105 protein-coding genes and 2 tRNA genes (2 of these 107 running past the window's edge) are annotated in these 115,343 nt (G+C 55.3%); 42 read left to right on the forward strand and 65 right to left on the reverse strand.

All coding sequences use genetic code 11. From position 1 onward, the window contains the following. Positions 1–3, reverse strand: the 5' portion of a protein-coding gene (gene ubiT, locus AC3WS9_RS19290; protein ID WP_282491797.1) for a ubiquinone anaerobic biosynthesis accessory factor UbiT. 522 nt of this gene lie to the left of the window's left edge; 3 of the gene's 525 nt are visible here — the first part of the coding sequence; it begins with the start codon at positions 1–3; its stop codon lies off the left edge, out of view. A gap of 220 nt (positions 4–223) precedes the next feature. On the opposite strand from ubiT, the gene ubiU reads away from it, so the two are divergent. From ubiU to AC3WS9_RS19305, 3 genes are all read left to right on the forward strand, one after another. Continuing rightward, a complete protein-coding gene (gene ubiU / locus AC3WS9_RS19295; RefSeq protein ID WP_282491798.1) occupies positions 224–1,219 on the forward strand; it encodes a ubiquinone anaerobic biosynthesis protein UbiU in 996 nt (331 codons plus the stop codon). Between the two features lie 8 nt (positions 1,220–1,227). After that, positions 1,228–2,106, forward strand: coding sequence for a U32 family peptidase (locus tag AC3WS9_RS19300; protein WP_492489930.1), 879 nt, complete (start codon positions 1,228–1,230; stop codon positions 2,104–2,106). 79 nt (positions 2,107–2,185) lie between these two features. Next, positions 2,186–3,193: a luciferase-like monooxygenase gene (locus AC3WS9_RS19305; RefSeq protein WP_492489932.1), complete on the forward strand. Its 1,008-nt coding sequence runs from the start codon at positions 2,186–2,188 to the stop codon at positions 3,191–3,193. Positions 3,194–3,261: 68 nt separating this feature from the next. Here AC3WS9_RS19305 and mtr read toward each other — a convergent pair whose 3' ends face one another. The 12 genes from mtr to AC3WS9_RS19365 all read right to left on the reverse strand — a co-directional run bounded on the left by mtr (position 3,262) and on the right by AC3WS9_RS19365 (position 16,975). Further along, on the reverse strand, positions 3,262–4,506 hold the full coding sequence (gene mtr / locus AC3WS9_RS19310) for a tryptophan permease (protein WP_492489934.1): 1,245 nt from the start codon (positions 4,504–4,506) through the stop codon (positions 3,262–3,264). 144 nt (positions 4,507–4,650) lie between these two features. Then, a complete protein-coding gene (locus AC3WS9_RS19315; RefSeq protein WP_285145815.1) occupies positions 4,651–6,582 on the reverse strand; it encodes a DEAD/DEAH family ATP-dependent RNA helicase in 1,932 nt (643 codons plus the stop codon). Then, positions 6,575–6,655 carry a protein YrbN gene (gene yrbN, locus AC3WS9_RS19320; protein WP_097919743.1) on the reverse strand — a complete coding sequence of 27 codons (81 nt, stop codon included), beginning with the start codon at positions 6,653–6,655 and terminating at the stop codon, positions 6,575–6,577. Before yrbN ends, AC3WS9_RS19315 begins: the two co-directional genes overlap by 8 nt. Positions 6,656–6,764: 109 nt before the next feature. Further along, positions 6,765–7,649 (reverse strand): lipoprotein NlpI, encoded by an 885-nt coding sequence (gene nlpI / locus AC3WS9_RS19325; RefSeq protein WP_282491803.1) that lies wholly within the window; start codon positions 7,647–7,649, stop codon positions 6,765–6,767. A gap of 108 nt (positions 7,650–7,757) precedes the next feature. After that, positions 7,758–9,893: a polyribonucleotide nucleotidyltransferase gene (gene pnp / locus AC3WS9_RS19330; protein WP_095283551.1), complete on the reverse strand. Its 2,136-nt coding sequence runs from the start codon at positions 9,891–9,893 to the stop codon at positions 7,758–7,760. Positions 9,894–10,134: 241 nt separating this feature from the next. Further along, positions 10,135–10,404, reverse strand: coding sequence for a 30S ribosomal protein S15 (rpsO, locus tag AC3WS9_RS19335; protein ID WP_003861789.1), 270 nt, complete (start codon positions 10,402–10,404; stop codon positions 10,135–10,137). Between the two features lie 150 nt (positions 10,405–10,554). Next, entirely contained in the window at positions 10,555–11,499 is a 945-nt protein-coding gene (gene truB / locus AC3WS9_RS19340) for a tRNA pseudouridine(55) synthase TruB (RefSeq protein WP_492489938.1), read from the reverse strand. Continuing rightward, positions 11,499–11,900, reverse strand: coding sequence for a 30S ribosome-binding factor RbfA (gene rbfA, locus AC3WS9_RS19345; protein ID WP_100778756.1), 402 nt, complete (start codon positions 11,898–11,900; stop codon positions 11,499–11,501). The genes truB and rbfA overlap by 1 nt, the downstream gene beginning before the upstream one ends. Positions 11,901–12,004: 104 nt before the next feature. Beyond that, complete coding sequence (infB, locus tag AC3WS9_RS19350; protein ID WP_282491806.1) at positions 12,005–14,698, reverse strand: translation initiation factor IF-2; 2,694 nt, start codon at positions 14,696–14,698, stop codon at positions 12,005–12,007. A gap of 24 nt (positions 14,699–14,722) precedes the next feature. Then, complete coding sequence (gene nusA / locus AC3WS9_RS19355) at positions 14,723–16,210, reverse strand: transcription termination factor NusA (protein ID WP_100778754.1); 1,488 nt, start codon at positions 16,208–16,210, stop codon at positions 14,723–14,725. Between the two features lie 28 nt (positions 16,211–16,238). Further along, positions 16,239–16,691, reverse strand: coding sequence for a ribosome maturation factor RimP (gene rimP / locus AC3WS9_RS19360; protein WP_282491807.1), 453 nt, complete (start codon positions 16,689–16,691; stop codon positions 16,239–16,241). A 207-nt stretch (positions 16,692–16,898) separates the two neighbouring features. Continuing rightward, positions 16,899–16,975: transfer RNA gene (locus AC3WS9_RS19365), tRNA-Met, on the reverse strand. A 341-nt stretch (positions 16,976–17,316) separates the two neighbouring features. Between AC3WS9_RS19365 and argG the strand changes: the two genes are divergently transcribed. Continuing rightward, on the forward strand, positions 17,317–18,663 hold the full coding sequence (gene argG / locus AC3WS9_RS19370) for an argininosuccinate synthase (RefSeq protein ID WP_282491808.1): 1,347 nt from the start codon (positions 17,317–17,319) through the stop codon (positions 18,661–18,663). Positions 18,664–18,858: 195 nt separating this feature from the next. Here the strand turns inward: argG and AC3WS9_RS19375 are convergent. The 6 genes from AC3WS9_RS19375 to rlmE all read right to left on the reverse strand — a co-directional run bounded on the left by AC3WS9_RS19375 (position 18,859) and on the right by rlmE (position 24,453). Further along, positions 18,859–18,945: transfer RNA gene (locus AC3WS9_RS19375), tRNA-Leu, on the reverse strand. Between the two features lie 12 nt (positions 18,946–18,957). Further along, positions 18,958–19,290, reverse strand: coding sequence for a preprotein translocase subunit SecG (secG, locus tag AC3WS9_RS19380; protein ID WP_100778751.1), 333 nt, complete (start codon positions 19,288–19,290; stop codon positions 18,958–18,960). 224 nt (positions 19,291–19,514) lie between these two features. Next, positions 19,515–20,852: a phosphoglucosamine mutase gene (glmM, locus tag AC3WS9_RS19385; protein ID WP_285145817.1), complete on the reverse strand. Its 1,338-nt coding sequence runs from the start codon at positions 20,850–20,852 to the stop codon at positions 19,515–19,517. Then, on the reverse strand, positions 20,845–21,693 hold the full coding sequence (folP, locus tag AC3WS9_RS19390) for a dihydropteroate synthase (protein ID WP_285157421.1): 849 nt from the start codon (positions 21,691–21,693) through the stop codon (positions 20,845–20,847). The genes glmM and folP overlap by 8 nt, the downstream gene beginning before the upstream one ends. Positions 21,694–21,789: 96 nt before the next feature. Next, entirely contained in the window at positions 21,790–23,724 is a 1,935-nt protein-coding gene (gene ftsH, locus AC3WS9_RS19395; protein WP_100778748.1) for an ATP-dependent zinc metalloprotease FtsH, read from the reverse strand. A gap of 102 nt (positions 23,725–23,826) precedes the next feature. Further along, complete coding sequence (rlmE, locus tag AC3WS9_RS19400; RefSeq protein WP_095283562.1) at positions 23,827–24,453, reverse strand: 23S rRNA (uridine(2552)-2'-O)-methyltransferase RlmE; 627 nt, start codon at positions 24,451–24,453, stop codon at positions 23,827–23,829. A 126-nt stretch (positions 24,454–24,579) separates the two neighbouring features. On the opposite strand from rlmE, the gene yhbY reads away from it, so the two are divergent. Next, positions 24,580–24,873, forward strand: coding sequence for a ribosome assembly RNA-binding protein YhbY (gene yhbY / locus AC3WS9_RS19405; protein ID WP_282491811.1), 294 nt, complete (start codon positions 24,580–24,582; stop codon positions 24,871–24,873). Positions 24,874–25,024: 151 nt separating this feature from the next. Here yhbY and greA read toward each other — a convergent pair whose 3' ends face one another. Further along, on the reverse strand, positions 25,025–25,501 hold the full coding sequence (greA, locus tag AC3WS9_RS19410) for a transcription elongation factor GreA (RefSeq protein WP_282491812.1): 477 nt from the start codon (positions 25,499–25,501) through the stop codon (positions 25,025–25,027). 247 nt (positions 25,502–25,748) lie between these two features. Between greA and dacB the strand changes: the two genes are divergently transcribed. From dacB to pmrB, 3 genes are read left to right on the forward strand one after another with little or no spacing between them, the layout of a single operon-like run. After that, the gene (gene dacB, locus AC3WS9_RS19415) at positions 25,749–27,182 is read left to right on the forward strand and encodes a serine-type D-Ala-D-Ala carboxypeptidase (protein WP_282491813.1); all 1,434 of its coding nucleotides are present in this window, start codon (positions 25,749–25,751) and stop codon (positions 27,180–27,182) included. Between the two features lie 2 nt (positions 27,183–27,184). Continuing rightward, positions 27,185–27,847, forward strand: coding sequence for a two-component system response regulator PmrA (pmrA, locus tag AC3WS9_RS19420; RefSeq protein WP_285148140.1), 663 nt, complete (start codon positions 27,185–27,187; stop codon positions 27,845–27,847). Beyond that, entirely contained in the window at positions 27,844–28,887 is a 1,044-nt protein-coding gene (gene pmrB / locus AC3WS9_RS19425; protein WP_285148137.1) for a two-component system sensor histidine kinase PmrB, read from the forward strand. The genes pmrA and pmrB overlap by 4 nt, the downstream gene beginning before the upstream one ends. A gap of 33 nt (positions 28,888–28,920) precedes the next feature. Here pmrB and cgtA read toward each other — a convergent pair whose 3' ends face one another. The 4 genes from cgtA to rplU form a co-directional block, all read right to left on the reverse strand. After that, positions 28,921–30,099: an Obg family GTPase CgtA gene (gene cgtA, locus AC3WS9_RS19430; protein WP_285148136.1), complete on the reverse strand. Its 1,179-nt coding sequence runs from the start codon at positions 30,097–30,099 to the stop codon at positions 28,921–28,923. A gap of 15 nt (positions 30,100–30,114) precedes the next feature. Then, complete coding sequence (locus tag AC3WS9_RS19435) at positions 30,115–31,080, reverse strand: DMT family transporter (protein ID WP_282491817.1); 966 nt, start codon at positions 31,078–31,080, stop codon at positions 30,115–30,117. A 95-nt stretch (positions 31,081–31,175) separates the two neighbouring features. Beyond that, positions 31,176–31,433, reverse strand: a complete 258-nt coding sequence (rpmA, locus tag AC3WS9_RS19440; RefSeq protein ID WP_004385076.1) for a 50S ribosomal protein L27 — start codon at positions 31,431–31,433, stop codon at positions 31,176–31,178. A 19-nt stretch (positions 31,434–31,452) separates the two neighbouring features. Then, a complete protein-coding gene (gene rplU, locus AC3WS9_RS19445) occupies positions 31,453–31,764 on the reverse strand; it encodes a 50S ribosomal protein L21 (protein ID WP_095284390.1) in 312 nt (103 codons plus the stop codon). 257 nt (positions 31,765–32,021) lie between these two features. Here rplU and ispB point away from each other — a divergent pair, with 257 nt between their 5' ends. Both ispB and sfsB read left to right on the forward strand, forming a co-directional pair. Next, complete coding sequence (gene ispB / locus AC3WS9_RS19450; protein WP_282491818.1) at positions 32,022–32,993, forward strand: octaprenyl diphosphate synthase; 972 nt, start codon at positions 32,022–32,024, stop codon at positions 32,991–32,993. Between the two features lie 250 nt (positions 32,994–33,243). Then, a complete protein-coding gene (gene sfsB, locus AC3WS9_RS19455) occupies positions 33,244–33,531 on the forward strand; it encodes a DNA-binding transcriptional regulator SfsB (protein WP_492489948.1) in 288 nt (95 codons plus the stop codon). A gap of 61 nt (positions 33,532–33,592) precedes the next feature. Here the strand turns inward: sfsB and murA are convergent, their stop codons facing one another. From murA to mlaF, 7 genes are all read right to left on the reverse strand, one after another. After that, the gene (murA, locus tag AC3WS9_RS19460; protein WP_282491820.1) at positions 33,593–34,852 is read right to left on the reverse strand and encodes a UDP-N-acetylglucosamine 1-carboxyvinyltransferase; all 1,260 of its coding nucleotides are present in this window, start codon (positions 34,850–34,852) and stop codon (positions 33,593–33,595) included. A gap of 51 nt (positions 34,853–34,903) precedes the next feature. Beyond that, positions 34,904–35,158 (reverse strand): BolA family iron metabolism protein IbaG, encoded by a 255-nt coding sequence (ibaG, locus tag AC3WS9_RS19465; protein WP_282491821.1) that lies wholly within the window; start codon positions 35,156–35,158, stop codon positions 34,904–34,906. 125 nt (positions 35,159–35,283) lie between these two features. Beyond that, positions 35,284–35,577 carry a lipid asymmetry maintenance protein MlaB gene (gene mlaB, locus AC3WS9_RS19470; RefSeq protein ID WP_282491822.1) on the reverse strand — a complete coding sequence of 98 codons (294 nt, stop codon included), beginning with the start codon at positions 35,575–35,577 and terminating at the stop codon, positions 35,284–35,286. Then, entirely contained in the window at positions 35,577–36,212 is a 636-nt protein-coding gene (gene mlaC / locus AC3WS9_RS19475; RefSeq protein WP_282491823.1) for a phospholipid-binding protein MlaC, read from the reverse strand. Before mlaC ends, mlaB begins: the two co-directional genes overlap by 1 nt. A 3-nt stretch (positions 36,213–36,215) precedes the next feature. After that, a complete protein-coding gene (gene mlaD / locus AC3WS9_RS19480) occupies positions 36,216–36,779 on the reverse strand; it encodes an outer membrane lipid asymmetry maintenance protein MlaD (RefSeq protein ID WP_282491824.1) in 564 nt (187 codons plus the stop codon). A gap of 4 nt (positions 36,780–36,783) precedes the next feature. Then, positions 36,784–37,566, reverse strand: a complete 783-nt coding sequence (gene mlaE, locus AC3WS9_RS19485) for a lipid asymmetry maintenance ABC transporter permease subunit MlaE (protein WP_282491825.1) — start codon at positions 37,564–37,566, stop codon at positions 36,784–36,786. A gap of 7 nt (positions 37,567–37,573) precedes the next feature. Beyond that, complete coding sequence (gene mlaF, locus AC3WS9_RS19490) at positions 37,574–38,386, reverse strand: phospholipid ABC transporter ATP-binding protein MlaF (protein ID WP_282491826.1); 813 nt, start codon at positions 38,384–38,386, stop codon at positions 37,574–37,576. Positions 38,387–38,613: 227 nt separating this feature from the next. Here mlaF and AC3WS9_RS19495 point away from each other — a divergent pair, with 227 nt between their 5' ends. The 11 genes from AC3WS9_RS19495 to npr all read left to right on the forward strand — a co-directional run bounded on the left by AC3WS9_RS19495 (position 38,614) and on the right by npr (position 46,533). Beyond that, a complete protein-coding gene (locus AC3WS9_RS19495) occupies positions 38,614–39,591 on the forward strand; it encodes a calcium/sodium antiporter (RefSeq protein WP_282491827.1) in 978 nt (325 codons plus the stop codon). A gap of 13 nt (positions 39,592–39,604) precedes the next feature. Next, a complete protein-coding gene (gene kdsD, locus AC3WS9_RS19500; protein ID WP_282491828.1) occupies positions 39,605–40,591 on the forward strand; it encodes an arabinose-5-phosphate isomerase KdsD in 987 nt (328 codons plus the stop codon). Positions 40,592–40,605: 14 nt separating this feature from the next. Beyond that, positions 40,606–41,172: a 3-deoxy-manno-octulosonate-8-phosphatase KdsC gene (kdsC, locus tag AC3WS9_RS19505; RefSeq protein WP_095283580.1), complete on the forward strand. Its 567-nt coding sequence runs from the start codon at positions 40,606–40,608 to the stop codon at positions 41,170–41,172. After that, the gene (lptC, locus tag AC3WS9_RS19510) at positions 41,169–41,744 is read left to right on the forward strand and encodes an LPS export ABC transporter periplasmic protein LptC (protein ID WP_285145827.1); all 576 of its coding nucleotides are present in this window, start codon (positions 41,169–41,171) and stop codon (positions 41,742–41,744) included. Before kdsC ends, lptC begins: the two co-directional genes overlap by 4 nt. Continuing rightward, on the forward strand, positions 41,713–42,267 hold the full coding sequence (gene lptA, locus AC3WS9_RS19515) for a lipopolysaccharide ABC transporter substrate-binding protein LptA (protein ID WP_282491830.1): 555 nt from the start codon (positions 41,713–41,715) through the stop codon (positions 42,265–42,267). The genes lptC and lptA overlap by 32 nt, the downstream gene beginning before the upstream one ends. A gap of 6 nt (positions 42,268–42,273) precedes the next feature. After that, on the forward strand, positions 42,274–42,999 hold the full coding sequence (lptB, locus tag AC3WS9_RS19520; RefSeq protein ID WP_059177326.1) for an LPS export ABC transporter ATP-binding protein: 726 nt from the start codon (positions 42,274–42,276) through the stop codon (positions 42,997–42,999). A 47-nt stretch (positions 43,000–43,046) separates the two neighbouring features. Next, the gene (rpoN, locus tag AC3WS9_RS19525; protein ID WP_282491831.1) at positions 43,047–44,480 is read left to right on the forward strand and encodes an RNA polymerase factor sigma-54; all 1,434 of its coding nucleotides are present in this window, start codon (positions 43,047–43,049) and stop codon (positions 44,478–44,480) included. Positions 44,481–44,502: 22 nt separating this feature from the next. Then, positions 44,503–44,790, forward strand: a complete 288-nt coding sequence (gene hpf, locus AC3WS9_RS19530; RefSeq protein ID WP_095283584.1) for a ribosome hibernation promoting factor — start codon at positions 44,503–44,505, stop codon at positions 44,788–44,790. Positions 44,791–44,872: 82 nt separating this feature from the next. Beyond that, positions 44,873–45,364 (forward strand): PTS IIA-like nitrogen regulatory protein PtsN, encoded by a 492-nt coding sequence (gene ptsN, locus AC3WS9_RS19535; RefSeq protein ID WP_282491832.1) that lies wholly within the window; start codon positions 44,873–44,875, stop codon positions 45,362–45,364. Positions 45,365–45,409: 45 nt separating this feature from the next. Next, the gene (rapZ, locus tag AC3WS9_RS19540; protein WP_095283586.1) at positions 45,410–46,264 is read left to right on the forward strand and encodes an RNase adapter RapZ; all 855 of its coding nucleotides are present in this window, start codon (positions 45,410–45,412) and stop codon (positions 46,262–46,264) included. Further along, positions 46,261–46,533, forward strand: coding sequence for a PTS phosphocarrier protein NPr (gene npr / locus AC3WS9_RS19545; RefSeq protein ID WP_095283587.1), 273 nt, complete (start codon positions 46,261–46,263; stop codon positions 46,531–46,533). Before rapZ ends, npr begins: the two co-directional genes overlap by 4 nt. An 8-nt stretch (positions 46,534–46,541) precedes the next feature. Here the strand turns inward: npr and mtgA are convergent, their stop codons facing one another. The 5 genes from mtgA to lptF form a co-directional block, all read right to left on the reverse strand. Continuing rightward, positions 46,542–47,267 carry a monofunctional biosynthetic peptidoglycan transglycosylase gene (gene mtgA, locus AC3WS9_RS19550; RefSeq protein ID WP_285148131.1) on the reverse strand — a complete coding sequence of 242 codons (726 nt, stop codon included), beginning with the start codon at positions 47,265–47,267 and terminating at the stop codon, positions 46,542–46,544. Further along, positions 47,264–47,917, reverse strand: a complete 654-nt coding sequence (gene elbB, locus AC3WS9_RS19555; RefSeq protein ID WP_285145829.1) for an isoprenoid biosynthesis glyoxalase ElbB — start codon at positions 47,915–47,917, stop codon at positions 47,264–47,266. The genes mtgA and elbB overlap by 4 nt, the downstream gene beginning before the upstream one ends. Before the next feature lie 232 nt (positions 47,918–48,149). Further along, positions 48,150–50,483 carry an aerobic respiration two-component sensor histidine kinase ArcB gene (arcB, locus tag AC3WS9_RS19560; RefSeq protein ID WP_285145830.1) on the reverse strand — a complete coding sequence of 778 codons (2,334 nt, stop codon included), beginning with the start codon at positions 50,481–50,483 and terminating at the stop codon, positions 48,150–48,152. A 137-nt stretch (positions 50,484–50,620) separates the two neighbouring features. Continuing rightward, positions 50,621–51,703 (reverse strand): LPS export ABC transporter permease LptG, encoded by a 1,083-nt coding sequence (lptG, locus tag AC3WS9_RS19565; RefSeq protein ID WP_282491836.1) that lies wholly within the window; start codon positions 51,701–51,703, stop codon positions 50,621–50,623. Further along, positions 51,703–52,803: an LPS export ABC transporter permease LptF gene (lptF, locus tag AC3WS9_RS19570; RefSeq protein WP_282491837.1), complete on the reverse strand. Its 1,101-nt coding sequence runs from the start codon at positions 52,801–52,803 to the stop codon at positions 51,703–51,705. The genes lptG and lptF overlap by 1 nt, the downstream gene beginning before the upstream one ends. A 266-nt stretch (positions 52,804–53,069) precedes the next feature. Between lptF and pepA the strand changes: the two genes are divergently transcribed. The 3 genes from pepA to AC3WS9_RS19585 all read left to right on the forward strand — a co-directional run bounded on the left by pepA (position 53,070) and on the right by AC3WS9_RS19585 (position 57,999). Beyond that, a complete protein-coding gene (pepA, locus tag AC3WS9_RS19575) occupies positions 53,070–54,581 on the forward strand; it encodes a leucyl aminopeptidase (RefSeq protein ID WP_492489957.1) in 1,512 nt (503 codons plus the stop codon). A gap of 119 nt (positions 54,582–54,700) precedes the next feature. Then, positions 54,701–55,144 (forward strand): DNA polymerase III subunit chi, encoded by a 444-nt coding sequence (gene holC, locus AC3WS9_RS19580; RefSeq protein ID WP_282491839.1) that lies wholly within the window; start codon positions 54,701–54,703, stop codon positions 55,142–55,144. Continuing rightward, positions 55,144–57,999: a valine--tRNA ligase gene (locus tag AC3WS9_RS19585; RefSeq protein WP_285148129.1), complete on the forward strand. Its 2,856-nt coding sequence runs from the start codon at positions 55,144–55,146 to the stop codon at positions 57,997–57,999. Before holC ends, AC3WS9_RS19585 begins: the two co-directional genes overlap by 1 nt. Positions 58,000–58,047: 48 nt before the next feature. Here the strand turns inward: AC3WS9_RS19585 and AC3WS9_RS19590 are convergent, their stop codons facing one another. Further along, positions 58,048–59,256: a YjgN family protein gene (locus AC3WS9_RS19590; protein WP_492489959.1), complete on the reverse strand. Its 1,209-nt coding sequence runs from the start codon at positions 59,254–59,256 to the stop codon at positions 58,048–58,050. Between the two features lie 240 nt (positions 59,257–59,496). Here AC3WS9_RS19590 and AC3WS9_RS19595 point away from each other — a divergent pair, with 240 nt between their 5' ends. After that, positions 59,497–60,000, forward strand: coding sequence for a GNAT family N-acetyltransferase (locus tag AC3WS9_RS19595; protein WP_285153838.1), 504 nt, complete (start codon positions 59,497–59,499; stop codon positions 59,998–60,000). Positions 60,001–60,083: 83 nt separating this feature from the next. Continuing rightward, the gene (gene ahr, locus AC3WS9_RS19600) at positions 60,084–61,103 is read left to right on the forward strand and encodes an NADPH-dependent aldehyde reductase Ahr (protein WP_492489961.1); all 1,020 of its coding nucleotides are present in this window, start codon (positions 60,084–60,086) and stop codon (positions 61,101–61,103) included. Between the two features lie 91 nt (positions 61,104–61,194). Here ahr and AC3WS9_RS19605 read toward each other — a convergent pair whose 3' ends face one another. Beyond that, complete coding sequence (locus AC3WS9_RS19605) at positions 61,195–62,832, reverse strand: dihydroxyacetone kinase subunit DhaK (RefSeq protein ID WP_285148122.1); 1,638 nt, start codon at positions 62,830–62,832, stop codon at positions 61,195–61,197. Between the two features lie 137 nt (positions 62,833–62,969). On the opposite strand from AC3WS9_RS19605, the gene AC3WS9_RS19610 reads away from it, so the two are divergent. Beyond that, entirely contained in the window at positions 62,970–64,472 is a 1,503-nt protein-coding gene (locus AC3WS9_RS19610) for a helicase HerA-like C-terminal domain-containing protein (RefSeq protein ID WP_492489963.1), read from the forward strand. Here AC3WS9_RS19610 and mnmL read toward each other — a convergent pair. After that, on the reverse strand, positions 64,449–65,393 hold the full coding sequence (gene mnmL / locus AC3WS9_RS19615) for a tRNA modification radical SAM protein MnmL/YtqA (RefSeq protein ID WP_492490347.1): 945 nt from the start codon (positions 65,391–65,393) through the stop codon (positions 64,449–64,451). The genes AC3WS9_RS19610 and mnmL overlap by 24 nt on opposite strands. Positions 65,394–66,077: 684 nt before the next feature. Here mnmL and gltB point away from each other — a divergent pair. Both gltB and AC3WS9_RS19625 read left to right on the forward strand, forming a co-directional pair. After that, a complete protein-coding gene (gene gltB / locus AC3WS9_RS19620; RefSeq protein ID WP_492489965.1) occupies positions 66,078–70,538 on the forward strand; it encodes a glutamate synthase large subunit in 4,461 nt (1,486 codons plus the stop codon). 9 nt (positions 70,539–70,547) lie between these two features. After that, the gene (locus AC3WS9_RS19625; protein ID WP_282491848.1) at positions 70,548–71,966 is read left to right on the forward strand and encodes a glutamate synthase small subunit; all 1,419 of its coding nucleotides are present in this window, start codon (positions 70,548–70,550) and stop codon (positions 71,964–71,966) included. Between the two features lie 96 nt (positions 71,967–72,062). Here the strand turns inward: AC3WS9_RS19625 and AC3WS9_RS19630 are convergent, their stop codons facing one another. From AC3WS9_RS19630 to zapE, 12 genes are all read right to left on the reverse strand, one after another. Then, positions 72,063–73,073, reverse strand: a complete 1,011-nt coding sequence (locus AC3WS9_RS19630) for a tetratricopeptide repeat protein (RefSeq protein ID WP_492489967.1) — start codon at positions 73,071–73,073, stop codon at positions 72,063–72,065. Next, positions 73,070–77,074, reverse strand: a complete 4,005-nt coding sequence (locus AC3WS9_RS19635) for an RHS repeat-associated core domain-containing protein (protein ID WP_492489969.1) — start codon at positions 77,072–77,074, stop codon at positions 73,070–73,072. The genes AC3WS9_RS19630 and AC3WS9_RS19635 overlap by 4 nt, the downstream gene beginning before the upstream one ends. Before the next feature lie 275 nt (positions 77,075–77,349). Then, the gene (gene nanQ, locus AC3WS9_RS19640; RefSeq protein WP_492489971.1) at positions 77,350–77,811 is read right to left on the reverse strand and encodes an N-acetylneuraminate anomerase; all 462 of its coding nucleotides are present in this window, start codon (positions 77,809–77,811) and stop codon (positions 77,350–77,352) included. Beyond that, positions 77,808–78,683, reverse strand: a complete 876-nt coding sequence (gene nanK, locus AC3WS9_RS19645) for an N-acetylmannosamine kinase (protein ID WP_492489973.1) — start codon at positions 78,681–78,683, stop codon at positions 77,808–77,810. The genes nanQ and nanK overlap by 4 nt, the downstream gene beginning before the upstream one ends. Continuing rightward, a complete protein-coding gene (locus AC3WS9_RS19650) occupies positions 78,680–80,167 on the reverse strand; it encodes an MFS transporter (protein WP_492489975.1) in 1,488 nt (495 codons plus the stop codon). Before AC3WS9_RS19650 ends, nanK begins: the two co-directional genes overlap by 4 nt. 171 nt (positions 80,168–80,338) lie before the next feature. After that, positions 80,339–81,232, reverse strand: a complete 894-nt coding sequence (gene nanA / locus AC3WS9_RS19655; protein ID WP_492489977.1) for an N-acetylneuraminate lyase — start codon at positions 81,230–81,232, stop codon at positions 80,339–80,341. A 120-nt stretch (positions 81,233–81,352) separates the two neighbouring features. Next, positions 81,353–82,135, reverse strand: a complete 783-nt coding sequence (gene nanR / locus AC3WS9_RS19660) for a transcriptional regulator NanR (protein WP_282491854.1) — start codon at positions 82,133–82,135, stop codon at positions 81,353–81,355. Between the two features lie 112 nt (positions 82,136–82,247). Continuing rightward, complete coding sequence (sspB, locus tag AC3WS9_RS19665) at positions 82,248–82,745, reverse strand: ClpXP protease specificity-enhancing factor (protein ID WP_285148113.1); 498 nt, start codon at positions 82,743–82,745, stop codon at positions 82,248–82,250. Between the two features lie 5 nt (positions 82,746–82,750). Next, a complete protein-coding gene (gene sspA / locus AC3WS9_RS19670; RefSeq protein ID WP_100778703.1) occupies positions 82,751–83,389 on the reverse strand; it encodes a stringent starvation protein SspA in 639 nt (212 codons plus the stop codon). A 309-nt stretch (positions 83,390–83,698) separates the two neighbouring features. Beyond that, positions 83,699–84,091 carry a 30S ribosomal protein S9 gene (gene rpsI / locus AC3WS9_RS19675; RefSeq protein WP_064543072.1) on the reverse strand — a complete coding sequence of 131 codons (393 nt, stop codon included), beginning with the start codon at positions 84,089–84,091 and terminating at the stop codon, positions 83,699–83,701. Positions 84,092–84,106: 15 nt separating this feature from the next. Further along, positions 84,107–84,535, reverse strand: coding sequence for a 50S ribosomal protein L13 (rplM, locus tag AC3WS9_RS19680; protein WP_095283609.1), 429 nt, complete (start codon positions 84,533–84,535; stop codon positions 84,107–84,109). A 281-nt stretch (positions 84,536–84,816) separates the two neighbouring features. Continuing rightward, positions 84,817–85,941: a cell division protein ZapE gene (gene zapE, locus AC3WS9_RS19685; RefSeq protein ID WP_492489980.1), complete on the reverse strand. Its 1,125-nt coding sequence runs from the start codon at positions 85,939–85,941 to the stop codon at positions 84,817–84,819. Positions 85,942–86,130: 189 nt separating this feature from the next. On the opposite strand from zapE, the gene zapG reads away from it, so the two are divergent. The 3 genes from zapG to degS all read left to right on the forward strand — a co-directional run bounded on the left by zapG (position 86,131) and on the right by degS (position 89,222). Further along, positions 86,131–86,529, forward strand: a complete 399-nt coding sequence (gene zapG / locus AC3WS9_RS19690) for a Z-ring associated protein ZapG (protein ID WP_095283611.1) — start codon at positions 86,131–86,133, stop codon at positions 86,527–86,529. A gap of 169 nt (positions 86,530–86,698) precedes the next feature. Beyond that, positions 86,699–88,066 carry a serine endoprotease DegQ gene (gene degQ / locus AC3WS9_RS19695; protein WP_492489983.1) on the forward strand — a complete coding sequence of 456 codons (1,368 nt, stop codon included), beginning with the start codon at positions 86,699–86,701 and terminating at the stop codon, positions 88,064–88,066. Between the two features lie 88 nt (positions 88,067–88,154). Then, the gene (gene degS / locus AC3WS9_RS19700; protein WP_282491908.1) at positions 88,155–89,222 is read left to right on the forward strand and encodes an outer membrane-stress sensor serine endopeptidase DegS; all 1,068 of its coding nucleotides are present in this window, start codon (positions 88,155–88,157) and stop codon (positions 89,220–89,222) included. 57 nt (positions 89,223–89,279) lie between these two features. Here degS and mdh read toward each other — a convergent pair whose 3' ends face one another. Beyond that, on the reverse strand, positions 89,280–90,218 hold the full coding sequence (mdh, locus tag AC3WS9_RS19705) for a malate dehydrogenase (protein ID WP_095283614.1): 939 nt from the start codon (positions 90,216–90,218) through the stop codon (positions 89,280–89,282). A gap of 405 nt (positions 90,219–90,623) precedes the next feature. On the opposite strand from mdh, the gene argR reads away from it, so the two are divergent. From argR to yhcN (AC3WS9_RS19720), 3 genes are all read left to right on the forward strand, one after another. Continuing rightward, the gene (gene argR / locus AC3WS9_RS19710; RefSeq protein WP_100778698.1) at positions 90,624–91,094 is read left to right on the forward strand and encodes a transcriptional regulator ArgR; all 471 of its coding nucleotides are present in this window, start codon (positions 90,624–90,626) and stop codon (positions 91,092–91,094) included. A 374-nt stretch (positions 91,095–91,468) separates the two neighbouring features. Then, on the forward strand, positions 91,469–91,732 hold the full coding sequence (gene yhcN / locus AC3WS9_RS19715; RefSeq protein ID WP_282491868.1) for a peroxide/acid stress response protein YhcN: 264 nt from the start codon (positions 91,469–91,471) through the stop codon (positions 91,730–91,732). Positions 91,733–91,838: 106 nt separating this feature from the next. Next, entirely contained in the window at positions 91,839–92,105 is a 267-nt protein-coding gene (gene yhcN / locus AC3WS9_RS19720; RefSeq protein WP_102105510.1) for a peroxide/acid stress response protein YhcN, read from the forward strand. Positions 92,106–92,173: 68 nt separating this feature from the next. On the opposite strand, the gene AC3WS9_RS19725 is transcribed toward yhcN (AC3WS9_RS19720), so the two are convergent. The 5 genes from AC3WS9_RS19725 to aaeX form a co-directional block, all read right to left on the reverse strand. After that, entirely contained in the window at positions 92,174–92,446 is a 273-nt protein-coding gene (locus AC3WS9_RS19725) for a barstar family protein (protein ID WP_285148110.1), read from the reverse strand. 48 nt (positions 92,447–92,494) lie between these two features. Continuing rightward, a complete protein-coding gene (locus tag AC3WS9_RS19730) occupies positions 92,495–93,949 on the reverse strand; it encodes an NAD-dependent succinate-semialdehyde dehydrogenase (protein WP_282491873.1) in 1,455 nt (484 codons plus the stop codon). A 137-nt stretch (positions 93,950–94,086) separates the two neighbouring features. Continuing rightward, complete coding sequence (aaeB, locus tag AC3WS9_RS19735) at positions 94,087–96,054, reverse strand: p-hydroxybenzoic acid efflux pump subunit AaeB (protein ID WP_285145644.1); 1,968 nt, start codon at positions 96,052–96,054, stop codon at positions 94,087–94,089. Positions 96,055–96,059: 5 nt separating this feature from the next. After that, positions 96,060–96,992, reverse strand: a complete 933-nt coding sequence (gene aaeA / locus AC3WS9_RS19740; protein ID WP_285148106.1) for a p-hydroxybenzoic acid efflux pump subunit AaeA — start codon at positions 96,990–96,992, stop codon at positions 96,060–96,062. Positions 96,993–96,999: 7 nt separating this feature from the next. Beyond that, positions 97,000–97,203, reverse strand: a complete 204-nt coding sequence (gene aaeX / locus AC3WS9_RS19745) for a p-hydroxybenzoic acid efflux pump operon protein AaeX (RefSeq protein WP_003860416.1) — start codon at positions 97,201–97,203, stop codon at positions 97,000–97,002. A 181-nt stretch (positions 97,204–97,384) separates the two neighbouring features. Between aaeX and aaeR the strand changes: the two genes are divergently transcribed. After that, positions 97,385–98,311: an HTH-type transcriptional activator AaeR gene (gene aaeR, locus AC3WS9_RS19750; protein WP_282491876.1), complete on the forward strand. Its 927-nt coding sequence runs from the start codon at positions 97,385–97,387 to the stop codon at positions 98,309–98,311. A 183-nt stretch (positions 98,312–98,494) separates the two neighbouring features. Then, entirely contained in the window at positions 98,495–99,109 is a 615-nt protein-coding gene (locus AC3WS9_RS19755; protein ID WP_492489989.1) for a YagU family protein, read from the forward strand. Between the two features lie 61 nt (positions 99,110–99,170). On the opposite strand, the gene tldD is transcribed toward AC3WS9_RS19755, so the two are convergent. From tldD to csrD, 8 genes are all read right to left on the reverse strand, one after another. Then, a complete protein-coding gene (gene tldD, locus AC3WS9_RS19760) occupies positions 99,171–100,616 on the reverse strand; it encodes a metalloprotease TldD (protein WP_282491878.1) in 1,446 nt (481 codons plus the stop codon). An 87-nt stretch (positions 100,617–100,703) separates the two neighbouring features. Further along, positions 100,704–104,501 (reverse strand): AsmA2 domain-containing protein YhdP, encoded by a 3,798-nt coding sequence (gene yhdP / locus AC3WS9_RS19765; protein WP_492489991.1) that lies wholly within the window; start codon positions 104,499–104,501, stop codon positions 100,704–100,706. A 43-nt stretch (positions 104,502–104,544) separates the two neighbouring features. Next, positions 104,545–106,014, reverse strand: coding sequence for a ribonuclease G (gene rng / locus AC3WS9_RS19770; RefSeq protein WP_282491880.1), 1,470 nt, complete (start codon positions 106,012–106,014; stop codon positions 104,545–104,547). Further along, positions 106,004–106,597 (reverse strand): Maf family protein, encoded by a 594-nt coding sequence (locus AC3WS9_RS19775; protein WP_282491881.1) that lies wholly within the window; start codon positions 106,595–106,597, stop codon positions 106,004–106,006. Before AC3WS9_RS19775 ends, rng begins: the two co-directional genes overlap by 11 nt. 11 nt (positions 106,598–106,608) lie before the next feature. Next, entirely contained in the window at positions 106,609–107,097 is a 489-nt protein-coding gene (gene mreD / locus AC3WS9_RS19780) for a rod shape-determining protein MreD (protein WP_282491882.1), read from the reverse strand. Continuing rightward, positions 107,097–108,113 carry a rod shape-determining protein MreC gene (mreC, locus tag AC3WS9_RS19785; RefSeq protein ID WP_282491883.1) on the reverse strand — a complete coding sequence of 339 codons (1,017 nt, stop codon included), beginning with the start codon at positions 108,111–108,113 and terminating at the stop codon, positions 107,097–107,099. Before mreC ends, mreD begins: the two co-directional genes overlap by 1 nt. Before the next feature lie 60 nt (positions 108,114–108,173). Further along, positions 108,174–109,217 (reverse strand): rod shape-determining protein MreB, encoded by a 1,044-nt coding sequence (gene mreB / locus AC3WS9_RS19790; protein WP_000913396.1) that lies wholly within the window; start codon positions 109,215–109,217, stop codon positions 108,174–108,176. A 283-nt stretch (positions 109,218–109,500) separates the two neighbouring features. Continuing rightward, the gene (gene csrD / locus AC3WS9_RS19795; protein ID WP_285145648.1) at positions 109,501–111,441 is read right to left on the reverse strand and encodes an RNase E specificity factor CsrD; all 1,941 of its coding nucleotides are present in this window, start codon (positions 111,439–111,441) and stop codon (positions 109,501–109,503) included. 194 nt (positions 111,442–111,635) lie between these two features. Between csrD and acuI the strand changes: the two genes are divergently transcribed. From acuI to accB, 5 genes are all read left to right on the forward strand, one after another. Continuing rightward, positions 111,636–112,610: an acrylyl-CoA reductase (NADPH) gene (acuI, locus tag AC3WS9_RS19800; protein ID WP_285148097.1), complete on the forward strand. Its 975-nt coding sequence runs from the start codon at positions 111,636–111,638 to the stop codon at positions 112,608–112,610. A 77-nt stretch (positions 112,611–112,687) separates the two neighbouring features. Beyond that, on the forward strand, positions 112,688–113,689 hold the full coding sequence (gene msrP / locus AC3WS9_RS19805; protein ID WP_285145650.1) for a protein-methionine-sulfoxide reductase catalytic subunit MsrP: 1,002 nt from the start codon (positions 112,688–112,690) through the stop codon (positions 113,687–113,689). Continuing rightward, positions 113,689–114,288: a protein-methionine-sulfoxide reductase heme-binding subunit MsrQ gene (msrQ, locus tag AC3WS9_RS19810; protein WP_492490007.1), complete on the forward strand. Its 600-nt coding sequence runs from the start codon at positions 113,689–113,691 to the stop codon at positions 114,286–114,288. The genes msrP and msrQ overlap by 1 nt, the downstream gene beginning before the upstream one ends. A 234-nt stretch (positions 114,289–114,522) precedes the next feature. Further along, entirely contained in the window at positions 114,523–114,975 is a 453-nt protein-coding gene (gene aroQ / locus AC3WS9_RS19815) for a type II 3-dehydroquinate dehydratase (protein ID WP_282491891.1), read from the forward strand. Positions 114,976–114,996: 21 nt separating this feature from the next. After that, positions 114,997–115,343, forward strand: the 5' portion of a protein-coding gene (gene accB, locus AC3WS9_RS19820; RefSeq protein ID WP_095283635.1) for an acetyl-CoA carboxylase biotin carboxyl carrier protein. 121 nt of this gene lie beyond the right edge of the window; 347 of the gene's 468 nt are visible here — the first part of the coding sequence; it begins with the start codon at positions 114,997–114,999; its stop codon lies off the right edge, out of view.

The raw sequence follows: 115,343 nt of genomic DNA on the forward strand, positions 1-115,343 counted from the left end.
CACGAGCTTTACTCCCTGATGTCGATAATCCCGTTATTTTGCCATATCCGGCAGCCATCGTAGCGGCGTAAATCAACAAACCGTATTGCGACGTCATTGATTATTGGTGTCATCAATACGCCATTAACTGCCTTAAATCAAAAATTGTCGCGTGGAGGTTAATTAAACTCCCCGTTCGTTAACAATTTTGTGCCCTCTGGGGCAGCGAACGTCAGGATAAATTATGGAGCTGCTCTGTCCAGCCGGAAACCTTCCGGCACTTAAGGCGGCCATCGAAAATGGCGCCGACGCGGTCTATATCGGTCTGAAAGATGACACCAATGCCCGCCATTTTGCTGGTCTGAACTTCACGGAGAAAAAGCTTCAGGAAGCGGTTAACTTCGTCCACCAGCACCGCCGCAAATTACATATCGCCATCAACACCTTCGCCCATCCCGATGGCTATGCGCGCTGGCAGCGCGCGGTGGATATGGCGGCCCAGCTCGGGGCAGACGCGTTGATTCTGGCCGACCTCGCTATGCTGGAGTATGCCGCAGAACGCTATCCGCATATTGAGCGCCATGTCTCTGTTCAGGCTTCGGCCACCAATGAAGAGGCCGTGCGTTTCTATCACCGCCACTTCGACGTCGCCCGCGTGGTGTTGCCGCGCGTGCTCTCTATTCATCAGGTTAAGCAACTGGCGCGGGTCTCGCCAGTTCCCCTGGAAGTTTTTGCGTTCGGCAGTCTGTGCATCATGGCGGAAGGCCGCTGCTATCTGTCGTCCTATCTGACCGGCGAATCGCCGAACACCGTCGGGGCCTGCTCCCCTGCCCGCTTTGTGCGCTGGCAGCAGACGCCGCAAGGGCTGGAGTCGCGCCTGAACGACGTGCTGATCGATCGCTATCAGGACGGGGAAAACGCCGGTTATCCGACGCTGTGCAAAGGCCGCTATCTGGTCGACGGTGAGCGGTATCACGCCCTGGAAGAGCCAACCAGCCTGAACACCCTGGAGCTGCTGCCAGAACTGCTGGCGGCGAATATTGCCTCGGTGAAAATCGAAGGCCGCCAGCGCAGCCCGGCGTACGTCAGCCAGGTCGCCAAAGTGTGGCGTCAGGCGATTGACCGCTGCATGGCCGATCCGCAGAACTACGCGCCACAACCGGCCTGGATGGACACTCTGGGCGCAATGTCCGAAGGCACGCAAACCACGCTTGGCGCGTATCACCGTAAATGGCAGTGAGATCACTCATGAAATATTCATTAGGACCGGTGCTCTACTACTGGTCAAAAGAGACGCTGGAAGATTTTTACCAGCAGGCGGCGGGCAGCAGCGCCGATACGATTTATCTCGGTGAATCCGTGTGCAGCAAGCGTCGTGCAACCAAAGTGGGCGACTGGCTGGACATGGCGAAAACCCTCGCGGGCAGCGGCAAGCAGGTGGTGCTGTCGACGCTGGCGCTGGTGCAGGCCTCGTCCGAGCTGGGCGAGATTACGCGCTACGTCGATAACGGCGATTTTCTGCTGGAAGCGAGCGATCTTGGCGTGGTGAATATGTGCGCCGAACGTAAGCTGCCGTTTGTCGCCGGACACGCGCTCAACTGCTACAACGCCGTGACGCTGCGCCTGCTGCTGAAACAGGGGATGACACGCTGGTGTATGCCGGTGGAACTGTCCCGCGACTGGCTGGTCAATCTGCTGAATCAGTGCCAAGAGCTGGGCATCCGTGACCAGTTTGAAGTGGAAGTGTTGAGCTACGGGCATCTGCCGCTGGCCTACTCCGCGCGCTGCTTTACCGCCCGTTCGGAAGATCGCCCGAAAGACGAGTGCGAAACCTGCTGCATCAAGTATCCGAACGGCCGCAATATGCTGTCGCAGGAGAACCAGCAGGTGTTTGTGCTGAACGGCATTCAGACCATGAGCGGCTATGTGTACAACCTCGGCAACGAGCTGACGTCGATGCAAGGCGTGGTGGATATGGTGCGTCTGTCGCCATTAGACACTGACGTCTTTGCAATGCTGGATGCGTTTCGCGCCAACGAAAATGGCACCGCGCCATTGCCGCTGAAGGCCAACAGTGACTGTAACGGTTACTGGCGACGCGTAGCAGGGCTGGAGCTGCAGGCCTAAAAAAAGCTCACTTTGTTAACAACAAGGGTTAATTTTTAATGCACTATTAAAAGATATGCCGTCGACAAAGTGAGCTGTTATGACTGATAAATCCATTCCCTTTTCGGTGCTCGATCTGGCACCGATCCCAGAAGGCTCCTCTGCACGAGAAGCCTTTTCTCACTCTCTGGATCTCGCCCGTCTCGCGGAACAGCGCGGATATCATCGCTACTGGCTGGCGGAACATCACAACATGGTTGGCATCGCCAGCGCCGCGACCTCGGTGCTGATTGGCTATCTGGCCGCGAATACCACCCGCCTTCATCTCGGCTCGGGCGGAGTGATGCTGCCGAACCACTCCCCGCTGGTGATTGCCGAGCAGTTTGGCACGCTGAATACCCTTTATCCGGGGCGTATTGATTTAGGGCTTGGCCGTGCGCCGGGCAGCGATCAGCCGACCATGCGCGCGCTGCGTCGACATATGAGCGGCGATATTGATAACTTCCCGCGCGATGTGGCGGAGCTGGTGGACTGGTTCGATGCGCGCGATCCGAATCCACAGGTGTGTCCGGTTCCTGGCTACGGTGAGAAGATACCGGTGTGGCTGTTAGGTTCAAGCCTCTACAGCGCACAGCTGGCGGCGCAGCTCGGCCTGCCGTTTGCGTTCGCCTCCCACTTTGCCCCGGATATGTTGCATCAGGCGCTGCATCTTTATCGCACTAACTTCAAGCCGTCAGAGCGACTGGAGAAACCGCACGCGATGGTGTGTATCAATATCATTGCCGCCGACAGCAACCGCGATGCGGAATTCCTGTTTACCTCGATGCAGCAGGCCTTCGCCAAACTGCGTCGTGGCGAAAGCGGGCAACTGCCGCCACCGGTGGAGAATATGCATCAGCTGTGGTCAGCGTCGGAACAGTACGGCGTTCAGCAGGCGCTGAGCATGTCTCTGGTGGGCGATAAAGCGAAAGTGCGTCACGGTCTGGAGGCTGTGCTGCGCGAAACGCAGGCCGATGAGATTATGGTTAACGGGCAGATTTTCGATCACCAGGCGCGTTTGCATTCGTTTGATCTGGCGATGCAGGTGAAAGAGGAGTTGTTGGGGTAATTTTGTGCCCGGTGGCGCTGCGCTTACCGGGCCTACAAATTTATGCTGCCGCCATCCAGCAAAGCGTTTTACTGATACACCGGCAACAAATCAAAGCTCGACAGAATATGCACCAGCGCGTTACCGACACCGAACACCAGAATCAGCGCAATCATCGGCTTGCCGCCCCAGACGCGGAATTTTGGGCTGCCAAAGCGTTTACGTGATTTGCGCGCCAGCAGCGCCGGAACAATCGCCGCCCAGATGGTCGCCGCCAGACCCGCATACCCGATGGCATACAGGAAACCGTTCGGCCACAGCAGGCCACCGACAATCGGCGGCAGGAAGGTCAGCAGCGCGGTTTTCAGACGGCCCATTGCGGAATCATCAAAGCCAAACAGATCCGCCAGGTAGTCGAACAGGCCCAGCGTCACGCCGAGGAACGAACTCGCCACCGCAAAGTTTGAGAACACCACCAGGAGCAGATCCAGACTGCGGCTGTTCAGCACGCCACTCAGCGCCTGCACCAGCACATCAATGTTCCCGCCCTTCTGAGCAATGCCGATAAATTCCGGACGCGGGATGTTGCCCATCGTCCCCAGCAGCCAAATCACATACAGGCCCAGCGCCAGCAGCGTACCGTAAACCAGGCAGCGAATGATGGTGCGCGGATCTTTGCCGTAATACTTCATCAGGCTCGGGACGTTGCCGTGATAGCCAAACGACGCCAGACAGAATGGCAGTGTCATCAGGAGATACGGCGAGTACGACGCGTGAGTTTCCGCAACGTTAAACAGCGTCGCGGGCGTGACGTGCCCCAGCAGGCTGCCGAAAGTCAGGAAGAAGGTAATCACCTTTGCGCCGAGCACGATAGCCGTCATGCGGCTCACCGCTTTGGTACTCATCCAGACGATAAAGGCCACCGCCAGCGCGAAGACTAAACCGGCCATCCGTGCCGGAATGTTTAGCGACATCTCGGCAAACGTATGGTGCAGGATCGAACCGCTCGCCGAAATGTAGGCGTAGGTCAGGATGTAGAGCACGAAGGCAATCGAGATGCCATTCACCACGTTCCAGCCTTTGCCCAGCAGATCTTTGGTGATGGTGTCGAAGCTCGACCCGATACGGTAGTTCAGGTTGGCTTCGAGGATCATCAGCCCGGAATGCAGCATACAGAACCAGGTAAACACCAGCGCCGCCAGCGACCAGAAGAACCACGCACCGGACATCACCACTGGCAGAGAAAACATCCCTGCACCGATTATCGTCCCGCCGATGATCACCACGCCGCCGAGCAGCGAAGGTGAAGTTTGTGTGGTGGTTAGTGTCGCCATACAGCCCTTTCTCCAGTTAAACATTTTGCTACTGCATTTTAATGTGTCGCACTGTACCAGTACGATAGTACAAATGGAATAAAAAAAGCCCCGATAAAAAATATCGGGGCTGTAATGATTACTTTACGCTATCAGGCGTGGCTATTACGCGTCGCGACGACGGGTAGTGCCTTCTTCGCGACGTGGGCCGCGATTTTCGCGACGCTCACCGCTGAAGCGGCCTGCACCGGCTGGTGCTGCGCCATCACGACGAGGACCACGACCGCCTTCACGACGCTCACCGCCACCAAAGCGACGCTCGCCCGCTGGACGATCGCCTTCACGACGAGGACCACGGTCCGGACGCGGCTGGGCATCGCCCATCAGCTGCATGTTCATTGGCTTGTTCAGGATGCGAGTGCGAGTAAAGTGCTGCAGAACTTCGCCCGGCATGCCTTTTGGCAGTTCGATAGTAGAGTGAGTACCGAACAGCTTGATGTTACCGATGTAACGGCTGCTGATGTCGCCTTCGTTAGCGATAGCGCCAACGATATGACGCACTTCAACACCATCATCACGGCCAACTTCGATGCGGTACAGTTCCATATCGCCTGCGTCACGACGCTCACGACGTGGACGGTCTTCACCGCTACGCTCTGGACGGTCGCCACGTGGGCCACGGTCATTGCGGTCGCCGCGTGGAGCACGATCGTTGCGATCGAAACGATCGTCACGGTCGCGGAATTCACGCTTAGGACGCATCGGTGCATCAGGTGGTACGATCAGAGCACGTTCGCCCTGGGCCATTTTCAGCAGCGCTGCAGCCAGAGTTTCGATGTCCAGCGCTTCGCCTTCTACGGTCGGCTGGATTTGCGCCAGCAGAGCACGGTACTGATCCAGATCGCTGCTTTCCAGCTGCTGCTGTACTTTCGCGGCGAATTTTTCCAGACGGCGTTTGCCCAGCAGGTCTGCGTTTGGCAGGTCTGCTTCTGGAATGGTCAGCTTCATGGTGCGTTCAATGTTACGCAGCAGACGACGCTCACGGTTCTCAACGAACAGCAGAGCACGGCCAGCACGACCCGCACGACCGGTACGACCGATACGGTGAACGTAAGACTCGGAATCCATAGGGATATCGTAGTTCACAACCAGGCTGATACGTTCTACGTCCAGACCACGTGCTGCCACGTCGGTTGCAATCAGGATGTCCAGACGACCGTCTTTCAGACGCTCCAGAGTCTGCTCACGCAGGGACTGGTTCATGTCGCCGTTCAGCGCTGCGCTGTTATAGCCGCTACGTTCCAGAGCTTCAGCCACTTCCAGGGTCGCGTTTTTGGTACGTACGAAGATAATCGCCGCATCAAAATCTTCTGCTTCCAGGAAACGCACCAGCGCTTCGTTTTTACGCATTCCATGTACAGACCAGAAAGTCTGGCTGATGTCCGGGCGAGTGGTCACGCTGGACTGGATGCGCACTTCCTGCGGATCCTTCATGAAACGACGGGTGATACGACGGATCGCTTCTGGCATGGTTGCAGAGAACAGAGCGGTCTGATGACCTTCTGGGATCTGAGCCATGATGGTTTCTACATCTTCGATGAAGCCCATGCGCAGCATTTCGTCAGCTTCATCCAGAACCAGACCGCTCAGTTTAGAGAGATCCAGAGTACCGCGTTTCAGGTGATCCAGCAGACGGCCAGGTGTACCGACAACAATCTGTGGACCCTGACGCAGGGCGCGTAACTGCACGTCATAACGCTGGCCGCCGTAAAGGGCTACCACGTTCACGCCGCGCATATGTTTAGAGAATTCAGTCATCGCTTCCGCAACCTGAACAGCCAGTTCACGGGTCGGAGCGAGCACGAGGATCTGCGGAGCACGCAGTTCCGGATCAATGTTGTGCAGCAGTGGCAGCGAGAACGCTGCGGTCTTACCGCTACCAGTCTGGGCCATGCCCAGCACGTCACGACCAGAGAGCAGATGCGGGATGCATTCAGCCTGGATCGGAGATGGTTTTTCGTAACCCAGATCGTTAAGGGCTTCAAGGATAGTGGCCTTCAGGCCCAGATCTGCAAAAGTGGTTTCGAATTCAGCCATGTAGTACAAGTGCCTCGATATTAATGGCGGCCAGTCTACATAACTCGTCGTGAAAATGATTAGCAATTTTCATTGAAAAGTGTGAACCGGCTCAAAGTAGGTGTATTGACGAACAACAACGCCCTCACCAGTTAAGGTGATGGCAATCAAAAAATGATTACGGGCTGAAGTGGTGACGTCAGCTATTGCTGGTCCGATTCTGCCAGGTCGTCTTGCTCCTGGCCCAAGAGCGATAATTCCAACAATGCATAACGGTGCTCAACGAAGTTGTGGACGTTGTTAGCAACCGCTAATTTGAACAGTGCCGTGGCGCTGTCCTTATCCCCCAGACTTAGGTAGTACTTACCTAAATAGAAGTTGGTTTCACTGAGATGCTCAGCGAGCGAGGTGTTATCCGTTGCGTCCGCCTTGAGCCTATCCATCAGCGTTGCTTCGCTAATGTTGCCCAGGTAGAACTCGACAATGTTCCATCCCCATTGTTCCTTGTCCGATTTCTCGAAACGTTGCTTTAACGTCTCTTTCGCCTGCTTCTCATCGAGCTTCTGCTCAACGATATAAAGCCACAGGACGCGGAAAGGATCATTAGGATCGTCTTGATAAAACGCCAGCAGATCATCTTGCGCTAACTTGTCACGACCGCCGTAATACAGGGCGATACCGCGGTTCAAGTGCGCGTAGTTGTAAGTTGGATCAAGCTCAAGTACAGAATCAAACGCTTCATAGGCAGCATCAAAATTGCCTGCCTGCGTTAAATATATGCCTAAGTAATTGAATACTTCAGGCATATCAGGTCGGATTGCCAGCGCTTGTGAAAAATCATTTCGCGCTAGTGCCCTCAGACCGAGACTATCATACAACACTCCGCGCTCATATAAAAGCTGTGCGCGTTCATCATCGGTTAAAGCCCGACTGGCAAGAATTTGTTCCATGCGTGCCAGAATCACTTCCTGCTGCAAAGTCGGTTGCAATGGCACTGCGAGGACTTCGCTCTTACGCCAGGCAGAGTTGCTGCATCCTGCCAGCGTTAAAGCTGTCGCAACGAAACACCAGCGCAAAAAAGGCTTCATTTCCCACTCCCGAAGACAACTATTGGATGAACGTCCTGTCCCCCGGCTGCTAACAAGGCGTCCTGCCTGATAATACGCCCTCCGCCAAAGCGGAGGGCAAATGCAACCTTACTCGCCTTGTTCTGCGGCCGGGGCTTCCGGCGCGGCAGCAGGCTGAGACTGCTCGGTTGCTTCTTTAATGCTCAGACGGATACGGCCCTGGCGGTCAACTTCCAGAACTTTAACCGGTACTTCCTGGTTCATCTGCAGGTAATCGGTCACTTTCTCAACGCGCTTGTCAGCGATCTGAGAGATGTGAACCAGACCTTCTTTACCGCCACCGATGGCAACGAACGCGCCAAAGTCAACGATACGGGTCACTTTACCATTGTAGATGCGACCCACTTCGATTTCTGCAGTGATCTCTTCGATACGACGAATCGCGAATTTCGCTTTTTCGCCGTCGGTCGCTGCGATCTTCACGGTACCGTCATCTTCGATTTCGATGGTGGTGCCGGTCTCTTCAGTCAGAGCACGGATCACAGAACCGCCTTTACCGATCACGTCTTTGATCTTGTCCGGGCTGATCTTGATCGTGTGGATACGCGGTGCGAACTGAGAGATGTCGCCGCGCGGCGCGTTGATCGCCTGTTCCATCACGCCCAGGATGTGCAGACGCGCACCTTTAGCCTGGTTCAGAGCAACCTGCATGATCTCTTTGGTGATACCTTCAATTTTGATATCCATCTGCAGCGCAGAGATACCTTCGCGGGAACCCGCTACTTTGAAGTCCATATCGCCCAGGTGATCTTCGTCGCCCAGAATGTCAGACAGAACAACAAAGTTGTCGCCTTCTTTCACCAGGCCCATTGCGATACCCGCAACAGCGGCTTTGATTGGCACGCCTGCATCCATCAGAGCCAGGGAAGCGCCACACACGGAAGCCATGGAAGAAGAACCGTTAGATTCGGTGATTTCAGAAACCACACGAACGGTGTACGGGAATTTGTCAGCTTCCGGCATTACAGCCAGCACGCCGCGCTTCGCCAGACGACCGTGACCAATTTCACGACGCTTAGGCGAGCCAACCATACCGGTTTCGCCTACGGAGTACGGAGGGAAGTTGTAGTGGAACAGGAAGCTGTCAGTGCGCTCGCCCATCAGTTCGTCGATGTTCTGCGCGTCACGTGCGGTACCCAGAGTGGCTGTTACCAGCGCCTGAGTTTCGCCACGGGTGAACAGTGCGGAACCGTGAGTACGTGGCAGAACGCCGGTACGCACATCCAGACCACGGATCATGTCTTTTTCGCGGCCATCGATACGCGGTTCGCCAGCCAGAACGCGGCTACGTACAGCATTTTTCTCGATAGCGTGCAGGATTTCGCTCAGCTCGTTCGCGTCCAGAGATTCATCTTCAGCAACCAGCGTAGCGATGGTTTCGGATTTGATGACGTCAATCTGAGCGTAACGCTCTTGTTTATCAGTGATGCGGTATGCATCGCTCAGACGAGCTTCTGCCAGTGCAGCAACGCGCGCGTTCAGCGCTTCGTTCACGGCTTCTGGCTGCCAGTCCCAACGTGGTTTACCGGCTTCTTTCACCAGGTCGTTGATGTTCTGGATAACAATCTGCTGCTGCTCGTGGCCAAATACCACCGCGCCCAGCATCTGGTCTTCGCTCAGCAGTTCTGCTTCGGATTCAACCATCAGTACCGCAGCTTCGGTACCGGCAACAACCAGGTCCAGCTTACTTTCTTTCAGCTCATCCTGAGTCGGGTTCAGTACGTACTGGTCGTTGATGTAGCCGACGCGAGCAGAACCGATAGGACCGTTGAATGGAATACCTGACAGGGACAGTGCAGCGGATGCACCGATCATCGCTACGATGTCCGGGTTAACCTGTGGGTTAACGGAAACAACGGTCGCAATAACCTGAACTTCGTTAACGAAGCCTTCCGGGAACAGCGGACGAACCGGGCGGTCAATCAGACGCGCAATCAGGGTTTCGCCTTCGCTTGGACGGCCTTCACGACGGAAGAAGCCACCCGGGATTTTACCAGCAGCGTAAGTACGCTCCTGATAGTTAACGGTCAGCGGGAAAAAGTCCTGACCTGGTTTAGCTTTTTTCTGACCAACAACGGTCACGAATACCGCAGTGTCATCCATGCTTACCATAACGGCAGCAGTAGCCTGACGTGCCATCATGCCGGTTTCCAGAGTGACGGTATGCTGACCATACTGGAATTTACGAACGATCGGATTCAGCAAAATTCTGTCCTTTCTTAATGAATGACAGCACACCTTCGGTGTGCTGTCGATTTAACCCGACCTTCTTCGCATCCTCGCGACTAATGACAACCGACACCCCCATGGGTGAAGCCTCTCATTAGCCGCGCGAACCTCTGCAATGAAGATCATTTATAGCAACAATACAATAGTTTCCAGTGAATTGCTGCCGTCTGGTTGAAAAAAGGGGCCATTAGGCCCCTTTTTCTGAAACTCGCAAGACTTAGCGACGCAGACCCAGACGCTCGATCAGCGCGGTGTAGCGTGCAACATCTTTACGTTTCAGGTAGTCGAGCAGTTTACGACGCTGAGAAACCATACGCAGCAGACCACGACGGCTGTGGTGATCTTTTTTGTGCTCTGCAAAGTGACCCTGCAGGTGGTTAATCTGTGCAGTCAGCAGGGCTACCTGAACTTCGGTAGAACCGCTGTCGTTAGTACCACGACCGAACTCGGAAACGATTTTAGCTTTAGCTTCAACGCTTAGAGACATGATGAACTCCAAAAAATAAAGAATGAAAGGGTGCCGATCTCTAATTCAGCAACCCCAGTTTACGCCCCGCAGATTGTTAAACAATTTACCAGGCGTTAAGCGGCGATATTCTACCCGTCTCCCCTGCTTATCGCAAGGCAAGTAAATATCTTAAAGGGGATATTCAACCACCAGGCGACGCGGTGCGACGCGGCCTTCGTCGTCGATTTCACCCATTCCGATGAACTTGTTTTCTTCGCCTTCCGTCACGCGAACCAGCCCGGTATGCGGGGTATCTGTCGTGCGAACCGGATTGCCGTTTTTAAAGTATACGGATGACGTTAATGGCAAATTCACGATCGGGAAATCAGCGGCCGGGCTGTCCATTGGCATCAGCAGCGGATCGAGCAGATCGGCCGGGGAGATCCCCTGCTCTTCTGCCTGTTCGACCAGCGCACGCAGATGCTCAAGCGTCACCATGCGTTCGACCGGATATTTGCTGACAGCCAGACGACGCAAGTAGATGACATGCGCGCCACAGCCCAGCTTTTCACCCAGATCGTCAATGATGGTACGAATATAAGTCCCTTTCGAACAGTGAACTTCCAGCTCCAGCTCATCGCCTTTATGACGAATGAACAGCAGCTCATAAACCGTGATCGGGCGCGCTTCACGCGGGACTTCAATACCCTGACGGGCGTACTCGTAGAGCTTTTTGCCCTGATACTTCAGCGCCGAATACATGGACGGCACCTGTAGGGTATCGCCACGGAAGCTTTCAAGCGCTGCCTGAAGCTGTTCTTCACTGAAGATCACCGGACGCTCTTCGACAACCTGACCATCCGCATCGGAAGTATCCGTGCGCTGACCCAGTTTTGCGATCACGCGATAACGCTTATCGGAATCGAGCAGGTACTGGGAAAACTTGGTGGCTTCGCCCAGACACACCGGCAGCATGCCGGTCGCCAGCGGATCCAGCGCGCCGGTATGTCCGGCGCGGTTGGCGTTATAAAGACGCTTCACTTTTTGCAGCACGTCGTTACTGGATGCGCCCTGAGGTTTATCCAGCAGCAACACGCCGTGCACGTCGCGACCGCGACGACGAGGACGACTCATCAGTCCTCCTTGCTGTCGTCCGGGTTCACACGACGTTCATCGTCATGTTTAACCACGCTGGTCACCAGGTTGGACATGCGCATACCTTCTACCAGGGAGTTATCGTAGAAGAAGGTCAGCTCAGGCACGATACGCAGGCGCATCGCTTTGCCGAGCAGAGAGCGGATAAAACCAGAGGCTTCCTGCAGGGCTTTAATGCCGTTTTTAACAGCTGCTTCGTCTTTGTCGTTCAGGAAGGTGACGAACACTTTGGCATACGCCAGGTCACGGGACATTTCAACGCCCGAAACGGTGGTCATCATTCCCACGCGTGGGTCTTTGATTTCGCGCTGCAGGATGAGAGCGATCTCTTTCTGCATCTCCTGAGCAACGCGCTGTGGGCGACCAAATTCTTTCGCCATAATAAATTCTCCAGACAAAAAAGGGGCCATAAGCCCCTTTTGATATTTCATGCCGGATGGCGCTTCGCTTACCCGGCTTACAATTTTCTTAACCCTTTCAGGGATTAAGCGATGCTACGCTGGATTTCGATGATTTCGAACACTTCGATCATATCGCCAACGCGAACGTCGTTGTAGTTCTTAACGCCGATACCACATTCCATGCCGTTACGGACTTCGTTAACGTCATCTTTGAAGCGGCGCAGGGATTCCAGCTCGCCTTCGTAGATAACCACGTTGTCACGCAGAACGCGGATTGGGTTGTGACGCTTGATGGTACCTTCGGTAACCATACAACCCGCAATCGCACCGAATTTCGGTGATTTGAACACGTCACGAACTTCAGCCAGACCGATGATCTGCTGTTTCAGTTCCGGAGACAGCATGCCGCTCATCGCTGCTTTCACTTCGTCGATCAGATGGTAGATGACGGAGTAGTAGCGCAGATCCAGGCTTTCTGAATCGATAACTTTACGCGCAGAAGCATCAGCACGAACGTTGAAGCCAACCAGAATCGCGTTGGACGCCGCAGCCAGGGTTGCGTCGGTTTCGGTGATACCACCGACACCAGAACCGATGATCTTCACTTTCACTTCGTCGGTAGACAGTTTCAGTAAAGAGTCGGAGATCGCTTCCACAGAACCCTGAACGTCCGCTTTCAGTACGACGTTCACTTCGTGAACTTCGCCTTCGGTCATGTTAGCGAACATGTTCTCGAGTTTAGATTTCTGCTGACGAGCCAGTTTAACTTCGCGGAATTTGCCCTGACGGTACAGCGCAACTTCACGCGCTTTCTTCTCGTCACGAACAACAGTCACTTCATCACCGGCAGCCGGAACACCGGACAGACCCAGGATTTCCACAGGAATGGATGGACCTGCTTCCAGAACTTCCTGACCCAGTTCGTTACGCATCGCACGAACACGGCCGTATTCGAAGCCACACAGCACGATGTCGCCTTTGTTCAGGGTACCTTCACGGACCAGAACAGTGGCTACCGGACCACGACCTTTATCGAGGAAGGATTCGATCACTGCACCGCTTGCCATGCCTTTACGAACGGCTTTCAGCTCCAGAACTTCAGCCTGCAGCAGGATGGCGTTCAGCAGGTCATCAATACCGGTACCTGCTTTCGCAGAAACTGGGATGAACTGAGACTCACCGCCCCACTCTTCCGGCATAACACCGTACTGGGACAGTTCGTTTTTAACGCGATCCATGTCCGCTTCTGGCTTATCGATCTTGTTCACAGCAACAACCACTGGCACCTGCGCCGCTTTCGCGTGCTGGATAGCTTCGATTGTCTGTGGCATCACGCCATCGTCTGCTGCAACAACCAGAACAACGATATCCGTTGCCTGAGCACCACGAGCACGCATGGAGGTAAACGCGGCGTGACCCGGGGTATCCAGGAAGGTGATCATACCGTTGTCAGTTTCAACGTGGTATGCACCGATGTGCTGGGTAATGCCGCCCGCTTCGCCAGAGGCCACTTTCGTTGAACGAATGTAGTCCAGCAGAGAGGTTTTACCGTGGTCAACGTGACCCATGATGGTCACAACCGGTGCGCGGGATTCTGCCGCAGCGCCAGTGTCACGGTCGCTCATTACCGCTTCTTCCAGCTCGTTTTCACGACGCAGGATAACTTTGTGGCCCATCTCTTCAGCAACCAGCTGTGCGGTTTCCTGATCGATAACCTGGTTAATGGTTGCCATTGCGCCCAGTTTCATCATCGCTTTGATGACCTGAGAGCCTTTCACAGCCATTTTGTTTGCCAGGTCGCCCACGGTGATGGTTTCGCCAATCACAACGTCGCGGTTAACGGCCTGAGCAGGTTTCTGGAAGCCTTGCTGTAAAGAGGAACCTTTACGCTTGCCACCTTTACCACCACGAACAGCGGCGCGCGCTTCTTCACGGTCAGCTTTGGATTCAGAGTGCTTGTTGCCTTTCTTCTGAGGACGCGCCGCTTTAGTCGTACGAGTACGGCCACGGCCGCCTTCGACTTCACGATCGTTCTCATCTTCGGCCTGGCGAGCATGCTGAGACGTGGTGACGTGATAATCGCTCTTATCCTCTTCACCTTTCTCTTTCTCTTGCTCAGCCCAAACACCGGCATTTTCTTCCGCCATACGACGTGCTTCTTCAGCGACGCGACGCGCATCTTCTTCGAGCTTGCGACGCGCTTCTTCTTCCGCTTTACGCTTCAGATCGGCTGCTTCATTTTCACGACGGGCTTTTTCTGCCTGGGCGGTTTTGGTCATATCGTCAGTCTGTTGATTGCTCACTTTGTCTTTTTCCGCAGCTTCACGCTTTGCTTTTTCACTGGCATCGCGTTTCGCTTTTTCAGCGGCCTCACGTTCAGCTTTTAATACTGCCTCACGCTTGGCTGTTTCTTCTGCCTCACGATGGGCTTGCTCTTCCGCTTCACGCTGCGCCTGCTCTTCCGCTGCAAGGCGCTCGGCCTCTTGCGGATCACGTTTTACAAAGGTGCGTGTCTTGCGGACTTCGATTTGTACCGATTTACTTTTCCCACCGGTACCGGGAACGTTTAACGTGCTACGCGTTTTGCGCTGCAGCGTCAGTTTGTCAGGCGTAGAACCGTGTTCACGGTTCAGGTGCGCTAACAATGTTTGTTTTTCTTGCGCAGTCACTGAGTCATCAGCCGCCTTTGGGATCCCTGCATCAGCAAATTGCTGTACCAGGCGGTCCACAGGGGTTTGAATCTCAGCAGCCAGCGATTTTACAGTTACATCAGTCATGCTGTTCCTTCCTGCTACAGTTTATTACGCTTCGTCGCCGAACCAGCAAATATTACGTGCGGCCATGATGAGCTCGCCGGCTTTCTCGTCGGTTAAACCTTCGATATCAGCCAGGTCATCAACGCCTTGCTCAGCGAGATCTTCCAGCGTACAAACACCACGGGCAGCCAGCTTGAACGCAATCGCACGATCAAGACCTTCCAGATTCAGCAGGTCATCAGCCGGCTTGTTATCGCCAAGGCTTTCTTCCTGAGCCAGCGCCAGGGTGGTCAGTGCGTTTTTAGCGCGTTCACGCAGGGCTTCAACGGTTGCTTCATCCAGGCCGTCAATTTCCAGCAGTTCTTTAATTGGCACATAGGCCAGTTCTTCAAGCGAAGAGAAACCTTCTTCAACCAGGACGGTGGCGAAATCTTCGTCGATGTCCAGGTACTTCGTAAAGTTATCGATCGCTGCATGGGCTTCAGCCTGATGCTTAGCCTGCAGGTCATCAACCGTCATGACGTTCAGATCCCAGCCGCTCAGCTGAGAAGCCAGACGTACGTTCTGACCGTTACGACCGATAGCCTGTGCCAGGTTACCTGCTTCAACGGCGATATCCATGGTGTGCTTGTCTTCGTCGACAACGATAGAAGACACGTCAGCCGGAGCCATCGCGTTAATCACGAATTGTGCCGGGTTGTCGTCCCACAGAACGATATCAATGCGCTCGCCGCCCAGTTCAGTAGAGACTGCCTGGACACGTGCGCCACGCATACCGACGCAAGCACCGACCGGGTCGATACGCTTGTCGTTGGTTTTTACCGCGATCTTAGCGCGAGAACCCGGATCGCGGGCCGCTGCTTTGATCTCGATAACTTCTTCACCGATTTCTGGCACCTCAATGCGGAACAGTTCGATCAGCATTTCTGGCTTAGAGCGAGTGACGAAGAGCTGCGCACCACGTGCTTCTGGACGCACTGCGTACAGAACACCGCGGATACGGTCGCCTGGACGGAAGTTCTCGCGCGGCAACATGTCTTCACGCAGGATCACGGCTTCAGCGTTGCTGCCCAGATCCAGAGAGATGTTGTCACGGTTCACTTTCTTCACCACACCGGTGATGATTTCACCTTCGTGTTCGCGGAACTGATCAACCACCATCGCGCGCTCAGCTTCACGTACTTTCTGTACGATAACCTGCTTAGCGGTCTGGGTGGTGATACGGTCGAAGGTGACAGATTCGATCTGATCTTCAACATATTCGCCAACGTTGAAGCTTTCGTCTTCGTAACGAGCCGCTTCAAGCGTGATTTCTTTGGTTGGTTGGGTCACTTCTTCAACGATCACCCAACGGCGGAAGGTATCGAAGTCACCACTTTTACGATCGATTTCTACGCGAACATCGATCTCTTGTTCGTATTTTTTCTTGGTTGCCGTAGCCAGGGCACTTTCCAGCGCTTCGAAAATCTTCTCACGCGGCAGTGATTTCTCGTTAGAGACGGCTTCAACAACAGCCAAAATTTCTTTGTTCATCGCGGGCTTTTCACCTCAATCCAGACTGTTAAAAGTGGGGAACCAGGTTCGCCTTCTGGATATTACTCAGCGCGAACACTTCATCTTTGCCTTCGACTGTTACCGTGATCATCTCACCATCAACGGCCTTAATAATGCCCTGCCATTTACGGCGGTTCTGCACAGCCATACGCAGGACAACAGTCACTTCTTCACCGAGATACTTCGTGTAATGCTCAGCGGTGAACATTGGACGATGGAGACCAGGCGAGGAAACTTCCAGGTTGTAGGCAACAGTAATAGGATCTTCAACGTCAAGAACCGCACTGACCTGGTGGCTGACATCAGCACAATCATCAACATTGATGCCATCTTCACTATCAATATAGATGCGCAGCGTGGATGTGCGGCTGCGAATAAATTCGATGCCGACCAGTTCGTAGCCCAGTGCTTCGACTGGTGCCTTAATCATCTCTGTTAATTTTTGCTCTAATGTGGACAAGCCCACCCCCAAGACATAAAAAAAGGGCCTAAAGCCCAGTTATTCTGTAGTCAGATAACAAAAAACCCCGATAAATCGGGGCTTTAGATAACTGAACCCTATAGCCGCAACTGCGGCCTGGAGCACTTTCTGAAAGAATTTTTTCAAATCCAGCTACGAAGGCTCTGAGTCTTCACAGTATATTTGAAAAAGAACTTTATAGGAAAGTGGTTGCGGGGGCCGGATTTGAACCGACGACCTTCGGGTTATGAGCCCGACGAGCTACCAGGCTGCTCCACCCCGCGCCTGAAACGTGGCAAATTTTACTCGTTTTGGGTAAAAAATGCAAATAATGCTGGGATTTGGTACCGAGGACGGGACGTAAAATCTGCATGCATTATATTGGTTAGAGCATTCGGCTGTCAACTCTGGTTTCCATGCGCTACGCTGAATAGCGTTAAATGTTTGTGTGTGTTTGTCGAATCATCCCGCAACGGGCAGCACCAAAGGAATTTTTACAAAAAACGCACGAATCTCTTCCGGTCATCGACAAAAGATGATTAAATGAAAACTCACTTATTTTGCATAAACATGCAATAAGAGCGAAAGCGGTCTCTTATCAGTCAATCAAGCAGGGTTTTATTTTATGACGACGATTCTCAAGCATCTTCCGGTAGGACAACGTATTGGCATCGCTTTTTCTGGCGGCCTGGATACCAGCGCTGCACTGCTGTGGATGCGCCAAAAGGGAGCGGTTCCGTATGCTTATACTGCGAACCTGGGTCAGCCGGATGAGGAAGATTATGATGCGATCCCTCGCCGTGCCATGGAATATGGCGCAGAGAACGCACGTCTGATTGACTGCCGTAAGCAGCTGGTTGCGGAAGGTATCGCGGCAATTCAGTGCGGCGCATTCCATAACACCACGGGCGGTCTGACCTATTTCAACACCACACCGCTGGGCCGTGCGGTCACCGGCACCATGCTGGTCGCGGCTATGAAAGACGACGGCGTGAACATCTGGGGCGATGGCAGTACCTATAAAGGCAACGACATTGAGCGTTTCTATCGCTATGGCCTGCTGACCAACGCCGAGCTGCAGATCTACAAACCGTGGCTGGACACCGACTTTATCGACGAGCTCGGCGGCCGTCATGAAATGTCCGAGTTTATGATCGCCTGCGGCTTCGACTACAAGATGTCAGTTGAGAAAGCCTACTCCACCGACTCCAACATGCTGGGTGCGACGCACGAAGCGAAAGACCTGGAATTCCTGAACTCCAGCGTGAAGATCGTTAACCCGATCATGGGCGTGAAGTTCTGGGACGAAAACGTCAAAATCCAGGCCGAAGAGGTGACTGTACGTTTTGAGCGCGGCCATCCGGTTGCCCTGAACGGCCAGAAGTTCGCTGATGACGTCGAGCTGATGCTCGAAGCCAACCGCATCGGTGGTCGTCACGGTTTAGGCATGAGCGATCAGATTGAAAACCGTATCATCGAAGCGAAGAGCCGCGGCATCTATGAAGCGCCGGGGATGGCCCTGCTGCACATCGCCTATGAGCGTCTGCTGACCGGTATTCACAACGAAGACACCATCGAGCAGTATCACTCTCATGGCCGTCAGCTGGGTAAACTGCTGTATCAGGGTCGCTGGTTTGATCCGCAGGCGCTGATGCTGCGTGACGCGCTGCAGCGTTGGGTGGCGAGCGCCATCACCGGTGAAGTGACGCTGGAACTGCGTCGGGGTAACGACTATTCAATCCTGAACACCGTGTCTGACAACCTGACCTATAAAGCAGAGCGTCTGACCATGGAGAAAGGCGATTCGGTCTTCTCTCCGGACGATCGTATCGGTCAGTTGACCATGCGTAATCTGGATATCACCGACACCCGTGAGAAGCTGTTCAACTACATCGAAACCGGCCTGCTCTCTGCCTCTTCCGGCAATGGTCTGCCGCAGGTTGAGAATCTGGAACACAGCGATAAGAAGTAATCGTTCAGATGAAATGCAAAAGGCGCCTGATGGCGCCTTTTTTGTTGTCGGTTGCGGTGTTCGTAGGGCGGGTAAGCGCAGCGCCACCCGCCAGTTTTGCCCGGTGGCGCTGCGCTTACCGGGCCTACAAAACACGAAAAGCAAAAGATACAGACGAAAAAAAAGACGTCTTTCGACGTCTTTCTTCTGGAATATTGGTACCGAGGATGGGACTCGAACCCACAAGCCCGTTAGGGCACTACCACCTCAAGGTAGCGTGTCTACCAATTCCACCACCTCGGTACTGAATACTACTTAGTGCGGGATATCGCTGGTCGGCTTGGCCGGTTCAGCTGGCTGAGTCTGCTCAGTTTTAGACGGAGCACTCAGATTGTCCCACTCGCTTCCTTTCGTGGTCTTGTTGCTGTTGATATTGCCAAGCGCCAGACTGATGATGAAGAACAGCGTAGCCAGAATCGCCGTCGTGCGGGTCATGAAGTTCGCAGAACCACTTGAACCGAACAGCGTACCGGAAGCGCCTGCTCCGAAGGAGGCTCCCATATCAGCGCCTTTACCTTGCTGCAGCATGATCAGCGCTACAAGAGCGATGGCTACAATAAGGAAAACAACTAAAAGAGCTTCGTACATAATCAACCTGTTCCTTGCGGATTTGCCGCATACCAATGCTTCGACCAATTTAGCGGGAATTATGTTTCCCACTGAAGCGGGTGTGAATACTAACCAAAGCGAATGACCTTCGCAAGGGCAATTTCAGCGCATTGTATCAACTGCGGAAAAAAACAGCAAAAGCGCTTTTGTCGGATAAGTTTAAGGCGGCAAACGCCGCCTTTTTAAACACTTACTGCGAGAATTTATGCAGCTTTCACCGCATCAGCAATTCGGTGAGCAAACTCTGTCACCTGTTTCTCGTCTTCACCTTCCACCATCACGCGAATTAACGGCTCAGTGCCGGATTTGCGCAGCAGTACGCGGCCACGATTGCCGAGGGCAGCTTCGACTTCAGCCATCACCGTTTTCACGTTCTCATTTTCCAGCGGATCGCCTTTGCCTGCGGTAAAGCGCACGTTTACCAGAATCTGCGGGAACATTTTCATGCCGGTGCAGAGATCGTGCAGGCTCATATGGTTACGCACCATCGCCGCTACAACCTGCAGACTGGCCACGATGCCGTCACCCGTGGTGGTTTTGTCGAGCAGGATCACGTGACCGGAGTTTTCAGCCCCGATGCGCCAGCCTTTTTCCTGCAGTTTCTCCAGCACGTAGCGGTCGCCCACTTTCGCACGGACAAACGGAATACCCAGCTGTTTCAGCGCCAGCTCAAGACCCATATTGCTCATCAGCGTGCCAACCGCACCGCCGCGCAGCTGTCCCTGACGCAGCCCTTCACGAGCGATGATATACAGGATCTGATCGCCATCGACCTTGTTCCCTTCATGATCGACCATGATCACGCGATCGCCATCGCCGTCATACGCGATACCCAGATCGGCTTTTTCTGCCAGCACGCGCGCCTGCAGCGCACGCACATCTGTCGCACCCACTTCTTCGTTGATGTTGACGCCGTCCGGCTCACAGCCGATGGCAATGACTTTAGCACCCAGCTCACGGAAGACATTCGGCGCAATGTGGTAGGTGGCGCCATTGGCACAATCGACCACGATTTTCAGGTGGCTCAGGCTCAGTTCGTTCGGGAAGGTGCCTTTGCAGAATTCGATGTAACGGCCCGCGGCATCCACGATACGGCTGGCTTTACCCAGCTCTGAAGAGTCAACGCAGGTCAGCTCTTTTTCCATTTCCGCTTCGATGGCTTCTTCCACTTCGTCCGGCAGTTTGGTGCCATCGATGGAGAAGAATTTGATGCCGTTATCGTAGAACGGGTTATGGGAAGCCGAAATCACGATACCCGCTTCCGCGCGGAAAGTACGCGTGAGGTACGCGACCGCAGGCGTTGGCATCGGGCCCGTAAAGGAAGCGGAAAGCCCGGCGGCGGAAAGACCCGCTTCTAACGCGGACTCCAGCATATAGCCAGAAATACGGGTGTCTTTACCGATGATGATTTTACGCGAGCCATGACGAGCCAACACCTTACCTGCCGCCCAACCCAGTTTGAGCACAAATTCAGGAGTAATAGGTGCATCACCCACGCGCCCACGGATACCATCGGTGCCAAAATATTTACGATTACTCATAGCGTTTGTTTTCCTTCGCTGACAATGTGGCTTCAACCACACGCATAGCTTCTACAGTCTCTTTGACGTCATGGACGCGAATAATGTGAGCCCCTTGCATGGCCGCGATCACCGCGCAGGCAAGACTGCCGCTGAGACGTTCGCTCGGGCCAACATTCAGCAATTGCCCGACCATCGTTTTTCGCGACATCCCGACCAGCAACGGCAGGCCAAAATGGTGAAACTCAGATAAGCGCGCAAGCAGCTCATAGTTATGTGACAGATTTTTACCGAAACCGAATCCCGGGTCGAGCAGCAATTTCTCTTTTGCGATACCTGCACGCTCACAGCGCGCGATTTGCTCAATAAAGTAGCGATTCACGTCTGCATAGACATCAGAATACTTTGGCGCTTCCTGCATCGTCTTCGGCTGGCCCTGCATATGCATCAAGCAAACAGGCAGGCCCGTTTCAGCTGCCGCTTCCAGCGCGCCCGGTTCAGACAGCGAACGGATATCATTGATGATGTGAGCGCCCACTCGCGCCGCTTCACGAATCACTTCCGGCTTGGAGGTGTCGACAGAGATCCACACCTCAAAACGTTGGGCAATCGCCTCAACCACCGGGATTACGCGGGATAACTCTTCTTCCACACTCACATCCGCCGCACCGGGGCGCGTCGATTCGCCGCCGACATCCACAATCGTTGCGCCTGCATTGATCATCAGATTGGCATGTTTCACCGCATCAATCAGCGTGTTATGCGAGCCACCGTCGGAGAAGGAGTCAGGGGTGACGTTCAGGATACCCATCACATGAGGATGTGAGAGATCGAGAGTCGTGTCCTGGGCGAAAAGTTTCATGGCTAAATCCCTGGTATTTTGAGTTATGCAGATAAGAAAAACCCCGGAGCAAGCTCCAGGGTTTCAGGTGAAGATAATCACATCTCCAGCGGTGACTTATTTGTCGCCAAGCTGTTCTGACATGGTATTGCCCGGATTCGGCGTACGCGGTTCATCGACCGGACGCGGAGCACGCGGGGTGCCATTGTTGTCAGAGTTGTTGGAAGCGCCTGGATCTTCCCAGCCTGCTGGCGGACGCACTTCGCGGCGGGCCATCAGGTCGTCAATCTGCGGAGCATCGATGGTCTCATATTTCATGAGCGCATCTTTCATCGAGTGCAGAATGTCCAGGTTGTCATTCAGAATTTCACGCGCACGGCCATAGTTACGTTCAACCAGCGCCTTAACTTCCTGATCGATGATACGAGCCGTTTCATCGGACATGTGTTTCGCTTTCGCCACGGAGCGGCCCAGGAACACTTCGCCTTCCTCTTCCGCGTACAGCAGCGGACCGAGTTTGTCGGAGAAGCCCCACTGAGTGACCATGTTACGCGCCAGGTTCGTCGCGACTTTGATGTCGTTCGACGCACCGGTAGAAACATGTTCCACACCGTAGATGATCTCTTCAGCCAGACGACCGCCGTACAGGGTCGAAATCTGACTTTCCAGCTTCTGACGGCTGGCGCTAATCGCATCGCCTTCCGGCAGGAAGAAGGTCACACCCAGTGCACGACCGCGTGGGATAATGGTCACTTTATGCACCGGATCGTGTTCCGGCACCAGACGACCAATAATCGCATGGCCTGCTTCGTGGTATGCCGTGGACTCTTTCTGCGCTTCGGTCATCACCATGGAGCGACGTTCCGCACCCATCATGATTTTGTCTTTCGCTTTCTCGAATTCCACCATCGACACAACGCGTTTGTTACCGCGAGCAGCAAACAGCGCTGCTTCGTTCACCAGGTTCGCCAGATCAGCACCGGAGAAGCCAGGTGTACCACGTGCGATGATTGCCGCATCGATGTCCGGAGACAGCGGTACGCGACGCATGTGGACTTTAAGGATCTGTTCACGACCACGCACATCTGGCAGACCGACCACAACCTGACGGTCGAAACGGCCTGGACGCAGCAGCGCAGGGTCAAGTACGTCTGGACGGTTAGTTGCCGCGATAACGATGATACCTTCGTTACCTTCGAAGCCATCCATTTCAACCAGCATCTGGTTCAAAGTCTGTTCACGTTCATCGTGACCGCCGCCCAGACCCGCGCCACGCTGGCGGCCTACGGCATCGATTTCATCGATGAAGATAATGCACGGTGCTGCCTTCTTGGCCTGCTCGAACATGTCACGCACACGAGATGCACCGACACCCACGAACATTTCAACGAAGTCAGAACCTGAAATGGTAAAGAACGGGACTTTCGCTTCACCCGCGATGGCTTTCGCCAGCAGGGTTTTACCGGTACCCGGAGGACCTACCATCAGAACGCCTTTCGGGATCTTACCGCCCAGTTTCTGGAAACGGCTCGGCTCACGCAGGTATTCAACCAGTTCAGCCACTTCTTCTTTTGCTTCGTCACAACCTGCGACGTCGGCAAACGTGGTCTTGATCTGATCTTCCGTCAGCATGCGCGCTTTGCTCTTACCGAACGACATGGCGCCTTTGCCACCGCCGCCCTGCATTTGGCGCATGAAGAAGATCCAGACACCGATAAGCAGCAGCATCGGGAACCAGGAGATGAAGATAGAAGCCAGCAGGCTCGGCTCTTCTGGCGGCTCACCTACCACCTTGACGTTTTTAGTCAGAAGGTTATCAAGCAGCTTAGGATCGTTCACCGGGATGTAAGTCGTGTAACGGTTACTATCTTTCTTGGTAACGTTGATCTCACGTCCGTTGATACGCGCTTCGCGAACCTGGTCCTGATTGACCTCTTGCAGGAAGGTAGAGTAATCCACCTTACGGCCATTCGACTCGCTGGGCCCAAAGCTCTGGAACACTGACATCAGCACAACGGCAATGACCAGCCAGAGTATTAGGTTTTTCGCCATGTCACTCAAGGGATTAACCTCATATTACAACTGTGTTAAAAACAGCGTCAGGAGACTCTCTATCCAGTGTCTTTCGAACGTTCGTCCGAAGTCAGCCGGTTATCATTTCCGCCCGGTCGCTACAATATACACTTCACGTGAACGAGCACGGGAAGAGTCCGGCTTACGAACTTTTACCTTCGCAAACAGGGAGCGAATTTCCTTAAGATACTCCTCGAAACCTTCGCCCTGGAACACCTTCACTACAAAACTACCACCAGGCGCTAGAACATCACGACACATTTCTAACGCAAGTTCAACCAGATACATGGAACGGGGAATATCCACCGCCGGTGTTCCGCACATATTTGGCGCCATATCGGACATGACAACCTGAACTTTACTGTCACCTACACGTTCGAGTAATGCTTTCAGAACTAATTCATCACGAAAATCGCCCTGAAGGAAGTCCACACCGACTATCGGATCCATTGGCAAAAGATCAAGTGCGATGATTCGCCCCTGTCCGCCAATTTGCGTAACAGCATACTGGGACCATCCGCCAGGTGCAGCACCGAGATCAACAATCGTCATTCCCGGCTTAAAGAGTTTGTCACTTTGCTGTATTTCATCAAGTTTAAACCAGGCACGGGAACGTAACCCCTTTTTCTGTGCCTGAAGAACATATTTATCGCTAAAGTGTTCCTGGAGCCAGCGGCTGGAGCTGGCAGAACGCTTTTTACCTGTCATTTAACTTTCCGTCCTGGTTCATCGTAACCTGCCTTTGACGTAAATTTCTACGCAGCTATTTGGCGATATAAGGGAGATGGCGGTAGAATGAACCGTTTTCAATCCCAACGTAAGCAAAAATATACGATGAATCTGAGTACTAAACAAAAACAGCACCTTAAAGGTCTGGCACATCCACTCAAGCCTGTAGTCATGCTTGGCAATAATGGTTTGACCGAAGGGGTGCTTGCCGAGATCGAACAAGCGCTGGAGCACCACGAGCTGATTAAGGTAAAAATTGCCTCTGAAGACAGAGACACCAAAACCCTGATCGTGGAAGCTATCGTGCGCAATACCGGTGCCTGTAATGTACAGGTTATCGGTAAAACGCTGGTGCTCTACCGCCCGACTAAAGAGCGCAAAATCTCGCTGCCACGCTAAGAATATCCCGAATCGAACACTTTTTCAGTGTAAAACGAGGGATTTCCACAAGCAGGTGAGCAAAATGCCACGCTCCTTGAGTTGATAAAAGGCCGCTATGCGGCCTTTTTCCTATCTTTACAATGTATCAACAACTGCGGGGAGATGCGAATTACAGGTACTCGACCTTAATCACTTCGTATTCCACTTCACCGCCTGGCGTGCGGATCACCACCACATCGTCCTGCTCTTTGCCGATCAGACCACGCGCAATCGGTGAGTTCACGGAGATCAGGTTCTGTTTAAAGTCTGCCTCGTCATCGCCCACAATGCGGTAAGTCTGTTCTTCGTCATTATCCAGGTTCAGCACCGTCACGGTAGAACCAAAAATCACGCGGCCATTGTTCGGGATTTTGCTGATATCGATAACCTGTGCATTCGACAGTTTCGCTTCAATATCTTTGATACGACCTTCGCAGAAGCCTTGCTGTTCGCGCGCGGCGTGGTACTCCGCGTTCTCTTTCAGGTCGCCATGCTCACGCGCATCCGCGATAGCGGCGATGATTTCAGGACGGCGAACAGATTTCAGGAAATCCAGTTCTTCGCGCAGTTTTTCGGCACCACGTAAGGTCATCGGAATAGCTTGCATTTGTTATACCTCTTAAACATTCCTGTTGGGAGCGACGGACTCACTCCGACTTCCGGCCTCGTAGGCGTCACAGCCTGTCACAGGTCGGGAGCAAAAGAAAACTGACCCGGAAGCAAAGTTCCAGGTCAGCAGCAATTTTTCAATTTGATGCGTATTTTACCGCGAAGTTCACTATGGGTCATCGTTTACTTTACAGGGCGTTGCACCGTAGTATGACGGTTTGTTTACGGGTTGTTAGCGCGAGATTATGCGATTTTCCAGATTTATCATCGGATTGACTACCAGTGTGGCGTTCACTGTCCAGGCAGCGAATGTTGATGAGTATATTAATCAACTCCCTGCTGGCGCTAACCTTGCGCTGATGGTGCAAAAAGTGGGTGCCCAGGCGCCGGAGATTGATTATCACAGCCAGCAGATGGCACTCCCCGCCAGTACACAGAAAGTGATTACGGCTCTGGCTGCGCTATTGCAGCTGGGACCAGACTTCCGCTTCACCACGACGCTGGAGAGTAAAGGCAGCGTGGATGGCGGCGTCCTGAAAGGGGATTTAATCGCCCGTTTTGGCGGCGATCCAACCTTTAAGCGCCAGGATATCCGCAACATGGTTGCGGTGCTGAAAAAATCCGGCGTGCAGAGAATCGACGGCAACGTGCTGATCGATACCTCCATTTTTGCCAGCCACGATAAAGCGCCAGGCTGGCCGTGGAACGACATGACCCAGTGCTTCAGCGCCCCGCCCGCTGCCGCGATTGTCGACCGCAACTGCTTCTCTGTCTCGCTCTACAGCGCGCCGAAGGCCGATGATTTAGCCTTCATCCGCGTGGCGTCCTATTACCCGGTGACGATGTTCAGCCAGGTCCGCACGCTGGCGAAAGGCTCGCCTGATGCGCAATATTGTGAACTGGATGTAGTGCCAGGCGATCTGAACCGCTTCACCCTGACCGGCTGTCTGACTCAGCGCGCCGATCCGCTGCCGCTGGCGTTTGCCATCCAGGATGGGGCAAGCTACGCCGGTGCTATCCTGAAAGATGAGTTAAAACAAGCGAATATCAGCTATTCCGGTACGCTGCTGCGCCAGACGCAGGCCAATGAGCCCGGAACGGTGATTGCCAGCAAACAGTCTGCGCCCCTGCACGATCTGCTTAAGATTATGCTGAAAAAGTCCGACAACATGATTGCCGATACGGTGTTCCGCATGATTGGTCATGCCCGCTTCGGTGTGCCCGGCACCTGGCGCGCTGGCTCTGACGCCGTCCGCCAGATCCTGCGCCAGCAGGCGGGGATCGATCTTGGTAACACTATTGCGGTCGATGGTTCCGGCCTTTCGCGCCATAATTTGATCTCGCCAGCAACAATGATGCAGGTTCTTCAGTACATTGCGCAGCACGACACTGAGCTAAACTTCATCTCAATGCTCCCGCTGGCGGGTTACGATGGCTCTCTGCAGTATCGCGCTGGCCTTCACGCCGCGGGCGTAGACGGCAAGGTTTCCGCCAAGACGGGTTCACTGCAGGGCGTATACAACCTTGCGGGCTTTATCACGACGGCCAGCGGTCAACGCATGGCATTTGTGCAGTATCTCTCCGGCTATGCCGTCGAACCGAGCGACCAGCGCAATCGCCGTATCCCTCTGGTGCGTTTCGAAAGCAGGCTCTACAAGGACATCTACCAGAATAACTAGCGATGAAATTACTCATTGTGGAAGACGACCTGTTATTACAGGAAGGGCTGGCGCTGGCGCTGGCCAACGAAGGATACGCGCTAGATTGTGCCGCCACCGCGGCAGAGGCTGACTCGCTGATTCAAAGCGGCGAGTACAGTCTGGTGATCCTGGATTTAGGGCTGCCCGATAAAGACGGCGCGACCCTGCTCACCCAGTGGCGTCGCCGTGGCGTCGAGAACCCGGTACTGATCCTGACGGCGCGAGACGCTCTGGAAGACAGAATTAATGGTCTGGACTCCGGTGCCGATGACTATCTGGTCAAACCCTTTGCCCTGGCGGAGCTCCAGGCTCGCGTTCGTGCGTTGATTCGCCGCTACCAGGGCCACAGCGATAATCTGGTCACGGATGGCGATCTGACGCTGAATCTGCAAACGCAGCAAGTGCTGCGTAATGCCGAGCCCGTGGAAGTCACGCCGAAAGAGTTTGCCCTGCTGACGCGCCTGATTATGCGCACCGGGCAGACGGTTCACCGCGAAACACTCCAGCAGGATATCTACTCCTGGCAGGATGATCCGGGCTCAAACACCCTTGAAGTGCATATTCACAACTTGCGGCGCAAGCTTGGCAAAGACCGCATCAAAACCGTTCGCGGCGTAGGCTATCGCCTGGAGAGTCAAAAATGAACAGCATGCGTCGGCGATTAATGGTTTTGCTGGCGGTCATTCTGTTATTTTTCCAGCTGATTAGCGTGGTCTGGCTGTGGCATGAAAGCCGCGAGCAGATCGGCTTTCTGGTGAGCGAGACATTATCCGCCAAAGCGCGTAACCAGCACGTCGAGAAAGAGATCCGCGAAGCTATCGCCTCGCTGCTGGTACCTTCCCTGGTGATGGTCGGTTTTACCCTGCTCTTCTCCTTCTGGGCCATCACCTGGATTACACGCCCGCTCAACAAACTTCGCGACAGCCTTGCCAATCGCTCGGCGGATAATCTGACCCCTCTGCCTGTTTATTCCGATATGGAAGAGATCGGCGCGGTTACGACCTCTCTGAACCAGCTCCTTGCCCGTCTGGACCACACCATCCAGCAGGAGCGATTATTCACCGCTGACGCGGCCCATGAGCTGCGTACACCGCTGGCCGGTATTCGACTCCATCTGGAACTGATGGTCCAGTCAGGCTCACCGCAGGCTGCGACGTTGATTAATCGTATCGATCAGCTGATGCACACTGTTGAACAGCTGCTGATGCTGGCGCGAGCGGGCCAGGCACTGGCGAGCGGCCATTATGATACGGTCAACTGGACAGATCATATTATCGCGCCGCTGGCACTGGAGCATGAGGCGAAAGATCACCGCATCATCTGGCCCGAGCATAGCTCGCTGACCGTTCAGGGAGATGCGGTTTTGTTGCGTTTGATGCTGCGTAATTTACTGGAGAATGCGGCGCGCTATAGCCCGGCAGGAACGACCATCGAAGTGGCGTTAACCGAGCACGAAGAAGGAACCCAGGTCAGCGTCATCGATCAGGGACCGGGCATTGATGAAGCGCATCGGCATTCGATTACCGAGCCGTTCCGTCGTCTCGACCAGCGCTATGGCGGGAGTGGTTTAGGGCTGAGTATCGTCCAGCGCATCGTGCAGCTGCATCGTGGCAACCTGACGCTGGATAATGCGCCTGAGGGCGGATTAATCGCCAGCTGTTGGCTACCGTCAAAATTGAGTTAAAAAAAAGCCCCCTTCCGGGGGCTTCTAAGCGGATTAGTGCTTGTAGATGAATTCGACACCTTCTTCGTCGTCTTCGTCCCAGTCGTCATCCCAGTCTTCGTCATCTTCGACGTCAACTTCTTGTTCTTCGAGCTGCTGGCGATGATAGTCATCCCACATGAACTCAACTTTCTCAGGACCTTTCACTTCTTCTGCCTGAGCAATTGGGTTCTCAATGATAAACGTCATCACATCCCAGCAGAGATCTTTCACGCCCATCTGGCTTGCCGCAGAGATCAGGTAGTATTTCTCTTCCCAACCCATCGCTTCAGCAATGGCTTTCGCCCTGGCTTCTGCTTCGGCTTTGTCCATCAGGTCGATCTTGTTGAAGACCAGCCAGCGTGGCTTAGCGGCCAGCTTATCGCTGTATTTTTCCAGCTCGCCGATGATGACGCGCGCATTCTCAACCGGATCAGAGCCGTCGATCGGATCGATATCGATGAGATGCAGCAGGACGCGGCAGCGCTCGAGGTGTTTAAGGAAGCGAATACCCAGACCCGCACCTTCAGCTGCACCCGCAATCAGACCCGGGATGTCAGCGACCACAAAGCTCTTTTCGTTATCCATACGGACAACGCCGAGGCTTGGCACCAGCGTGGTGAACGGATAATCCGCCACTTTTGGTTTAGCCGCAGAAACGGCACGGATGAAGGTAGATTTACCGGCGTTTGGCATACCCAGCATACCCACGTCTGCCAGCAGCATCAGTTCGAGCTGCAGATCGCGTTTATCGCCCGGCGTACCCATCGTTTTCTGACGCGGAGTACGGTTTACGGAAGATTTGAAACGGCTGTTACCCAGACCGTGCCAACCGCCTTTCGCCACCATCAGACGCTGACCGTGTTTGGTCATGTCACCCATGGTTTCGCCCGTACCCTGATCGATAACGCGCGTACCGACTGGCACTTTAATCGTGACGTCTTTGCCGCGTTTACCGGTACAGTCGCGGCTCTGACCATTCTGACCACGCTCAGCGCGGAAAGATTTTTCGAAACGGTAGTCGATTAGCGTGTTGAGGTTTTCATCCGCCTCTAACCACACGTCACCACCATCTCCACCGTCGCCGCCGTCTGGGCCGCCACGAGGAATGTATTTTTCACGGCGGAAGCTTACGCAACCATTACCGCCATCACCTGCAACAACCAGGATCGTTGCTTCATCAACAAACTTCATCTTACTCTCCGTAAATCATTCGCCTGAGCGGGGGACAACTACAACCGCTTCACTTTTGCGCCAACGTCCCCAAAGACGATGACCAATGGCGGAATACATCGCGCCCGCAACCACGACAAACGCACCGAGATAACCCAACAGGTTTAACATCGGTTTGACGAAGAAATCGGGCCAGGCCATTGATAACAAATCTGAAAATAACAGCGTAAACAGCGGCGTAAGCGTGATCAATGCGCTCACTTGTGCTGCCTGCCAACGCGCCATCGCTTCGGCCAGCGCGCCATAACCGACCAGCGTGTTAAGCCCACAAAAAATGAGGCACGCCAGTTGCCAGTCGCTCAGTTGGGTGATCACACCCGGTTTCGCTAAAGGCAGTAGTGCTATCGTACACAAAGTGTACAGCAAAAAGAGGATCTGCTGTGAGGCAAGTCTGCGCAATAACACCTTTTGCGCGACGCCGTAGCTCACCCAGACCGTTGCTGCCCCGACGCCAAAAATCACACCCCAGGTGTAATCCGTCAGTCGGGTAAAGATCTCAATCAGGCTGGTGTTAAAGAACATCACCAGACCACACAGCAACATGATTGCCCCGATGACCTGCGTGCCCCGCATCTTCTCCTTGAGGATAAAGACGCTGGCCACCATCATGCCAACCGGTGAAAGCTGGCCAATTACCTGGGACGCGGTAGGACTCAAATATTGCAAGGAAGAGCTGAACAGAATGAAGTTACCGAACAGACCGCCCGTCGCAATAGCCAGAAGCACCAGCCATCGTGGCTTACGGAAAATCCGCAGCGGCGGCAGTTTGCCTTTTACCGCCAGAATCGCGCCAAGGCCGATACTGGCCATCAGAAAGCGATAAAACACCACCGTAGGCGGTTCCATCACTTCCAGGACCTGCTTCATTGCAATTGGCAACGCCCCCCAGCACACCGCTGTCGTGAGTGCCAAAAGAATGCCGATGCCAGCCTGCTGTTTCATGCCCGTTTTCCCTGCAGAAAATTTTCCGGGTTTTCAATGTAAAAAGCCCCGCAACACGTTGCGGGGCTTTAATCCGTTACCGGACCACGAAAAACTTACTCAGCAACGATGCTGATGTATTTACGGTTGTTCGGGCCTTTAACTTCAAATTTCACTTTACCGTCTGCTTTAGCAAACAGAGTGTGGTCACGACCGCAACCTACGTTGTTGCCAGCGTGGAATTTGGTACCACGTTGACGAACGATGATGCTACCCGCCAGAACAGATTCGCCACCGAAACGCTTAACGCCAAGACGTTTAGCTTCTGAGTCGCGACCGTTACGAGTTGAGCCGCCAGCCTTTTTATGTGCCATTTAAATCTCTCCTCAGGTCTTAGGCGCTGATGCCAGTAATTTTCACATCAGTGAACCACTGACGGTGGCCCTGCTGCTTACGGTAGTGTTTACGACGACGAAACTTAACGATTTTAACTTTCTCGCCACGACCATGAGCAACAACTTCAGCTTTAATCACGCCGCCATCAACGAAAGGAACGCCGATTTTGACTTCTTCACCGTTTGCGATCATCAGAACTTCAGCGAACTCAACAGCTTCGCCAGTTGCGATGTCCAGCTTTTCCAGGCGAATGGTCTGACCTTCGCTTACTCGGTGTTGTTTACCACCACTTTGGAAAACCGCGTACATATAGAACTCCGCTTCCGCGCACATCCTCGTGTGATTCAGAGTGCGCTATAAATATTCACAATAGGGCGCGAATATTACGCAAAACGCGAGCCTTTGACAAGTGCTACCATCAATACATGAAGAAAAAAAACACAACGCGTACGCTAACGTTTATCTGAGCCGTTTTTTCAGTACAATCAGCAATACTATTGATAAACCGAAACCTTCATTAGCCCAGTTGTCATGCGCTAAACAGAATAAGAAGCCCGGCTTTTGCGATGAATTTAGAAAAAATCAACGAGTTAACCGCGCAAGATATGGCGGGTGTGAATGCAGCAATCCTGGAGCAACTCAACTCTGATGTTCAACTCATCAATCAGTTGGGTTATTACATTGTCAGTGGCGGCGGGAAACGCATCCGCCCGATGATCGCCATCCTGGCGGCGAGAGCCGTTGGCTATCAGGGAAATGATCACGTCAATATTGCGGCCCTGATTGAGTTTATCCACACAGCCACGCTGCTTCATGACGACGTGGTGGATGAATCCGATATGCGTCGCGGTAAAGCCACCGCGAACGCGGCCTTTGGCAACGCGGCAAGCGTCCTGGTGGGCGATTTTATCTATACCCGCGCCTTCCAGATGATGACTCGCCTCGGCTCGCTCAAAGTGCTGGAAGTGATGTCTGAGGCGGTCAACGTCATTGCTGAAGGCGAAGTCCTGCAATTGATGAACGTCAACGACCCGGACATCACCGAAGAAAACTACATGCGCGTCATCTACAGCAAGACCGCGCGCCTGTTTGAAGCCGCGGCTCAGTGCTCCGGGATTCTCGCGGGCTGTACTGAGGCGCAAGAGCGTGGTCTGCAGGATTATGGCCGCTACCTGGGTACTGCGTTCCAGCTGATCGACGATCTGCTCGACTACAGCGCCGATGGCGAAACGCTGGGCAAAAACGTCGGTGACGACCTGAACGAAGGCAAACCGACCCTGCCGCTGCTGCACGCAATGCGTAACGGCACACCGGACCAGGCGAAGCTGATCCGCGAAGCCATTGAACAAGGTAACGGTCGACACCTTCTGGAACCCGTACTGGAAACAATGGCAATCTGTGGATCCCTCGACTGGACGCGTCAGCGTGCCGAAGAAGAAGCGGATAAAGCGATTGCCGCCATTCAGGTTATCCCAGACAGCCCATGGCGTGACGCGCTTATCGGGCTCGCCCACATCGCCGTTCAGCGCGATCGTTAAGCCTCACACGCTCTCCCCGTGGCCTCACACGCTCTCCCCGTGGCCTCACGGGGAGATTCCAAAAAGCTCCAATAAAGCATCTATTCCTGTTAGATAATCGGCTTACAGGCCGCGTGAATAAAGCCCTGTTATATTCTGAATATTGCATCCTGTTATTCGAACTTTTTAGAACCGATGTTCGAAGAAGGTATAATCGCCACCGTCAGTTCCGCCGACATGACGTGGACGTATTTAAACCAAAGGACAGCATATGGATAAGCAGTTTATCGACTGGCATTCGGCCGACATTATTGCGGCATTGCGTAAAAGAGGGACATCGCTGGCGGCCGAATCACGGCGCAGTGGATTAAGTTCATCAACGCTGGCAAACGCGTTAACCCGCCCCTGGCCGAAGGGTGAATTAATCATCGCCACTGCGCTGGAAACGCAGCCCTGGATAATCTGGCCCTCGCGTTACCACGATCCCATTACTCACGAATTTATCGACAGAACGCGCATGATGCGCCAGAAAGTGCAGGAAAAAGAGCGCCAGAACTGACGCTTTTTACAGACAGGAACAGCAACCCCCCGGTCAAACTGGCAGGGGGCTGCCGGAACGATTACTCGCCCTTCACGCGCTCGATATTGGCACCCAGCGCACGCAGTTTGTCTTCAATACGCTCATAGCCACGATCGATGTGGTAGATACGATCCACAATCGTTGTGCCTTCCGCGATACAACCCGCCAGCACCAGGCTCGCAGACGCACGCAGATCCGTCGCCATCACCTGTGCACCAGACAGTGTTTCCACGCCGTGGCAAATGACCGTGTTGCTTTCGATTTCCGCATGCGCGCCCATACGGATCAGTTCCGGGACGTGCATAAAGCGGTTTTCGAAGATGGTTTCAGTGATAAAGCCCGTCCCTTCTGCCACCAGGTTCAGCAGCGTGAATTGCGCCTGCATATCCGTCGGGAAAGCCGGGTGTGGTGCGGTACGCACGTTCACCGCTTTCGGACGCTTACCGTGCATATCGAGGCTAATCCAGTCTTCACCGACTTCGATGTCGGCACCTGCATCACGCAGTTTCGCCAGAACCGCATCCAGCGTATCCGGCTGGGCGTTACGGCACATGATTTTGCCGCCAGAAATAGCTGCCGCCACCAGGAAAGTACCGGTTTCGATACGGTCTGGCAGAACGCGGTAGACACCGCCACCCAGACGCTCAACGCCTTCGATGGTAATACGATCGGTGCCCTGGCCGGTGATTTTCGCACCCAGCGCAACGAGGAAGTTCGCTGTATCGACGATTTCCGGCTCACGCGCGGCGTTTTCGATAACGGTGGTGCCTTCTGCCAGCGTTGCCGCTGACATGATGGTCACGGTCGCGCCCACGCTGACTTTATCCATCACAATGTGCGCGCCTTTCAGGCGGCCATTGACGGAGGCTTTCACGTAACCTTCTTCCAGCTTAATGTCCGCGCCCAGCTTTTCGAGGCCAAAGATATGCAGGTCAACCGGACGCGCACCAATGGCGCAGCCGCCCGGCAGAGAAACCTGGCCCTGACCAAAACGCGCCACCAGCGGGCCAAGCGCCCAGATGGAGGCACGCATGGTTTTCACCAGGTCATAAGGGGCGGAGAAGTTGTTTACCTTGCTGGCATCGATCCATACGGAACCGTTACGTTCCACTTTGGTGCCCAGCTGAGTGAGCAACTTCATGGTGGTGTCGATATCTTTCAGTTTCGGTACGTTCTGGATTTCTACCGGCTCTTCCGCCAGCAGTGCGGCGAAGAGGATCGGCAGCGCGGCGTTTTTCGCGCCGGAAATTGTGACTTCGCCCTGGAGACGCGTAGGCCCCTGTACACGAAATTTGTCCATGAATATGCTCTCTTATGAATTCAACCGTGCTGCGGGCTAAACACCCTCAGCTCAAAAACCGTTTAACTTGCGATCGCGTTCCCACTCTTGCGGGGTATAGGCTTTGATCGACAGAGCATGGATGCGGTTATCCGCAATGTATTCCATCAGCGGCGCGTAAACAGCCTGCTGTTTCTTCACACGGCTCATGCCGTCGAAAAATTCACCCACAGCAATAACCTGAAAGTGACTGCCATCGCCAGTGACGTGGACTTCCTGAAGGGAGAGTGCGTTCATCAGCACTGTCTGGATTTCATGATTTTCCATGGGTTCTAAATCATCGGGTAGTGAAACAAGCCCAACATCTTAGAGCAAAGTGGCGCAGGCTTAAACAGGCAAAAAGCCCCGACGTTGAAACAGTCGAGGCTTTCAGAAGTAACGCACTGAAAATATTAGCGAGGCAATACGTCTTCAGGCAGATTATAGAGCTGCACCAGCGTAAGCACCTTTTCGCTGACGCCGCTTAGCGCGACCGCAGCTCCCTGCTTTTTGCCTTCCGCCACCAGATGGACCAGCAGGGCAACGCCTGCCGTATCCACTCGCGTGACGTTGCTTAAATCGATCAGCGCCACGCCCTGCATCGCGTCATGACGCGCATCCCAGAGCGGATTCAGCAGATCCTGGTCGAGCTCACCGGACAACATCAGTTTGTCGCCTTCACGCGCCCAGTTGAATTGCTGTGTCATTACTTTTTCTCGTCCAGAGAAATTTTCTGGCTGGAGATCGATTTCAACTGTGCGGTCAGGCCATCAATGCCTTTGGTGCGCAGCAGGTCGCTCCACTCGTTCTGCTTGGTGGTGATCATGCTCACCCCTTCGGCGATCATGTCATACGCCTGCCAGTGGCCGGTCTGGGTGTTTTTACGCCACTGGAAGTCCAGACGAACCGGCGGACGGCCGTTCGGATCGAGAATCGTCACGCGGATTGGCACGATAGTCGCGTCGCCCAGCGGCTGTTCCGGGGCAATTTGATAGGTCTGGCCGTGGTACATCGCCAGCGCCTGGCCGTAAGCCTGTTTCAGGTATTCACGGAAAGCGGCGAAGTAAGCATCACGCTGCGCAGGAGTCGCGTCTTTGTAGTAACGACCCAGCACCAGTGCACCCGCGTATTTCACCTGCACATACGGCAGCAATTCCTGATCCACCACGTCACGCAGGTAATCCGGATTGGCACGAATTTTAGGTTGCTCATTTTTCAGGCGGTCAAAAGTCTTCTGCGCCGCTTCGTCCATCAGTTTGTAGGGGTTGCTCTGATCCGCAGCGACAGCTGAGGTCAACGGGGCAATCACCAGCATGGCAACCATTAACAGTCGTTTAATCATGAATTACTTCTCCTGAGATGAATTCGTCGCACCAGGGGCCGGTGCGGCGTCAGTTGGGCCTTCACTCTGTGCAGAGGACTCGTCAGATTTCTTGTCATCCCCTTTACCGCTGTAAAGGAACTGACCAATCATATCTTCCAGCACCATGGCTGACTTCGTATCCTGAATCACGCCGCCGTCTTTAAGAATAGACGTTCCCAGTTCCGGGTCTTCAAAGCCGACGTTCAGCGCCAGATATTGCTCACCCAACAGACCAGAGGTACGGATAGAAAGCGAGCTGGTGTCAGGGATGTGGTTGTAACGCTCTTCGATATCCATCTCCACGCGCGGCAGATAGGTTTTTTCATCCAGCGTGATATCCGAGACGCGGCCAATCACCACACCGCCGATGCGCACCGGAGAACGCGCCTTCAGACCACCGATATTATCGAAGGTCGCATAGAGACGATAAGTGGGTTCAGTCCGAATGGAGGTGATATCCGCCGCCCGGAGGCAGATAAACAGCGCCGCCAGCAGCGCCAGCAACAGGAACACACCTACCCAAATTTCACTTTTTCTTGTTTGCATGAACTCAATTCCCAAACATCAGTGCGGTGAGCACAAAATCCAGGCCAAGGACGGCCAGCGACGAATGAACCACAGTGCGCGTAGTCGCGCGACTGATGCCCTCAGAAGTCGGTATCGCGTCATACCCATTGAACAACGCAATCCAGGTCACAGTGATAGCAAATGCCACACTCTTAATCAGGCAGTTCACCAGGTCCATTCGCAGATCGACAGCATCCTGCATCGCGGACCAGAAGAAACCTCCATCAATGCCCTTCCACTGCACGCCCACCAACGAACCGCCCCAGATGCCCACCGCCACAAAGAGAATGGTCAGCAGTGGCAGAGAGATAACTCCCGCCCAGAAGCGCGGCGCGATAACGCGACGCAGCGGATCGACGGCCATCATCTCCATGCTGGAGAGCTGCTCCGTCGCGCGCATCAGCCCAATTTCGGCGGTCAACGCAGAACCCGCGCGCCCGGCAAACAGCAGCGCCGCCACCACCGGACCCAACTCGCGCAGCAGCGAAAGCGCCACCAGCATTCCGAGACTGGTTTCCGCACTGTAGGTGGTCAGCACCAGATAGCCCTGCAGCCCCAGCACCATGCCGATAAACAGACCCGACACGATGATAATCAGCATCGACAACACGCCGACATTATAGAGCTGACGTACCAGCAGCGGGGAGTGCTTGCGAAATTCCGGCTTACCCACCAGCGCATTGAATAACATCAACCCGGCACGCCCGAACGTCCTGATGGTTTTTATGCCACGGTGTCCAAGGGCGGCCAACGCATTTAACAGCATCAGCGGCTTAACTCCCTATTCCCAGTAAATCGTGATGATAGTCACCCGCCGGATAGCGGAACGGTACAGGACCATCCGCAATGCCGTCGAGGAACTGGCGAACGCGCGGGTCGCTGTTGTTCTGCAACGCCTGTGCACCACCGTGGGCGACGATTTTTTTGTCCGCCACAATGTAGGCGTAATCCGCAATACTCAGTACTTCCGGCACATCGTGGGAAACCACAATACATGTGACACCCAGCGTGCTGTTCAGTTCTGAAATGAGCTTCACCAGCACGCCCATAGTAATAGGATCCTGGCCGACGAAGGGTTCGTCGAACATGATTAAGTCCGGTTCCAGAGCAATCGCACGCGCCAGCGCAGCACGACGCGCCATGCCGCCGGAAAGTTCTGACGGCATCAGTTTGGCGGCACCGCGCAGGCCCACCGCTTCGAGCTTCATCATCACCGTCGTTTTCAGCAGTTCCGGGGGTAAACGGGTATGCTCACGCAGCGGATAAGCCACGTTGTCAAAGACATTCATGTCGGTGAATAACGCGCCCGACTGAAACAGCATGCTCATGCGTTTGCGAACGGTATACAGGCGTGAGCGCGACATCTCCGGCACGTTTTCACCGTCGAAAAGGATTTCGCCGCGGTCCGGCGGGATCTGTCCGCCGATCAGACGCAACAGCGTGGTTTTGCCGATGCCGGAGGGTCCCATGATCGCCGTGATCTTGCCCCGCGGCACCGTCAATGTGATGTCTTCAAATATCAATCGGTTTCCGCGCGAGAAGCTGACGTCGCGGACATCGACTAAATTCGCCGTCGTTTGGCTCATTGAACGTTCCTTTCTTTCCCATCAAGGTTAAGCATGGCGCTTAATTCAGCCTTAAACCCGACATTTTTACAGATAATTATCCGCGCAGGTTAGCGAAAGCTGGCATTTGTTTTACTTTTCCGGCGCATAAAGTCAAAATTAGGAATTCGTTACGTCTACAGACTGCATGCGGCGCCAGAGATTCTTTCTCAGTGGACCGGCGAGTATACCTGAATAAAGGATTTTTGATGCTTTTAGCAACGGCACTGTTAATAATTGGTTTACTGTTGGTGGTCTACAGTGCTGACCGTTTGGTTTTTGCCGCATCCATCCTTTGCAGACTCTTCGGTATACCGCCGCTGATTATTGGCATGACGGTCGTCAGCGTCGGGACATCGCTCCCGGAAATTATTGTCTCTGTGTCCGCATCGCTCCATGGTCAGGTTGATCTCGCCATCGGCACGGCGATCGGCTCGAATATCGTCAACATTTTATTGATCCTCGGCCTTGCCGCGCTGCTGCATCCATTTCGCGTGGATTCTGATGTTCTGCGCCGCGAATTGCCGCTAATGTTAATTGTCAGCCTGCTGGCGGGCTATGTGCTTTATGATGGTCAACTCACCTTCGACGACGGTATTTTACTGCTGGCGCTGGCGATCATCTGGCTGCTCTATATTGTTAAAATCGCCCGACTGGCGGAAAAACAGGGTAACGACAGTCTGACGCGGGAACAGGTGGCCGAACTGCCGCGCGAAGGCACCCTGCCCGTTGCGCTACTGTGGCTCGGGGTGGCGCTCATTATTATGCCGATGGCCACCCGAATGGTGGTCGATAACGCCACGGTGCTGGCCAACTACTTCGCCATCAGTGAACTGACCATTGGCCTGACCGTGATTGCGATAGGCACCAGTTTGCCAGAACTGGCGACAGCGATTGCGGGCGCACGGAAAGGCGAAGGTGATATTGCGATTGGCAATATCATTGGCTCGAATATCTTCAACATCGCTATCGTCATGGGTTTACCCGCACTGATTGCGCCAGGGGCATTTAATCCGCTGGCCTTCTCCCGCGATTACGGAGTGATGCTGTTAGTCAGCGTGATTTTCGCCCTGCTCTGCTGGCGGCGAAAACAGCAGATAGGCAAAGGGGCTGGCGCCTTGCTGACGGGTGGTTTTATCGTATGGATGGCGATGCTGTACTGGCTGTCGCCTCTTCTCTCTGGGTAAACGGAAACGCATTATGTCGCACATAGAATTGCAGCCGGGTTTTGACTTTCAGAAAGCAGGCAAACAAGTTCTGGAGATTGAACGTGAAGGTCTGGCGCAGTTAGATCAATATATTAATCAGGATTTTACCCATGCGTGCGAGAGAATAGCCTCCTGCGCCGGTAAAGTCGTGGTGATGGGGATGGGCAAATCGGGCCACATTGGCCGTAAAATGGCCGCGACCTTCGCCAGCACCGGAACATCATCATTCTTCGTGCATCCGGGTGAAGCCGCCCACGGTGACCTCGGGATGGTCACACCGCAGGACGTGGTTATTGCCCTGTCCAACTCCGGTGAATCCAACGAAATTCTGGCACTGATCCCGGTGCTCAAGCGTCTGCACGTTCCCCTTATTTGCATGACCAGCCGTCCGGAGAGCAGCATGGCGCGCGCAGCCGACATTCACCTGTGCGTGAAAGTCCCGAAAGAGGCCTGCCCGCTCGGCCTGGCGCCAACCTCCAGCACCACTGCGGCGCTGGTGATGGGCGATGCCCTCGCCGTCGCACTGCTCGAAGCGCGCGGGTTTACCCCGGAAGATTTCGCCCTCTCTCACCCGGGCGGCGCGCTGGGACGTAAACTTCTGCTGCGCGTGAATGATATTATGCACACGGGCGATGAAATTCCCCACGTCAGCAAAGACGCCTCGCTGCGCGATGCGCTGCTGGAAATCACCCGGAAAAATCTTGGCATGACCGTCATCTGTGATGACCTGATGAAGATCGAAGGGATCTTCACCGACGGGGATTTACGTCGCGTGTTTGATATGGGCGTCGACGTACGCACGCTGGGCATCAAAGATGTGATGACACCGGGCGGAATTCGGGTGCGTCCGGGTACGCTGGCGGTCGAAGTGTTGAACCTGATGCAGTCCCGTCATATTACCTCAGCCATGGTTGCCGATGGCGACCAACTGCTGGGTGTGGTACATATGCATGATCTTCTGCGCGCAGGCGTAGTGTAATGAAGGATAAGACAATGAGTAATGCGGGTGCATCCCTTGCAACCTGTTATGGCCCGGTCAGTACCCAGATGATGGCGCAGGCGGAGAAAATCCGTCTGCTGATTCTGGACGTCGATGGCGTGCTGTCCGATGGCTTGATTTTTATGGGCAATAACGGCGAAGAGCTAAAGGCCTTTAACGTCCGCGACGGCTACGGAATTCGCTGTGCGATCACATCCGGCATCGAAGTTGCTATCATCACCGGACGTAAGGCTAAACTGGTAGAAGATCGCTGCGAAACATTAGGCATTACCCATTTGTATCAGGGGCAATCCGACAAGATGGTCGCGTTCCGGGATTTGCTGGCGAAACTGGCCATCGCCCCTGAAAACGTCGCCTATGTGGGAGATGATCTGATCGACTGGCCGGTGATGGCGGAAGTGGGATTGAGTATCGCTGTGGCGGATGCGCATCCTCTGCTGATCCCGCGCGCGGATTATGTCACCCGGATCAACGGCGGCCGCGGTGCCGTTCGTGAAGTCTGCGATCTGTTATTGCTGGCACAGGGCAAGCTTGATGAGGCCAAAGGGCAATCGATATGAGTAAAACCAGACGTTGGGTTATCATTCTGCTTTCACTGGCCGTGCTGGTTCTGATTGGCGTGAATCTCGCTGATAAAGACGATACGCCGAATGAAGTGGTCAATACCAGCGAACCAACCTATAAAAGCGATCACAGCGACACGGTGGTTTATAGCCCTGAAGGGGCGCTCAACTATCGCCTGATTGCGCAGCACGTAGAGTATTTTTCCGATGATGGCATCTCGTGGTTTACCCAACCGGTGATGACCACATTTGATACCAACAAAATTCCGACGTGGTCGATTAAATCTGACAGAGCAAAATTGACGAATGACCGTATGCTTTATCTGTATGGTCATGTTGAAGTCAACGCCCTGACGCCAGATTCTCAACTGCGCAAAATTACTACGGATAATGCCCAGATCAACCTGGTCACCCAGGATGTCACGTCGCAGGATCTGGTGACGTTATACGGCACAACATTTAATTCCAGCGGTCTGAGAATGCGCGGGAACTTACGCAGCAAAAACGCCGAGCTGATTGAAAAGGTTAGAACCTCCTATGAAATTCAAAACAAACAAACTCAGCCTTAAAGTTATCATTGCCAGCGCGCTGCTGGCCGCCAGCCTCCCCGCGCTTGCTGTAACGGGCGACACCGAGCAGCCGATTCATATCGAATCTGACACTCAGTCGCTTGATATGCAGGGTAACGTCGTGACCTTCACCGGCAACGTGGTCATGACCCAGGGCACGATCAAAATCAACGCCGATAAAGTGGTTGTCACCCGTCCGGGCGGCGAACAGGGCAAGGAGATTATTGATGGCTACGGCAATCCGGCCACCTTCTATCAGATGCAGGATAACGGCAAGCCGGTAAAAGGCCGCGCGTCTCATATGCACTATGAGCTGGCGAAAGATCTCGTCATCCTGACCGGCAATGCCTATCTGGAACAGCTGGATAGCAACATCACCGGCGATAAGATCACTTACCTCGTGAAAGAGCAGAAAATGCAGGCTTTCAGCGAAAAAGGTAAGCGCGTCACCACCGTTCTGGTTCCTTCTCAGCTGCAGGACAAGAACAAAGCTCAGGCCCCGGCACAGAAAAAGAGTAACTAATTCGTTATGGCAACATTAACTGCAAAGAACCTCGCCAAAGCCTATAAAGGCCGCCGCGTCGTGGAAGATGTCAGTCTGACCGTGAACTCCGGTGAAATCGTGGGCCTGCTCGGCCCAAACGGTGCGGGCAAAACCACCACCTTTTACATGGTCGTCGGCATTGTCCCGCGCGATGCGGGCAACATCATCATTGATGATGAAGACATCAGCCTGCTGCCGCTGCATGCCCGCGCGCGCCGTGGGATTGGCTATCTGCCGCAGGAAGCGTCAATTTTCCGCCGCCTGAGCGTCTTCGACAACCTGATGGCAGTTCTGCAAATCCGTGATGATTTGACCTCCGAACAGCGTCAGGATCGCGCCAACGAGCTGATGGAAGAGTTCCACATCGAGCATCTGCGCGACAGTCTGGGTCAGGCCCTCTCCGGTGGTGAACGCCGCCGCGTGGAAATCGCCCGTGCCCTTGCAGCGAATCCGAAATTTATCCTGCTGGATGAACCTTTTGCGGGCGTTGACCCGATCTCCGTCATCGACATCAAGCGAATTATCGAACATCTGCGCGACAGCGGCCTCGGTGTGCTCATTACTGACCACAACGTACGTGAAACGCTGGCGGTTTGTGAACGCGCTTATATCGTCAGCCAGGGCCATTTAATCGCCCACGGCACGCCACTTGAGATCCTCGAAGACGAGCATGTGAAGCGCGTGTACCTTGGGGAAGACTTCAGACTCTGATAGGGTAGAGGTTAAGTCACGCCAAAGCGGGGAAAAACGCTCTGAACATGAAGCAAGGTTTGCAATTAAGGCTCAGCCAGCAACTGGCGATGACGCCACAGCTACAACAGGCGATCCGTCTGTTGCAGCTGTCCACGTTAGAACTTCAGCAGGAACTCCAGCAAGCGCTGGATAGCAATCCACTGCTGGAGCAAACCGATCTTCATGACGAGGTAGATACCCAGGAAAAGCAGGACACCGAATCCCTTGATACGGCAGACGCACTCGAACAAAAAGAGATGCCCGACGAGCTCCCGCTCGATGCCAGCTGGGATGAGATTTACACCGCCGGAACACCTTCTGGTACGCGTGCAGACTATCAGGACGACGAGTTACCCGTCTATCAGGGTGAAACCACCCAGTCGCTGCAGGATTACCTGATGTGGCAGGTGGAGCTCACGCCGTTCACCGAAACCGATCGCGCGATTGCCACCTCCATTGTCGATGCCGTGGATGACACCGGCTATTTGACCGTCTCGCTGGAAGATATTCTGGAGAGCGTCGGCAACGGCGATATCGATCTCGATGAGATCGAAGCGGTGCTCAAGCGCATCCAGCGCTTTGATCCGGTCGGTGTCGCAGCGAAAGATCTCCGCGATTGTCTGTTGATCCAGCTCTCTCAGTTCGCCAAAGAGACGCCATGGATCGACGAAGCGCGGCTGATCATCAGCGAGCATTTAGATCTGCTGGCGAATCACGACTTCCGCTCCCTGATGCGCGTCACGCGTCTGAAAGAAGATGTGCTGAAAGAGGCGGTGAATCTGATTCAGTCCCTCGATCCGCGCCCCGGACAGTCGATCCAGACCGGCGAACCTGAGTACGTGATCCCTGACGTTCTGGTGCGCAAACACAATGGCCGCTGGACCGTTGAACTCAATTCCGACAGCATTCCTCGCCTGCAGATCAACCAGCAATACGCCTCCATGTGCACCAGCGTGCGCAACGATTCCGACAATCAATACATCCGCAGCAATCTGCAGGAAGCGCGATGGCTGATTAAAAGCCTCGAGAGCCGAAATGATACTTTGCTCCGGGTGAGTCGTTGTATCGTCGAGCAGCAGCAGGCGTTTTTCGATCAGGGCGAAGAGTTTATGAAACCGATGGTGCTGGCGGATATCGCCCAGGCCGTCGAGATGCACGAATCGACCATTTCGCGCGTAACCACGCAGAAGTATTTGCACAGCCCGCGCGGTATTTTTGAGCTTAAGTATTTCTTCTCCAGCCATGTGAATACCGAGGGCGGCGGCGAAGCCTCGTCGACGGCCATTCGTGCTCTGGTGAAGAAGTTGATCGCCGCGGAAAACCCCGCGAAGCCACTGAGTGACAGTAAGTTAACCACCATGCTGTCCGATCAGGGTATTATGGTGGCACGTCGTACTGTTGCGAAGTATCGAGAGTCTTTATCCATTCCGCCGTCTAACCAGCGTAAACAACTGGTTTGACACAACCGATAAGGAAGACACTATGCAGCTCAACATCACAGGACACAACGTCGAGATCACTGAAGCCCTGCGCGATTTTGTGAATACCAAATTCGCCAAGCTGGAGCAGTATTTCGAGAGGATCAACCAGGTCTACATTGTGTTAAAAGTGGAGAAAGTGACTCATATCTCGGACGCAACCCTGCATATCAACGGGGGCGAAATCCATGCCAGTGCGGAAGGGCAAGACATGTATGCGGCTATCGACGGCTTGATTGACAAGCTGGCACGACAGCTTAATAAACATAAAGATAAACTGAAACAACACTAATTGTCCGGGCAGTTAACGGGTGCAGGGCGGCCTGTTGTGAAACACAACAGGCCATTTGTACAGTTAGCGCTTAGGTGAAATTATGATGAACAACGATTCCTCGCTTCAATTGAGTCATGTCCTTAACCAGGAATGTACCCGCAGTGGCGTTCACTGCCAGAGCAAAAAACGCGCTCTGGAGATCATCAGTGAACTGGCCGCTAAACAGTTAAGCCTGCCACCTCAGGTGGTGTTCGAGGCCATTCTGACCCGTGAAAAAATGGGCAGTACCGGCATCGGCAATGGCATTGCCATTCCACATGGCAAACTGGAAGAAGACACACTACGCGCCGTCGGCGTTTTTGTGCAGCTTGAAACGCCGATCGCTTTTGATGCGATTGATAACCAGCCGGTGGATTTGCTTTTCGCTCTCCTGGTGCCTGCTGACCAGACGAAAACCCATCTGCATACGCTTTCGCTGGTGGCAAAACGTCTGGCGGATAAAACCATTTGCCGCCGTCTGCGCGCAGCCCAAAGTGATGAAGAGCTGTACCAAATTATCACCGAAGCGGAAGGCAATCAGGATGATGCGTAACCAGGAGATGGCCTTCACATCTGCAGTCGTGAGGAGAAACGGAACATGGTGCTGATGATCGTCAGCGGTCGTTCAGGCTCGGGGAAATCCGTGGCCTTGCGCGCCCTTGAAGATATGGGATTTTACTGCGTCGACAACCTTCCGGTGGTGCTGCTGCCTGACCTGGCGCGGACGCTGGCGGACCGGCAAATCTCTGCCGCCGTCAGTATCGACGTGCGTAACATGCCGGAATCCCCGGAAATCTTCGAGCAGGCAATGAACAGCCTGCCGGAGAACTTCACACCTCAGCTGCTGTTCCTGGACGCTGACCGTAACACGCTGATCCGTCGCTACAGCGACACCCGTCGTCTGCACCCGCTGTCCAGCAAGAATCTGTCGCTTGAGAGCGCCATCGACGAAGAGAGCGATCTTCTGGAGCCTCTGCGTTCCCGCGCGGATCTGATCGTCGATACCTCCGAGATGTCCGTTCACGAGCTGGCAGAGATGCTGCGTACCCGTCTGCTGGGCAAACGCGAGCGTGAGCTGACGATGGTGTTCGAGTCCTTTGGTTTCAAACACGGCATTCCCATCGATGCGGATTATGTCTTCGATGTACGCTTCCTGCCGAACCCGCACTGGGATCCGAAACTGCGTCCAATGACCGGTCTGGACAAGCCGGTGGCGGCGTTCCTTGACCGGCACACAGAAGTTCACAATTTTATCTACCAGACGCGAAGCTACCTTGAGCTATGGTTACCTATGCTGGAAACCAACAACCGCAGTTACCTGACGGTGGCGATTGGTTGTACCGGCGGTAAACATCGTTCGGTGTATATTGCCGAACAGCTGGCCGATTATTTCCGCTCACGCGGTAAAAACGTTCAGTCTCGTCATCGCACGCTGGAAAAACGTAAAACATGACCGTAAAACATACTGTTGAAATCACCAATAAGCTGGGCATGCACGCCCGCCCGGCGATGAAGCTGTTTGAACTGATGCAAGGGTTTGATGCCGAAGTGCTGCTGCGTAACGACGAAGGCACAGAGGCAGAAGCCAACAGCGTGATTGCGCTGCTGATGCTGGATTCGGCAAAAGGACGTCAGATCGAAGTGGAAGCGACCGGCCCGCAGGAAGTGGAAGCCCTGGCTGCGGTCGTGGCGCTGTTCAACGCTGGATTTGATGAGGACTAAGTCCTCATCTAGTACAATTTATTCCCGGTCATAAACCCTTCCCCGCCCAGCTGTCGCATCTGGCGCATAATCCATGCCTGACGATTGCGGACGTACCCTGACGGGGCATCCGCCTTAAAGCGGATGGGGTTCGGCAGTACCGCAGCTAACAGCGCGGCCTCGGCGAGGGTCAGGCGGCTGGCAGGTTTGTGGAAATAGCGCTGAGCTGCCGCCTCGACACCAAACACTCCATCACCAAATTCGGCGATGTTCAGATATACCGTCAGAATACGTTTTTTGCTCCAGACGGTTTCCATGCCTAACGTCAAACCGGCCTCCAGCCCTTTTCGCACCCAGCTTCTGCCATCCCATAAAAACAGATTTTTAGCGGTCTGCTGAGAAAGCGTCGATGCCCCGCGCACGCGGTTTTCGTTGCGCTCATTGTGGGCCAGCGCTTTTTCAATCGCCGAAACGTCAAAGCCCCAGTGATCCGGGAATTTCTGATCTTCCGCCGCAATCACCGCCAGCCCCATCCAGGGGGAGATCTCATCCATGCTCACCCAGTCAGAGTGGGCCACATAGCTGAAATCCCCCGTCAGCCATGCGCCGAGCTGGCGCTCGACCATCACCGCAGAAAACGGCACCGGCAGAATGCTGAAGAGCGCAATACCGCCGCCCCAGAACACCGCCAGCGCCAGCACCACGCGCAGCAAAATGCGTTTCGCCCAGGCGACAGGAGACCGTTTTTTACTCACCGGGAGAGCACCAGAACACGTTCCACCAGCTTCTCAATGCCGGTTGCCGCTTCGGCGATGTTCTGCGCCAGCATGTAGGCTGGGGTAGTGACGATTTTGTTGTCCTCATCGACAACGATATCTTCCACCGGACACGGGACGTGCTCGCCGCCCATCTCTTCGATCACTTCAGCGGTATCGATGTCCGTCCCAATGGTGAGACGCAGCGGGAAATCAAAAATCTTAGGCAGCATTGCCGGGGCGATGCACATAAAGCCCAGCGGTTTACCCGCAGCGTGCATCTGCTGCGCCAGGTTTTTCAGCGCGTCGTCCACCCGGCATTCACTTCCCTGGCTTGCGAAATTACTCAAATTTTTCGCCGCCCCAAAACCACCCGCCACGATCAGGGCGTCCAGTTCATCGGCATTGGCCTGCGCCAGGGGCTGGATATTGCCCCGAGCGATACGCGCGGCTTCAATCAGCACATTGCGGGTTTCAGGCATCGATTCACCGGACAAATGATTGATAACATCTGCCTGATTTTTATCCGGCGCAAAACAGACGGCCTCAGCCCCCTGTTTTGCCAGCGCAAGCAGCGTCAGAACGGACTCGTGAATCTCTGCGCCGTCGTAAACGCCGCATCCGCTCAGGACTACACCCACCTTTTTCATTTCGCTGTTCCTTCTCTCCAACTGTCTGAAGCACATTAATAATTTTGATTAAAACGCTATGCTTCACACATTTCACTGATTCCTGTAACAAATCATTTAAGATTTGCTATCTTATCTGCGTGCGGCCTAAATTTTCAGGCAGCGTCAATGTAGTCACAATACTAAAAAAACAGGCGCAGCCAAGATTTCCCTGGTGTTGGCGCAGTATTCGCGCACCCCGGTTTAGCCGGGGTCATTTTTTTCTGGATTCCACCCAGGCTTTCAACACGTCGACGTCGTTCTGCCACTCTTGTTTCATCTCCTCAACCCATTCACCCACGTTATCCCACCACGCCGGTAAATCCGGAGACTGGATCTGCTGACCCAGCTGCTGCAAATGACGTAATCCGACTGAACCGGCCGCGCCTTTTATTTTGTGCCCCTCTTCGACGATACCTTTCTGATCGCGCGCCGTCAGGTTGGATTCCAGCACGTTCAAATAGCCCGGCATCATTTTCTCGAACACGGCCAGGCCATCGGTAATCAGCTTCGGCCCGACCAAATCGATGTACTGCTCAAGCATCGCGATATCCAGAAGTGATTGTGCTTTTTCGCTCTCTACAGGCGTCATCGTGCTCTCCTCTTCGTCATTGGTATCCCAGAACTTCTTGATCATGGCAGTCAGGGCAGGCACCGCCAGCGGTTTGCTGAGCACGTCGTCCATCCCGGCATCGAGGTACTCTTTTTTGTCCTTCAGCACGTTGGCGGTGAGGGCCACCAGCGGCGGCAGCTCATCGCGCGCATAACGACGTGTCAGCTCGCGAGAGATATCCAGCCCGGTCATGTCCGGCAGCTGAATATCCAGCAGCACGAGGTCATACTCGCCCGGCGTAAACATCTCCAGCGCGGCCGTTCCGGTCATCGCCACATCCACGCTGTTCCCCAGTTTCTCCAGTACGGAGCGGGCAACAATCACGTTCAGCTCAATATCTTCCACCAGCAGGACGTGCAGGGCTGGCAGCGGCAGTTCGTCGTTCTCGAAGGTATCTTCCACCTCTTCGGCGACCGCAGGCGCATGCACCGTCAGGGTAAAGATCGAGCCTTTGCCCTGCTGGCTGGAAACGGTGATATCCCCGCCCATGCTCTTCGCCAGACGGCGCGATACGGCCAGGCCAATCCCGGTGCCCGTTGCCGGTTTGCCGCCATTGCTGTCTTTCACCTGATAATACATGGCGAAGATCTTGTCCTGCTCCTCCTGCGGAATACCGATCCCGGAATCTTCCACCTCGAAGTGCAGCATATCGCCCGCATCGAAGCGGATCCGCACCACCACTTCCCCCTTCTGGGTGAACTTGACGGCGTTACTGATGAGATTCCACAGGATCTGGCGCAGACGCGTGCCGTCCGTCACCACTTTATGCGGCAGCGGCAGGGAGGGCTCAAGCACAAAGCGCAGCCCTTTTTGCTGGGCCTGCAGGCCGGAGAGGTTTTCGAGATCCGCCAGGAACCCGGTGAAGTCGACAGGCTGGTTATCCAGCTGGACTTTTCGGCGCTCCATTTTATCCATATCGATAATATCGTTGAAGATATTGCCCAGCGTCACCGCGGAAACGTGGATGGTCTTGAGGTATTTTTCCTGCTCGCCGGTCAGGTCGGTATCCAGCAGAATGCGGCTCAGGCCGACGATGCCGTTCAGCGGCGTACGCAGCTCGTGGCTGATGGTCGAAATGAAGGTCGTCTTGTCGCGGCTGGCGCGCTCCAGCGCATCCTGGTAGCGCTTACGTTCGGTAATATCGCGCCCAAAGCCCATCAGGCCGTGGCGTTTACCCACACGATCGTAGTAAGGCACTTTACGGATTTCGAAACAGGCTTTGCGACCGTCGGGATAATCGAGCCACTGCTCATAGGTCAGGGAGACGTTATGACGGAACACCTTCTCGTCGGTTTCGATAACCTTGGCTGCCGCCTCTTCCGAGTACACATCCTGCGGTTTGAGGTGAATCAGCTGTTTTTCGCTTTTGCCTGTCAGAAGTTCCATCGCCCGGTTGCAGCCGGAGAACTCTTTATCTTCGTTGCGATAGAAAACCAGATCCGGGGAAGCGTCGAGGAAGGAGCGCAGGAAGGAGGATTGCTGCTCAAGCTGGATCTGCGTGACTTCACGCTCTTTCATCTCCACCTTCAGCTGTTCCAGCGTCGCCTGACGTTCGGCTTCTGCTTTCTCACGATCCGAAATCTCCTGGTTCAGCTGCGCAATGTTATCTTTCAGCTGGACGTTAAGTTTGAGATCGCGCTCGCGCATCTCTTCAAGCTTTTGCACCAGGCGGGAAAGACGCTGGCGCGACTCCTCCAGCTGTTCCACCACCACCGACAGGAAATAGACCGCCCAGGGAGTGATCAGCAGGCCAAAGAAGATCGAGCGGATAACGTCGATACTTTCAACCTGGCCGTGGAGCACCATAGTGACGGCCATCTGCACGACTATCGCCAGCACCACCAGCGCCAGAGCCAACAGCAGTGAGAAACGTACCAGGCCGAGCTTCATCATCAGGTCGACGTAGTACTGTGCAAGCATACGAATTTGCTTCATAGGGGATCCCTTCACGACTTCATCGCTCAATAATACTCAAATTCCGGGCAAGGCGTTGAAGGTTGTGTGAAAAAGTGCGGCGTGAATCAGGAGATTAGCCTCACTCCCGGCGATGCGGGAGTGAGGAGGGGTGGCGATCAGGAGCGTCTGAGAAGCAGCCAGAGGCTTATCAGGAGGAACGAGGCGCTCGGGAGCAGCGCGCCAATCAGCGGAGGAATTCCGTAGACCAGCGTCAGCGGGCCAAAGATCTGGTCCAGCACGTAGAAGACAAAGCCGAAGCTGATACCGGTCACCACGCGCACACCCATCGGCACGCTACGCAGCGGCCCGAAGATAAACGACAGGGCCATCAGCATCATCACCGCCACGGACATCGGCTGGAAGATTTTGCTCCACATGTTGAGCTGATAACGTCCGGCGTCCTGGCCGCTCGACTTCAGGTACTTCACGTAGTTATGCAAACCGCTGATCGACAGCGCATCCGGATCCAGCGCCACAACGCCCAGTTTGTCAGGCGTCAGGTTGGTTTTCCAGGTGCCGGACACGGTTTGCGATCCGGTGATTTGCTTAGGATCGGTCAGATTGGATTCGTCCACCTGCGACAAACGCCAGAGCTTTTGCGCCGGATCGAATTTTGCCGTGGCGGCATATCGCACGGACTGCAGGCGACGATTATCGTTGAAGGCGTAAATACTCACGCCGCCCAGCTCGTCATCGCCTTTCACTCGTTCAATGTAAACAAAGTTATGACCGTCTTTCGCCCACAACCCTTGCTGGGTCGAAAGCAGCGAGCCGCCGTACATGGCTTGCGCACGGTAATTACGCGCCATCTGCTCGCCCTGCGGCGCAACCCATTCGCCGATGGCCATCGTCAGGAGAACCAGCGGGATCGCGGTTTTCATCACTGACATCGCCACCTGCATACGGGTAAAGCCGGAAGCCTGCATCACCACAAGCTCACTGCGCTGGGCCAGCATCCCCAGACCCAGCAGTGCGCCTAGCAGCGCGGCCATCGGGAAGAAGATTTGCACATCTTTTGGAATGCTGAGAAGGGTATACATCCCGGCACCCAGGGCGTCATAGCTCCCCTGCCCGGCCTTTTTCAGCTGGTCGACAAACTTGATGATGCCCGAGAGCGACACCAGCATGAACAAGGTCATCATGATGGTGGTAAAAATGGTTTTACCGATATAGCGGTCAAGAACGCGAAAAGCCTGCATTACACCGCTCCTTTACGCACAAAACGGGCACGCATGCGGCGCATCGGCACGCTGTCCCACAGGTTTAATACCACTGCCAGCAACAGGTACAGACCGTTGACCACCCACATCCAAATCATCGGGTCGAGCTTACCTTTGCCGCCGTTAGACTTGATCGACGTTTGCAGCAGGAAGAACACCAGATAGAGCAGCATGGCTGGCAACATCGAAAGCACACGTCCCTGGCGCGGGTTGACCACGCTCAGCGGCACGACCATCAGTGCCATCATAAACACCGTGAATACTAGCGTCAGGCGCCAGTGCAGCTCAGCTCGAGCGCGGTTGGTATCGGTATTCATCAGGGTACGCATGTCCATCTGCTCGGTATCCGTCGGATCGAGCGCCACGTTCTGATGGCCAATAATCGCCTGATAGTTCTGGAAATCGGTAATACGGAAGTCACGAAGCAGCGCAGTGCCTTCAAAGCGGGTGCCCTGGTTCAGCGTCACCACCTGAGAACCGTCTTTACGCTGGGAGAGCTGGCCGGAATCTGCAACCACCACGGAAGGGCGGGCATTGCCTTTGGTACGGATTTGCGCGAGGAAAACGTCGTTGAAACGACTGCCGCTGACGCTTTCAATAAAGAGGACTGAACTGCCGTCGGTGGCCTGCTGGAACTGGCCCTGCGCAAGCGCCGCCATGCCAGGGTTGGCTTTGGCTTCGGCCAGCACTTCATCCTGATGTCGGGAAGACCAGGGACCGGCCCACATGACGTTCACCGCCGCCACGATACCCGTGAACAACGCCAGCACCATCGCGGCTTTCACCAGCACGGCTTTACTCAAGCCGCAGGCGTGCATCACCGTGATTTCACTTTCGGTATAGAGTTTCCCCAGCGTCATCAGCAGGCCAAGGAAAAGGCTAAGCGGCAGAATAAGCTGCGCCATTTCGGGCACGCCTAATCCGAGCAGAGAAAGCACCAGATTTGTTGGGATTTCACCGTCAACGGCCGCACCGAGGATCCTGACTAACTTCTGGCAGAAAAAGATCAGAAGTAAGATGAAAAGGATCGCCAGCTGGCTTTTGAGCGTCTCCCGCACCAGATATCTTATGATTATCACTTTAAATACGCCCGTAAAAACCCGTCTCTTTGCTGGAAAATTGCTTGTTTCATGGCTTAAACGTCATTTATTCTCTTGAGTCGTCGAAAACATCGCTAAAATTTAAAAACACGGCGGTGTCGCGCTTCAGGATATTTTTTGACGTGCCGAAACTGTAGTAACGTAAGATTAACACGAAGTCACCACAACAGCGGACATGAGTTACGAAAGGTTTCAATTCTATCCGTAGCAGCCGTCGTTGTCTTTAAGATTCAGGAGCGTAGTGCATGGAGTTCAGTGTAAAAAGCGGTAGCCCGGAGAAACAGCGGAGTGCCTGCATCGTTGTGGGCGTCTTTGAACCACGCCGACTCTCCCCGATCGCCGAGCAACTCGATAAAATCAGTGACGGCTACATCAGCGCCCTGCTGCGCCGTGGCGAACTGGAAGGCAAACCTGGGCAGACGCTGTTGCTGCACCATGTTCCCAACGTGCTGTCCGAACGCATTCTGCTGATTGGCTGTGGCAAAGAGCGCGAGCTGGATGAGCGCCAGTATAAGCAGGTCATTCAGAAAACTATTAATACCCTGAATGATACCGGCTCAATGGAAGCCGTCTGCTTCCTGACCGAACTGCACGTGAAAGGTCGCAACACCTACTGGAAAGTGCGTCAGGCCGTTGAGACCGCGAAAGAGAGCCTCTACAGTTTTGATCAACTGAAGACCAACAAAAGCGAACCGCGTCGTCCGCTGCGTAAAATGGTCTTTAACGTCCCAACCCGTCGCGAGCTGACCAGCGGTGAGCGCGCTATTCAGCACGGTCTGGCGATTGCCGCCGGTATCAAAGCGGCGAAAGATCTCGGCAACATGCCGCCAAACATCTGCAACGCCGGTTACCTGGCGTCTCAGGCGCGTCAGTTGGCCGATTCCTACAGCAAAAACGTCGTCACCCGCGTCATCGGCGAACAGCAGATGAAAGAGCTGGGGATGCACTCATACCTCGCGGTCGGCAACGGTTCGCAAAACGAATCGCTGATGTCGGTCATTGAGTACAAAGGTAATCCAGCCGAAGACGCGCGCCCTATCGTGCTCGTCGGCAAAGGGCTCACCTTTGACTCCGGCGGTATCTCCATCAAGCCAGCCGAAGGCATGGATGAGATGAAGTACGACATGTGCGGCGCGGCGGCAGTTTACGGCGTGATGCGTATGGTCGCCGAGCTTCAGCTGCCGATTAACGTCATCGGCGTGCTGGCGGGCTGTGAAAACATGCCAGGTGGTCGCGCGTATCGCCCAGGCGATGTCCTGACCACCATGTCCGGCCAGACCGTTGAAGTACTGAACACCGACGCCGAAGGCCGTCTGGTGCTGTGCGACGTGCTGACCTACGTTGAGCGCTTTGATCCTGAAGCGGTGATCGACGTGGCGACGCTGACCGGTGCCTGTGTGATTGCCCTCGGCCATCACATCACCGGCCTGCTGTCGAACCACAATCCGCTGGCCCATGAGCTGATCGGCGCGTCCGAGCAGGCGGGTGACCGCGCGTGGCGTCTGCCGTTGGGCGATGAGTATCAGGAGCAACTGGAGTCTAACTTCGCGGACATGGCCAACATCGGCGGCCGTCCTGGCGGTGCTATCACCGCGGGCTGCTTCCTGGCGCGCTTTACCCGCAAGTACAACTGGGCGCACCTCGACATCGCGGGCACCGCATGGCGCTCCGGTAAAGCCAAAGGCGCTACCGGTCGTCCGGTCGCCCTGCTGTCGCAGTTCCTGCTCAACCGCGCGGGTTTTAACGGCGAAGAGTGATGTTACATGCCGGGTGGCGGCTTCGCCTTACCCGGCCTACAACGTCACGATACCGTAGGCCGGGTAAGCGTAGCGCCACCCGGCTTAAGCATTTAAAGTGACCACAAGAAGCCCCATATATGAAGAATGCAACGTTCTACCTTCTGGACAACGACAACACCGCCGATGGCTTAAGCGCCGTCGAGCAGCTGGTGTGTGAAATTGCCGCAGAACGTTGGCGCAGCGGTAAACGCGTCCTCATTGCCTGCGAAGATGAAGCGCAGGCGATTCGTCTCGACGAAGCGCTGTGGGCAAGGCCGCCCGAAAGTTTTGTTCCGCATAATTTGTCGGGAGAAGGTCCGCGTGGCGGCGCACCGGTGGAAATCGCCTGGCCGCAAAAGCGTAACAGCAGCGCGCGCGATATTCTGATCAGCCTGCGTATCGGCTTTGCAGATTTTGCCACCGCTTTCACAGAAGTGGTAGACTTTGTCCCTCACGAAGATTCTCTGAAACAACTGGCGCGCGAACGCTACAAGGCGTACCGCCTGGCTGGTTTTAACCTGAATACGGCAACCTGGAAATAATGGAAAAGACATACAACCCACGAGATATCGAACAGCCGCTTTACGAGCACTGGGAAGAGCAGGGCTATTTCAAGCCTAATGGCGATGAAAGCAAAGAGTCCTTCTGCATCATGATCCCGCCGCCGAACGTCACCGGCAGTTTGCATATGGGTCATGCTTTCCAGCAAACCATCATGGATACCATGATCCGCTACCAGCGCATGCAGGGCAAAAACACCCTGTGGCAGGCTGGTACTGACCACGCGGGTATCGCAACCCAAATGGTGGTGGAGCGTAAGATTGCCGCTGAAGAAGGTAAAACCCGCCACGACTACGGTCGCGACGCGTTCATCGACAAAATCTGGCAGTGGAAAGCGGAATCTGGCGGCACCATTACCCGTCAGATGCGCCGTCTCGGCAACTCCGTGGACTGGGAGCGCGAGCGCTTCACCATGGATGAAGGCCTTTCCAACGCCGTTAAAGAAGTCTTCGTCCGCTTGTACAAAGAAGACCTGATTTACCGTGGCAAACGCCTGGTCAACTGGGACCCGAAACTGCGCACCGCGATCTCCGATCTGGAAGTGGAAAATCGCGAGTCTAAAGGCTCCATGTGGCACATCCGCTATCCGCTGGCCGATGGCGCAAAAACCGCAGACGGTAAAGATTATCTGGTGGTGGCGACCACCCGTCCGGAAACCCTGCTGGGCGATACCGGCGTGGCCGTTAACCCGGAAGATCCGCGCTACAAAGATCTGATCGGCAAATTCGTGGTTCTGCCGCTGGTAAACCGCCGCATTCCGATCCTGGGCGACGAACACGCCGATATGGAAAAAGGCACCGGCTGCGTGAAAATCACCCCGGCGCACGATTTCAACGACTACGAAGTGGGCCGGCGTCACGCCCTGCCGATGATCAACATTCTGACCTTTGACGGTGATATCCGTGAAAGCGCAGAAGTGTATGACACCAAAGGCGAAGAGTCAGACGTTTACTCCGCTGAGATCCCGGCTGAATTCCAGAAACTGGAACGTTTCGCCGCGCGTAAAGCCGTTGTAGCTGCCATCGACGCGCTCGGCCTGCTGGAAGAGATCAAACCTCATGATCTGACCGTTCCATACGGCGACCGTGGCGGCGTGGTGATCGAGCCGATGCTGACCGACCAGTGGTACGTCCGCGCTGACGTGCTGGCGAAACCGGCGGTTGAAGCGGTTGAGAACGGCGACATCCAGTTCGTTCCTAAGCAGTATGAAAACATGTACTTCTCCTGGATGCGCGATATTCAGGACTGGTGTATCTCTCGTCAGCTGTGGTGGGGTCACCGTATCCCGGCCTGGTATGACAACGACGGCAACGTGTACGTTGGCCGCACCGAAGAAGAAGTGCGTCAGGAAAACAACCTGGGCGCTGACGTCGCCCTGCGCCAGGACGACGACGTTCTGGACACCTGGTTCTCCTCCGCCCTGTGGACCTTCTCCACCCTCGGCTGGCCGGAAAACACCGACGCCCTGCGTCAGTTCCACCCAACCAGCGTGATGGTCTCTGGCTTCGACATCATCTTCTTCTGGATTGCCCGCATGATCATGATGACCATGCACTTCATCAAAGATGAAAACGGCAAGCCGCAGGTTCCGTTCCATACCGTCTACATGACCGGCCTGATTCGTGACGACGAAGGTCAGAAGATGTCCAAATCCAAGGGCAACGTGATTGACCCGCTGGATATGGTGGACGGCATTTCTCTGGCAGACCTGCTGGAGAAACGTACCGGCAACATGATGCAGCCGCAGCTGGCGGAAAAAATTCGCAAGCGCACCGAGAAGCAATTCCCGGATGGCATCGAGCCGCACGGCACCGACGCCCTGCGTTTCACCCTGGCGGCGCTGGCCTCTACCGGTCGCGACATCAACTGGGACATGAAACGTCTGGAAGGTTACCGCAACTTCTGTAACAAGCTGTGGAACGCCAGCCGCTTCGTGCTGATGAATACCGAAGATCAGGACTGCGGCTTCAACGGCGGCGAAATGACCCTGTCTCTGGCCGATCGCTGGATCCTGGCGGAATTCAACCAGACCATCAAAGCGTACCGTGAAGCGCTGGATACCTATCGCTTCGACATCGCGGCAGGCATTCTGTATGAGTTCACCTGGAACCAGTTCTGCGACTGGTATCTGGAGCTGACCAAGCCGGTCATGAACGGCGGTAACGAAGCAGAACTGCGCGGTACGCGTAACACGCTGATTACCGTTCTGGAAGGTTTGCTGCGCCTCGCGCACCCAATCATCCCGTTCATCACCGAGACCATCTGGCAGCGTGTGAAAGTCATCAAAGGCATCACTGCCGACACCATCATGCTGCAGCCGTTCCCGGAGTTCGATGCAGCGCAGGTGGATGAAGCGGCAGCGTCCGATACCGAATGGCTGAAACAGGCGATTGTGGCGATCCGTAACATTCGCGCCGAGATGAACCTCTCTCCAGGCAAACCGCTGGAACTGCTGCTGCGCGGTTGCAGCGAAGCGGCGGTGCGTCGCGTGACCGAGAACAGTAGTTTCCTGCAGAACATGGCGCGTCTGGAAAGCATCACCGTGCTGCCAGCCGATGACAAAGGTCCGGTCTCCGTGACCAAAATCATCGAAGGCGCCGAACTGCTGATCCCAATGGCAGGGCTTATCGACAAAGAAACCGAATTGGCTCGTCTGGCAAAAGAAGTCGCCAAAGTCGAACTGGAAATCGGGAAAATCGAGAGCAAACTGTCTAACGAAGGTTTCGTTGCCCGTGCTCCTGAAGCCGTTATCGCCAAGGAGCGTGAACGTCTGGTCGCCTTCGCTGACGCGAAAGCGAAGCTGATTGAGCAGCAGGCGGTTATTGCTGCGCTGTAATTAGCGCTGTGATTGAAAAGCCGGAGAAATCTCCGGCTTTTTTTATGATTAGATAAAGGGGATTCCCGACACCATACCCCGAGACAGCGTCGCGAAGAAACCGGTCTCAAGTGGTTCATCACTGTCCACCAGATCAAGTGCATCCAGATCGCCGATAACCACAGTATTCTGTGCAAGATAGCGATAAAAACGGATTATGGCCCACGGAAGTGCAAGCCCAAAGGTCACGAACGAAACCATCATCAATATCAGACTTTGCATAACGATACCGACAAAAGTCAGAGTGGAGCCAAATTTGAGCTTGTTTCCCAACGACAGGCCATTAATAAAAATATTACGCAATGAGGTATAAACAAACAGAGAGGAGAGAATGATACCCGCAAAATAGAGCAGATAGCTGACCACTATCTTCGACTGATATTCCGCAATGATATCCACAAGAGCCGACTCACCAATTCCGCCCATTCCGGGCATTGCTGCGGCAAAAACCATGCTCATATACAATGGCGCTATCAATTTTATAATCACAATAATAAAGGGAACCGGAATCGCCATTCCCAGTACGAAGGTCATAACACAGCGTTTAATGGATACGGCAATGTCAAAGGGGTGACGACCGTAGCGCGCATTTTTTCCTATTAGCTGCATATATTTCCCGATGATGACGCCACCTATGGCACCTGTACCGAGGAAAATAACCGGTATATTGACTTCCAGTCGCGTGATCACATCGCCTATATCGGAAGGGCTTGCCATTACCGCATTCAGTAAAACGACCATCAGTATCAGGGACAGTATCAGCAATATGGGCAACACGAGCAGCGCCCATACCGCCTGACCGATCGGGCAGTTAAAACCAAAGCGTACGCCATTCAGTGACGTCATCATCGCCTGATAATGCAACCCTTTCACCGCCAACAGCGGAGTCAGAATCGCGAAAATGATAACGGGCAAAAACATGAGTTTCGGGTTAATCGAGGTGCAAAGGAAAAAACTGCCGAAGAAAAGAATGCTCAGAAGAACCACACTGGCAAACAGTGCCCCACCCGTACCGCTATATTTAAAACGTACCCCATTCAGCTCCATATTTTCATAAATGTAGCGCTGGAATTTAACGAATGCCCAGGGCGAATAAATTCCAAAGGTGATCATCGTTAACAGCAGATTCACCAGGCACAGGACAAAAAAATCACCCGTTTTTCCGTGAAATACAAAGTTATGCCGCTTCTGCATAACACCTTGCGTTGCCTCAACCATATAAATAAATCTCCATTTTATTTAAACACATCAAACTGACGTATAGTTTCAAATGTCAGTTGCGGCATTGTATGAGTTTCAATCACGCAAAGAGCAATAAAACGACTTAATGAAAACGGACCTTGTACAGCCGTAATGAGAATGGTACTGCGCGCTAAAATGAAACATCCTCGCTTGCACTCACCTTTCTGCGGTGCTATTAACTGCGGTTGTGTGTCATTTTTTCCCAAGAGTAATGCTATGAGCGTGATTACCCCCGTCGCAGCCGCTATGCGTCGGATCACAGAGCAAGATAACGCCGGTATCGCCGCGGTGATCCGCGAAGTGTCTGCGGAGTACGGTCTGACGGCCGATAAAGGCTATACGGTTGCGGACCCGAATCTCGACGAACTGTTCCAGCTCTACAGCCAGCCGGGCCATGCCTACTGGGTGATTGAACAAAACGGCAGCGTCGTCGGCGGAGGCGGAGTCGCACCGCTGAGTTGCAGCGAGTCGGATATCTGCGAGCTGCAAAAGATGTACTTCCTGCCGACAGTGCGTGGACAAGGGCTGGCGAAAAAGCTGGCACTCCTGGCGATGGATCACGCTCGCTCACAGGGCTTCAAACGCTGTTACCTCGAAACCACCGCCTTCCTTAAAGAAGCTATCGGCCTGTACGAACACCTGGGCTTTGAACACATCGACGCGCCGCTGGGCTGCACCGGGCATGTCGATTGCGAAGTCAGGATGCTGAAAACTCTGTAAATCTCTTTCCTGCCCTCTTCTGTTAAGCGGCTGTAAACTGAATGCTCTACACTCTCAGTTCACACCAAAACGGGGGAAAGACGATGTCGAAGATAAAAAGCTATGCCGCGCCGCAGGCAGGTGCAGAACTTGAACTGTACGAATACGATGCGGGCGAGCTGAAAGCAGAAGACGTCGAAGTGCAGGTCGACTATTGCGGGATTTGCCACTCAGACCTGTCGATGATCGACAACGAATGGGGCTTCTCAAGCTATCCGCTGGTCGCCGGGCACGAAGTGATTGGCCGCGTGGTGGCGCTGGGCACGGCGGCTCAGGACAAAGGGCTGAAGATCGGCCAGCGTGTGGGCATTGGCTGGACCGCCCGCAGCTGCGGCCATTGCGACGCCTGTATCAGCGGCAACCAGATCAACTGTCTGGAAGGCGCTGTGCCGACCATCCTCAATAAAGGCGGTTTCGCCGACAAACTGCGCGCCGACTGGCAGTGGGTCATTCCGCTCCCGGACAGAATTGATATTGAATCCGCAGGCCCACTGCTGTGCGGCGGTATCACCGTCTTCAAACCGCTTCTGATGCATCATGTCACCGCCACCAGCCGCGTCGGCGTCATTGGGATTGGCGGTTTAGGCCATATCGCCATCAAACTGCTGCACGCCATGGGCTGCGAAGTCACTGCGTTCAGCTCCAATCCGGCGAAAGAGAAAGAAGTGCTGGCGATGGGGGCCGATAAAGTGGTCAACAGCCGCGACCCAGAACTGCTGAAAGCGCTGGCCGGTCAGTTTGATTTGATCATCAACACCGTGAACGTCGATCTCGACTGGCAGCCGTACTTCGAAGCGCTGGCCTACGGCGGGAATTTCCATACCGTCGGCGCAGTGCTGAAACCGCTGCCGGTCCCGGCCTTCACCCTGATCGGTGGCGATCGCAGCATTTCCGGTTCCGCTACCGGCACACCGTTTGAATTGCGCAAGCTGATGAAGTTCGCGGGCCGCACCAAGGTAGCACCGACCACCGAACTGTATCCGATGTCGAAAATCAATGAAGCCATCCAGCACGTACGCGACGGTAAAGCCCGTTACCGCGTGGTGTTGAAAGCAGACTTCTAAGGCTGAATTGCCGGGTGGCGGCTGCGCCTTACCCGGCCTACGGTTAGGTTTTGTAGGCCCGGTAAGCGTAGCGCCACCGGGCATTTTTTACCTATCGCGCCAACGTCGCAAACACCTCTGCTACCGCCACCGCGCCCGGATCGGTCACCCCATCCAGATTCTCTTTATTCACATACGACGAACGCCCCGCTCCTGCTTTTTGCATGCTGGCAGTCGCTTCAGCACCCTGCTTCGCCGCCTGCGCAGCAGCCTGGAGACCCCCTTTTCGTAACGCTTCGAGCGCCGGCTGCAGCGCGTCGATCAATGTACGATCGCCGAGATCCGCCCCTCCGTACTGCTTCATTTGCGCAAGGCCACTCAGCAAGGCATCCGCCAGCGGTTTACCGTCCTGTAGCTGCTGCCCGGCCGCGGTAAAGAAGATCGACATCAGCACGCCGCTCGATCCGCCCATCACCGTCGCCAGCCGCTCGCCGATTAACAGCAGCAGTTTCGGCACGTCGTTCAGCGGCAGTTGCTTATCCTGCAACAGCTGCGCAATGTCGCGCGCGCCTTGCGCAAAGGTCGACCCCGTATCGCCGTCGCCCACTTTGGCATCCAGCGCATTCAGGCGATTTTCCAGATCGACCAGCGTTTGCGTCGCGCCCGCAACAAGTGCAGCCACCTGCGCATTTTCTGACGGCGTAGAGTCCACGCGATCCTGAATAGCCGTATGCGCCAAGGTACGCAGCGGCGCAAACGCCACCGGTGTTTGCCAGCCGATGGTTTCGACAGGCTCATTCAGCGCCTGCTCGAAGGTCTCATTCAGCCTGAGCAGCGACAGAGAAAAGCCCTTCATATCCAGCGAACTCACCAGCGGTGCAGGACCAATCAGATACGCGATCTGATCCTTAAGCGCCGAATGGGCCAGCTCTTTGGTCAGCAGCGCCATCTCCAGCGCCGACACGCCTCCGAGGTTGTTGATCAGCACCGCAAAACGCCCGTCGCCAGCTTTCTCTTTGAGCGGCGCCACCAGCGTGTCGATTATCGCTTTGCTGTTTTGCGTATCGACTACCGATGCCCCCGGCTCGCCGTGAATACCCAGGCCAAGCTCAACGTGCCCCTGTTTGATGCGCCCCTCTTCGTCGTCACTTCCCGGCAGATTGCAGGTCTGCATCGCCACGCCGAGGCTCCAGAGGTTATCGCAGGCCTGCTGCGCGATATCCCGAACGTCGCTCAGGGACTTGCCTTTCTCCGCCGCATAACCCGCGATTTTGTGGACCAGCGCCGTGCCCGCAATCCCGCGCGGCTGTTTGTTGTCCGGCAGCGCGATGTCATCGGCCACAATGATCATCTCGACTTTCAGCCCGTAGCGTTTGGCTTTTTCCGCTGCAAGACCGAAGTTCAGACGATCGCCGGTGTAGTTTTTGACGATCAGCAGGCACCCACGATCGCCCGTCACCGCCACGATGGCGTTCAGCACCGCATCCACGCTCGGAGAGGCAAACAGATCGCCGCACACCGCTGCGGTTAGCATCCCTTTGCCGATAAATCCTGCGTGCGCCGGTTCGTGGCCGGAACCCCCACCGGAAATGACCGCCACCCGGCTTTTATCCCAGTCGCTGCGGGCCACCACGCGAATGGCGGGATCGATATCGAGTTTGACCAAATTGCCATGCGGCGCGGAGATCAGTATGCCTTCAATGGCGTCGTTGACCAGCTGTTTGCGGTCATTAAAAAAGAATCTGGACATAGCTTTCCAACTTTTTGTGAATCGTATGCAAAAGCATAGTCCGCGCTGGATATTGCGCCGCAAAGTCAGGAATTTACTGAGTCAAATTGCCGTCAGGTTGCCTATACTCGACGCAGGACAAAGAGAGGATGCGCACCATGAGTACACCACTGCTGATTGCCCGGACGCTGGATAAAGAGCTGTTCTTACTGCCAGGCATGGCGAACCGCCACGGGCTGATTACCGGCGCCACCGGGACGGGGAAAACCGTGACCCTGCAAAAGCTGGCGGAGTCATTTTCAAGTATCGGCGTGCCGGTTTTCATGGCCGACGTCAAAGGCGATTTAACCGGCGTCGCCCAGGAAGGCACAGCGTCGGAGAAACTGCTTGAGCGGCTGAAAAACATCGGCGTGACCGACTGGCAACCGCAGGCCAATCCGGTGGTGGTATGGGATATTTTCGGTGAGAAAGGCCATCCGGTGCGCGCGACCGTCTCGGATCTCGGCCCGCTGCTGCTGGCGCGGTTGTTAACCCTTAACGAGGTCCAGTCTGGCGTGTTGAACATTATTTTCCGCATCGCCGACGATCAGGGCCTGCTGCTGCTCGATTTCAAAGATCTGCGCGCCATTACCCAGTACATCGGCGATAACGCCAAATCCTTCCAGAATCAGTATGGGAATATCAGCCCCGCCTCGGTCGGCGCCATTCAGCGCGGACTGCTCACCCTCGAACAACAGGGCGCGGAGCATTTCTTCGGCGAGCCAATGCTGGATATCAAAGACTGGATGCGCACCGACAGTAACGGCAAAGGCATCATTAACATTCTGAGCGCTGAAAAGCTTTATCAGATGCCAAAGCTCTATGCCGCCAGCCTGCTGTGGATGCTCTCAGAACTCTATGAACAGCTGCCGGAAGCGGGCGATCTGGAGAAACCTAAGATTGTTTTCTTCTTTGACGAAGCCCATCTGCTTTTCAGCGATGCCCCACAGGTGCTGCTGGATAAAATCGAACAGGTGATCCGCCTGATCCGCTCCAAAGGCGTGGGCGTCTATTTTGTCTCGCAGAACCCGTCCGACATCCCGGATAACGTGCTGGGCCAGCTTGGGAATCGCGTGCAGCACGCGCTGCGGGCCTTTACGCCGAAAGATCAGAAAGCGGTGAAAGCGGCAGCGCAAACCATGCGCGCCAATCCGGCGTTTGATACGGAAGAGGCGATTCAGGCGCTGGGAACCGGCGAAGCGCTGATTTCGTTTCTCGACGCCAAAGGAAGCCCGTCCATCGTGGAGCGTGCGATGGTGATTGCGCCATTCTCGCGGATGGGGCCGGTGACGGACGACGAACGTAACGCTTTGATCAATCACTCGCCGGTCTACGGCAAATATGAGGATGAAGTGGATCGGGAATCCGCGTTCGAAATGCTGCAGAAAGGCGTCCAGGCGAACACAGAACAACAACAGTCCCCTTCGGCCAAAGGCGGCGATGTCGCCGTGGACGACGGTATTCTCGGCGGTCTGAAAGACATTCTGTTTGGCAGCACCGGGCCACGTGGGGGTAAACGCGATGGCGTGGTGCAAACCATGGCCAAAAGCGCCGCGCGGCAGGTGACCAATCAGATTGTGCGCGGCATGCTGGGGAGTTTACTGGGCGGTCGTCGCCGGTAGCGGGGAGACCCACGGCGTGCCGAGCGCTGAGCCTTGTACGCCGTGCTGATTCAAATAGCGATCCAGCTCGACCATCCCCGTCCAGCGGTTTTCGCACCACAGCGGCGCGAGGAGCGTTGGGCGGCGGGCGCTGGCGGAGATGCGGTGGTAAATCACCTCCGGCGGCGTATGGCGAATCATCTCTCCCGCCGTCACGGTGTACTCATCCAGCTCAATACCGTTTAACCGCCCGGCTTCCCAGGCTTTCGCCATAGTGCTGCCGGTAACGATATGCAGCGGATGGAGCTTAATGCCGTCGACGCCCGTCTCAACGACCCTTTCCAGAGTTTCCAGACCCTGCTGCTGACCTTCGCCCGGCAGGCCGACAATCAGATGTGAGCAGACTTTTAAACCGCGCTCGCGGGCCAGCCGCGTCGTTTTCTGATAGCAGGCAAAATCATGACCACGATTGATTCGGTGCAGCGTTTTGTCGTGCGCGGTCTGCAAGCCCAGTTCCAGCCAGATTTCATAGCCCAGGTCTTTATATTCGCTCAGCAGATCCAGCACCGCTTCCGGGACGCAGTCCGGACGCGTACCGACACACAAACCGACGATATTGGCCTGGCTCACGGCCTGCTGATACATGGAACGCAGAACCTGTACTTCCGCAAAGGTGCTGGTGTAGGCCTGGAAATAGGCCAGATACTGCTTCGCGCGATTGACCAGGCTCGCCTGATGAGAAAGCTGGTCGGCAATAGAGTTGTGCTGCTGCGCTTCGTCGGCAAAGGAGGCCACATTACAGAAAGTACAGCCGCCACGCCCAATGGTGCCATCGCGATTTGGGCAGCTAAAACCGCCGTGCAGCGTCAGCTTGTGGACCTTCTGGCCGTAGCGGCGTGAAAGATCCCCACCAAACATATTGACTAATTTCTGTAACTGCATAATCTGATAGACCGTCCCGGAGAAAGGGGACAAGCCTGCCATTTTTAGCCTCTGTCGGCGATGACCTGGATCAATCGCCCTGGACGGCTATTATTCATTTGAATAAAAACTCATTATTACTGCAATTTCATTCATCATTCGGGCAATGACTTTTCCTTATGTTGCAGCGGATTTTTTCACTTATCGCCCCACAGCTGTAAAACAGTGTGATGATGCGTCGCCACTGCCAGTACCAGATTATTATCCTGTAAAAAATCCGCTATTCAGCATGGCTGAGGGATAATACCGCTTTCATATAGTGAGTCAGATCACACTCCCCTGCGCCTTACCCCTGCCTTTCGCCGATGCAAAACGCGTTAAATCTCTTTTATATTCAATGAACTAACCTTCCTTTAGCACATTTTTGCATACATAAGATTGCCATTTGACCTGTGTATCAATTCCCGATAAGTTGGAAATCCGCTGGAAGCTTTCTGGATAAGCAGCCTGCTTATCATATTTATGCAGTAATTGAGATTCCCTCTGAAGCAAGTCCTCAAACTTGTTTGACCTGTGCGAAAAGGAAATGAAGAGGGCGAATGCGAGGTGCGCGTATGAAACGCAAACCCCGTCGCCGCGCTCTTTCTGTGCCTGTGCGCCACGGTTCAGATGGGAATCCCGAAGAGCCTGGGGAGGTTCACTGATATGTTGTACGATAAATCCCTTGAGAAGGATAACTGTGGTTTCGGCCTGATCGCCCACATAGAAGGCGAACCTAGCCACAAGGTAGTGCGTACCGCTATACACGCACTGGCCCGTATGCAGCACCGTGGTGCAATCCTCGCTGATGGTAAAACCGGCGATGGTTGTGGCTTGCTGCTACAAAAACCGGATCGTTTCTTCCGCATCGTAGCGGAAGAGCGCGGCTGGCGTTTAGCCAAAAACTACGCTGTCGGCATGTTGTTCCTGAATCAGGAGCCTGAAAAAGCCGCCGCTTCACGCCGCATCGTCGAAGAAGAACTTCAACGCGAAACCCTGTCGATTGTCGGCTGGCGCAATGTGCCGACCAACGAAGGGGTGCTCGGTGAAATCGCCCTCTCCTCGCTGCCACGAATTGAACAGATTTTTGTGAATGCGCCTGCGGGCTGGCGTCCGCGCGATATGGAACGCCGTCTGTTTATTGCCCGCCGCCGTATCGAAAAACGTTTGCAGGAAGATAAAGAGTTCTACGTCTGTAGCCTCTCCAACCTGGTAAACATTTATAAAGGTCTGTGTATGCCGGCTGACCTGCCGCGCTTCTACCTGGACCTCGCGGACCTGCGTCTGGAATCGGCCATTTGCCTGTTCCACCAGCGCTTCTCCACCAACACTGTCCCTCGCTGGCCGCTGGCTCAGCCGTTCCGCTATCTGGCGCACAACGGCGAGATCAACACCATCACCGGCAACCGCCAGTGGGCGCGTGCGCGTACCTATAAGTTCCAGACTCCGCTGATCCCGGATCTGCATGACGCCGCTCCATTCGTCAACGAAACCGGCTCCGACTCAAGTTCCATGGATAATATGCTGGAACTGCTGCTGGCCGGCGGGATGGATATCGTGCGTGCGATGCGTCTGCTTGTTCCGCCAGCCTGGCAGAACAACCCGGATATGGACCCGGACCTGCGCGCGTTCTTCGACTTTAACTCCATGCACATGGAGCCGTGGGACGGCCCGGCAGGTATCGTGATGTCCGATGGACGCTACGCCGCCTGTAACCTCGACCGTAACGGTCTGCGCCCGGCGCGCTACGTCATCACCAAAGATAAGCTGATCACCTGCGCCTCCGAAGTCGGGATCTGGGATTACCAGCCTGACGAAGTGGTCGAGAAAGGTCGCGTCGGCCCAGGCGAACTGATGGTTATCGATACCCGCAGCGGGCGCATTCTGCACTCGGCGGAAACCGATGACGATCTGAAAAGCCGCCATCCGTACAAAGAGTGGATGGAGACCAACGTCCGCCGTCTGGTGCCGTTCGAAGATCTGTCGAATGAGGAAGTGGGCAGCCGCGAGCTGGACGACGATACCCTCGCCAGCTACCAGAAACAGTTTAACTACAGCGCCGAAGAGCTGGATTCCGTGATCCGCGTGCTCGGCGAGAATGGCCAGGAAGCGGTCGGTTCAATGGGTGACGATACCCCGTTTGCCGTGCTCTCCAGCCAGCCGCGCATCATTTACGACTACTTCCGCCAGCAGTTTGCGCAGGTCACTAACCCGCCAATCGATCCGCTGCGTGAAGCGCACGTGATGTCGCTGGCCACCAGCATCGGTCGCGAGATGAACGTCTTCTGCGAAGCCGAAGGCCAGGCGCACCGCCTGAGCTTTAAGTCGCCGATTCTGCTGTACTCCGATTTCAAACAGCTCACCACCATGACCGAAGATCACTATCGCGCCGACACGCTCGATATTACCTTCGACGTGACCGAAACGAGCCTCGAAGAGACGGTGAAAGCCCTGTGCGATCAGGCCGAGCAGATGGTGCGTAACGGCACCGTTCTGCTGGTGCTGTCCGACCGCAACATCGCCAAAAACCGTCTGCCGGTTCCGGCACCGATGGCGGTGGGCGCGATCCAGACTCGCCTGGTCGATAAGAGCCTGCGCTGCGATGCCAACATCATCGTTGAAACTGCCAGCGCGCGCGACCCGCATCACTTTGCCGTGCTGCTGGGCTTTGGCGCGACGGCCATTTATCCGTACCTGGCGTACGAAACGCTGGCGAAACTGGTCGACACTCACGCGATCGAAAAAGATTACCGCGCGGTGATGCTGAACTACCGTAACGGCATCAACAAAGGCCTGTACAAGATCATGTCCAAAATGGGCATCTCGACCATCGCCTCTTACCGCTGCTCGAAACTCTTCGAAGCCGTCGGTCTGCACGATGACGTCGCGGATCTCTGCTTCCAGGGCGTGATCAGCCGCATCGGCGGCGCTGGTTTCTCTGACTTCCAGCAGGACCTGATGAACCTGTCGAAGCGCGCATGGCTGGCGCGTAAACCGCTGGATCAGGGCGGCTTGCTGAAATACGTTCACGGCGGCGAATACCACGCCTACAACCCGGACGTGGTGAAAACCCTGCAAGAGGCAGTTCAGAGCGGCGAATACAGCGATTATCAGCAATATTCGAAACTGGTTAACGAGCGCCCGGCGGCGACGCTGCGCGATCTGCTGGCGGTGAATCCGAACGGCGAAACCGTCAGCATTAATGACGTTGAACCGGCGAGCGAACTCTATAAACGTTTTGATACGGCAGCGATGTCTATCGGCGCACTCAGCCCGGAAGCACACGAAGCGCTGGCCGAAGCGATGAACAGCATCGGCGGGAACTCGAACTCCGGCGAAGGCGGCGAAGATCCTGCGCGCTATGGCACCAACAAAGTGTCGCGCATCAAGCAGGTGGCCTCCGGTCGCTTTGGCGTGACGCCAGCGTACCTGGTCAACGCCGACGTGATTCAGATTAAAGTCGCTCAGGGTGCAAAACCGGGTGAAGGCGGTCAGTTACCGGGTGATAAAGTTACGCCGTACATCGCCAAACTGCGCTACTCGGTGCCGGGCGTGACGCTGATCTCCCCGCCGCCGCACCATGATATCTACTCTATCGAGGATTTGGCGCAGCTGATTTTCGACCTGAAACAGGTCAACCCGAAAGCGATGATCTCCGTGAAGCTGGTTTCCGAACCGGGCGTTGGCACTATCGCCACCGGTGTGGCAAAAGCCTACGCGGATCTGATCACCATCGCGGGCTATGACGGCGGGACAGGTGCAAGCCCACTCTCCTCCGTGAAATACGCGGGCTGTCCGTGGGAGCTGGGCCTGGTGGAAACTCAGCAGGCGCTGGTGGCTAACGGTCTGCGTCACAAGATCCGTCTGCAGGTGGATGGCGGTCTGAAAAACGGTCTCGACATCATCAAAGCCGCGATTCTCGGCGCTGAAAGCTTCGGCTTCGGTACCGGGCCAATGGTGGCGCTGGGCTGTAAATACCTGCGTATTTGTCACCTGAATAACTGCGCAACGGGCGTGGCAACTCAGGACGAAAAACTGCGTAAGAACCACTATCACGGTCTGCCGTTCAAAGTGACCAACTACTTTGAATTCATCGCCCGCGAAACCCGCGAGCTGATGGCGCAGCTGGGCGTGAAGCGTCTGGTGGATCTGATTGGCCGTACCGACCTGCTGAAAGAGCTGGAAGGGTTTACCGCCAAGCAGCAGAAACTGGAGCTGTCTCGTCTGCTGGAAACCGCCGAGCCGCACGCTGGCAAAGCCGTTTACTGCACCGAGAACAACCCGCCGTTCGACAACGGCGTGTTGAACGCGCAGCTGTTGCAGCAGGCGAAATCCTACGTCGATGACAAACAGAGCAAAACGTTCTGGTTTGATATCCGCAACACCGACCGCTCTGTGGGGGCAACGCTTTCTGGTTACATCGCGCAAACCCATGGCGATCAGGGGCTGGCAGCCGATCCGATTGTCGCGCACTTCAGCGGGACTGCGGGTCAGAGCTTCGGCGTCTGGAATGCGGGCGGCGTTGAGCTGTACCTGACCGGCGATGCCAACGACTACGTCGGTAAAGGCATGGCGGGCGGTCTGCTGGCGGTGCGTCCCCCGGTCGGTTCTGCGTTCCGCAGCCATGAGGCCAGCATCATTGGTAACACCTGTCTGTACGGCGCGACCGGCGGACGTCTGTTTGCCGCGGGCCGTGCGGGCGAGCGTTTTGCGGTACGTAACTCCGGTGCCATCACCGTAGTGGAAGGTATCGGCGATAACGGCTGTGAATACATGACCGGCGGGATTGTCTGCGTAATGGGCAAAACCGGCGTCAACTTCGGCGCAGGCATGACGGGCGGTTTCGCCTACGTCCTGGACGAAGACGGTGAGTTCCGTAAACGCGTTAACCCGGAACTGGTAGAAGTGCTGGACGTTGAAACACTGGCGATCCACGAAGAGCACCTGCGCGGTCTGATTACCGAGCACGTGCAGCATACCGGTTCTTCCCGCGGGGAAGAGATCCTGGCGAACTGGCCTGCGTTCTCAGCGAAATTCGCGTTGGTTAAACCGAAGTCCAGCGATGTTAAAGCACTGTTGGGTCACCGTAGTCGTAGCGCAGCAGAGCTGCGTGTGCAGGCGCAGTAAGGGGTAGCAATGAGTCAGAACGTATACCAGTTTATCGACCTGCAGCGCGTTGATCCGCCAAAGAAACCGCTGAAGATCCGTAAAATTGAATTTGTTGAAATTTACGAGCCGTTTTCAGAAGGCCAGGCCAAAGCACAGGCAGACCGCTGCCTGTCCTGCGGTAACCCGTACTGCGAATGGAAATGCCCGGTCCACAACTACATTCCGAACTGGCTGAAGCTGGCCAATGAAGGACGCATTTTCGAAGCGGCGGAACTGTCGCACCAGACCAACACCCTGCCAGAAGTCTGTGGCCGCGTGTGTCCGCAGGACCGTCTGTGCGAAGGTTCCTGTACGCTGAACGACGAGTTTGGCGCGGTGACCATAGGCAACATCGAGCGCTATATCAACGATAAAGCGTTCGAAATGGGCTGGCGTCCGGACATGACCGGCGTGCGTCAGACGGACAAACGCGTGGCGATCATCGGCGCAGGCCCGGCAGGTCTGGCGTGTGCCGACGTGCTGACCCGCAACGGCGTCAAAGCGGTGGTGTTCGATCGTCATCCTGAGATCGGCGGCCTGCTGACCTTCGGGATCCCGGCCTTCAAGCTGGAAAAAGAGGTGATGACCCGCCGTCGCGAAATCTTCACTGACATGGGCATCGAGTTCAAACTGAACATCGAAGTGGGTCGTGACATTCAGATCGACGATCTGCTGAAAGATTACGATGCCGTGTTCCTCGGCGTCGGCACCTATCAGTCGATGCGCGGTGGGCTGGAAAACGAAGACGCACCGGGCGTGTTTGACGCCCTGCCGTTCCTGATTGCCAACACCAAGCAGATGATGGGCTTCGGTGAAACCACCGCTGAACCATACGTCACCATGGAAGGCAAACGCGTGGTAGTGCTGGGTGGCGGTGATACCGCGATGGACTGCGTGCGCACCTCAATTCGCCAGGACGCAACGCACGTTATCTGCGCCTATCGTCGTGACGAAGAGAACATGCCTGGCTCCAAACGCGAAGTGAAAAACGCGCGTGAAGAGGGTGTGGAGTTCCAGTTCAACGTTCAGCCATTGGGCATCGAAGTGAACGCGAACGGCAAAGTCAGCGGCGTGAAAATGGCGCGTACCGAAATGGGCGCACCGGATGCCAAAGGCCGTCGTCGCGCAGAGATCGTGGCAGGTTCCGAGCACGTGGTTCCGGCTGATGCGGTGGTGATGGCGTTTGGTTTCCGTCCACACAGCATGGAGTGGCTGGCGAAACACAGCGTCGAGCTGGATTCCCAGGGCCGCGTGATTGCGCCGGAAGGCAACGAGAACGCCTTCCAGACCAGCAACCCGAAAATCTTCGCCGGTGGCGATATCGTTCGCGGTTCAGATCTGGTGGTAACGGCGATTGCCGAAGGCCGCAAAGCGGCTGATGGGATCATGAATTACCTGGAAGTGTAATTCGTTTACATTTTTACAATTATAATATCTCCGCCCCGGTTTAATCCGGGGCAATCTCTTATTATAATGTTTACCGGCAATGCGTAATTCATTATGCTAAGGATATTTACATTCATTTTTTGATTTATAGGTATCATTTTCTTGTTTTGACGATGGGTATTTTGCAATGTAATCATTAGACACCAAAATAGCCTGACTCAACTCTTTGGCTGTAAGTTTTATTGCTATCTTATCACGTAAATTACTCGCCTCCCTCTGACCATTGAATAGCGCCACAGAAAACCAGGCATATGCCTGGACATTGTCTTGAGGAATTTCACTATTGCCATTTGAATATACTAACCCTAGATTATTCTGTGCTACAACATAGCCCTGACATGCCGAAGACTTTAATAATGCCAGACCTTTATAATTATCGACTGGAAGATCTCCGATTTCATTTAGATAGTATAGTGCAAGCATATTTCTAGCCTTCATGGACCCTAAATTAGCAGATTTTTGATACCACTCTATAGCTTTAGAATGATTTATTGGCATACCTAACCCCGCGCTATACATGTAGCCTAAATTATTCATTGCTATAGTGTTATTTTTATCTGCGGCACTTTGAAACCAATGCAGTGCCTCTTTATAATCATTGATTCCTGCAATTCCTTCGAGGTACATAGCTCCCAAATTAACTTGTGCCTGTTCAATCCCTTGCTCAGCTGAGCGGCTATACCATTTTCTTGCTTGTTGTAAATCACGTACGGTACCACGACCATTTTCATAGGCCGCTCCAAGATTATATTGTGCTACTGCATACCCTTGCTCTGAGGATTTTTTATACCAATAAAATGCCATGCTGTAATTTTTCTCTACTCCTTTCCCATTCTCATATAAAAGGCCAAGGTCAGACTGTGCATTCATATTTCCCTGTTCTGCTTTTTTTCGCAGCTCGCTTATCGGGCTATGTTTGAAGTATTTTTCTTTTATGCTCACCCCACTTCCATTAAAAGCTCCTTTCAAGTTATCCTTCCAAATAAAAAAAGAAACTAATAACAAAATCAGTATCAATAATGAAAGTATTTTCCGCAAAATCATTTTATTTATTTTCATAACCATCATGATTTCTGTTTAAATGAGGACAAGGTTTCAATTAAAAAATCAGACCATTTACTTTGTAAAGTCGATGTTCCTTTGTTCATAAAACTTTTTGTGCATGTCAGAGCCAACTCTTTGGCGTCGCGATTTCCCTCAACTAGTATTTCTTTGGCAACATCTTCAATGCATGCAGCGCTTTTCTCTGCCACGACCGCACCTGCTGCAGGTGCACTCAGAACAGCCATACCTGCAACGGCGGGAATTACTGAAACTCCATAAGCAAATTCACCTAGAGGATTATTTACATTATGCATAGTTTCATTATTGTGTATCGTTATTTTAACATCTTCCGGTGACAGGTAATTAACAGCGGATCCAATACCCTGGCAATATTTATCTGCCCCTGCCCCCCCAAGACCGATTCCTGTCAATCCCAGAGGATCCACGTTTTGCAGTGGGTCAAACGGATAAACATAACTATTCCATCCCCCTGCCAGCCCAATCGGATCCTGTGTGATATACCGTCCCTGCTGCGGGTCATAATAGCGATGCCGGTTATAATACAGCCCCGTCTCAGCATCGTACTGCTGCCCCGGCAGGCGAATAAGCTGTTGAACATTGTCCGGGTTCTCTTCGTGCAGCAGGTTTCCCCATTCATCAAACTCGGCCTGCCAGGCCAGGCTGCCATCTTCGCTTATTAACGCCAGCGGCAGCCCCCGATGGTCGCAGTGGTACAGATGAGTTTTCCGCGCCGGGGTGTATTCCGGCTCCATCTGGTTTTTCATCTGCTCCGGTGTCAGGCCGCACCCGGCCAGCCACTGCTGGCTGTGTTCGCTGAGCTGATTCGTTCTCAGCTCCCGCTCAAGGCCGTCCAGCATCGTGACCAGCTCCGGCACAAACACCATGTCCGCGTCCTGCTGCAGTTTTTCTGCCAGAGTGCGGCGAATGGCTTTTGTCAGCTCACCGGTGGCCGTTTCGATGCGGATTAACGGCGTGAAGGTCCCCGGATGATACACCGTCTGGATGCGGGTGGTGTCGGTCTGGGTAGTGGTCAGCCGGTCGCCGTCCCAGCCGTACCAGACGGCTTCGGCGGGCGCGGTCGGGAGATACCAGATACCGTCGTATACCCGGCCGTGCCAGACCTGTTTGCAGATACGGCGCCCGAGCGGGTCATACGCGTAGCGGCTCTCGGTCAGCAGGTGACCGTTCTGCCTCTTTTGGTAGTGTGTCAGCCGGTGCTGGTTATCGTACCCGTAGTGATGAGTGATGCTCCCGTCCTGATGGATACGGCGCTCGTCTTTTTCTGTCAGGCTCCCGTGGACGTCGTAATGATAAAAATGCTCTGCGTCCTGAGTGATGCGGTTATCCCGCCAGATATCCGGCAGGGCTTCCTGTGCCGCAATCCGGTTCCCCGCCGGGTCAGTCGGGGTCTGTTGTGTCAGGTCGTGGTGTGCGGACTGTATGTGCGTGCTGAGCAGGCGTCCGTTCTCATACACGTAGTCGCGCTGGTCATGCGGGCCGCGGATGTGAGTGAGCTGTCCGTCCGCATTCCAGGTGTAGTCCCGGTTCAGGGCTGTCTGGCTCAGGTGATGACTCTCCAGCTGTCCGCCTGCGGCGTAGGCCGTTTCCAGTGCGTAGCCACCGAAGCGGCGCTGCGTTTCACGGTGCAGGCGGTCGCGGGTGTACTCGATGAGCGGCGTGTCGCCGAGCTTCATCCCCGCCAGGTAACCGGAGCCATACGTCAGCCATTCCACCGGCGGTAACCGGTCGTGCTGCACCCGGTTCACGAGACCGGCGCGGTAGTCGTGTTTTGTTTCATGCTGCCACAGCAGGGTGTGCGTTTCCGGGCTGTGCACCGTCTGGCGCTCACCGGTGACGCGCCCCGTGTTGTCGTGGGTGTAATGCACCGCAACCCGGTGGCCGCCGCTGAGATGGCTGATGTCCGTCAGCCAGCCGCGCGCGTCGTAGCACCACTTTTCTGCGGGTTCGCCGTCTACCGTACGGCTGAGCAGGCGTCCCGCGTCGTCATACTGCCAGACGGTAGTCAGGCTTTCGTCTTCGCTGTGAACCAGCTGCCCGCTGGCGTTGTACCGGTAGCGTCTGATGCGCCCGTCAAAACCCGTCTCCTGCGTCAGACGGTCCAGCACATCGTAGGCGAACGTGGTGTGGCTGCCGTTCTCATTGGTCAGGGTGGTCACGCGACCCGCGGTGTCGTACGCCATCCGCCGGGTGAGGGTGCCCTGCGCTGCGAGGACGATATTTCCCCGGGGGTCAAAGCCGGTTTCGCTGCGGGTCCCGTCCGGGGATGTCACCGCCGTCAGGTCGCCTGCGACGTTGTATTCGTAGCGGGTTTGCCGGCCTGTGGCATCTGTCTGGCTGACCAGCCTGCCGCGCGCATCGTATGCCCGGTACTGGCTTAAGCCTTCCTCTCGATGGACAGCCGTCAGCTGCCCGAAGCGGTCATATTCATAGCGGGTTTCATATCCCGAACAGTCAGTATAAGAAAGCAGCTGGCCGTAGCGGCTCCAGGTCATCTGCTTCTTGCTGCCGGTGGGGTCTTCTGTGGCCGACGGGTATCCGCTGTGCGGGTCATCATACGCATAACGCGTCACGTCGCCCTGGCGTGAGGTGTCGGCGGTCAGCCTGCCCAGGTCGTCGTACTCCTGCCGGCTTTTCAGTCCGTCCGGGTAGACCGTGGCGATGAGCTGGCGCTGGCTGTTGTAGTAGAATTCGGTCAGCCTGCCGTCCGGGGTGACGGTGCCCGCCAGCAGACCCGAGCCGGGACTGAGCCGGTATTCTGTCCTGCGGCCTGCCGCGTCGGTCTGTGCCACCAGGCGTCCCGCATTGTCGAATTCACTCTGTGTGATGCTTGCGTCGGCGAATTCCTTTTTCACCACCCGCTTCAGGCCGCCTTCGCCTTCGGTGTGCAGCACCTCGCGACGATTCAGGCTGTCGGTGATGACCGTGTGGTGTTTTTCATACTGGTAGCGGTAGCTCAGGCCGTCGGGATTATGCTGCTCCGTGACGCGCCCGGTGGCGTCGTAGCGGTAGGTCGTCTGCGGCCTGCCCGCATACTGATGGGCCACCATCCGGCCCGGATGCCTGTCGTCATACGTAAACTGACGAACCTGCGTGCCGCTGCGGTCATACACCGCGGAAAGCTCGCCGCGGGGCGAATAGTCGTAACGCGCCAGAGGTGCAGCGGGCAGGTTGCCCGGGTACTCCGGGTCGTGTGCCAGCCAGACTTCAGAAAGACGGACACCACTGGCTGTGGTGGTCAGCACCAGCCGGAAGCGGCGGCCTGCGCCGTCGGTGACCCCGGTCACGGCGCCGGCAAACTCACCTGAAGGGGCGCGGTGAAACGTCAGCGTGCGACAAAAATTATCCACCAGCCCGGTCAGCACCCGGTACGGCGGCAGCGGCGCGGGAAGGAGTTCATCCACGGACGGCACGCGCTCCGCCCACCCGAGCAGCCACCACGGACCCTGCAGGCTGTTGGTGGCCAGGTAAATGTTGGGGCTGAGGCGGACATCCTCCGGCAGGGCCTGCCAGAGACGGTGCAGGGGATGGACGTCATTCAGGTTCAGCACGCCACCGCGTGCCAGCCAGAAGGACTCGGTGCGGCTGAATGCCACCTCGCCGGGCAGAAGCAGGTCAAAGTGAATGCTGCGCCCGCCGTTGTCGTTGAGGATGAGTGCATTGTCGCAAAGTTGCAGGTGGATATCAGAGGGCGCTTTCCAGCCGGGACCGAATAGACCCTCCGGCGCGGGCGTTTTCGTGCGGTAACTGCTGTAGGTACGCGACAGAACAAAGGACAGCGGGCCGGACAGGGCGAGGTCCGTTTCACCGGGCAGGACTTTGGCCCCGAGCAGCGGGTTTACCGGGCTGCCGGACACCACGCCGCCCGGACACACCGAACAGGCGACGCCGGTCGGCGCGCCAATCATCACCCCGAGGCTGCCCTGCACAATCGGGCCGCCGATGGCGGTCATATCGCCCTGACGGGCGGCGGGTTTTCCGGTCATGGTCAAATCCTTTTGATAAAATCCGTATCGCTGATTGCCCTGAAAGACGGCAATCCGTCCGCAATGAAGCGCGAATTCTACGCTGAAGGTTTTGAGATAAACCGTGACTTAAATCACATGTAAAATTTATTTAATAGTCTGATTTAGAAGGAAAATATTCACAACAACAATATTCAAAGGTGAATGAATTAGTGTGAGCTATGCAATAGGGATTTAATTCAATCCATTGATAAAACCTGTGAAAATGAACCGGATGGCGATGCCATCCGGTTTTTTTATGCGTCGAGCAAACTGGCGCGCACCTTAACGACCACCTTCTTAATCTCTTCTGATTCCTTCACTACGCAGCCAGGTTTATGCGGCTCTCCGGGCATAAAGATGGCGTACATGCCGGGTTTCAAATCTAGCCGCTGCATCCCGTCGATAGCGCTACATAACTGATAATCGTCCTCGACATGTCGCTCCTCGCACTGACGCGCTGAGCCTGCCACGCCGTACAGAATGCGTTCCTCTCCCGCCAGCAACAGCTGGATGTCGATGTATTGCTCATGCAACTCAGCTTTTTTCTGCTCAGGCGGCTGCGTGGCAAACGTCATCACGTTCATAAAGATATCGTCGCCCTGCAGCTCGTAGCGCCCCGGCGCTTTGTCCTGCGGCCAGTCCGCGATGGCCTGCGTCAGTGCCTCTGCCAGCACGGGGTGTAATCCCGACAGCACACTGGCTTTTCCCATCATCATTGTTGTGCTCCTTGAGACAAAAGTGCCGCGCCCAATAAACCCGCATCGTGGCGATAAAAGGCCGGGCGAAGATTGACGTGATAAACCGGTGGCTCTTGCGCCAGAAACTCAGCCACCTGCGATAAATACCCTTCCGCCAACCCGACGCTGCCGCCCACAACGACGGTCTGACAATCCGTCACCGCTTTGACATCGGCGATGAGACGCGCCAGGGTCCGGGCGGAATGGGCCACCAGCTCACGGGCATGCGGATGCCCGCGCAGCGCATGGGTGAAGATGGCTTTGGCGTCAAGCCCCGCCAGCTCGCCCTGCGCCCGGGCGGCGATGCCCCGGCCCGAGGCGATCGCTTCCACACATCCCCGGCGACCACAGCCGCAAACCGGACCGTGCGGATCGGCAAGCGTGTGCCCCAGATGTCCGGCGAGCCCTCCCTCGCCCGTCTGCAACTCCCCCTTCAGCACCACGCCGCCGCCGACACCCGTGGAGACGGTGATGAAAACCATATCCTGCGAATCTATCCCCGGCGCGTAATATTCCGCCCACGCCGCAGCCTGCGCGTCATTCACCGCCATTGCGGGCAGGCCGGTTATCGACGCCAGCGTCTGCACCAGCGGGAAATGCAACAGCCCGCCCAGGTTATGGGGATTGATCGACACCAGCGTGCCTTCGCGGATAATTCCCGTTGAGGCGATGGCCACCCGCTTTGCCGATGCCATCACCGGTTCCACCAGCGCTTTTAGGGCAGAGCGCAGCGCGTCGGGGGTTTTGCTGGCAGGCGTGGGCATTTCGCACCGCTCACGGATCTGTAAATCGTCGTCGATCAGCGCGGCGGCCAGTTTGGTCCCGCCAATATCGATAGCCAGGGTGGTCATTTCACCGCCTCGCGCTCGCTTTTGATGCTGCCAAAAGGTACGGCACCGCTGAATGGTTTACCGTCGATGGCATCGTGCGTGCGCAGCGCTTCCGGACGGACCCAGCGCTGGACGCGGGACGGCATATCCAGACCGATCAGCAGGATCACCACGAACGTCAGACCAAACGACAGGGATCCCAGCGCGGTACCCAGCTCAAGGCGCTGCGCCAGCAGTGCACCGATAATCGGGGCGAGCGCGCCGCCCAGTGCGCCGACGTTGTAGGTAAAGCCAAGGCCCGCCGCGCGCTGATCCGTATCGAAGTAGCCGCCAATCAGCTTCGGTAAAATCCCGGAGATCCCCTGCCCCAGCATCTGCTGGAAGAAGAGCAGCAGGCCAAGCACCCAGATATTGGACCCGCCGATCGCGAACACCGGAATGATCAGCAGCTGCGAGGCCAGCAGGCTGCAAACGTACGCCTTGCGGGTGCCCAGCCAGTCGCCGAGGAAACCACCGACACAGCAACCCACTGCCGCGCCAAAACCGCTGAAGAACAGCACATGTGCGACCGTCATCGGATCGTAGGCCAGATCCGTTTTCAGATAAGTAGGCAGCAGCGCCTGAATCGGCCATGAATAGAGGAACGCGAAGAGCACAACGACCATCAGGGTCACGCCCGTCGGCCAGCGTTTGCCGCTGCTTTGCACCATAAAGCTGATGAACACGCAGGCGCACAGCAGCCCCAGAATCACCACTAGCCCGGCGTTGTTCAGCTCTCCGGCGAAGCAGAGCCACAGCGCGGTTCCGGCAAAAAGCGTCATCACGATATTGATGAGACGATGCTTGCCGCGATAGAGAATATCGACCATCGTGCGCACCGGCGCTTTACCTTCGTGCTTCGCTTTCCAGTCTTCCGCTTCGGGAATGTTTTTTCGCAGCCACAGGGCGAAAATGATCGGCAGGATGCCGATGAAGAACAGCGCGCGCCAGCCCCACACGGGAACGACCAGGCTGTAGATCTGCGCCGCAACCACCGCACCGATGGAAAAACCGGAGATTAAAAAGCCGCTGGCTTTATTGCGCAGATGTTTCGGCCAGCTTTCGATGACATAGGTCGCGCTGGAGCCGTATTCGCCTGCCATGCCCATGCCGATCACCATCCGGGCGATAAACATGGTGACGTAGCCCGGCGCAAACCCACACGCCAGCGTACCGCAGGAGAAGAGGACGATACTGGTGATCATCGCCAGCTTGCGACCGTAGCGATCGCCCATCGCGCCCAGCAGCAGGCCGCCAAACCAGCGCGAGATAAAGGCGGCGGAAATCAGGCTGGCTGCTTCCACCGTCGTTAAACCAAATTCACTTTTGACTTCTGTTAACACCAGCGCGATCAAAACAAAATCAAAGCCATCGAGCAGATATCCCAGCCAGGCGGCGGAGAATGCGCTCCACTGTGGGCGGGAAAGATGGCGGTACCACGGGATGCTTTGGGTAGAAATACTCATAACACTCTCCCGACGAATTCTGTGTTGTATTGCCGGACGATGGGTTCGCATCATCCGGCGTACATGTGTGTGTGCTTTTGCCGGATGGCGGCTTCGCCTTATCCGGCCTACGTGTATACGAATTGATCGTGTTTTGTAGGCCGGATAAGCGAAGCGCCATCCGGCAAGGAATCAGCGCTTCTCAGCCAGCAGTTGCTCTGCGAGGGCTTTCAGCTCTGGCAGGTACTGCTCCGCGACCGGAGCAAAAGGCTTACGGCACAGCGGAACGGCGACCACGTCCATATAGTGCAGAACGGTTTTCAGGCCACGGAACACGCCGACTTTGATCAGCAGGTCGATAACCTTGTTGCACTCGCTTTGCAGACGCTGCGCGGTGGCGTTGTCCCCTTCACGGATCGCGCTGGCGATCGCCTGATAGCGCGCGCCCATGATGTTGTACGTGCTGCCGATCCCGCCGTCCGCGCCCGCCAGCAGACCGGAGGCGAAGATCTCGTCGTAGCCGTTATAAAGCACCAGATCCGGATGCGCGCGGCGGATCTGCTCCATCTGGAAGAGATCGCCGGAGGTCTGTTTCAGGGCGCCAACGCCCGGCAGCGTCACCAGCGTATTAATTTGATCGAGGGATAACTTCACGCCGCTCAGCGCCGGAATGTTGTACACCACCATCGGCAAACCATCCGACGAATCAATGATTGCACGGTAGTGGTCGCAGTGTTCTTCAAAGCTGAAGGGATAGTAGAAGGGTGTGACCGCCGACACAGCGTCGAAGCCGATACGGCTGGCCGCGGCCGCGAGCTGCTGGCTTTCCGCCGTGCTGACGCAGCCGACATGGGCGATCAGCGTCACTTTGCCCTTCGTCTCTTCCGCCACGATCTCCAGCACCTGCTCGCGCTCGGCGAGGCTCTGCACAAAGGCTTCGCCCGTTGAGCCGCCCACGTAAAGGCCGTCGATACCCTGCTGAATGTTGAATTGCACCAGGCGGCGCAGGCTCTCTTTATCCAGCGCCTGTTGTGAATTGAACGGGGTCAGGAGTGCGGCCATCACGCCACGTAATTGCTTTGCCATAGATACCTCAAGTGATGTCTGGTCTGTTTAACGATATACCTTTATACCTGTTATACCAGATCAAATAATCAGCACCCCATACAGAACGCTTATATTGCGATCTGCTTCACTAAAGGATCGTTATTTTTTCTTTTTGGATCCCTGGCCGATGGCGTGCCAGGTGGCGGAAACGCTGTTGAGATGGGTTTGCAGCGCGCGGTCAGCTTCATCGGGATCGCGGCGGCGGATGGCGTCAACAATGGCGATATGCTGCTGATAGCTCACGTCGTTGTGCTGATACAACTCGGCGTCGGAGACTTTCGGACGGGCGGCGATCAGCCAGTCGAGCAGCGCGACGTGGATCGCCATAAAGATTGGGTTGCCGGGGATCTCCGCCAGTACGCGGTGGAAATCGACGTCAGAGCGGATAAACAGCGCGTTATCGTTGAGGGACTGGCTGTTGATTTCCAGCGCTTTCGACAGGCGTTCCACCTGTTCGTCCGTGGCGTATTCCGCCGCGTAACGCACCAGGCTCGATTCAAAAAAGAGCCGCAGCTGTTCGAAATGGGTAATACCGCCCGGCTGGGTGAGGAAATCCTTCGCCATGCCGGAGAGTTCGCTGATGATGGTGTCGGCTGAAGGCATTGAGACGCGGGCACGTTCGCCGTTGTTGATCTGCACCAGCCCTTTGCGCTTCAGGGCGGCCAGCGCTTCGCGGACCGACGGGCGACCGACGTTGAAAAACTCCATCAGTTCACGTTCAGAAGGGAGTTGTTCACCCTGGGCAAACTCCTGACGGCGGATCATCTGCTCCAGCTCTTCTTCCACCATATCGGAGAGTTTTTTACGCGCCAGCGGGCGACGACGCAAACTGCGACCAAGGGTTTCGGTTGAATTTTCCGCCTGAAGATCAAATGGTTTCATAAAGACTCGGGTCAGAAGAGTGACAATCAGTGACAACGATTCATCATAACACAGGATTTTTGGCTGGGCGAAAAGCCCTGAATAGCAAAACAGGCCCATCGGGCCTGTTCAGTTATTTCACAACGCGTAACGCTGGACGGCCACCGCGCGGCGGCGGATCGTCATCAGGGTCATTGTCGTTATCGTGATCCGGCTTGTCGCCATCGATGATCGACATCACCGTTTCGCTTTCGCTGGCGGGTGAACCGTCTTCATCGTTAAGGCTGGTGACATCTTCGTCATAAGCCGCTTCCGGCTCAAACATCGTACCCGCACCGTTTTCACGTGCGTAGACAGCCAAAACAGCAGCCAGCGGCACAGAAACCTGACGCGGAACACCGCCGAAACGCGCGTTGAAGCGCACTTCGTCGTTAGCCAGTTCAAGATTACCCACCGCGCGTGGCGCGATGTTCAGAACGATCTGCCCATCACGTGCGTATTCCATCGGAACGCTCACGCCCGGTAACGTCACATCCACTACCAGGTGCGGCGTAAGCTGGTTGTCCAGCAGCCATTCATAGAAGGCACGCAGCAGATACGGACGGCGTGGAGACAGCTGTGACATTTCCACAATCGTTAACCTCGACCAAGACGCATTTCGCGTTCCGGTTCTGTCAGAGAAGCCAGGAAAGAGTCGCGCTCAAACACGCGAGTCATGTAGCCTTTCAGCTCTTTCGCGCCAGGACCGCTGAACTCTACGCCCAGTGCCTGCAGGCGCCACAGCAGCGGAGCCAGGTAGCAATCGACCAGGCTGAACTCGTCGCTCAGGAAGAATGGCTTCTGACCAAACACCGGAGCAATCGCCAGCAGCTCTTCACGCAGTTGCTTACGCGCCGCGTCTGCTTCAGAGGATGAACCGTTCACGATCACGTTCATCAGGGTGTACCAGTCTTTCTCGATACGCTGCATGTACAGGCGGCTTTCACCACGCGCAACCGGATAAACCGGCATCAGCGGCGGATGAGGGAATCGCTCATCCAGATATTCCATAATGATGCGGGATTCCCACAGGGTCAGCTCGCGATCCACCAGCGTTGGTACGCTCTGGTTCGGGTTGAGATCGATCAGATCCTGAGGTGGGTTATCCTTTTCCACATGCTCGATCTCAAAACTGACACCTTTCTCGGCCAGCACGATACGAACCTGATGGCTATAAATGTCAGTAGGACCAGAAAACAGCGTCATTACCGAACGTTTGTTGGCAGCGACAGCCATGAAAACCTCCAGGTATATTCAGAATATTACTGCTACCGGCCCGGGGGCCAGCCAGATGATTTGTTACCCATCCCAGGAACAAACTCTATCGCTCAAAAATCGAACAAAAGTGGTGTATTCACTGACATTTGGGCAGAAAATTGGATGATAGTTTACCAGATTTTGCAGGCTTTGTGGTGAGGGGATTCTGGAAATACGGAAAAAGAGCTGAGAATCAAATAAATACTGTGGATAACCGTCGGATTATCCATAAAAAAAACCCGCCGAAGCGGGTTTTTCGCCAATCTCTCTGCCGAAGCAGAAAAAAGATTAACGCTTGGAGAACTGTGGACGACGACGTGCTTTACGCAGGCCGACTTTCTTACGTTCAACTTCACGAGCATCACGAGTAACGAAGCCAGCTTTACGCAGTTCGCCACGCAGGGACTCGTCGTACTCCATCAGAGCGCGGGTGATACCGTGACGGATCGCACCAGCCTGACCAGAAGTACCACCACCTTTAACGGTGATGTACAGATCGAATTTCTCAACCATATCAACCAGTTCCAGCGGCTGACGAACTACCATGCGGGCAGTTTCACGACCGAAGTACTGTTCCAGAGAACGTTGGTTGATAACGATTTTACCACTGCCCGGTTTGATGAACACGCGAGCGGCGGAGCTTTTGCGGCGACCAGTGCCGTAGTATTGATTTTCAGCCATTGCCTATAATCCCGATTAGATGTCAAGAACTTGCGGTTGCTGTGCCGCGTGGTTGTGCTCGTTGCCTGCGTAAACTTTCAGTTTACGGTACATAGCACGACCCAGCGGGCCTTTTGGCAGCATGCCTTTAACCGCGATTTCAATCACACGCTCAGGACGGCGGGCAATCATCTCTTCAAAGGTCGCTTGTTTAATACCGCCGATGTGGCCGGTGTGGTGGTAGTACACCTTGTCTTCACGCTTGTTGCCGGTTACAGCAACTTTTTCTGCGTTCAGAACGATGATGTAATCACCGGTATCTACGTGCGGGGTGTATTCCGCTTTGTGCTTACCGCGCAGGCGACGAGCCAGTTCGGAAGCCAGACGACCCAGAGTTTTACCGGTCGCGTCAACAACATACCAGTCGCGCTGTACGGTTTCTGGTTTAGCTGTAAAAGTTTTCATTAAAAGCTTACCCAAATAAATAAGTTACACGTTGGTGAACACCCAAACGTTTTAAAAGTTGAGGCTCACACGACAAAGTCCGGCAAACCTACCCCTTCGAATAGCCTATGCCAGCACATAGAAAGTTTTGGGAAAAAAACCTTCTCGTAACGTGGGGTCGCAAGATTATAGAGAAGTCGAGGTCAAAGATCGACCCTTAAATGTGATTAGTCGCAAGGTTTTCACTGGGGAATTGCCGGGTGGCGGCTACGCCTTACCCGGCCTACGGTAAGTCACGGTATTTAAGGCATATGCGCGCGCTTCAAATACTCTTCGCTCTGCATTTCCTGCAGGCGCGACAGGCAGCGCTGGAACTCAAACTTCAGCCGCTCGCCCTGATACACCTCATACAGGGATACAGCGGCGCTTACCACCAGCTTCACATGGCGCTCGTAAAACTCATCCACCAGCGCGATAAAGCGGCGGGCTTCGCTTTCCATCAGCGGCGTCATCACCGGGACATCAAACAGCATCACCGTATGGAACAGGCGCGAAAGCGCGATGTAATCATGCTGGCTGCGGGCATCGACACACAGCGTCGCGAAAGAGACGGCCAGGGTCTGGTTTTCAACGCCCAGGGTTTGCAGCGGGCGGTGGTTAATTTCCAGCTCCGGAGCTTTGTCGCGCTTAGCACCGGCCAGGGCCAGCCAGAGTTTGTCCATCTGGCTTTGCGTCTCATCATTTAACGGTGACAGCCAGAGGTGCGCCTGGGTCAGCGTGCGCAGACGATAGTCCACGCCCGCATCGACGTTCATGATGTCGCAGTGTGCTTTGATAGCATCAATAGCGGGCAGGAACCGCGCGCGCTGCAGACCGTTGCGATAGAGATCGTCCGGCGGAATGTTGGAGGTGGCCACCAGCGTAATACCGCGCGCAAACAGGGCTTTCATCAGGCCGCCGAGCAGCATGGCGTCGGTGATATCCGAGACGAAAAACTCGTCGAAACACAAAACGTCGGTTTCGGCTTTAAAGCGCTCAGCGATGATATCCAGCGGATCGGTGTGGCCCTGCAGAGCGTTCAGCTCTTCATGGACGCGCAGCATAAAACGGTGGAAGTGCAGACGCTGTTTACGGGTGCCCGGCAGGCTCTGATAAAACATGTCCATCAGCCAGGTTTTCCCCCGGCCTACGCCGCCCCACATATATAAGCCGCGAACAGGCGCGGCACTCTGCGGCTCTTTTTTTCCCAGCAATCGACCAAACGCCGCTTTCAGACCGCCGCTCTGCGCGGGGGCGGGCGTTTGTTGAGTCAATTCCTGATAGATAACATCGAGGCGATGAACGGCTTCACGCTGAACGTCATCGGGCTGGTGAGTGCCCTCGTTCAGGGCTTGTTGGTAACGCGATGTGGGGGACAGGCTTTGCATGATCTTGTTGTTATTCCTTCAATTAAACCTCGCCAGCGAGCGTGACTGGCGAAAAAAAGGCCGTTCTACAGTACGCGATGATGCGTCAGGATTCCACTTCTGAAGAAATAGCGGTTATAGTGGCATAATCAGGCACAGGCAGGAGCCGAGCCACTACCCTACGGAACAACAAGACAACGGGAGAAGTTCATGACCTGGGAATATGCGCTAATTGGTTTAGTCGTCGGTATCGCCATCGGTGCCGTGGCCATGCGTTTTGGTAATCGCAAACTGCGTCAGCAACAGTCGCTGCAGTATGAACTGGAAAAGAACAAAGCTGAGCTGGAAGAGTATCGTGAAGAGCTGGTCAGCCACTTTGCCCGTAGCGCCGAACTGCTGGATAACATGGCGACAGATTATCGTCAGCTGTATCAGCACATGGCGAAAAGCTCCAGCAGCCTGCTGCCGGAACTGAGCGGTGACACCAACCCGTTCCGCAATCGTCTGGCAGAGTCTGAAGCCAGCAACGATCAGGCGCCGGTACAGATGCCACGTGATTACTCCGACGGAGCATCCGGCCTGCTGCGCGGTGGCGCAAAACGCGATTAATCGCACATCTACGAACTATTTCACGGGCGCCGTCATCGCGCCCGTCCTTTCTTTCCCTTCCCAGCTATTATTTAGTCAATTGCCGCATTGTTCAGTGGTTTAAAATTCAATAACATCAAACTGTTTTTGGGCCGTTTTTCCTTACTCCAGGCAACGAGAGCCAGCATCAATGAAGAAAAAAAACCAGCTGTTAAGCGCGATAGCGTTAAGTGTCGGGTTATCTTTGACGGCGTCCTGGCCTGCGGCCGCGGCGCTTCCTTCGCAAGTGCCTGGCGCAGCGGCGATCCCAAGCCTGGCGCCGATGCTTGAAAAAGTATTGCCTGCGGTCGTGAGTGTGAAAGTGGAAGGCACCGCGGCACAAAGCCAGCGCGTGCCGGAAGAGCTGAAAAAATACTTCGGTGAAGACGGTCCGGATCAGCAGGCTCAACCCTTTGAAGGGCTCGGCTCCGGCGTGGTCATTGACGCAGCTAAAGGTTACGTGCTGACCAACAACCACGTCATCAGCCAGGCCGATAAAATCAGCGTGCAGATGAATGACGGTCGCGAGTTTGACGCCAAATTGATCGGCGGCGACGACCAGAGCGACATCGCGCTGCTGCAAATTCAAAACCCCAGCAACCTGACGCAAATTGTTATCGCGGATTCCGACAAACTGCGCGTCGGTGATTTCGCCGTGGCCGTCGGCAACCCGTTTGGTTTAGGCCAGACCGCCACCTCCGGGATTGTCTCGGCGCTCGGTCGCAGCGGCCTGAATCTGGAAGGACTGGAGAACTTTATCCAGACTGACGCCTCTATTAACCGCGGGAACTCCGGCGGTGCCCTGCTGAACCTCAACGGCGAGCTGATCGGGATTAACACCGCGATCCTCGCGCCGGGCGGCGGCAGCATCGGTATCGGCTTTGCTATTCCGAGCAATATGGCCAAAACCCTGGCTCAGCAGCTGATTGAATCCGGCGAAGTGAAACGCGGGCTGCTGGGCATCAAAGGCATGGAGATGAGCGCCGATATTGCCAAAGCCTTTAATCTCAACGTGCAGCGCGGGGCCTTTGTCAGCGAAGTGCTGGCTAATTCTGGCTCGGCGAAAGCGGGCGTGAAATCGGGCGACGTGATTGTCAGCCTGAACGGTAAGCCGCTCAGCAGCTTCGCCGAACTGCGCTCGCGCATCGCCACCACGGAACCGGGCACGAAAGTGAAACTCGGCCTGCTGCGCGACGGCAAACCGCTCGACGTGGAAGTGACGCTGGATAAAAGCACCTCGGCATCGGCCAGCGCTGAGCTGATCGCCCCTGCCCTGCAAGGTGCGGCCCTGAGCGACGGACAGCTGAAAGACGGTACCAAAGGCATCACCATTGAGAGCGTCGAGAAGAGCAGCCCGGCCGCACAGGCGGGTCTGCATCAGGATGACGTGATCATCGGGGTGAACCGCAACCGCGTGCAGTCAATCGCGGAAATGCGCAAAGTGCTGGAGAGCAAACCGACGGTGATTGCCCTGCAAATCGTCCGCGGCAACGATACGCTCTACATCTTATTACGCTAAGCACTGACGCCGGACATCACCGCTGCGTGTGATGTCCGGATAAGTCATGTTATGCTGCAACCGTTCCTTAATTAACGACGCCCGCATCATGGTTCTTAAGCTCTTTCGTTCGGTCGCCATCGGTTTGGTTGTTGGCGGTTTATTACTGGCTGCAATGCCCTCTTTACGTCAGTTCAACAAACTGGCGGCGCCTCAATTCGACAGTACGGATGAAACCCCGGTGAGTTACAACCAGGCGGTTCGCCGTGCGGCCCCTGCCGTGGTTAACGTCTATAACCGCGGTCTCAACAGTTCCGCCAATAATCAGCTGGAGATCCGCACGCTCGGGTCCGGCGTGATCATGGACGAGCGCGGGTACATCATTACCAACAAGCACGTCATCAACGACGCCGATCAGATTATCGTGGCGTTGCAGGATGGCCGTGTCTTTGAAGCCCTGCTGGTTGGGTCAGATAGTCTGACGGACCTCGCCGTGCTGAAAATCACAGCGACGGGCGGGCTACCGGTCATTCCGATTAACCGTAAACGCACGCCGCATATCGGCGACGTGGTGATGGCGATCGGGAACCCCTATAACCTGGGCCAGACCATTACCCAAGGGATTATCAGCGCCACCGGTCGTATCGGCCTGAACCCGTCAGGGCGGCAGAACTTCCTGCAGACGGATGCCTCTATCAACCACGGGAACTCCGGCGGCGCGCTGGTGAACTCGCTGGGCGAACTGATGGGCATTAATACCCTATCGTTTGATAAGAGCAACGACGGCGAGACGCCGGAAGGGATTGGCTTTGCGATCCCCTTCCAGCTGGCGACCAAAATTATGGATAAGCTGATCCGCGACGGTCGTGTGATCCGCGGCTACATTGGGATTGGCGGGCGTGAAATCGCGCCGATGCATAGTCAGGGCGGCGGAATCGATCAGATTCAGGGTATCGTGGTGAACGAAGTCACCCCGGGTGGCCCGGCGGCCGCGGCAGGACTGCAGGTCAACGACGTGATTGTGTCGGTGAACGGGACGCCGGCGGTGTCAGCGCTGGAGACCATGGACCAGGTGGCGGAGATTCGCCCGGGTTCCATCATTCCGGTGGAAGTCATGCGTAATGATAAGAAGCTGACCATTCAGGTCACCATCCAGGAATACCCGGCCACCAACTGAGTGGCATAAAAAAACCGGAGTCATTATGGCTCCGGTTTTTTATCGCCTGGCATTCGCTTACTTGTTAACGAACTCTTCGCCCAGGGTGATATCTTTCTTCAGCGTATCGAGCATGCCTTCCATCGCTTGTTGTTCAAACGCGCTCAGCTTGCCGATTGACTGACGTTCTTCAACGCCGTTTTTGCCCAGCAGCAGCGGCTGTGAGAAGAAGCGGGCGTGTTCGCCGTCACCTTCCACATACGCACATTCCACCACGCCTTTCTCGCCTTGCAGGGCGCGAACCAGAGACAGACCAAAACGCGCAGCCGCCTGGCCCATAGAAAGGGTTGCAGAGCCGCCACCCGCCTTCGCTTCCACCACTTCGGTGCCCGCGTTCTGGATACGTTTGGTCAGGTCAGCCACTTCCTGCTCGGAGAAGCTCACGCCTGGGATCTGGGACAGCAGTGGCAGGATAGTCACGCCAGAGTGACCACCGATCACCGGCACTTCGATGTCAGAAGGCAGTTTGCCTTTCAGTTCTGCCACGAAGGTGTTGGAGCGGATAATGTCCAGCGTGGTCACGCCAAACAGTTTGTTCTTATCGTACACGCCCGCTTTCTTCAGCACTTCTGCAGCGATAGCCACAGTGGTGTTGACCGGGTTAGTGATGATACCGATACAGGCTTTCGGGCAGGTTTCTGCGATCTGCTGCACCAGGTTCTTCACGATACCGGCGTTGACGTTGAACAGATCGGAACGGTCCATGCCAGGCTTACGGGCAACGCCCGCGGAGATCAGCACCACGTCTGCGCCTTCGAGCGCCGGGCGTGCGTTTTCACCGGAGAAGCCTTTGATTTTCACAGCTGTTGGGATGTGGCTCAGGTCAACAGCGACACCAGGGGTGACCGGAGCAATATCATACAGGGAGAGTTCTGAGCCTGAAGGCAGTTGGGTTTTCAGTAGTAGGGCAAGCGCCTGGCCGATACCACCAGCAGCGCCGAGGACTGCAACTTTCATCCTAAACTCCTTATTATGGTTAACTTTAATATCTGTTACTCCGTTGCGGCGACATTAATTCAGCAGGTAAATAATTACAATTTTCGTAGCTAAAGAATTTGAGGTCACGCGCCTTTCATCTATGCCGGTATGCACTCAGCAAGCTGTGGCAACGAAGTAGCCAATCAAGACGGTGGTTACAATACACCCTCACTCGCCAGCAAAACAACATCATTTTGATAACATTTAATTTACTTTTAAGGTTATTTGCGTGCCGTGATGCAGGCATGTTTTCTGATAACGGAATTTGATAAAATCACTCCCTTTCATAACATTATTTCAGCCTGGCTTCGGGCAGATAATTTGCATAAAAATTCATTTACATGCATAATAATGAAGTTTCTTTCGTCATATTCCGGGTGACTTATGCGTAGCTCGTCAAAACAAGAAGAATTAGTGAAGGCGTTCAAAGCGCTGCTCAAAGAAGAGAAATTCAGTTCTCAGGGAGAGATTGTTCTGGCTTTACAGGAACAAGGTTTCGAGAACATTAATCAGTCGAAAGTCTCCCGTATGTTAACCAAGTTTGGCGCCGTGCGTACCCGCAACGCCAAAATGGAAATGGTCTACTGCCTGCCAGCCGAGCTGGGCGTGCCGACCACCTCCAGCCCGCTGAAGAACCTGGTGCTGGATATTGATTACAACGACGCGGTCGTGGTGATCCACACCAGTCCTGGTGCAGCGCAGCTGATTGCCCGCCTGCTGGATTCACTGGGTAAAGCAGAAGGGATCCTCGGCACCATCGCGGGTGATGACACTATCTTTACCACGCCGGCGAACGGTTTCTCCGTTAAAGATCTCTACGAAGCGATCCTGATGTTGTTCGAACAAGAGCTGTAATCTTCTTCCCTGCTGCCCTCGCAGCGGGGAATCTTCTGCCCCCGTCTCGTTAACCTCCCCATTCTGTTGCCGTTACTTTTGCAAATAGTGCTTTTACCTGCCTGTTTTTATTCATCCAGTGAATCGTAAATCAACAAATCGCACAAAAAATCAAAGTTTCATATCCCTATGATTTACTTATGTATCCATTCTCAATGTGACGAAAAAACGATCATTTCTATGCAATTTGGTTATAAAAACGTGACTGGTTAACACGTAATTACCTACGGAATAATTAGCGTGGTATTAATTTTTGCCGTGACTAGTGTATACTTGATTTTGTGATGAGGGTCACGAAACGAAAGACCCCAATAAATTCGACGAGGTAAAGAATCATGAAAATCAAAACGACTGTAGCGGCTCTGAGCGTCCTGTCTGTCCTGTCATTCGGTGCATTTGCTGCCGACTCTATCAACGCTGATCAGGCGCAATCCCGTCAGGCCATCGGCACCGTTTCTGTGGGTGCTGTCAGCTCTTCTCCGATGGATATGCACGAGATGCTGAACAAGAAAGCGGCTGAACAAGGTGCGTCTTCTTACCGCATCATCGAAGCGCGTTCTGGCGACCATTGGCACGCAACGGCTGAGCTGTACAAATAAGTTTCATCAATAGAAGTAACGACATTATCAACTCAACGGCACCAGGCATAAAAATAGCGGTACAACCCTTCTCGCCGTTGGGATAACACATTTCAGGAGTACGACTATGAACACCAAATTAATCATCGCAACCCTTGGCTTAGCTTCTGTTCTCTCTTTCGGTGCCAGCGCCGCTGTGCATCAGGTGAATTCAGAGCAAGCACAAAACCTGCAATCAATGGGTAGCGTATCCGTCTCTTCAGTCGCGGGCTCTCCGATGGATATCCGTCAGGAATTAGCCGCTAAAGCTGAAAAAGCAGGCGCCAGCAGCTATCGCGTCACCGAACTGAATCAGGGTGACCATTGGCACGCAACGGCTGAACTGTATAAATAAACCCTCGTCGTATCTCATCATACGACTTGCCCCTGACACTTTGTCAGGGGCTTTTTTATGTCTGTAAATCAATGACGAACGTTGAAACGTAGCTGCCCTTCCAGCTCCTCTTCCGCCTCATCAAACAGCAGAACCAGCGCGCCAAAGCGTCGGCGGAGCTTATCCGGCAGGTGGATAAACTCGATCTCCAGCGGGACAGGCAACACGTCGCCAATGACCACATCCCACAGAGAATCCAGATCTGTGACCTTTTCCCGTTCTAATCCAAAAGCGCGACAAAATTCGCGGTAAAAGTCTTCCTGACTGTCGATTTCATCAAAATCAAAAGTAGTGATATTCATTGCCTGCCACCCCGTCCAGACAGGCGGCCTGCGCCGCCCTGACGATAATTATAATCCCCCGATATGCAGGGTTTTGACTTCCAGAAACTCTTCCAGCCCCAGTACCGATCCCTCTCGTCCCAGCCCCGACTCTTTCACCCCGCCGAACGGACCGAGTTCCGTCGAGACTGCACATTCGTTAATGCCGATCATGCCGCTCTCAATCGCCTGCGAGACGCGGAAGACGCGCGACAGATTTTGCGTATAGAAGTAGGCGGCAAGGCCAAACGGCGTGTTGTTCGCGCGCTGGATCACCTCCTCTTCGGAGGTAAAGCGGAAGCAGGCCGCGACCGGACCAAAGGTCTCTTCTTCGGCCAGTTTCATTCCTTCGTGGCAATCGCCCAGCACCGTCGGCAGCCAGAAATTACCGCCAAGCGAGTGCGGTTTCCCGCCCGCCAGCACCGTAGCGCCTTTCGCCACCGCATCCTCGACGTGCTCACGCACTTTGTCGACAGCGGCAGATTCAATCAGCGGACCCACGACGACGCCCTCTTCCAGACCGTTACCCACTTTCAGGGCGTTCACCGCATCGGCGAGTTTGCTCACAAAGGTGTCGTAGACGGCTTCCTGGATATAGAAGCGGTTCACGCTGACGCACACTTGCCCCGCGTTGCGGAATTTATTGGCAATAGCCCCTTTCACGGCGGCATCGATGTCCGCATCGTCGAAAACGATATAAGGCGCGTTACCGCCCAGCTCCATGGAGACTTTTTTCATGGTTTCTGCGGCGTTACGCACCAGGGTTTTACCCACGGCGGTCGAACCGGTAAAGGAGATTTTGCGCACCTCGTGGCTGGCCATGATGGCGTCGCTGATCTCATGGGTATTCCCGGCAACAGCGTTGAGCACGCCGTCTGGTACGCCCGCTTTTTTCGCCAGCGTCAGCAGCGCAAAGGCACTGAGGGGCGTGTTGTTGGCGGGTTTGATCACGCCGGTGCAGCCTGCGGCCAGCGCCGGGCCGAGTTTGCGGGTCAGCATCGCCATCGGGAAGTTCCACGGCGTGATGGCCGCCACTACGCCGATCGGTTCGCGGGTAGCCAGAATGCGCGAGCCGGGTTTAATCGGGGGAATGATTTCGCCGTTGGCGCGTTTCGCCTGCTCGGCAAACCACTGGATAAAGCTGGCGGCGTACTCGACTTCGCCTTCCGCCTCTTTCAGCGGTTTGCCCTGCTCGGTGGTCATCAGTCGGCCAAGCCAGCTTTTATTCTCGATAATCAGTTCATACCAGCGATAGAGAATGGTCGAGCGCTCTTTCGCGGTTTTCGCGCGCCACGCGGGAAAAGCACGGCTTGCCGCAGCGATGGCCTCTTCGGTCTCTTTTTTACCGGCTTTTGCGACTTTCGCGACGACCTCTCCCGTGGCCGGGTTGAGCACGTCAAAGGTGGTATCCAGCGTTTTCCATATGCCGTCTACCAGATATCCGGTTTGAAAAAGCGCATTGTCCTGGAGTGCCTGGGTGGTCATGTGTCCTCCTGATCTGGGTTTAAGAGCCTGCCAGATAAGTATAGCCACAAAAAAACCGACGCTTTTGGCGTCGGTTTTGTCAGTCGGTTTCGCCGGGTGGCGCTGCGCTTACCCGGCCTACAAGTTCTGCTCAACCTTTAACTGTCGGTGAGCGCATTCTGATAGCGATGCAGCACATCCGTCAGACGCTGTACCGGCTCCGTGACCTGCCGCGGCGCTTCCCAGACCTGCAGCTTCTCCTGGTAGATGTTCAGCTCTTCCAGCAGCTGGGCGAAGTAGCGGCGACGCTTGTCGTCCGTCGAGGCTGAAATCACATGATCCGCCGTACGACGCAGCTGACGGTGGAACGCCGAGAGATCGTCGTTGATCGGAATCGGCGCATTGCGCAGACGCTGGTGAGCGATGATCATCGTCAGCGCCAGGCGAAACTTCGCGATATCGCCAGGGAATTTGGTCAGGAGTAAAAACAGCTGCTGGTACAGCGCTGGCAGATGGTTCTCTTTGCGCCGCGCGGTATTGGTGGTCATCGCAGAAACCGCCGCCGAAACGAACTGGTTCAGCAGCACGCGTCCGGTCCGCGCCTGGGAGTTGTCGCGCACCAGCAGAATGACCATCATCGCCAGGAAGCAGCCCACCAGCTGACCTAAGGCGCTGTCGAGGAACTGGCTAAAGTGGAAGGTCATCGGGTTATCCAGCACCAGAATGTTAATGGTACTGGCGAGCGCGCCGAGGGAACCCAGCCGCCGTTTTTGCACTTCGATACCGATAAAGAACGCCAGTACTGCCAGACTGATGCACAGCAGCAGCATGCTCTGCTGCGTGGACGGGAGCACCACCAGGAAATAGAACGCCCCGATGGGGAGCGCCGCTATCGCGCCATACAGAAAGTCGATCGCCACCATCCGCGGGTTCGGCAGACGCATGGCGAGTGAGGTGACAACGGCAATCATCACCATCGCCCCGGTGCCAGACGTCCAGCCCGTCCAGAGCCAGAACAACGCCCCGAGCATACAGGCGAGCGTGGTGCGCCAGAAGTTCACCATTGCATGGTGACGTTCGGCCGACTCGGCTTTCACCACCACTTCGCTGCGCAGAACCTCTTCTTCGGTGGCGCTGATTTTGGTATTGCTGATAACTCCGCGTTTCAGCAGCAGGTAGCGCGTCGCCGCACCCACCCAGCTATAGATCGTCACAGGCGTGTCGCGCTCGCCGGTCCAGGCCATCACCCGGCGCATTCTTTTCAGCTGTTTGCGTACATCCTGCTCCGTTTCGACGGGCTCTTCGAACAGCTCGCGGAAGGTATCGGTGATCGCTTCCGGGCGGGTATTTTGAATAAGGTAGGTTTCGCACGCCTGGGTGATCAGCGTCAGGGAGACGGTGTTGAGCGCCTTCAGACGTCGGTTGGCGCGCGACCAGCGGGAGGATTCCATATTCAGGTTGCTGCGCATCCCTTCCAGCGCGGTGCTGCGACGCACCAGGTCGCCCCAGGCTTTATCCACCTCTTCACTGTCGCCGTGTTTAATACAGAGCTGCATCAGCTGATACTGAGCGACGATAAGCGAATCCAGCTCGCGGTCGACTTCCTGTTTGATCGAGCGCGGGGAGAAAAGCAGATCGGCGACGATGGCGCAGACGATCCCGATGACGATCTCGCTGCAGCGCTCCAGCGCAAACTGCGGCGCCAGCAAGGGATTGCTCTGAATGGTGATCACGATGATCAGCGCGGTATAGCCGGACAGGCCCCAGGCGTAGGAGTTCTCCACTTTGACCAGGGAAGAGACCCAGGTACAGAAGCCCGCCCAGATACAGCAGACCATCAGCATCATCAGCGGGGAGCGGATCATGGTGATAATGATGGTCAGCGCCGCGACGCAGCCGATAAAGGTCCCGACGATACGCAGCATCCCGCGATAGCGGATGGCTCCTGAATAGGGTTCGCCGCCCGCCGCGAAGGCCGGGCCCGCGGCGACAATCGCCGCCGTCAGCACCGCCCAGCGCGGCGTTTCCAGCTGGAAGTGGAAACCGACAAACAGCGCCAGCACGATAGCGCACGCCAGTTTAATGGCGAAGCGAACGTGCTGGGTGGCGATGGAGAAAATGCCCATCACAATCAACCAATCTCACGCAGGCGATGCGCGATTTTGCGGAACAGGGAGTCGTTATTGGCGTCGCGGTCTTTCTCGCCGGTGATCACCACCGTCGCCGTGGTGCCTGCTGGCCACAGATTGCCCTGCTCTTCGTCGAGGCGAATACGCACCGGCACGCGCTGCGCCAGACGAACCCACTCGAGATTGGAATCGACGGTTGCCATCCCTTTGCTGTCGCGGGTGGCGCTGGAGTTGGTAACGCCCGCGGCAACGCTGTCCACCGTGCCTTTCAGCACGCGGTTGCTGCCGAGCGGGGTAATTTCGGCGCGATAGCCTGGACGCACGCCTTCCAGTTTGGTCTCTTCCATATAGGCGAGAATGTAGAATGAGTGCTGTTTCACCAGCGCCACGGCGGTCGAGCCGCGGGTGATAAATTCCCCGGTGTAGACGTTGAGATTGGTCACCCAGCCGTCAGAGGGCGCGCGGATCACCGTGCGTTCCAGATCCAGTTTCGCCAGGTCACGCGTGGCTTCCGCTTTGGCCTGCTGATGCAGGACGGTTTGCAGTACGTTATTAGACTGGTCAATCTCTTCGCGGGACATGGCCTGCACGCCAAGCTGGTTACGACGCCCGGCTTCGCGGCGTTTTTCTGTCGCCAGCGCCTGATAATAGGCCACGTCGGCTTCGGCCTGTTCAAGGGCTTTCTGGTAGCGTGGCTGATCGATGGTGAACAGCACCTGGTCTTTTTTCACCAGCTGGTTATCGCGCACGTTCACCGCGGTGATAAGCCCGGCGACGTCCGGGGCAATCGCCACCACGTCGGCGCTGAAACGCGCATCGCGCGTCCACGGCGATTCGGTGTAAAACACCCAGGCGCGGAAAATAGCGATGAACGCCAGGACCACCAGCGCCACGGTAATGGCGGTACGGGAGATATTTCTTGTTAGTGTTTTCACATCTACCTCAGACAAACATGCGCGATATTAAGTAGAACAGGCAGCAATACAGCGCGGTATTAAACAGTGCAGGGTGCCAGACAAAGTCGTAGATACCGGTCGGAACCAGCACCTTGCGCACCAGCCAGAAAATCGCCAGTGATAAAAGAAGTTCGAAGAAAATCGGTGGGAACGATAAACCGAACACCACGATAACGGGAAACAGACTCATGTTAACCTTGATTTGAGAGCGAGCAGGCGACAGTTTTTTGTTTAGCTTACACCGTCGCTGAAGGGCAAGAAGAGCCAGGCGGGAAGGGTGAAGCTGTTATGTCAGTAATAATATATTAACGTAACTGTTATGCTGTTATCTATAATATGTGATCTAAATCACTTTTAAGCCAGAGTGAACAATGGAACGTTTAAAACGCATGTCTGTGTTTGCCAAAGTCGTCGAATTTGGCTCCTTTACCGCCGCGGCCCGACAGCTGCAGATGAGTGTTTCATCCATCAGCCAGACGGTGTCAAAACTGGAAGATGAGCTGCAGGTCAAGCTGCTGAACCGCAGCACCCGCAGCATTGGGCTGACGGAAGCGGGCAAAATTTATTATCAGGGCTGTCGGCGGATGCTGCACGAAGTCCAGGACGTGCACGAGCAACTCTATGCCTTCAATAACACCCCTATCGGCACGCTGCGGATCGGCTGTTCTTCAACTATGGCACAAAATGTCCTCGCCAGTATGACGGCAGAAATGCTCAAAGAGTATCCAGGACTGGCAGTCAATTTAGTCACTGGTATCCCTGCCCCCGACCTGATCGCCGACGGGCTGGACGTGGTGATCCGCGTCGGCGCGTTGCAGGATTCCAGCCTGTTCTCACGCCGCCTCGGCAGCATGCCGATGGTGGTCTGCGCCTCCAAAAACTATCTGGCGCAGTTTGGCGTACCGGAAAAACCCGCCGATCTGACTAACCACTCCTGGCTGGAGTACAGCGTACGTCCGGATAACGAATTTGAGCTGATTGCTCCGGAAGGACTGTCGACAAAACTGCTGCCACAGGGGCGATTCGTGACAAACGATCCGATGACCATTTCCCGCTGGCTGGTTGCTGGTGCCGGGATTGCCTACGTGCCGCTGATGTGGGTGATCAATGAGATCAACAGCGGCGAGCTGGAGATCCTGTTCCCGCGCTATCAGTCTGACCCGCGCCCGGTATATGCCCTGTATACGGAAAAGGACAAACTGCCGCTCAAGGTGCAGGTGTGTATTAACTATCTGACCGATTATTTTGTCGAAGTAGCGGAGCTGTATCAGGGTATGCGCGGCGAAAGGAAGGAATAATCAGCCTCTGTCCCATCAACTATTATTCAGATATTTCATTCAATTCTATTAATAATGGCGAATTGACACCTTCGCCATTTGACCATTATCGTATCCTTGTCAGAAAAGGCCGTTATTTATTTGTTAAAAATATACATCATAAAAATAGCGTTTCTCAGGAATCTTTTTAAACAAGGAATACAAATGAATCTATTTGAACAAACACCGCCTTCACGCCGGCGCTACGGGCTCGCCGCGTTCGTTGGGCTGATCGCCGGGATTGTCTCCGCCTTTGTCAAATGGGGCGCAGAGGTTCCGCTTCCTCCACGCAGTCCAACGGATTTATTCACCAGCGCATGCGGACCCGAGCAATTAATCCGAGCCGCCAGCCAAATTGATTGCTCGCGTAATTTCCTCAACCCGCCCTATGTATTTCTGCGCGACTGGCTGGGTGTCGTCGATCCTAACGCCGCCGTTTATACGTTTGCCGGACATATATTTAACTGGGTCGGCGTAACACATATTATTTTCTCTATCGTGTTCGCTGTAGGCTATTGCGTTGTGGCAGAAGTCTTCCCGAAAATAAAACTCTGGCAGGGTTTGTTCGCAGGGGCGTTAGCGCAACTGTTCGTCCACATGATTTCATTCCCGCTGATGGGGCTGACTCCGCCGCTGTTTGATCTCCCGTGGTACGAACACGTCTCCGAGATCGTGGGGCACCTGATCTGGTTCTGGTCGATCGAAATTATTCGTCGTGATTTACGCAACCGCATCACTCACGAGCCGGATCCTGAAATTCCGCTGAACAGCGCGCGATAAGCGTCGCATAAAAAAATGGCGCGCCTTAAGGGCACGCCATTTTTTTTAATGCGGAGTCAGATCAGGCAGTACCGCCGACGGTCAGATTGTCGACCTTCAGCGTTGGCTGGCCGACGCCCACCGGCAGGCTCTGGCCCTCTTTACCGCAGACGCCCACACCTTTATCCAGTTTCAGATCGTTGCCGACCATCGAAATCTGCTGCATCGCTTCGATCCCGGAGCCAATCAATGTGGCCCCTTTCACCGCTTTGGTGACTTTGCCTTTCTCAATCAGATAGGCTTCTGACGTGGAGAAGACAAACTTGCCGGAGGTGATATCCACCTGCCCGCCGCCGAAGTTTGGCGCGAAGATACCGTAATCTACCGATTCGATAATCTCCTGCGGCGTGGATTTACCCGCCAGCATATAGGTGTTGGTCATGCGCGGCATCGGCAGGTGCGCGTAGGATTCGCGACGGCCGTTACCGGTTGGCGCAACACCCATCAGGCGCGCGTTGAGTTTGTCCTGCATGTAGCCTTTCAGGATGCCGTTTTCGATCAGCACGTTGTACTGTCCCGGCGTCCCTTCATCGTCGATGGAGATCGAGCCACGACGATCGGTCATGGTGCCGTCATCGACAACGGTACAGAGTTCAGAGGCCACCAGCTCGCCCATCTGGCCGCTGAATACGGAGGTGCCGCGACGGTTGAAATCGCCTTCCAGACCGTGACCGACCGCTTCGTGCAGCAGCACGCCAGGCCAGCCTGCGCCCAATACCACCGGCAGCGTACCGGCAGGTGCCGCGACCGCATTGAGATTCACCAGCGCCATACGTACAGCTTCTTTCGCCCAGGCATCTGCGCGAACTTCGCCGTCTTCGTCGGCCAGGAACCAGTCATAGCCAAAACGACCGCCGCCGCCGCTGGAGCCGCGCTCACGCTTACCGTCGTCTTCCACCTGCACGCTCACGGACAGACGCACCAGCGGACGCACATCTGCCGCCAGCGTCCCGTCGGTCGCCGCGACCAGGATGAGTTCATACACACCGCTGAGGCTGGCAGACACTTCGTGCACGCGTTTATCCGCAGCGCGCGCCACTTTGTCCACGCGACGCAGAATGTCCAGCTTCTCTTCGCGGCTCATGCTTTGCAGCGGATCGATGCTGGTATAGAGCGCCGTGTGCTGTACTTCGCCCAGCGTTTTTACGCGGCCATCGCCCGTTTCACGCACGATGGTACGCGCCGCTTGGGCGCTTTGCTCCAGGGCTGTCAGGCTGATCTGATCGGCATAGGCAAAACCGGTTTTCTCACCGCTCACGGCGCGCACGCCAACGCCCTGGTCGATGTTGTAAGAGCCATCTTTAATGATGCTGTCTTCCAAAACCCAGGATTCGTGGTAGCTCGACTGGAAATAGAGATCGCCGTAATCGAGGCGACGCTCGGTGAGTTGGGCGAGAATGGAAAACAGGTCCTGATGACTCAGGCCGTTCGCTGCGAGCAAATGTTCACTTACCAGGTTCAGACTCATCGTTTTGCTACTCGTTCGTTGCCACCCAGCGGGCGGTAAAAAAAATCATTATTATTGAGAGTGAGGCAATTAATTGCCCGCGTCAAATCATTGCTGTGCATCTTTACGCGCCTGACGGAGCACCTCATTAATCTGTGGCTTATCGACCGGGCCCGTAATGCGATAGCGCAAGATCGAGACCTTGCTCCACAGCGGCCCGAGCACCTTACTGGCGGCAAACACCGCGGCGCCGACAATCGGGTTCACCACGAAGGCCGCAGCAACACCCACGGTCGCCGAGATTTCAGGTGCAACGACCGCTTCCATATCCAGCTCGCGACGCACCAGATTCACCGAGCCTTTCATGGCGATATCGGCCTCGAGACCATCCACCAGCGTGTCGTCCGTGTGCAGGACACCGTCTTTGATCCACGCCGTGCTGCGGATGGAATCGTAATAGAACCCTTCGCTAAAGGTGTCGCTAAAATCAAAGCGCAGTTTGCGCAGCAGCGCGTCGAAGCTCAGCAAACGTAAAAGCTGCCCGGCGTGGCCGGTACTGACGTCGGCGATTTCACCTTTGCCGAGATTGGTTTTCAGGATACCGTTCAGCGAGGCGACATCCGGTTTCCACGGCTGGGCGCGCCAGTGCATATCGTAATTGATATCGAAGGACGAGCCGCGCAGCGGCGTGCTGACACCAAAGAAATTCGTCGCCGCATCCAGCTTGTTGCCCTTGATGGTGCCTTTGAGCGAGGTGCGCTGTTCGCCTGCGCCATTCACCCATTCCCCGTCAGCCGTCAGACGACCAAAACCGGTATCAATCAGGCCGCCCGCGAGGCTCAGGGTGTTCCCCTTAATGGCAAAATCACCGTCGATGCGGCCATATTTCTGGCCCCACAGCCAGCACTCGGCACAGCGCAGTTGTAGATCTGGCCAGCCGCTGAAATCCACTTTAGACACTTCTGATAATGGTGAATCCGTTGCCGTTTGCCCTTTCGCTGCCATCGTCGGGTTGTAGTAGAGATAACGAATCGCCGCCTGCCACGGCGCGTTGTCACGCATCGTCAGCGTGCCGTTGATTTCACGCCCCTGGGCTTCCACCGTTGAACCGTTGATCGTCGGTTCGGAGACAATACTGAGGTTGTTCCACTGCTGCCCGCCAAGGGTCAGAGCTGGCGTACGGACGGTGACACGCTCCGGGAACTGCGCCGCCTGATCAACATTTTGCCCGACGCCCTTGTTAAACATCGCCAGCCACTCTGCGCCGTCCATCGCGGGCAGGTTCAGTTCGATGCCCGACTGCTCAGGCAGCGGCGGAATGGTGCGGCTGTCCGTGGTCCAGATGGCGCGATCGAGCGTCAGTTTACGACTGAGCAACCAGCGGCTGTTGAAGTGGTTTTTACCGCTCGCATTGCCGGTCAGTTCGAAGCTGTTGAGATCGCCCTTCACGTTGATGTTCATCGGCAGCGGCTGCCCGGATTTTTTATCCAGTGGCGCAGGTAAGTGACTGCTTACATTTTTCAGATCGCCGGTCACGTCGACCTGGTAGCGCGCGCTTCCACGATAAGGCAGGTCGATGGTCACTTTACCGTTCCAGGCCACCGAGCCGTCGATGGATTCCGCCACCGGTTTCGGCAGAACGTCCATCCGTGCAGGCTGCCAGTAGGCGTCCATGTTGACCGCGACCTGGTAGGCTTTGTCGCCTTCGGTGGTGCTGAAATCGACGTTAAGCGGCTGATTAAACCAGGTGGCTTTCAGCGGTTCACTCTTCAGGTTGCCATTCACAAAGCTGAATTTGCCGCTCAGATTTTTGAGCGTACTGTCGAGCGGTTTGATGAACAGGCTGTTGTTGTTCAGTACCACTTCGCCTTCGGCGGTGGTCATTTCGCCGTCCAGCGGAATATCCAGATGTAAGCGGGCATTCACATCGCCGTCGATCTGCAGCTCTTGCAGCGCGGCGGCCAGCGAGTCATCGAGCGGGGTCTCTTCGAAATACGGTCCCACGGCTTTACCCGGCCCGTTGATATCCGCGTCGATCAGCAGTTTTTCTTTGGAGTAGTCCGGGATCACGGCGGTCAGATTGCGGGCGGTGACGCCACCCAGCGCCACGCTGTCGGATTTCATCCACAGACCGTCGTTGAGGAAATTCAGCTCAATGTTGAGGTTTTTCAGCGCCGGCCAGTCGGGCTGGAAGGCAAAGGTCGCGTTGCGCAGCGGCACCAGGACCTGGAACTGACCTTCGTTGTGTTTATACGGGAACAGATGCGGATTGCCGCCGTAAACCAGCGTGGCATTATCAGCCTGGCCGCCCTGAATCGCGCCGCTCAGGTAGTCCACCAGCTCTTTGCCCATCAGGTTTTCCGGGAAGTAGCGCCAGGCCTGACCGCCATCGTCGGTGCTGATACCCGCCAGAATACCCAGCCAGGGTTCATCCCCTTCGGGCTGCAGATAGCGGAAGTTACCGCTCGCATGCACGCCGGTGGCTTTCACGTCGATATCACGACCATCGAGCTGGAACCCTTTGTCGTTTTTCAGCCAGTTGAGGATCGCCGTGCCTTTTTCGATCTCCAGCGGGGCGCGGAAAACCGTCTCATACGGCATTTTGGCGTCGGTCATTTCTGCCGTCAGCCTGCCGTCTTCCACGCTTCCTTCAAGCTTGCCGCCAAAGTGCTCGGCACCCGGCAGGAGCTTCCACTGCTTCCAGGAGAGCGCTTTCCACGAGGCCTGGAAACGGGTTTTTTCCGTGGCCTGCAGGGGGATATCCAGCGCCAGCGAGTCGATTTGTCCACTCGGCTGCGTGGCTTGCCAGACTTCGCCCAGCGAAGCGGACATGCGGGTAGCAATAGGACGCAAACCGTCGAGACTCGCCAGATCGAGATTGCTGGCGCGGATGCGTAGCTCATCGCTGCGTTTGCTGTTTACGCCGCCGACTTCCTGCTCAGGCACCCATGCCATCGTCAGCGCACCGCGCGGCCAGGCTTTGCCGTCCATCGTAATGCGCGTATCGGGAATGGAGAATTGCCAGCTGTCGCCCTGACGCGTGACGTGTGCCGTCAGGTTATCGACCGACATATCATGGGTTTGGGTTTCCCCTTTCCACGCCGCACCGCCCTGCTTCAGCCACACGTCACCGGCGGCAATGTCACCATCGGTCAGCGTCAGCCAGCCTTCGAGGCTAAACCGCGCCCTTTGCAGGGCCACGTTGTCCTGCATCCATTTGCCGAGCCAGGGTTTCACATCGACATCATCGGCCTGCAGCCAGACTTTGCCTTTGTTCAGCAGACCATTATCGTCGCGCAAATCCATCCGCACCTGCATGATGCCATGCTGGCCGTTGAGACTGGAGAGGTTGACCTGCCCTTCGGCGCGATGGCGATCTTTGCCGTTGAGCCAGGTGAGCTGCGGGATCGCCAGTTCGGCCCGCTGGCCGGAGAGGGTAATGAAACTGATTTCGCTGTCGCGCAGATCGAAATGATCGAACTGGCGCAGGAAAAGATCGCTGATGCGGTTGGTCTCAATGCCTTTGCTGTTCTCGCCCTGCGTCAGGGGAGTATTGGTCAAAAACTGAAGCTGCCAGAAGGTGAGATCGCGAAACTGCCAGCGCATGTGCAGCAAACTTTGCCAGACATCCAGCGCCAGCGTTACGCGTTTGATTTTGAGGTAGCCGCCATCTTTCAGAGTGGCGTTGATGTCGCGCACATCCAGCGTCGGGCCGAAGTTTTGCCAGCTGGCGCTCAGCTGGCTGACATCAACGGGAACGCCGGTGGAGCTTTCGATCTTTGCCAGCACCTGCGGGCGCCAGCTGTCGAGATGCGGTAACACGAGGCGCAGTCCGCTCACGAGCAACGCGACAATGACGACAAGCGTTGCCCCTGTAAGCAGTAAAATTCCTGGCAATCGCCTCACGCATCTCTCCTTGTCAGCCGTTCTCTTGCAGCATTGCTGCGTCTTACATCATCACCACGTCAAACTGCTGCTGATTGTAGAGTGGTTCGATTTGTACTTTTACCTGTTTGCCGACAAAGATTTCCACTTCCGCCAGCGCGTGCGACTCTTCGCCTTTCAGTGCTTCTGCCACCGCAGGGGAAGCATAGACCAGAAAACGGTCGGAGTCGTAGGCGTGATGGACGCGGACAATTTCACGCATGATTTCGTAGCAGACCGTCTCCACGGACTTAACCGTGCCGCGTCCGTGGCAGGTTGGGCATTCGTTGCACAGCACGTGCTCGACGCTTTCGCGCGTGCGTTTGCGGGTCATCTCCACCAGGCCGAGCTGGGAGAAACCGTTGATGCTGGTTTTCACCCGATCTTTGCTCAGCGCCTGCTCCAGGGAGTGCAGCACGCGACGGCGGTGATCTTCATTATTCATATCGATAAAGTCGATGATGATGATCCCGCCGAGATTGCGCAGGCGAAGCTGGCGCGCGATGGCCTGCGTCGCTTCGATGTTGGTGTTGAAGATGGTGTCGTCGAGATTACGATGACCAACGAAGGCGCCGGTGTTGATATCGACGGTAGTCATGGCTTCGGTCTGATCGATGATCAGATACCCGCCGGATTTGAGTTCGACTTTACGCTCCAGCGCGCGCTGGATTTCGTTCTCGACGTCGTAAAGATCGAAGATCGGCTGACGACCCGTGTAGTGCTCCAGCAGGCCCGGCATCTCGGGGATGTATTCGGCGGTAAATTCCAGCAAGGCGTCGTAGGTCAGACGGGAATCTACACGGATGCGGTCGAGCTGCGCGTCAGCGAAATCGCGCAAGACGCGCTGGGCCAGCGCCAGTTCGCCGTACATTTGATAGCGCGTCTGGTTGCGTTTTTTACGCTCCATCACTTTGGTCCAGACGCGTTTCAGGTACGCCGCATCGGAAGCCAGATCCTCTTCGCTGATCCCTTCTGCTGCGGTACGGATAATGAACCCGCCCTGCTCATCGCAGTAAGCGCCGACCACCTTTTTCAGGCGTTCGCGCTCGCTTTCACTTTCGATACGCTGAGAGACGCCGACGTGCGACGCGCCCGGCATAAAGACCAGGTAACGGGAAGGTAAGGTGATGTCGGTGGTCAGGCGGGCGCCTTTGGTGCCGAGGGGATCTTTCACCACCTGGACCATGAGATCCTGCCCCTGACGGACCAGCTCGGAGATGTCGCGGACGGTAAACTGCTTTTGCTCTTCGCCCGCCACGCATTCGGTATGGGGCATGATGTCCGAGGCATGCAAAAACGCCGCTTTATCAAGGCCAATATCTACAAATGCCGCCTGCATACCCGGTAGTACACGACTGACACGACCTTTGTAGATATTGCCTACTATTCCGCGTCGCGCTTCGCGCTCAATATGAATTTCCTGAAGAATGCCGCCATCAATATAGGCCACTCGGGTTTCCGATGGCGTTACGTTTACCAACAATTCAGCCGTCATAATTATCCCTTCCCTCACGCAGTGAGTTAAAATTGCTCAGCAACTCATACGTTTCCACCAGCGGTAAGCCGACTACGGCGTGATAGCTGCCATTAATCTTCCTGACAAAACAGCCACCCAGCCCCTGAATACCGTATGCACCTGCTTTATCCATAGGTTCACCGCTGGCGATATAACCGGCGATCTCCTCATCGGTAAGCACTCTGAACGTGACGTCCGTGACCACCAGACAATCCAGCACCTGCTGGCTGTCGGCCAGTGCAACCGCCGTCATCACCTGATGCGTTTGCCCGGATAGCTTGCGCAGCATACGCGCCGCATGTTCGCTATCGCGCGGTTTCTCGAGCACTTCACCGTTGAGGATCACGATGGTATCCGCCCCCAGCACTGGCAAATCGCGCGGCGTTAGCGCCACGCCAGCCTGCGCTTTTTCCCGTGCCAGACGAGACACATACTGCTGCGCGCTTTCGCCATCGGCCCGTTGTTCTTCAATACCGGGGACGATGCGTTCAAAAGAGACACCCAGTTGAGTGAGCAACTCCTGACGGCGCGGGGAACCAGAGGCAAGAAATATAGACGTCATAGAAACCTTAGTTATTGCACGGCAAACTGCTGGCGAATCTTACGCATCAGCAGGAACAGCCACGGCCAGAGCACACCGTTTACTACACTACTCCAGAACACTTCCGGTCGGAAAGAGACGTTGATCACTAAAAACTCAGCCCAGAAAACAATGATATCCGCGGCGAGGGACAACAACATCACCACCAACGCCTGTTGCCAGAGCGCGAGGTTACGGAAAAGCTGGAATTTCAGTGCGACAAGATACGCAATAATACTCATCGACAGGGCGCGCACGCCAAGCGTAGAGCCACTAATGAGATCCAGTATGGCACCCATCACAAAACCTGTGCCCACATTTACGCGGTGCGGCAGAGCGAGGGTCCAGTAGAGTAAAATGAGCAGCACCCAGTTTGGCCGGAAGACGAGAATGTCGTCCGGCCAGGGCATGACTTGCAGCAGTAACGCGACGAAAAACGAGAGCCAGATAACCCAGCGTCCCTGGCTACGGTAGCTGGCCACTACTGCCCTCCTGAGGAGATGTGTGGCGGCAGCGGCGCATCCGGAGGTGGCTGCGTTAAACCGGTAGCAGGGGCCGGAACCGGCGCAGGTGGCCCCATTGAATCCGGCGCAGGCAGAACCTGCGGCATCATCTGCATTAAGCGTTCATTCGCCACGCGGTGAACATCTTCCGGCGTCATCGGGTTAACGCCGTTACGATCGGCTCCCCACAGCAACAGCAAATAGCGCAGACGCTGTAAGCCCGCGGTCGGACGAGCCTGAATCACGGTATACGCGCGCTGCGTATCGAGCTTCACGGAAGAGACCACGGCAACCGGATAACCTTCCGGGAAACGACCACCGAGACCTGAAGTCACCAGAACATCACCCACACGAATGTCGGTGTTGGCTGGCAGATGCTCCAGCTGCAGATCGTCCGTACAGCCGTTACCGGCCGCAATAATACGGATGTCGTTACGCAGTACCTGAATCGGCAAGGCATGGGTCGCATCGCAAATCAGCAACACGCGGCTGGTCAGCTTGGCTACGGCAACCACCTGGCCGACGACGCCTTTATCGCTGATGACCGGCTGGCCTTCGTACACACCGTTCACGCTGCCTTTGTCGATCACCACCTGATCGCTGTAAGGATCGTTAACGGTGGAGATCACCTGAGTCACCATTTTTTGCTCGTCCTGACGCAGCGGCGACCCCAGCAGTTCACGCAGACGGGCGTTTTCCTGGCGATATTGACCCAGCATCAGCAACTCGCTGTTTTTCAGCAGCAGTTCCTGGCGCAGTGCACGGTTTTCGAGCTCGAGTTGGTCACGTGACGACAAAGTCTGAGAAACGCTGTCGAGTAATTCACGGGGACCGTTTGATACAAAATAGAAAGGACTGACGGCGGTATCCATGTATGTTCGAATCTGGCTGAACATACCGAGGCGGCTATCGGCGATGATGACTCCAAGCGCTACCAGCACCCCCAGGATCAGGCGAAACTGCAGCGACGGGCCACGGCTAAAAATTGGCTTCATAGGCTATGCGTATTCTCGTGTCAGAGAGAAAGGGTAGCCTTCGCTACCCTCTCACTTCGACTACTCTTCGCTGAACAAGTCGCCGCCGTGCATGTCGATCATTTCCAGCGCCTTGCCGCCACCACGGGCCACGCAAGTCAGTGGATCTTCTGCAACTACGACAGGAATCCCTGTCTCTTCCATTAACAGGCGGTCGAGGTTACGCAGCAGCGCACCACCACCGGTCAGAACCATACCGCGTTCTGAGATGTCGGAAGCCAGTTCTGGCGGGCACTGTTCCAGCGCAACCATTACCGCGCTGACGATACCGGTCAGCGGCTCTTGCAGCGCTTCGAGGATTTCGTTGGAGTTCAGGGTAAAGCCACGCGGAACGCCTTCTGCCAGGTTACGGCCACGAACTTCGATTTCGCGGACTTCGTCACCAGGGTAAGCAGAACCGATCTCGTGCTTAATACGCTCTGCGGTGGCTTCACCAATCAGAGAGCCGTAGTTACGGCGCACATAATTAATGATGGCTTCGTCGAAACGGTCACCACCGATACGCACGGAGGAGGAGTAAACCACGCCGTTCAGGGAGATAACGGCCACTTCAGTGGTACCACCACCGATATCCACCACCATCGAACCTGTTGCTTCAGAAACCGGCAGGCCTGCACCAATTGCAGCAGCCATCGGCTCTTCAATCAGGAAGACTTCACGCGCGCCTGCACCCTGAGCGGATTCACGGATCGCACGACGTTCAACCTGAGTCGCACCAACCGGCACACACACCAGCACGCGCGGACTTGGGCGCATGAAGCTGTTGCTGTGAACCTGCTTGATGAAGTGCTGAAGCATTTTTTCAGTCACGAAGAAGTCAGCGATAACGCCGTCTTTCATTGGGCGGATCGCGGCGATGTTGCCTGGGGTACGACCCAGCATCTGCTTCGCATCGTGTCCTACGGCTGCCACGCTTTTCGGGGAGCCGGCACGATCCTGACGAATGGCCACAACGGAAGGCTCATTCAATACGATGCCTTGTCCTTTTACATAAATCAGGGTATTCGCGGTACCCAGGTCAATGGACAGGTCATTGGAAAACATGCCACGAAATTTTTTCAACATACTAAGGGATAATCCTGAAAGCTGGGGCGGAAAAATTAAAATCCGCTTACTTTACCAACCACACGTAGCAGCGACAAGGCGCAAAAATCATCTGCTACGGTGAAAATTAGTGCAGTACGTTTCCGTATGTTACAAATTTAATTCCTGACTCCATCAGGGCTGAGTTAACAGCTGCGTCACTCGCTTTCATTTGTAACCGGTCCGGGTCAACGACTGGCGTTTTGCTCGTCATACTCAAAGCTACAGGCGCGATATTCTACGTGAAAACAAATTAAACGGCAGGTCAAACAGAGTATCTTTGCAAATATTTTTTCACATTGCTGTCAAGCGGCTGAGAGGAGGCAATAAAATCCCCCTGACCACCCGCCACACCGCGCTCCGTCAACATCTGCCATTCGCTCCGTGAACGTATGCCTGTGGCGAATACTTGCGTTTGCGTTCCCTTGCACGCTTCCACCAGGCTCTGAACCAGAAGCTGGTTTTCCGTGCGCTTTTCAATATTCCTGACCAGCCCCGGATGCAGCTTCAACAGTTCCACATCCAGCTCCTTGATCCAACTGGTACTGACCAGCGTTAAACCCGCCTGTGTTACCGCGACGCGAGCGCCGAGAGCATTCATCAAACGGACGACCGGCTGTAAACGGCTGATATGTTGACAGACATCTGCCTCTGCAAGTTCAAAAATAATCCGTTTCCGCTGCGATTTTTCACATTGCATCAGAACATCTCGCAGCCAGCGCTGGAAACGCGGGCGAATCAGCGACTCTACCGTTACCTGTAATGCCAGATTTTCCTCAGGCCAGAAAGATAAAAATGGAATAAGACGCGTAATTTGCTGGCGGTCATACTCTTCTGACAGACCAAACTGCAGCACCATCGGCAGATATTCGGCGGAGACCACCTCTTCCGTACCGTCAAAAATACGGCACAGTAATTCGCGATGATGCACTACGCCGTTGCGCAGTACGGCCGGTTTTTGATAGATACGCGGCCCGCCTCGGCTGAGCATCTGCTCGATGAGTGTCCGCCAGCGCACGTTGCCGCGCCCTTTCTCCGGCAGAGAATCATCGTAAACCGCCCAGCCATTCGCGCCCTGTAGTACCGCGTTTCGCGTGGCGGCTTCGGCATGTTCCATCACCTGCTGCGTGTGTTGCCCGCCGCGCCAGGCGCAAATCCCGATGTGGACCATGTCGTCCCGGTCGAGCATTTTGGTTGGCGGCAGGGCATCGACCGCTTTCAGCAGCTGGCTGGCAATACTTTCAGACTCTTTCAGCGTCCGGTGGGGCAGCAGCACCGCAAAATCGCTGCGGTGATAGCGCGCCAGCAGCGCGCCCGGGTACCGCATGATAAAGGTCGAGAGCAAATTGATAAGCGTAAAGAGATGATCTTCCGCCACCGAGCGGCCCCAGGTATCGCGCAGCAGATCGAAATCTGGCAGGCGGATAATCATGACCACGCCGTGCGCGCCGACTTTTTCCGTGTCATCCAGCAGCGTAGCCAGCTGATTATCAAAGAAGAGACGGTTATTCAGCCCGGTTTTATTGTCCTGGGCTGCATAGGAGCGAATCAGCGTATCCATCCGGCTGCGCTGATCGCTGGCGAACTGAATCTCCGAGAGCAAGACGTCGAGCGCACTGCTGGTCCGCGTAGGCCATTCGTAGACAGAGCCCCGTACCTTAGCACCCCGTTCGCCGTTTAAAATACGTACAGATCGCGATTCCAGCAGTTCTTGTCCGGAAAGCTGGCGTCGCAGCCAGCGAACCGCCAGAAAGAGCAGCACCACGATAAAACCCACCGCCACGGTCAGCGGCGCGGTGGTCATCAGGGAGCGGAAGTAGTTCGCCATCGGGTCCTGATAGACCAGCCTGATGGTGACACCGGGGCTTTTTAAGGAGTGAATGATCATCTCGCGGTACTGAGCTAAATTCCCGGCGGGACGATAGCTGCTCTGACGCGCATGGCTCAGAACGACTTTGCTACCCTGTAAGATGTCGATGTGCACAATGTCGACCGGCACCATCATCTCATCCAGCTGCTGAGCGAGCGCGGGGAGCGAGGAAGTCACCAGTCGTGAATCAATCACCGAGGCGACGGACTGTAAACGGTTGTCGAGCTTGTCCTGAATCGCGTTATAAAAACTCAGCGAGCACCCCATCAGGGTGACGAAAATGGTCAGCCCCGTCAGCAGCGTAATAAAAGCTGAAAATTTCGTCGTTAATCGCATCCTTGAGATCACTCCGTTGGTTGATGGGGAAACAGTTTAATAGCAAGTAAGTGCTAACTTGCGTTTAGCAGGGGCATACTACCAAACCTGGTCGATCTGGCAATTTATTGCGTTAAATCGGCATAGCGTTTCAATGAGCGAGTATAGTCTCCAGAAATAATTTTCCAATCACCATGCTTAGTGAGGACATTTGTATGCAGGCTTTGATCTTAGAACAGCAGGACGGTAACACGCTGGCGTCGATTCAATCCGTTGAAGAAAGCCGTCTTCCTGAAGGCAATGTCACTATTGATATCGACTGGTCCAGCCTGAACTACAAGGATGCCCTCGCGATTACCGGCACGGGTAAAATCATCCGCAACTTTCCGATGATTCCGGGAATTGATTTCGCCGGGCGCGTCCATTCCAGCGAAGATCCCCGTTTTCACGCCGGGCAGCAGGTGCTGCTGACGGGCTGGGGCGTGGGTGAGAACCACTGGGGCGGCCTGGCGACGCAGGCGCGTGTCAACGGCGACTGGCTGGTGCCGATGCCGAAAGGGCTGGACGGTCGTAAAGCGATGATTATCGGCACGGCAGGTTTTACCGCCATGCTGTGCGTGATGGCGCTGGAAGAGGCGGGCGTTCGCCCGGACTCCGGCGAAGTGGTAGTGACCGGTGCCAGCGGTGGCGTCGGCAGTACGGCGGTCACCCTGCTGCATAAACTGGGTTATCAGGTCGCTGCAGTTACCGGGCGCGAAAGCACCCATGAATACCTGCGTTCTCTCGGTGCAAACCGCATTCTCGGTCGCGAAGAGTTCAGCGAAACGCGTCCCCTGGAGAAACAGGTTTGGGCCGGTGCGGTCGATACCGTGGGCGATAAAGTGCTGGCAAAACTGCTGGCGCAGATGAACTACGGTGGTTGTGTGGCGGCCTGCGGTCTGGCGGGCGGTTTCGCACTGCCAACGACGGTAATGCCATTTATTCTGCGTAATGTGCGTCTGCAGGGCGTGGATTCGGTGATGACGCCAGCCGCGCGCCGCGCGCAGGCCTGGGAGCGTCTGGTGCGCGATCTGCCGGAATCCTTCTTCAGCCAGAGCGCCACCGAGATCACCCTCGAGCAGGCTCCGGAATACGCCGGTAAAATCATGAGCAATCAGTTCCACGGTCGTGCGCTGGTGAAAATTGCCTAATCTTCAAATTTTCGTGACATATTCGCGCTAAACCGACTCCTCCGTCATGCTTAGAAAAATGCATGATGGAGGATGCCATGAAAACCAAAAAACTGACGGAAGCCGATGTCACGTCCGAATCTGTCTTTATGCTGCAGCGCCGCCAGATCCTGAAGATGCTCGGCATCAGCGCCACCGCCCTTTCCCTCTCACCCGCCGCCCATGCCGACCTGCTCGACTGGTTCAAGGGTAACGATCGTCCAAAAGCCCCCTCGGGCCAGCCGCTGACTTTTACCAAACCCGCCCAGTGGCAGAACACGCTTGCGCTGACGCCGGAAGATAAAGTCACGGGCTATAACAACTTCTACGAGTTTGGCCTCGATAAAGCCGATCCTGCCGCCAATGCCGGAAGCATGAAAACCGATCCCTGGACCTTAAAAATTGAGGGCGAGGTCGCCAAACCGCTCACCTTCGACCATCACGATCTCACCACCCGTTTCCCGCTCGAGGAGCGTATTTACCGGATGCGCTGCGTTGAGGCCTGGTCGATGGTGGTGCCGTGGATCGGTTTCCCGCTGCACAAACTGCTGGCGATGGCTGAGCCCACCAGCGATGCCAAATATGTCTCTTTCCAGACGCTCTACTCGCCTGAGCAGATGCCAGGCCAGAAAGATCGGTTTATCGGCGGCGGGCTGGAATATCCATATGTTGAAGGGTTGCGCCTCGACGAGGCGATGCATCCCCTGACGCTTCTGACCGTCGGGGTTTACGGCAAAGCCCTGCCGCCGCAGAACGGTGCGCCGATCCGCTTAACCGTGCCGTGGAAATATGGTTTCAAAGGCATCAAATCGATCGTTAGCATTAAGCTGACCAAAGAGCGCCCGCCGACCACCTGGAATCTCGCCGCGCCCAACGAATATGGTTTCTTTGCAAACGTGAACCCGCATGTGGATCATCCGCGCTGGTCGCAGGCCACCGAGCGCTTTATCGGATCCGGCGGCGCGCTGGATGTGAAACGCCAGCCGACACTGCTGTTTAACGGCTACGCCGATGAAGTCGCCTCGCTCTATCGCGGGCTCAATTTGCGGGAGAATTTTTAGTGCGCTTAACCGCTAAACAGGTCACCTGGCTCAAGGTGCTACTGCACCTTGCCGGTTTGCTTCCTTTTATATGGCTATTCTGGGCGGCCAATCAGGGCTATTTCAGCGCCGATCCGGCCAAAGATATTCAACACTTTACGGGTAGGATGGCTCTGAAATTTTTACTGGCGACCTTGCTGGTCTCGCCTCTGGCGCGCTACGCTAAACAGCCATTATTGATACGAACCCGGCGTCTTTTAGGGTTATGGTGCTTTGCCTGGGCGACGATACATCTCACGAGCTATACGTTGCTGGAGCTGGGGATTAACAATCTGGCGCTACTTGGCAGCGAACTGGTATCACGTCCGTATCTGACGCTCGGGATCGTCAGTTGGGTGATTTTACTGGCCCTGACGCTGACATCGACCCAATACGCACAGCGAAAACTGGGCCGACGCTGGCAACTTTTGCATAACTTCGTCTATCTGGTGGCGATCCTGGCGCCGATACATTATCTGTGGTCAGTGAAGATTTTATCTCCTCAGCCCATCATCTACGCCCTGCTTGCTGTGGCCCTTTTGGTATGGCGTTACAAGAAGTTCCGCCAGTGGTGGCGATAGTTCGCGAAACTGTGCGTATTCCCGCAGATTACTTATCAACCGCGAAACTTTTTCCAATTGCGGTTGATAATCTTCCCTGATAAGACCAGTATTTAGCTGCTAAATGCTACGAACTCGTTATAATGTGCGACCTTGGTTTTCCTGAAGGGGTTTTTCCTCTCCTGAAAGGGTGACAATTGCGCATCGAAGGTATATTTTGTTTTTTACCCGAGAATCGCAGGAGATAGCGGCACAATGACTGGAAAGTTGCACATCTTAGTTTTGAACGGACCGAACCTGAACATGCTCGGCACCCGTGAACCCGAGAAGTATGGCACGCTGACGTTAAGCGAAATTGTTAACCGTCTGGGTACGGAAGCAGCGGCGCTTGGCGTGAGTCTTGACCATTTTCAGTCAAATGCGGAGTACGCACTCATCGACCGTATTCATCAGGCTAAAGACACTGTGGACTATATCCTGATTAATCCGGCCGCGTTTACGCACACCAGTGTTGCTATCCGCGACGCACTGCTTGCGGTGAGCATCCCGTTTATCGAGATCCACCTGAGCAATGTGCATGCACGAGAGCCGTTCCGCCACCATTCGTATCTGTCAGATATCGCTGCTGGCGTTATCTGCGGCCTGGGTGCAGACGGTTATTCATACGCTTTACAGACAGCGGTAAAACGCCTGTCACAATCACACTAAACAAGAGTACGGAACCCACTCATGGATATTCGTAAGATTAAAAAACTGATCGAGCTGGTTGAAGAATCAGGCATCTCCGAACTGGAAATTTCTGAAGGCGAAGAGTCTGTACGCATCAGCCGTGCAGCGCCAGCCGCTAGCTTCCCGGTCATGCAGCAGGCTTATGCTGCACCTGTGATGCAGCAGCAGCCTGCTCTGTCTAACGCAGTTGCACCGGCCGCTGAAGCGCCGGCAGCCGCAGCAGCAGAAATCAGTGGTCACATCGTACGTTCCCCGATGGTTGGTACTTTCTACCGCACACCAAGCCCGGACGCTAAAGCGTTCTGCGAAGTAGGTCAGAAAGTCAACGCAGGCGATACCCTGTGTAT

Source organism: Lelliottia sp. EB106-05-01-XG201, from assembly GCF_058791735.1.

Excerpts from the sequence above, each read along its gene's own strand:
- ubiU (WP_282491798.1), top strand. The coding sequence starts at position 224 with ATGGAGCTGCTCTGTCCAGCCGGAAACCTTCCGGCACTTAAGGCGGCC.
- AC3WS9_RS19300 (WP_492489930.1), top strand. The coding sequence starts at position 1,228 with ATGAAATATTCATTAGGACCGGTGCTCTACTACTGGTCAAAAGAGACG.
- AC3WS9_RS19305 (WP_492489932.1), top strand. The coding sequence starts at position 2,186 with ATGACTGATAAATCCATTCCCTTTTCGGTGCTCGATCTGGCACCGATC.
- mtr (WP_492489934.1), bottom strand. The coding sequence starts at position 4,506 with ATGGCGACACTAACCACCACACAAACTTCACCTTCGCTGCTCGGCGGC.
- AC3WS9_RS19315 (WP_285145815.1), bottom strand. The coding sequence starts at position 6,582 with ATGGCTGAATTCGAAACCACTTTTGCAGATCTGGGCCTGAAGGCCACT.
- yrbN (WP_097919743.1), bottom strand. The coding sequence starts at position 6,655 with ATGAAAATTGCTAATCATTTTCACGACGAGTTATGTAGACTGGCCGCC.
- nlpI (WP_282491803.1), bottom strand. The coding sequence starts at position 7,649 with ATGAAGCCTTTTTTGCGCTGGTGTTTCGTTGCGACAGCTTTAACGCTG.
- rpsO (WP_003861789.1), bottom strand. The coding sequence starts at position 10,404 with ATGTCTCTAAGCGTTGAAGCTAAAGCTAAAATCGTTTCCGAGTTCGGT.
- truB (WP_492489938.1), bottom strand. The coding sequence starts at position 11,499 with ATGAGTCGTCCTCGTCGTCGCGGTCGCGACGTGCACGGCGTGTTGCTG.
- rbfA (WP_100778756.1), bottom strand. The coding sequence starts at position 11,900 with ATGGCGAAAGAATTTGGTCGCCCACAGCGCGTTGCTCAGGAGATGCAG.
- infB (WP_282491806.1), bottom strand. The coding sequence starts at position 14,698 with ATGACTGATGTAACTGTAAAATCGCTGGCTGCTGAGATTCAAACCCCT.
- nusA (WP_100778754.1), bottom strand. The coding sequence starts at position 16,210 with ATGAACAAAGAAATTTTGGCTGTTGTTGAAGCCGTCTCTAACGAGAAA.
- argG (WP_282491808.1), top strand. The coding sequence starts at position 17,317 with ATGACGACGATTCTCAAGCATCTTCCGGTAGGACAACGTATTGGCATC.
- secG (WP_100778751.1), bottom strand. The coding sequence starts at position 19,290 with ATGTACGAAGCTCTTTTAGTTGTTTTCCTTATTGTAGCCATCGCTCTT.
- glmM (WP_285145817.1), bottom strand. The coding sequence starts at position 20,852 with ATGAGTAATCGTAAATATTTTGGCACCGATGGTATCCGTGGGCGCGTG.
- folP (WP_285157421.1), bottom strand. The coding sequence starts at position 21,693 with ATGAAACTTTTCGCCCAGGACACGACTCTCGATCTCTCACATCCTCAT.
- ftsH (WP_100778748.1), bottom strand. The coding sequence starts at position 23,724 with ATGGCGAAAAACCTAATACTCTGGCTGGTCATTGCCGTTGTGCTGATG.
- rlmE (WP_095283562.1), bottom strand. The coding sequence starts at position 24,453 with ATGACAGGTAAAAAGCGTTCTGCCAGCTCCAGCCGCTGGCTCCAGGAA.
- yhbY (WP_282491811.1), top strand. The coding sequence starts at position 24,580 with ATGAATCTGAGTACTAAACAAAAACAGCACCTTAAAGGTCTGGCACAT.
- greA (WP_282491812.1), bottom strand. The coding sequence starts at position 25,501 with ATGCAAGCTATTCCGATGACCTTACGTGGTGCCGAAAAACTGCGCGAA.
- dacB (WP_282491813.1), top strand. The coding sequence starts at position 25,749 with ATGCGATTTTCCAGATTTATCATCGGATTGACTACCAGTGTGGCGTTC.
- pmrA (WP_285148140.1), top strand. The coding sequence starts at position 27,185 with ATGAAATTACTCATTGTGGAAGACGACCTGTTATTACAGGAAGGGCTG.
- pmrB (WP_285148137.1), top strand. The coding sequence starts at position 27,844 with ATGAACAGCATGCGTCGGCGATTAATGGTTTTGCTGGCGGTCATTCTG.
- cgtA (WP_285148136.1), bottom strand. The coding sequence starts at position 30,099 with ATGAAGTTTGTTGATGAAGCAACGATCCTGGTTGTTGCAGGTGATGGC.
- AC3WS9_RS19435 (WP_282491817.1), bottom strand. The coding sequence starts at position 31,080 with ATGAAACAGCAGGCTGGCATCGGCATTCTTTTGGCACTCACGACAGCG.
- rpmA (WP_004385076.1), bottom strand. The coding sequence starts at position 31,433 with ATGGCACATAAAAAGGCTGGCGGCTCAACTCGTAACGGTCGCGACTCA.
- rplU (WP_095284390.1), bottom strand. The coding sequence starts at position 31,764 with ATGTACGCGGTTTTCCAAAGTGGTGGTAAACAACACCGAGTAAGCGAA.
- ispB (WP_282491818.1), top strand. The coding sequence starts at position 32,022 with ATGAATTTAGAAAAAATCAACGAGTTAACCGCGCAAGATATGGCGGGT.
- sfsB (WP_492489948.1), top strand. The coding sequence starts at position 33,244 with ATGGATAAGCAGTTTATCGACTGGCATTCGGCCGACATTATTGCGGCA.
- murA (WP_282491820.1), bottom strand. The coding sequence starts at position 34,852 with ATGGACAAATTTCGTGTACAGGGGCCTACGCGTCTCCAGGGCGAAGTC.
- ibaG (WP_282491821.1), bottom strand. The coding sequence starts at position 35,158 with ATGGAAAATCATGAAATCCAGACAGTGCTGATGAACGCACTCTCCCTT.
- mlaB (WP_282491822.1), bottom strand. The coding sequence starts at position 35,577 with ATGACACAGCAATTCAACTGGGCGCGTGAAGGCGACAAACTGATGTTG.
- mlaC (WP_282491823.1), bottom strand. The coding sequence starts at position 36,212 with ATGATTAAACGACTGTTAATGGTTGCCATGCTGGTGATTGCCCCGTTG.
- mlaD (WP_282491824.1), bottom strand. The coding sequence starts at position 36,779 with ATGCAAACAAGAAAAAGTGAAATTTGGGTAGGTGTGTTCCTGTTGCTG.
- mlaE (WP_282491825.1), bottom strand. The coding sequence starts at position 37,566 with ATGCTGTTAAATGCGTTGGCCGCCCTTGGACACCGTGGCATAAAAACC.
- mlaF (WP_282491826.1), bottom strand. The coding sequence starts at position 38,386 with ATGAGCCAAACGACGGCGAATTTAGTCGATGTCCGCGACGTCAGCTTC.
- AC3WS9_RS19495 (WP_282491827.1), top strand. The coding sequence starts at position 38,614 with ATGCTTTTAGCAACGGCACTGTTAATAATTGGTTTACTGTTGGTGGTC.
- kdsD (WP_282491828.1), top strand. The coding sequence starts at position 39,605 with ATGTCGCACATAGAATTGCAGCCGGGTTTTGACTTTCAGAAAGCAGGC.
- kdsC (WP_095283580.1), top strand. The coding sequence starts at position 40,606 with ATGAGTAATGCGGGTGCATCCCTTGCAACCTGTTATGGCCCGGTCAGT.
- lptC (WP_285145827.1), top strand. The coding sequence starts at position 41,169 with ATGAGTAAAACCAGACGTTGGGTTATCATTCTGCTTTCACTGGCCGTG.
- lptA (WP_282491830.1), top strand. The coding sequence starts at position 41,713 with ATGAAATTCAAAACAAACAAACTCAGCCTTAAAGTTATCATTGCCAGC.
- lptB (WP_059177326.1), top strand. The coding sequence starts at position 42,274 with ATGGCAACATTAACTGCAAAGAACCTCGCCAAAGCCTATAAAGGCCGC.
- rpoN (WP_282491831.1), top strand. The coding sequence starts at position 43,047 with ATGAAGCAAGGTTTGCAATTAAGGCTCAGCCAGCAACTGGCGATGACG.
- hpf (WP_095283584.1), top strand. The coding sequence starts at position 44,503 with ATGCAGCTCAACATCACAGGACACAACGTCGAGATCACTGAAGCCCTG.
- ptsN (WP_282491832.1), top strand. The coding sequence starts at position 44,873 with ATGATGAACAACGATTCCTCGCTTCAATTGAGTCATGTCCTTAACCAG.
- rapZ (WP_095283586.1), top strand. The coding sequence starts at position 45,410 with ATGGTGCTGATGATCGTCAGCGGTCGTTCAGGCTCGGGGAAATCCGTG.
- npr (WP_095283587.1), top strand. The coding sequence starts at position 46,261 with ATGACCGTAAAACATACTGTTGAAATCACCAATAAGCTGGGCATGCAC.
- elbB (WP_285145829.1), bottom strand. The coding sequence starts at position 47,917 with ATGAAAAAGGTGGGTGTAGTCCTGAGCGGATGCGGCGTTTACGACGGC.
- arcB (WP_285145830.1), bottom strand. The coding sequence starts at position 50,483 with ATGAAGCAAATTCGTATGCTTGCACAGTACTACGTCGACCTGATGATG.
- lptG (WP_282491836.1), bottom strand. The coding sequence starts at position 51,703 with ATGCAGGCTTTTCGCGTTCTTGACCGCTATATCGGTAAAACCATTTTT.
- pepA (WP_492489957.1), top strand. The coding sequence starts at position 53,070 with ATGGAGTTCAGTGTAAAAAGCGGTAGCCCGGAGAAACAGCGGAGTGCC.
- holC (WP_282491839.1), top strand. The coding sequence starts at position 54,701 with ATGAAGAATGCAACGTTCTACCTTCTGGACAACGACAACACCGCCGAT.
- AC3WS9_RS19585 (WP_285148129.1), top strand. The coding sequence starts at position 55,144 with ATGGAAAAGACATACAACCCACGAGATATCGAACAGCCGCTTTACGAG.
- AC3WS9_RS19590 (WP_492489959.1), bottom strand. The coding sequence starts at position 59,256 with ATGGTTGAGGCAACGCAAGGTGTTATGCAGAAGCGGCATAACTTTGTA.
- AC3WS9_RS19595 (WP_285153838.1), top strand. The coding sequence starts at position 59,497 with ATGAGCGTGATTACCCCCGTCGCAGCCGCTATGCGTCGGATCACAGAG.
- ahr (WP_492489961.1), top strand. The coding sequence starts at position 60,084 with ATGTCGAAGATAAAAAGCTATGCCGCGCCGCAGGCAGGTGCAGAACTT.
- AC3WS9_RS19605 (WP_285148122.1), bottom strand. The coding sequence starts at position 62,832 with ATGTCCAGATTCTTTTTTAATGACCGCAAACAGCTGGTCAACGACGCC.
- AC3WS9_RS19610 (WP_492489963.1), top strand. The coding sequence starts at position 62,970 with ATGAGTACACCACTGCTGATTGCCCGGACGCTGGATAAAGAGCTGTTC.
- mnmL (WP_492490347.1), bottom strand. The coding sequence starts at position 65,393 with ATGCAGTTACAGAAATTAGTCAATATGTTTGGTGGGGATCTTTCACGC.
- gltB (WP_492489965.1), top strand. The coding sequence starts at position 66,078 with ATGTTGTACGATAAATCCCTTGAGAAGGATAACTGTGGTTTCGGCCTG.
- AC3WS9_RS19625 (WP_282491848.1), top strand. The coding sequence starts at position 70,548 with ATGAGTCAGAACGTATACCAGTTTATCGACCTGCAGCGCGTTGATCCG.
- AC3WS9_RS19630 (WP_492489967.1), bottom strand. The coding sequence starts at position 73,073 with ATGATGGTTATGAAAATAAATAAAATGATTTTGCGGAAAATACTTTCA.
- AC3WS9_RS19635 (WP_492489969.1), bottom strand. The coding sequence starts at position 77,074 with ATGACCGGAAAACCCGCCGCCCGTCAGGGCGATATGACCGCCATCGGC.
- nanQ (WP_492489971.1), bottom strand. The coding sequence starts at position 77,811 with ATGATGATGGGAAAAGCCAGTGTGCTGTCGGGATTACACCCCGTGCTG.
- nanK (WP_492489973.1), bottom strand. The coding sequence starts at position 78,683 with ATGACCACCCTGGCTATCGATATTGGCGGGACCAAACTGGCCGCCGCG.
- AC3WS9_RS19650 (WP_492489975.1), bottom strand. The coding sequence starts at position 80,167 with ATGAGTATTTCTACCCAAAGCATCCCGTGGTACCGCCATCTTTCCCGC.
- nanA (WP_492489977.1), bottom strand. The coding sequence starts at position 81,232 with ATGGCAAAGCAATTACGTGGCGTGATGGCCGCACTCCTGACCCCGTTC.
- nanR (WP_282491854.1), bottom strand. The coding sequence starts at position 82,135 with ATGAAACCATTTGATCTTCAGGCGGAAAATTCAACCGAAACCCTTGGT.
- sspA (WP_100778703.1), bottom strand. The coding sequence starts at position 83,389 with ATGGCTGTCGCTGCCAACAAACGTTCGGTAATGACGCTGTTTTCTGGT.
- rpsI (WP_064543072.1), bottom strand. The coding sequence starts at position 84,091 with ATGGCTGAAAATCAATACTACGGCACTGGTCGCCGCAAAAGCTCCGCC.
- rplM (WP_095283609.1), bottom strand. The coding sequence starts at position 84,535 with ATGAAAACTTTTACAGCTAAACCAGAAACCGTACAGCGCGACTGGTAT.
- zapE (WP_492489980.1), bottom strand. The coding sequence starts at position 85,941 with ATGCAAAGCCTGTCCCCCACATCGCGTTACCAACAAGCCCTGAACGAG.
- zapG (WP_095283611.1), top strand. The coding sequence starts at position 86,131 with ATGACCTGGGAATATGCGCTAATTGGTTTAGTCGTCGGTATCGCCATC.
- degQ (WP_492489983.1), top strand. The coding sequence starts at position 86,699 with ATGAAGAAAAAAAACCAGCTGTTAAGCGCGATAGCGTTAAGTGTCGGG.
- degS (WP_282491908.1), top strand. The coding sequence starts at position 88,155 with ATGGTTCTTAAGCTCTTTCGTTCGGTCGCCATCGGTTTGGTTGTTGGC.
- mdh (WP_095283614.1), bottom strand. The coding sequence starts at position 90,218 with ATGAAAGTTGCAGTCCTCGGCGCTGCTGGTGGTATCGGCCAGGCGCTT.
- argR (WP_100778698.1), top strand. The coding sequence starts at position 90,624 with ATGCGTAGCTCGTCAAAACAAGAAGAATTAGTGAAGGCGTTCAAAGCG.
- yhcN (WP_282491868.1), top strand. The coding sequence starts at position 91,469 with ATGAAAATCAAAACGACTGTAGCGGCTCTGAGCGTCCTGTCTGTCCTG.
- yhcN (WP_102105510.1), top strand. The coding sequence starts at position 91,839 with ATGAACACCAAATTAATCATCGCAACCCTTGGCTTAGCTTCTGTTCTC.
- AC3WS9_RS19725 (WP_285148110.1), bottom strand. The coding sequence starts at position 92,446 with ATGAATATCACTACTTTTGATTTTGATGAAATCGACAGTCAGGAAGAC.
- AC3WS9_RS19730 (WP_282491873.1), bottom strand. The coding sequence starts at position 93,949 with ATGACCACCCAGGCACTCCAGGACAATGCGCTTTTTCAAACCGGATAT.
- aaeB (WP_285145644.1), bottom strand. The coding sequence starts at position 96,054 with ATGGGCATTTTCTCCATCGCCACCCAGCACGTTCGCTTCGCCATTAAA.
- aaeX (WP_003860416.1), bottom strand. The coding sequence starts at position 97,203 with ATGAGTCTGTTTCCCGTTATCGTGGTGTTCGGTTTATCGTTCCCACCG.
- aaeR (WP_282491876.1), top strand. The coding sequence starts at position 97,385 with ATGGAACGTTTAAAACGCATGTCTGTGTTTGCCAAAGTCGTCGAATTT.
- AC3WS9_RS19755 (WP_492489989.1), top strand. The coding sequence starts at position 98,495 with ATGAATCTATTTGAACAAACACCGCCTTCACGCCGGCGCTACGGGCTC.
- tldD (WP_282491878.1), bottom strand. The coding sequence starts at position 100,616 with ATGAGTCTGAACCTGGTAAGTGAACATTTGCTCGCAGCGAACGGCCTG.
- rng (WP_282491880.1), bottom strand. The coding sequence starts at position 106,014 with ATGACGGCTGAATTGTTGGTAAACGTAACGCCATCGGAAACCCGAGTG.
- AC3WS9_RS19775 (WP_282491881.1), bottom strand. The coding sequence starts at position 106,597 with ATGACGTCTATATTTCTTGCCTCTGGTTCCCCGCGCCGTCAGGAGTTG.
- mreC (WP_282491883.1), bottom strand. The coding sequence starts at position 108,113 with ATGAAGCCAATTTTTAGCCGTGGCCCGTCGCTGCAGTTTCGCCTGATC.
- mreB (WP_000913396.1), bottom strand. The coding sequence starts at position 109,217 with ATGTTGAAAAAATTTCGTGGCATGTTTTCCAATGACCTGTCCATTGAC.
- csrD (WP_285145648.1), bottom strand. The coding sequence starts at position 111,441 with ATGCGATTAACGACGAAATTTTCAGCTTTTATTACGCTGCTGACGGGG.
- acuI (WP_285148097.1), top strand. The coding sequence starts at position 111,636 with ATGCAGGCTTTGATCTTAGAACAGCAGGACGGTAACACGCTGGCGTCG.
- msrP (WP_285145650.1), top strand. The coding sequence starts at position 112,688 with ATGAAAACCAAAAAACTGACGGAAGCCGATGTCACGTCCGAATCTGTC.
- aroQ (WP_282491891.1), top strand. The coding sequence starts at position 114,523 with ATGACTGGAAAGTTGCACATCTTAGTTTTGAACGGACCGAACCTGAAC.